Genomic DNA, 98,063 nt, shown 5'->3' with positions numbered 1-98,063 from the left:
AAAAACAAAATGAGCGTACTCAATGCAGTCAAAAACAAATTACTGGCGCGCGTTCTTGCTGTGGTTAAACGCGGAGAACCTTATGAAAAAAATTACTCATTAAAATGTTTGGCCGTGTCATAGAAATGTTTGGCCGTGTCATAGAAATCAAAGGCATTGAATATTGTTACAGAATGAAGAATTTCCAAAAACATATGAAACTTGCAGGTTCACTTGCAACCGAATTTTAAACCGGTAACTTATAATAGCATTTGGACACACTCTAATAATGGCTAAGTATTTTCTTATTTGTGCAAGCAGAGACCATGTCCTCAAAGGTGTAACAGGTGGTTTTGCACAGGCAGGGCACGGCAGAAAAGATTTGATTAGCAAACCCTCAAAAGGTGATTGGCTTGTATTCTATTCATCAAAAGACAAATTTGAAAACGGTATACCATTACAAAAATTTACCGCTCTTGGACAAGTTGTTGATGAAGAACCTTATCAACCAAATACAAGGGACAACTTTAAACCTTACAGACGGAATGTTAAATTTAAGAATAGTCAGGAAGTTGAAATTCGTCCTTTACTTGCGCGCCTTACTTTTATTAAGAATAAAAAAGAGTGGGGGTTTTATTTCATTAGCGGTTTTCGTGAAATTGCAAAGGAAGACTTTGACATAATAAAGAACGCAATGAAATAGCACGACATGAGGACATCGACTTTAATAAACTTTCGTTCTGACATTTAACCGAATCGCTTCATGTCGAGAGCCTAACTGCAGGTAACAATAAAGAAATAGAATGAGAAAACTAATTGCAGCAATCAATATGACACTTGACGGCTTTTGCGACCACACGGCAATGATTGCAGATGAGGAAATACATCAGCATTACAATGAGCTATTAAGTAGCGCAGACACCCTTATATACGGAAGGATAACATACCAGCTTATGGAAAGTTACTGGCCAACAGTAGTAAAAAATCCTACTGGTAGCAAACCAATAGATGAATTTGCAGTAATAATAGACGACATTTCAAAAATTGTTTTTTCCCACACGCTGAAAAATGTTGAATGGAAAAATGCAAAGTTGGCAAAGGGAGGCATTAAAGAAGAAGTTTTAGAGCTCAAGCAACAAGAAGGTAAAGACATTTTAGTTGGCAGCCCGAGTTTAATTGTAGCCTCAATGAATTTTAATTTAGTTGATGAAATCCAAATCAGTGTTCAGCCAACTATACTAGGAAAAGGTTTATCATTATTTAAGAACATAACTGATCAAATTAATTTAAAACTCTTAAAGACAAAAACATTTGGCTGTGGTGCAATAACACTTTACTATGTGCCGACAAAAAACTGAATGCCGGCACCCAACGACGCAGCGTCATATCTTCGTACTCTGAGTAGCATTAATGTACAACAAAAAGATACATACAATTTAAAAATGGAGAATTTTTGGTTGGTTATTAAATGGAGCAGCTCTAATGAATATTATGAATTTTGAAATGGTAGCTTCTGATCCTTTTATTTTAAAACTTCATTTATCCCTGCTGTATTAGTGGTCTTTGTAAAGACTACACTCAACCCAATAAAAAACGAAGAGGATGTAAAAAGTATGACAAACGACAATATCACACTGACGGAAACAGAAAAAGATGATTTAAATACATTTTTTCAATTTCAGCTTGACGAGGAAGCAAATTATTTAGCAGCTTTTACATCCAAAGACCCAAACGACAAAACCGCTTACATTGAAAAGTATACAAGACATTTAACAGACCCAACAATAAATATGCGGACAATAAAAGTAAATGATGTAATCGCAGGTAGTATTGCAAAGTTTGTGATAGAACAGGAAGCTGAAATTACTTATTGGATAGATAAAGAATTCTGGGGAAAGGGAATTGCCACAACTGCACTTAAAGAATTTTTGAAAATTGAACAAATCAGACCCCTTTATGCACGTGTTGCATTTGATAATTATGGCTCACAAAAAGTCTTAGAAAAATGCGATTTTGTGAAAATCGGGATGGACAAAGGTTTTGCAAATGCGCGACAGACAGAAATTGAAGAATTCATTTATAAACTTTCAGACTAATAATAAAACAACAACGAACAGCTAACATCGGCGTGGCAATATGACGGGTAAGGTTTTCGTATAAATGTAGTCCTGCAAATCCGCTGCATCGCCAATAACCTTACCGATATCGGTAATTTTGTTTGGAGTAGCCTGACGGGCAAAAAGAAACGGAACTGAAAAATGATTGCTTGATAAATATTGTAGCTGAAGAATCAATTTTGTTTTGTTCTTCTGCAAGGGCTGGACAACACCAACCGTGAAAATGTCAACAAAAGAAATAACAAGGCAAAACTTTGTCATGGCGAGAATCCTTATCACAGGAATTGTTACAATTTCAATTCTCGGATTGCTTTTATGGCAATATTTTCATGGAGAGGTTCCCAGCCACCATATACTAAATCGGAAAGACATGCCTGAAATTTCTAATTGGTGGGGCGGGCTGCTACTCCCATTGCTTACCTGGCTGTTATTGAGCAAGATTGAAAATAGAGTTAGTAAACGGGATCCATTGACACCACAGGTAAAAAACCAGAATATCAAAGTTTGGGGGTTATTTCTTTTAGGGCTGATTTTTGGAATTGTGTTGGCAGCTTCTTTTATGAATAACTACAAACCCTTGTTAGACAACGTGTTTTATATTTTTCTGGCACTTAGCCTGATCGTTCCAGTCTATTATCCGGAATTTATACTGGGCTTTGTTCTTGCCATGACTTTTACGTTTGGAGCAATATTGCCAACTGCTTTTATACTGATAATAGCGGCTTTTGGATTTCTCCTATACAGATTTATCAGACCACTAATTCTGAGAGTAACAAAAGTCGTCAGTAAATAACCGAGCCGATAAACCCGAACGGCGAAACTTTTGCCGCAAGCGGGTCAGACACAGCGCAGGGTCAGGAGGTTTAACTTTATTAAGTTTTAAGCAATTGCGCAGTTGCTGTTGTTCGTCTTCCAACCGCTTATATCTTTGCAAAGCGCAACAAAGGCGTTCAATGAACCCAAACAATAAAACAACTGAAACCTCGCCACAAATCCTTACCCGGGCCGGTGGGGTCCTTTATCTGATTATTATAGTTGCCGGTATATTCAGTGAGCTTTTTATCAGAAGTAAATTAATTGTTTCAGGAGACCCTGCAGCTACAGCCCATAATATTATTGCTTCGCAGTTTCTATGGCGCCTGGGCATTGCCGGAGACTTGTTAATGCACGTCTGCGATGTCCCTTTAATGGTTATCTTTTACGTATTGCTTAGACCTGTAAACAAAAACCTGGCTTTAATTGCTGTGGTATTCAATTTGGTACAGACTGCTGTTATGGTTTCTTACAAATTAAATCTTTTTCATACATTATTTCTATTGGGAAGCTCGGATTACCTGAAAGCATTTAATTCAAGCCAGCTAAACACTCTTGCATATCTTTCTATCAGGGAAGATGAATACGGATTTGGCATGGGTCTCATATTTTTCGGCATTGAGTGCCTTGTTCTTGGGTATTTGATTATTAAGTCTGGCTATCTACCTGGGACTATAGGGTATATGATGCAAATTGCCGGATTATGTTATTTAATAAACAGCTTTGCACTGATTCTTGCACCGTCATTTGCGAATATAATATCTCCCGCCATTCTGATTCCCTCGTTTATTGGCGAATTATCATTTTGCTTATGGCTTTTGTTGAAGGGCGTTAACATCAATAAGTGGAAACTCAAACAAACGACATTGCATGTAACCACCTTAATACAGACTTGAAACTATATTACATCACATCCAATAATGATGAGGCGAATGAACCGGATATATTTAATAGTAGCGGTAATTCTGTGGCTACAGTGCGAACGCTTATATAACTGCAGGTTTTGAATATTTGTACCATGACCGATAACAAAATCGCTTTATCATTTTTGACCACTCTTTTATAATCTATACTGGCTTTATTGCCTTCATTTTTACAGCACTGGGAATATGGCTTGCACTAAAACTTTCAAAACCAAAAATTGAAACCTTGTTGGTGGAAAAAGAAGTGTATGTAACACGGAATGAAAATTTTATCATCAATACCTCCCTTATCTCTCAGTTGGAACTCAGCAAAAGGGAATTGGAAATTCTTAACTTAATGGCACAAGGGCACAGCAACGAAGAAATATCTGCAAAAATTTTTGTTTCATTAAGCACCGTTAAAACACACAACCAAAATCTTTTTATAAAATTAGATGTGAAAAGACGGATACAAGCGATTGAAAAGGCAAAACGCTTTAGCCTCATTCCTTAATCTCATACTTTGGTATGAAAGTCTGCGTGATTTAAGAAAAATAGCCGAAAGTATGAGAAGAAAAAGTTGGGCCACAGCCACATTTGCACCAACAAAGAAATAAAGAAATGACAAAGAATATTATCATCTACGGGCTTATTGCAGGCATTGCTGTTTCTATTTCAATGCTGTCTACTGTAAACTACCTGAGCCATTGTAAAGGCAACATTGATTATGACAGCAGTATGCTCATCGGGCATGCTTCTATGCTCCTCGCCTTTTCACTAGTGTTTGTTGCAATTCGCAATTACAGAGATAAATACAATAAAGGAGTTATCAGTTTTGGCAAAGCATTCAAGATCGGGATCATGATTGTTTTAATCGCTTCAACCATATATGTTGTGGCCTGGCTTATTGACTATTTTTATTTCATTCCCGATTTTATGGAAAAATATTCAGCTCATTCCCTTAACCAGCTGAGAGCAAGCGGAGCAAGCCAGGTAGAGATAGATAAGCAAACAACACAAATGGCGAACTTCTCCGCGATGTATAAAAATCCATTCTTTAATGCGATGATGACTTATGTTGAAATTTTGCCCGTTGGATTGGTTGTAACACTTATCAGTTCATTAATTTTAAAAAGAAATTCAGTTAAAAATTAGTTTAATGGACATTGATACACAAATAAAAAAACAAAAAAATGGAAGAACAAAAAAATGAGCTCGGGAATACAGGTTCATCAAATGACAATATTCCAAAGGTGACAGGAATTGGAGGAATTTTCTTTTTTTCTGACAACCCAAAAGAAACCAGAGAATGGTATGCTAAAAATTTAGGACTTGATGTCAATGACTGGGGTTCTACTTTTGAATCCAGAAATCTAAGCCGGCCTGACGAAATAAACTCCCTCCAATGGAGTCCCTTTAAAAAAGGCAGTGAATATTTTGCACCTTCTACAAAAGAGTTTATGATTAACTATAGGGTTCAAAATATTGAAGCATTAGTAGAAAAACTAAAAGAGAATGGCGTTACCATAGTTGACAAAATTGAGGGTTCTGAATATGGGAAATTTGTTCATATTATGGATATTGAAGGAAATAAGATAGAGCTATGGGAACCTGCCGACTAAGTGTTTACAGAAACGGCTGGAAAGACAATAAATAATAAACCGGAATTATTGACCAACAAGAAGGACGAACGCATAACAAGGGGATTACAAAAATTTATTGAGGGCAACATCGCTTACTTACAAGATCCAGCGCAAAACCTCCAATATAAAACTTTGTAAACCTTCGTCTCGGCTGTAAAGAAATAAGACTGTAAAAGTAAAACTCTTCTTTCCCTGGAAGGTTAAATTAAACAACAATACACCACATGCAGGTAAGCCAGAATAAATCTCAGAAATCATTTAAACTCTGATTTCTGAGCAAAAGAAGTCAAAACTTACATGAGCCTCCTTGGCGGGCTCTTATTTTAAAACTTCCTTTATTCCTGATGAACAAATACCTTGCATAAAGTCAAACCAATCCCAATAAAAAACATCAAAATGGGGGAATTAGCAGAAGTAAAAACGAAGGAAACTACTTCCAGTACCGATGATTTTATTAATAGCGTGAAAAATAATCAAAAGCGTGAAGACAGTTTTCTTTTACTCAACCTAATGCAAAAGGTCACCGGGGAAAAACCAAAAATGTGGGGCAGCTCAATCGTTGGTTTTGGAAAATTAAGATATTAAAGCCCCTCCACAGGACGGGAAGTTGATTGGTTCAAAATGGGTTTCTCTCCCCGTAAAGCGAGCCTTTCACTATACCTGATGAATCTGCAGGCCCATACTTCCTCATTGAAAAAACTAGGTAAGCACAAGACAGGGGTTGGCTGCCTTTATATCAATAAGCTGGATGATATTGACCTGAAGATTTTAGAATAAATGATTAACGCATCAGTAAAAGGAAAGTGACATAACCCAGATAAAGGCGTTATATTTTTTGCAAATACAATCAACCAAAATGTCTCACTATAATTTAACAGCATGAAAAAAACACTGCTCATCTCATTCGCACTTGCGGCATCCTTCGGGCTTGGTATTGCTTCCAGCAATTTAATTAACAAATCAACCAGCAATTCTGAAATGAAAAAAGTAACAGGCATCGGGGGAATCTTCTTCAAATGTAAAGACCCTAACAAGATGAAAGAATGGTATAAGACCCACCTCGGATTGAACACTAATCAATACGGAACCGTATTCGAGTGGAGACAAGCTACGGATTCAACAAAAAAAGGATATACTCAATGGAGTCCGTTTAAAGATTCAACAAAATATTTTGAACCGTCAGTAAAAGATTTTATGATCAATTACAGAGTTGCTGGCTTAGAAGGTCTCGTTGAAGAACTGAAAAAAGAAGGTGTAACAATTGTCGACAAAATTGAAACAGCTGATTACGGAAAGTTTGTTCATATAATTGATATAGAAGGGAACAAAATTGAACTATGGGAACCCAACGATATTGAATATGAAAAGCTCGGTGTCCAGATGGGCATCAAGACGACCAAATGATATATTTAATCATCGCTCAAGAAATAAAAATAATTTCATAAATAAATGTAAAAAAGCAATTACCAGGCGGCGCCTTGTAAATCTTTCTTACTTTAGTAAACAACTATTTCATTATGGCTGGATCTACTGCAACTATTTTAATTCCGGATATCAGCGGGTTTACTGAATTTATGACCAATACCGAGCTCAGCCACAGCTCCACTGCCATAAGTATGCTTATCAATACCATTATTGATGTAGTTAAAGACGAATATGAGATTTCCGAGATTGAGGGCGATGCAGTATTGATGTTTAAAAGAGGTTCGGCGCCTTCTCAAAAAGAGATACAGGGCACCTGCCTTAAGATTTTCAATGCTTTTCATTCTCAGCGGAACTGGATGCAGCAACACAATGTCTGTCCCTGTGAGGCATGCAAAGAAATCACCAGTCTTACGCTCAAGTTTGTGGCCCATCATGGATCAGTTGGTGAAATAAAAGCCGGAGGATTTACAAAACTTTCGGGCACTGATGTGATTATTGCCCACCGGCTTCTTAAAAACAGTGTACCTTCAAATGAGTACCTGCTGCTAACGGAAAAACTGTTGCAGCACTCCATTGAATCAACTGAAGCCGGAATGGAATGGTCTGTTTCTTCAGAAGACTACCCTTCTATTGGAAAGGTGGATTATCGCTATGCGCTGCTGAATGACGAGAGAAAAAAGATTCCCCAATCGCCAAAACCACAAGCCGGTTACTCCATAGAATCTGCAGCATACTACGAACTGCCTATTGCATGCAACTACCGTGACGCTTATATGGTACTCATGAACATTCCTACTCGTCCTGAATGGCTGTCCGGCCTGCAAAAGGTAGAACAGGATATACCCGCTGTATACGTTGGAAGCATTCATTATTGCACTTCTAATAACTACAAAGCTATCGTCTCGCCCATCCAGATGACAATGACAGAGAAAGAAATTTCGTATGCTGAAAGTTGGGAAATCGAAGAGAGGGGGCTTTCATTGGTGAACGAATTTAATTTCAAAGAGATTAACGAAACAGATTGTGTCTTTTCCTGGCGTTTCCTGAATGCAGGTAAAACGGAAATTGTGGAGGAAGAGCGTACTGTTCTTTTACAGGGTATGCAACAGATGGCTAAAGACCTAAAAGAGTATTGTGAAAAGCTGGAAGCATCCTTCTTTCACTAATGTTTTTTAAACAAAAGGTTAGGCCAGTGCTAAAGTCAACTTTGAACAATGGCACCTTGTTTTCACTGCCTGGACAATAAGATTTTTTATCAGAACGGTTATATTCTTAATAAAAAAAAATTCTTTATTACTTATTGGGCGCTGCTGGTCTCTTTAAATACATTATAAGGAGCCAGCCCCAACAGCAATTGCAACGTTTCTGTTGTTGGTCTTTCAACCGCTTATACCTTTGCAAAAAGTAACAAAGCATTAATGTTAAGTTTAGTATATAACCTTAACAAATTATTTGGCTGTGTAGAAATTGGTTTGTTATTTTTGCAGATCAAAAGCACTGTAGATATGTATTATTTGCTCCCCTGTTGTTGTGCTTATTACAGTTAGAATTGGTACTATAGTTTCCTGAATTTCTAATTTCTTAATTAACTAAATTATATGATTAAACCTATTGGTATATTTTATGAGCATCCCGAGTGGTTCAAGCCTCTTTTTAAAATCTTAGATGAAAGAGGATTAAATTATGAAAAATTACATGCGGGGTTTCATCAGTTCGATCCACTTAAAATACCACCATATAGTGTGGTTGTAAACAGAGTAAGTTCATCTTCTTATTTGCGTGGACATGGTCAGGCAATATTTTATTCTAAATCCCTTATTGGCTATTTAGAAGAAAACGGAGTTAGGGTTATTAATGGCTCCAGAGCCACAGAAATTGAAACTTCCAAAGCATTGCAGTTAGTGCTGTTTAAAAAGCTGGGATTAAAGTTCCCTAAATCAATAATTGTTAATCATACATCACAGATAATGGATGCTGCTAATCAATTAAACTTTCCGCTTGCGATAAAACCTAATATTGGCGGCAGTGGTGCAGGCATTATAAAATTCAATTCCTTATCAGCGTTGGAAGAAGCTGTTGAAAATGATGCCATTAAATTAGGTATAGATGAAACAGCTTTGGTGCAGGAATTTATCCCTGCACGTGGCGGACATATCAACCGTGTAGAAACTTTAAACGGCAAGTTTCTTTATGCAATTAAAGTGTATTCATCAGGAGAAAGCTTTAATCTTTGTCCGGCTGAGATTTGTCAAATACCTGAGCCTGCAGCCATGGAGGAAATAGGTGAAGTATGCTTAACAACTGCTACAAAAAAAGGAATTAAAGTAGAGCCATTTACACCGCCTGAAGAAGTGATAACTGCTGTAGAAAAAATTGTAGCTGAAGCAAAAATAGATGTAGGCGGAATTGAATATATGATTGATGACAGGACCGGTAAAATGTTATTTTACGATATCAATGCGCTTTCTAATTTTATTGCCGATGCCGAAAATGTAATTGGTTTTGATCCTTTTAAAAACCTGGTTGATTTTATTGAACTACTTTCAAAACATTAAAAATTAAACACATGAAATTTGGATATTGGTTACCTGTTTTTGGCGGCTGGCTTCGCAACGTAGATGATGAGCAAATGGAAACAAGCTGGAACTATACTAAGCGTTTAGCTCAGCGCAGTGAAGAGATTGGTTATGACATTACATTAATAGCTGAATTATTTCTGAATGATTTAAAAGGTGCCGATGCTCCTTCTATGGATGCGCTTACAACTACGGCAGCATTGGCAGCTGTTACAAAAAAACTTGAACTGATGATAGCTGTTCGTCCTACATTTCACAAACCCGCCATCTTTGCTAAACAGGCTGCAAACATTGCCAATATCAGTAATGGACGTTTAACATTGAATGTTGTTTCCTCGTGGTGGGAAGATGAAGCACTAAAATACGGAATAGAATATGAAAAACATGATGATCGCTATGCAAGAATGGATGAATGGGTTACCATAGTAAATGGCATGTGGGAAAAAGATGGATTTACATTTGAAGGAAAATATTACAGTGTCAGAGACACAATACTTCAGCCAAAACCTATTGTAAAACCATATATATATGCGGGCGGCGAATCTGAAGCAGGCAAAAATTTAATTGCAAGAATATGCGATGGTTATGTAATGCACGGAGATTCACCCGAAGTGATAGGAAGACGTATAAACGATGTAAAAGAACGCCGTGAAAAGTTAGGCTTGCCGGCAATGAAATATGGAGTAGCAGCTTATGCAATTGTACGAAATGAAGAAGGAGAAGTTAAAAAAGAAATGGATCGGATAATGGACGTTAAGTCCTCTGCCCGCGGATATGATAATTATCAACAATGGCTTAATGGAACACAATTAGAAAAAAGAGTTTCACTGGAAGATTATTCAGTAACAAACCGTGGCTTGCGCACCGGATTAACCGGCACGCCGGAAAAGATTGCTGAACAAATTGAAAAATTTGAAAAAGTAGGTGTTGATTTCTTCCTGTTACAATGCAGCCCGCAATTAGAAGAGATGGAGCGTTTTGCAGAAGCAATTATGGCTTATCAACCTTCTTCTGTTGTTTAAATTTTTATAAATGAAAGAAACGCAACTCCATGTAGCAATTTCTCAAATAGCGCCGGTGTGGTTAAATAAAGAATAAACCATATTAAAAATAATTACGCAGATAGATGAAGCAGGCGCAAAGGGTTGCGGTCTGGTAGTATTTGGAGAAGGGCTTTTACCCGGTTATCCTTTTTGGGTTGAGTTAACTGATGGTGCCCGCTTTAATTCAGAAATACAAAAAGAAATTTATGCGCATCATGTGCAGGAAGCAGTGCAGATACATGCCGGTGATTTCAAACCCATTTGCGAAACTGCTTTAAGAAATAAAATTGCTATTTATTTAGGATGCATTGAAAGAGCAGCAGACCGCGGCAATTATAGCCTGTACTGTGGTATGGTTTACATAGATCAATCGGGAACTATTGGGTCGGTGCATCAAAAATTGGTTCCTGCGGAATTCTATTCCCGCCACATCGCCAGTCTTCAAGTTTGTGCGTTATGCTTTGGCAACAGTGCTGACTTCAAATTGACAGAAAAATTTTGGTCAAAATACTTACAATCAAAAAACTAAATTTTATAACACCAAAAGACCTTCTTGACACCTATTATAAAGGGTTTGCGCAAAAGCAAGGTTGGGAGGCAGTAATTTCTGACGACTTCAAATTTGTAGGTGGCGACATGTCAAAGACAGAACCAATCGTAGGCAAACAAGCCTATATTGACATCATCAAACGCTTCTCACAATTATTTCAAAACATGCGACCTAAGCAAATGATAATAGACGGCGACAACGCATGTGGTATTGAGAATTACGATTATATATTTCCAAATGGCAAAGCAATCAATGGAGACGTTGCAACAATATGGAAAGTAAAGAATAACAAGCTTGATGCGTTAACTATATTTTTTGACACGATAATATTCCAAGTCGAAAACTTGAAACGGAACAACCTCGAATATTAATGCAATAGCATTCATCTAAATTTTTCTGCTATTTTTTTATTAGCACCATCCATAAGCACATCACCATGCCCGAAGCAAGCAATATTGAAATTATATTGAGCTACTCTTTTTAGAGTTTTTTTTCCTAAATCTCTATCTTCGTAAAGGATGCTATAGCCCAGCCCACTTGCGTTTGCACAAATATCACCGGCAATTAATAGTTGTTCTTTTCTAAGAGTAAAAAAATATGTCCGGCAGAATGCCCGGGTGTGTGAATAATTTTTAGTCCTGAAAGTATTGACAATACTTCGCCATGTTTTACTTCATTGATTGCAGTAACAGGAGTAACATCCGGTTTGATGTTTCTCATAAACAAATTGAAGATAAGTCACATCCTAAATCCCGGTGTACGGGTCATGGGTGGTCGCACGCCAAGTTTTAATGCTTCCCGATAACTCTTTAGCAAACGATTTGCTTAATTGTTTTATCTCTTATCATAAAAGAATTTTCTTTCCCAAATCATCAGCATTTCTTTAATTTTAATCATTGATGAACTACTTAAATAAACATTTTATGAAACTTGTATTCCTTCTCATTTTCTTTTGTTCTGCATTCACTTCAATGGCGCAGAATCAACCGGCAATAACACAGTTATCAGACACTTTGATCGTTGATGCCGCCTGCGGCCAATGTAAATTAGGCATGAAGGGGAAAAATTGCAGCCTCGCTATCAGGATAAAAGACAAATCTTATTTTGTTGATGGAACAGATATTGATTCTCACGGCGATGCTCATACAAAAGATGGTTTCTGCAATGCAATAAGAAAAGCAGCAGTGGTAGGAGAGATTGTAAACGGAAGGTTTGTTGCTTCTTATTTTATGCTTCTTAAGGAAGAACCTAAAAAAGAATAATACACAAAACTGTTGAATTAACTTTACTACACTTCATCCATATTTGAGTTGTTGTTGGTCTTCCAATCACTGCTACCCTTGCAAGACCAACCTTTAGACTTGCAAAGTAATTATTTGATCACTTTGCAATTACTATTATTTTTGTTTTTGCTACTTTTTCTTTGTTAACTAAACGCAAATTTGTTGGTAATTCAAGTGACCGATTTGCAGCAGTGAACTAAAACGGCCAACTGGATTTAGGACCCATCCGTTGATACAGACTGCTGCTTTCAGTTATGATGGCAAGTCTTTAACCAATTTTTACTAATTACCTGAATGAAGGTTTTTAAGACGTGTTTCTTCGTTACTTGATTTCATTTTGTAGCTATTAATTATGTAAATTTTGATAGTAGGGTTATCCCCTACCCTACTGGCAAAGAATTTTAAGCGTCTCAAGGCATGAATTATGGTGAAAAAGGTACTTATCCTGGCAGGCGTACCAGCTAACCATTCAAATGATCACTTAACCTTAATGAATCTTTCTTACTGCAACAATCAATCGTTGTAAACTGCTCCCAAAAAAAGTAAATGGAATTTGCTCTACCATGTGTCTCACTCAAAAATTTTCAGCATAAGTGCGAGATTCGTGGTTGACGGTGGAAAAGATATAAACCCCAAAAATTATAATCAGGCAGATTTGCATTATCGCAATTATTACTTAGCTTTGCCGTACAAAGTACTTTTAAATGAAGCAAGAACAGGATTACATACGGGATATAGCCGAGATACGCTCAATGATGGAGCGTTCCTCCAAATTCCTGTCGCTCTCCGGCTGGGCAGGTGTAATGGCAGGTATTTATGCATTGGCAGGGGCTTATATTGCCTATAAAATTTTATATTTCAACCCTGGTGAAATACCGTTCAACACCACCAATTCAGGAAGTTTGCCTTCTGGCCTGATCAAGGTTGTTATTTTAGCAGTTATAGTATTGATGCTTGCAATAGGTACAGCCATTTTTCATTCCTATAAAAATGCTAGTCGGAGGGGGGAGAAACTTTGGAATGCTACTGCCAGGCAGCTCGTGATTAGTATGGCAATCCCGCTTATTACGGGTGGACTTCTGATCCTTATCCTGATTACTAAAGGTTTGATTGGCCTGATTGCTCCATTCACATTACTATTTTATGGCCTGGCTTTATTTAATGCCGGCAAGTTCACATATGTTGAAGTGAAAAGTTTAGGGCTTATTGAAATCGTGTTTGGTCTGATCAGCTCCTATTTTGTTGAGTATGGATTATTATTCTGGGCTTTGGGCTTCGGGATAGTCCATATTATTTATGGTATTTACATGCATTACAGATACGAAAGGTGAAATTATCAATTAATGGTTTGCATAAAGCATTTGAAAGCAGGATCAGGCTTGGCATTATGTCGGCGCTGGCTGTTAATGAAATGCTTGATTTTAATTCATTGAAGGATTATCTTGATCTGACCGATGGCAACCTGGCAAGCCACCTCAAAGGGTTGGAAAAAGAAAAATTTATTGGCGTGAAAAAGTCTTTTGTTGGCAGAAAACCGAATACCAAATATTTTGTAACCAAAGGTGGAATACAAGCCTTCGATGATCATCTTAAAGCATTGGAGAAATTAATTAAATCACAGAAATAATGAATACAAAAACAAACAAGCAAATCATTGAAGAGGTTTTAAAATATAGTCTCTGCTACCTTACGGGTGCGGCAAGATGCTCGTTTGCAAACGGCTTTGTCAGACCTGATTTTCCCCATGGTCCGGGTTAAAATTTTTTTTACCATTTAACTTTGTATATCAAAGTACTTTTAAAATAAAAAAAAACCTTATTAAGACTATTAAATGAACAAATACAATGACAGAAGAAATCAAAAATAATTTAGACAATCCCCGGCAACTTGAAAAGCTGTATCGGGACAATAAAACAACCTTCAAAAGAGCGTTTAACTCTGTTTATACGGGGCTGCAGGAAAATTCTACGGCTAAAATTTGGAATGAAAGACTAAACTTTGAAAATGAAATCTCCTGGGGGACAAACAAGGAATTGACATTTGTTATGATTGCTATGGTTATTGCAGGAGCCATTGCTGAAATCCCCAGATTCGCCGGCATTAATCCTGAATACTTTTATCCCAGGAATATAGCATTTGTGTTTTTTCCATTATTGACAGCATACTTTGCATGGAAACAAAAGATTCAAATCAGGAGATTAGCTATTGCTTCTTTTGCCATTTTATTTTCAGTTTTCTTCATTAACATTCTTCCGGACAACAATGAAAGCGACACGCTGATTCTATCGTGTATTCATCTGCCATTGTTTATATGGGCAGTTCTGGGTTTTACATTTACAGCAGACAGCCTGAAAAACAACCACAGACGACTTGACTTTCTAAGGTTCAATGGAGACCTGGTTGTAATGACTACTATCATACTTATTGCAGGAGGGTTATTGAGTATAGTAACTATGGGCCTTTTTGAACTTATAGACTTAAAAATAGAAGATTTTTATATCCAATACATGGGGATTTCAGGAGTGGCAGCTGCTCCTATTTTAGGGACTTACCTGGTTCAGACAAATCCTCACCTGGTAAATAAAGTTTCGCCGGTAATAGCAAAGGTATTTACACCATTAGTTTTGGCGACACTTGTAATCTATCTGTTTGCTGTAATCTATACGGATAAAGACCCGTACAATGACAGGGAATTTCTATTGATTTTTAACCTGCTTCTGATCGGTGTAATGACAATTATATTATTCTCAATCACCGAGACCTCAGGAAATTCTGACATTAAAATCCGCACAATGATGTTGCTTGCGCTTTCCGTGATGACAATAACTATCAATGGCATAGCCCTTTCCGCAATTCTATTCAGGATTTCCGAATGGGGAATTACACCAAACCGGCTTGCAGTTTTCGGCGGCAATATTCTTATACTGACAAATCTCCTGTTTGTAACTTACAGACTCTTCAAAGCAGTGAAAGACAGCAATGAAATCGGGGAGGTTGAAAATAGCATAGCTTCTTTTTTACCTGTCTACGTTCTATGGGCAATCTTAGTGACTTTTGTTTTTCCTGTAATATTTAACTTCAGATAGAAAAAGACAAAACTACAGTACACAATATGGATTCGACAGAATAAGATGAAGCGCTTAAGACAAGAGTTGTGCTTCTATTAGACATTCCCATAAAGAGGGATTCGCTTGTGATGCTGTGGACTTTGCGGGTGTACGTAAATAGCAGACCATATCAATTATGCCACTGCTTCTATTGTTGGATTTCCAATCCTTGTACCTTTACAGGAATAAAAAAGGCATTCAATTAAATGACGACAAGGAAAACGAAACAGAATCCGGGAACTCATTAACAACTGGGTTTCTGCTGTTAAGACAAAAAATATGGATGGCATTTTGGCCCATCACGACAAGGACATGGTGATGTTTGATGTCCCGGAGCCTTTTCAATCGATGGGCATTGACGCTTATAGAAAAACCTGAGACACTTTTTTTGTAGCCACACAACCAGGAGTATTTGATTCAGACAATGAAAATTATAGCCGGCCATAATGTTGCTTTTTGTTTTGCAACAATGAAATGCCGTAACAGAAACCTAAGGAGAGTTTATGAGGACTTAGATTTTCGGCTAACAATTGGCCTGCAAAAGATTAACGATCAATGGACAATCCTGCATGAACACCATTCCATACCCGCTATTAATTCTTAAATAAAATTTAAAAATGCCACATTTTATTATTGATTGTTCTGAAGAAATCATCAAACAAAAATCACCTGACGAAATAATGAGTGCCGTTTATGATGTTGCAGAACAGACAGGGTTATTTTCTGAAAACGACATTAAGGTGAGAATCCGGCCTTATCAATATTTTAAATTAGGAAAAAATAAAAATAATTTCATTCACATCTTTGGCAACATCATGGAAGGTAGAACTGCTGAACAAAAGACAAATCTTTCCCAAAGAATAATTGAACGACTTAATGAAATGTTTCCGGATATTTCTATTTTATCAATCAATATCCGGGAATTCGAAAAAGTAACCTATTTCAATAAAGCATTACTGAATTCACTTAATAAAGCTAATGACAGACATTTAAATACAGAGAAGGAAGCATTTTAACATTAATTACAACAAATATTAACCCCACTAAAACACCACAATAGTTATCAATACTTTACTGTCATGGATATTCAAATTGTAAAATTAAACCATAATGATTGTGTTAGGTTTCAGGAACTTATCAGGCTCTTTGAAGATGTTTTTGAAATGAAAAATTTCAAAATGCCTGCAGAAATTTATCTTCAAAAACTATTGAAAAGGGATATCGGAAGCACTAATTATCTGCCGATGATAAGACAATTGAGGAAAAAAATCAATCACAAAATTAAACCGTAAATAACCCAAATGGTAACAGGAAACACTGCAACAATCACGGTGGAAACTATAGTGAAAGCACCTATAGAAAAAGTTTGGAAATTCTGGACTACTCCGGAGCACATCACAAAATGGAATAGCGCCTCAGACGACTGGCATACACCAAAAGCTGAAAATGATTTACGCCAAGGCGGAAAGTTTGTCGCTCGGATGGAGGCCAAAGACGGCAGCTTCGGCTTTGACTTTGGAGGAATTTATGATGAAATCATAACAAATCACCTGATCACTTTCGCCCTGGACGATGGAAGAAAAGTGCAAATCAACTTTATAAATAATGGCACCGGAACAAAGGTGACTGAAACATTTGAAGCAGAAAACGAAAATTCAATTGAAATGCAGCGGAATGGGTGGCAGGCTATTTTAGATAACTTTAAAAAATATGCGGAAACGAATTAGTAAGCATAGCAGTCGCTTTTCTGCAGATGAAAGCCGACAGTAATGAAAAAGCAAAAGGAGGAGCAGCTAACAGCCGCTTCTTCAGGGAGAGAAATAAAGAAGCATCGATGAGTAACAAGAGTATAGAGTTTATTTATTGGTTCGCCTACTACAATCTCGACTCTCCCAGTGTACGATACCGCGCAAAATATCCTCTGGAATATTTTAAAGATAAATTAAATGTAAGTTCTTATTTAGTGATACCTGGTTATTCTGTAAAGAGGATTTATCTATTCCTCAGAGCTTATTTTTCAGCTCTTTTTTTCAGAAAGCCGAATTCAATAATAGTTATTCAAAGAGTCCAGTCGAAATTTATCTATGCTAATCTTTTAAAAATCCTGGTGATATTTCAAAGGCAGGAAACGGTATATGATCTTGATGATGCAGATTACCTGGAGCACTCTCCGGATATTTTATACTTTTTCGTAAAAAATTGTGAAAAAATAGCAGCAGGCAGCATAGAAATTTCCCGTCATTTAAAACAGTTTAATCCTAATATTACTTACGTTACTTCCCCGGTAGTCGATTTGGGAATTTTTAAAAAAAATAAAAATTCTCTTTTTACTATAGGATGGATTGGTGGGTTTGCATGGGGCCATAAAGACAGCCTGCTTAAATATGTCTTTCCTGCCTTGAAGCGCGTCTCTTTTAAATTTAAGATAGTTTTTATAGGAGTACTTAAAAAAGCAGATATTAATTTCATTTATGATTATTTTAAAGAAAATTCCAATATTGAAATTGAAATACCTGAGAGCATTAATTGGAATGCCGAAAAAGAGATTCAAGATCGAATTGTTTCTTTCGATATTGGTATTGCCACTTTATCAGATAACCCAATTCAAATATCGAAATCAGGAATTAAGGCAAAGCAATATTTGAATAACGGAGTTCCGGTGTTAAGCACCAACCTTCCGGAAAACAATAGGGTAATTGTAGACGGTAAAAACGGATATTTCTGTTCTGATTTCACTGAATTCAGAGAAAGAATTTATCAGTTTTACTATATGAGCAATAATGAGTATAAATACTTCTCAAAAAACGCGCGGGAATCCATTAAATATTTTGACCACAGTAATTATTTTCACGATTTCGAAAAATTAAAAGCAGGAAACCACAATTTTTAATTCAGAAAAATCCATGAATGTCAATCCATAACAAAAAATCATACTTTTATTTTGCTTGCTTTATGTTAAAGAGGAAAAAAAAAGAGAATTCAATAGCTGCTTAATTTTGCTATTGCAAATAATACATTAACGTGAAAGCTGGGAACCTTATCATTAGGCTTACAGACAAAAAAGGAGGAACAAACTATGAATTTGACATCACAAATAGCCAGGCAATTCAGAGAAGCTTATTTTGGAAAAAACTGGACCTGGTCACATGTTAAAGAACATTTAGCAGACGTAACCTGGCAACAGGCCACCACTAAGGTGTATTCTTTTAACACCATTGCTGCGCTGGTTTATCACATGAATTATTACGTGAGTGCACTCCTGAAAGTATTACAGGGAAATCCACTCGAAGCCAGCGATAAGTACAGCTTTAACCATCAAATAGTGGGATCCGGGGAAGACTGGGAGAAATTGCTTGCCAGGACTTGGGCTGATGCTGAAAACTTTGCTGGCCTGGTGGAACAACTGCCGGAAAACAAGCTTTGGGAAAACGTGGCGGATGAAAAATACGGTAATTACTATCAGAATATTCACGGAATTATTGAGCACACCCACTACCATTTAGGGCAGATTGTACTGATAAAAAAAATACTCCTTCAGGCTGATAAAAACGGAGGTAATAAAAACATATAGTAAAACGGAATGTGCAATGATGAACAACTGCATGTTTGATTAACAGAAGATGACCGAAAAGAAAAACATTTTTACAATTATCGGGAGTGCGCAGAAAAACTCAGCAAATCAAAAGCTCATCAATAATTTATCTGAGCTCACACAAGCCAATTTCAACCTGACCATTTTCAATGATTTAAAAAGGCTTCCTCATTTTGATCCGGACCTATCATTAAACAATCCGCCAAAGCTAATTATTCAATTAAGAGAGGATATTGAAAAAGCGGATGGAATAATTATCTGTACTCCGGAATATGTGTTCAGCATTCCGAGCGGACTAAAAAATGCAATTGAATGGTGTGTTGCAGCTACCGTGTTCAGCGATAAGCCAACCGGGCTTATCACCGCTTCAGCCCATGGGCAAAAAGGCCATGAAGAACTGCAATTGATAATGAAAACCGTAATGGCAAATTTTACAAATGAAACCACCATACTGATACAGGGAATAAAAGGGAAGATAGATGCAGCCGGAAAAATTAAGGATAGTAAAGTTAAAGATGACTTACTAAAATTTATAAATGCATTTAAAGACCTGGTTAAGAATGCCAACCGTTAACATACCGGCTATTGTGAGCAGGAATGCCGCATTTAGAGTGTAGGAATCGTTAGTCTTAAGGGAGCTAATATCTTTGCAAAGATCAAAACGCACTTTACATTATGCAGCTGTCTGAAACTCCTGATAAGAAAGAACTGCCGGTTCTATCTTTCAAAACTCGCAATGCTTTCGATAAGTGGCTTGCTAAAAACTATGACAAGTACAACGGTATTTGGTTAAGGTTTTTTAAAAAAGCTTCAGGAGAAAAAGCAATTACATACAAGGAAGCTCTGGACGAAGCGCTCTGTTACGGCTGGATAGATGGACAAGCTAATAAGTATGATGATAAGTCCTGGATTCAAAAATTTACTCCGCGCAGACCAAAAAGTATCTGGTCAAAAAGGAATACAGACCATATTGAGCGTTTAACATCACTTGGTAAGATGAAACCCTCAGGTGTGGCAGAGGTAGAAAAAGCGAAAATTGACGGAAGGTGGGCAAATGCATATGACGGTTCAAGTCAAATGCAAATTCCGGAAGATTTTATGAAAATACTTTCGAGAAATAAAAAGGCTAATACATTTTTTAAAACATTAAATAAGGCAAACAAGTATGCAATTTCTTTTCGTTTGCAAACAGCCAAAAAACCTGAAACAAGAGAAAAAAGGTTGAAAGCAATCCTGGAAATGCTTTCTAGAGAAGAAAAATTCCATTAACCACTGCAAGCAAAACCATTTAGAGACCTCGAAAATTTTTGGTGCTGCTCGCTTAATTTTAACAGTGCCTGATTTTGGTGCATCGTCTTCATGAAAAGAAGACGATGCATGCTCCATCATTTATTTAAAAATTCATCAAGGTTACCATGAGCCGCTGTAAAGCCTGCCTCAAACCCTGATTCAATAATTTTTTGCATGTCCTCTTCCGAGTCGAAGGTGATTTCAACCTTCACCTTTGTTCCGGTATCCGTTGGGCTGAATTCACTTCTCCAGTGCATAGGCGGAAAATCGTTCGTAATGTTCCGTTTTTGTCACAGAAGCCTTCATCGCCAATATAGCTTTTATAAGGAACGATGGCTTTGAAATCCGCACGGCAATAAGACTCCGCACCATCCAGACTTACCATACTATAGAGCCAAACACCACCTTCCCAAAAATCCATTGATTTTGTTTCTGCCTTCCATGATTTAGGTGCCCACCATAAATCCAATATATCTTTATCTGTCCAGGCTTCCCATACCTGGGGAAGAGGGGCATCAAATTCCCTTACTACAACAATTTTTCTGTTGGCTGCATCTTTAACGATGCTTGTCTGTTGTTTCTTCATTATTTTTTTTGTTTTAGATTTTTCAATACAGTATCCAATTGATTAAAAGGGTCTTCCCAACTGGCACGGAAGGGTTCCAGCCATTTGTCAATTTCTTTCATTTTTTTTGGATTGAAATGATAATATATTTCCCTTCCGGATGGTTTCTGTTTCACCAGATGGCACTCGGCTAAAATTTTGATATGCTTGGATATGGCTTGCCTGGTGCTGTGAAAATGCCCGGCAATTGCATTTGGTGTCATTGCCTGTGTGGCTAACAAACTAAGAATTGACCTGCGCGTGGGATCAGAAATCGCCTGAAATACATCTCGTCTCATTACGTTATCACTTAATCGGCAACTAGCCGGTTGCAAATATATGGGCAATTAATCGGTTGCGCAAGTTTTTTCTAATGTCGGCAACATTAACATAACCACGAACTGCTGAAATAACGGCATGACTTTATCTTTGCAAAAGCTTTGGAAATAAACAACGCAGAATAGTATTCAGGGATACTATTATATTTTCGGAAAATCAGAAAATATTGAGAGGCAATTCCTTAAGAAAAAATCTTAAAATTTACAATATTCTCCCCCGATCTACTTGTTATAAGATAAATGCCTTTGGGAAGGTTGATAGAGGAAAGCCCATTTCAAAACTTATTCCTGATAATAGCCCTATTGCTGGTCTCCAATAATTTAATCTGTTTTTACTTATTTAATTTTAATGCATGGAAGAAGATATCGAAAGAGCTAAAAAAGAAAAGAAGGATAATACACCTTATATTCTTAATACATCATCAAATCTATTGGGGCTTTGCTTTATTGTCCTAACCTCTTTAAAAGTTCTTAATCTATCAGAGACCAGTATTATCGATGAACTAATTACCATTGCAATTATCATGTTTATGGCAAGTATTGTTCTTTCCTTCCTCTATATGCGAAGACCTAAAGCTCCCGGAATTCATTACGAAAAAGCAGCAGATTATATTTTTCTTGCAGGGCTGTTTTTTCTTTTTGTAACCACACTGCTCATTACATTCAATATTATCAAATGAAAGAGCATTTTAAAAGTGAAAATGTTTGTTTGCCAAAAAATTGTAGAGTCGGTAAGTAGAAAATAATCATATGGAAAGATGCCAGGATTATTTGAAAAAAACTAATGGTAAAATTACAATGCTAAAAGTCCAGAATGATATCTGATAACAAAAACAAGTTTAATTCCAAATGAAACAAGATGGCATGATTGATAACAAAGGCTATGCACCTGTAAATGGTCTAAAAATGTATTACGAAGTTCATGAACCTTCAGGCAAGGCAATAACTGAAGGCATACCTCTGGTTTTGATTCATGGCGGGGGTTCTACCATTGAAACTACCTTTGCAAACATACTCCCATTACTTGCGCAGTATGTTAAAACTATTGCTATTGAACTACAAGCTCATGGGCGCACTGATGACAGAGACGGTGATTCTTCATTTGAACAAGACGCCGATGATGTTGCCGGCTTGCTTACCTTTCTCAAGATTAGTAAAGCTGATTTTTTGGGCTTTAGCAATGGTGGAAATACAGCAATGCAAATTGCTATCAGGCAACCTGAACTGGTAAACAAATTGATTATCGCTTCATCGTTTTACAAAAGAGATGGATTAATACCAGGTTTTTTTGAAGGGCTTCAGCAAGCTACGCTGGACAATATGCCCGAACCCCTAAAAACGGGGTACTTAAAAGTGGCCGATAATAAAGAACACCTGCAGGTAATGTTTGACAGGGACCGGAAAAGAATGCTGCAATTTACAGATTGGACAGATGAAGACCTCCGTTTAATAAAGGCTAAAACCTTTTTGATACTTGGCGATCGTGATGTGGTGAGATCAGAACATGCAGTTGAAATGTTCCGGCTATTGCCAAATGCCGCATTAGTAATACTCCCGGGGGAGCATGGTGCCTGTATTGGTGAAGTGACAACCGCAAAGGAAGGCAGTAAAATAGTGGAACTAACAGCCTTACTGATTAAAGAATTTCTGGCAGAGCCAGGTTAAAACTAATTACTCAAATACAAAACACTTATTTCAACCCGCTTAAAATGGTAATAAGCTTTCTAAAAATTCGATTATCTTAATAACACTGTGCATCATTTATTCCTTTTAGAGAATCGAATGCTTGCAATTATATGAACTTATTGAGGTTGTTTTGTCAGCTAAAATCAAGACAATATAAGTTGAGCGCTTTCTAAGCCGAAAATATGTATCGTATTGATTATAAATTTTATATTTTTTATTCTTCGGAAATCTGTTTCAGCACTTCCAAAGCCTTTGGAAAAACCTTACTTAAATATTGCGCAAACTCGTCGATAAACACCATCTCTACATTTAATCGGGTAACTCCATTTGTTTCCTCCAAATAGTAGCTTTCGGTTGCGGCACCCCAGTATTTTGGTTCTTCAATCCCATTCTTAACTTCGCCCAGCTGCCTGAATATCATCTGTTCATTGGGTATCTTCTTCTCAATAATACCGAACATGCCACTACCATCAGGAGAAAGAAATAAAATTTTACCTCCTTCTTTCCAATCACTTTGTGCATAGGAACCTTCGGCGAATGCTGCAGTCCATTTTCTATAGCTGTCATCGTTCCATAGCTTTTCCCAAACCTTCGCTCGGGCAGCATTGATAGTAATGGAGAATTTTAATGTTGACATAATCTTATATTTTGAAAATAAATGAAGAGTTAATTAACCACAAAAATACAGACGGTATCTTTAATGTGCAGGTGCAAGAAGCGACAATAAGAAGGTGAATTGCGACAAAAGGTGGCTTACTTTCTCAATAATAAAATTGCAATGGAAAACTTACCATTATACATAAGTTTCATCTTTGGTTTAACCACATTGGTATCGGTATGGTTATTTTGCAGGGCAGCTGATTATTCTAACACAACTTTAGTCATTTTAGGGTCATGGCTGATAGTGCAACTGTTTATTGGGCTATCTGGTTTTTACACAAATACTAAAACTTTTCCGCCCAGAATTCTCCTGTTGGTTTTGCCGCCGTTGCTATTTATCGCAATATTGTTTTTTGCAAAAGGTGGCAGAAAATACATTGATCAGTTGAACATAAAAACGTTAACGCTTCTTCATACCATCAGGGTAGCAGTAGAACTGATACTTTTCCTGTTATTAGCTAACAAAGTTATTCCTCAGCTGATGACTTTCGACGGAAGAAATTTTGACATTCTCTCCGGATTGTCAGCGCCTTTTGTATTTTATTTCAGTTTCATCAGGAGAAAATTAAGCAGGAAGTTTTATACTGAGTTGGAATATTATTTGTTTGGGACTATTGATAAATATTGTTGCTATTGCAATGCTATCTGCACCCTTTCCATTTCAAAAGCTTGCTTTCAGCCAGCCAAATATTGCAATTTTATATTTTCCTTTTGTCTGGTTACCCTGCTGCATAGTACCCATTATTCTATTATCACACTTAGCTACAATAAGACAATTGTTAAAAAATATAGAATTCTAAATAGATAGCTTGTTAAAACAGTGAATTAATATTGTGGCTGAAATAATTATCCTCTTCGTTCATAAAAGCCGAAGTATGAATAGTTTCAGTGCCTGCTGATTGCATGGATTATGAGCAGTAAATAGCAACAATGAGAAAAATTTTAATAATTTTCCAGATTGCAACCGCTGTCTTTGTTTCAGCACAAAACAATAGCAAATATGCAGATTCTGTACGCAGAGCTAATGGAATTCCTGAACTGGCATATGCAGTTATTACAGGCGATTCCATTTTAGAAATGGCATTTTCCGGTTATCATTCTGTTGATCTGAATGATACAGCAGCCATTTCAGATCGTTTTCATATTGGCTCGAACACCAAAGCGATGACTGCTTTCATGATTGCAAAACATGTAGAAGAAAATGAGTTGCAGTGGAATACGAAGTTCTTTGATTTATTTCCGCAATGGAAAAAAGAATCAAACCCCGCTTACTATGCCATTACGCTAAAAGACCTTTTATCACACAGAGCCCGAATTCAACCATTTACCGAAGATGAAGAAGATGATTCCATACCTATATTTAACGGAACGAACCAGCAAAAAAGAACAGCGTTTGGTAAATATGTTCTGACATTAAAACCTGCAACTATTGATTCCAGTCTTAAGTATACGTATTCAAATGCAGGCTATACGCTGGCCGCATTAATGGTGGAAAAAGTGACTTCAGAAAGCTGGGAAGAATTGGTCTCAAAAGTATTCAATAAAGATTTAAATATTGATGTTCAGCTTTCGTGGCCTGACAATCAATTAAAGAAAGGCACATGGGGGCATGCTTTTGAAAACAATAAGCTGGTCCCTGTTCCTAGCACCACTGATTATCATTTGGATTATGCGGAACCTGCAGGGGATATAAACATTACACTTACGGATTATATTAAGTTTATTCAGCTTAATATTAATGGGTTAATGGGAAAAAGTAATTATCTCAATGCCGCTACATATCAGTTTCTTCATAAAGGCATAGAAAATTATTCAATTGGCTGGGCTAATATTTATGAAAATGGAAAAGAGTTTTCTGCGCATTCGGGCTCAGCCGGAACCTATTTCAGCTCTGTTTCTATAGATAGAAAAAAGTACACTGGATATATCATATTCACAAACTCGGCTACAGAAAATTCAATAACAGGTGTTAGGTTATTAATGCGAAAATTGAAAGCAATGCATGGCAGCTAATAAGCCATTTCATAAACAGTAACTGTCTAAGTAAAATATTTACCTGGACATAAAATACCAGGATTACGTATTTAGCATCTTCAATTTATATTTATTTTCTTCCTTTTTATTTCAAAGTAAGATTTGCGTAACTGAACTGTTACACATACATTTGTAACCGGGTGGTTACATAAGTTGGCAATGACAAATAAAAGAGATGTTTTCCGGGCCATATCAGATCCTACAAGAAGGGAAATCATTAATCTGTTGTTCAGACAGCCTTTAAACCTGAATGCCATATCAGGAAACTTTAAAGTTAGCAGACCTGCTATTTCAAAGCATATTAAGATTTTATCAGAATGCGGTTTAGTAGTTATCCGGCAACAAGGAAGGGAAAGACATTGCGAAGCACGGCTTAATGAATTAAATAAGGTTTCGAAATGGGTCGAACAATACAGAAGCTTTTGGACAAATAAGATGGATGCACTCGAGCAGCATTTGTCCCGCCCTAATAAGATTAGTAAGCATAAACCCAAAAAAATAAAATATGAGCGACAATCCCATCGTAATAGAAAGAGTATTTAATGCTCCAATCTCAAAAGTCTGGAAAGCCATTACCGATAACAATGAAATTAAAAAATGGTACTTTCCCTTAGAAGATTTTCGGCCTGAAGCAGGATTCAAATTTACCTTCATCGGAGGCAAGGAAGGTGGCACTCAATATCTGCATCTTTGTGAAATTACAGAGGTTATTAAAGGAAAAAAGCTGACCTATAGCTGGAAATATGACGGTTACCCCGGACAGTCGTACGTAAGCTTTGAGCTGTTTGACCAGGGTGATAAAACATTATTGAAACTAACACACACCGGTGTAGAATCATTTGCTGCGGCAGGTACTGATTTTGAAAAACAGAATTTCGTAGAAGGGTGGACTTATTTCGTAAATAAAGCATTGAAAGAATATCTGGAACCAGCTTCTAATCACCAGGCTTAATTTTTTTAATAAGTCATAACAAAATTATTCAGCTATCCGCTTATCTGATCAGCGATTGCTATCAGTTTTGTAACGGTTTTCCAATTCCTTGTAGTAGCAGTTACTTTTAACTTATTTTCAAAAAAGGTATTGGAAAGTTTGGTATTTCCATAGCCGCCCGGGCAATACAAATAAACCTCTCTGTTAAGTAAAGTAAACTGATCAGATGCATAGCTGAGATTTTCAATTTTATCTAAGTTCACTTGTTCGGGCATTCTTGCCAGGAATGTAACGTGTAATTTTTCCTGGTCAATATCCTTTTGGTTTATAAAGGGATTGGCAGCATAAATGGTTTCCATTTCCTGCGCCGTTCTGATGATTACCGGAACTTCAAACTGATACTTTTTAAGAATAGCCTGTCCAATCTTCGCGGAAATTTCTGTATCAGAAGTGGATGCCGCCTTAAAAACAATATTACCGCTTTGGATGTAGGTACTCACATCTTTAAATTTTAACCCTTCATACAACACCTTTAGATCCGCCATTTTGATTTGCTTATGGCCGCTCACATTAATGCCGCGCAGGATTGAGATATAGGTTTGCATCTGCAGTGACTGTTACTTATTCTTAAACATCCAACGCAAAATACGGTAGAAATAAAATACTGTTTTGTTTGCTTATGGTAACCTTTTCCAACTAATGATTAAATGGTGCCAGATCCAAAATCAAATTATTTATTTTTATTACCTTATTACTTCCATGAAGCATATTTTCTTTCTCTTCCTCACCTTTTCCGTTAATGCTGCCCTGGCAGACAATTGGGAATTGTTTCCGCGTAATCAGCGAAATGTTTATATCTCTACAGAACAAAATTCGCAGCATTACGTGTATGCTTACAAAGCCGATTCGCTTAAAACAGATGGAAACAGCACTACTTATCTCTTCAACCAAAAACCATTTACGGATAGTGGCTCTTATTGTCTTTCACATTTTCAAAATTCTACTGATTTCAGATGGTATCAGGATCCTTTCGGCATGGACTCCATTAAACAAACTGGTAACCATTACGAAATCAATATCGGCGGCACTATTGTAAAGTTTAATCATTTAGCCTCCGTTAACGAATCCTGGAAGGTAACAGCAAGCGAAAATGCCTGGTCAATTGATTACGTGATTATAAATTGTACTTCCATTTCAGAAGAAACGATATTCGGATTTAGCGACAGCGTGAAAGTTTTCTCAATTACTGCTTACAAGAAGCATGATACTATTCCACAGTTTGCCTCTTACCACTACAGACTTTCGAAATCATTTGGATTCATTGAATTTATCCCTTTCAGAAATCTGGTTTTCGATGATAATTTCTACGGCAATTTAACCAGGCTCGTTTTACAAAGAATGGAAATAGCCGGACAGGTATATGGATTTTCATTTCCTGCTTTCGAAGATTATTTTCATTACCAACCTCAGGACGTATTGATTTGGAAAAATATACGCGACTGGTATGACGTGCTGAGTCCAACGACAGGCGAGTATTACCGGGATTCGTTGTTAACCGTTACCCGAAGTCCAGATTCAGTTTGCATGTGTATTCACAGGGAAATAAAAAAGTTTACTGAAGGCTTAAACGATACTAGCTATTCAGAAATTAATATTTCACGCTGCTTCATTGCAAACCAATTTGAACCCTTTCTTCAATTAGGAGCCGGTCAATCAGCAATGGTGAATAACGATTTTGGTTCAGGTCATGGAGGCATCGGTTGCTGGGAACACATTCAAATTAAAATTGATTCATCTTATACCCCTGCTCTTTTCTCAATACATCCTCATTACAGCTATTATCTCGATACAAATGATTGCCGCATAAAAATCCCTTATGATTACGGCGCTGATTTTAAGATTGATACTAAATCAGGCTTGACATTCTACGGCGAATATGGGTTTATCATCGATACCACCGGTTTAGCAGGTTATATTCCGGGTGCTGGAATTTCCGGAGATTGTTTGCCTGTAGGAATAACACCTGTTTCGGAGAATGGTGACCATAATCTTTTCATTCAACCTGCTCTTGCATCGGATTACATTCAGATTGAATCTCGCGATAAAGAAAGAGTTTCCATAGAAGTATATTCTTTGGAAGGAAAGGTTTTATTCTCTGCGGAAAAGAATCCGGATGATGTGATTGATATTGCATTTCTGCCGGATGGCTATTATATTGTACGGCTTACTGCGAAAGATAAGATTCGCACGGTTAAATTTTTGAAGCAACAGGAGAAATGATCTTTTGGGTTATTTATGAAACCTCAAAATGTAACCGGGATTTTAATTTTGTTCCCTTTTCTTATCACAGATACTTCTGTAGAAGCTCCTTTGCTGAAAGCCGAGAGTGCTTTCATGTAATCCTGGATGTTATCTACTTTAATGTCACCCATCTGTACAATCACATCACCAGAAAGTAGTCCTGCCTTTGCTGCGGGACGATTATCACTCACGGCATCTACGCGCAATCCCTTTCCTTCAAATACATAGTCCGGCATAATACCCAGGGTTACTTTAAATGCAGGAAGATCCTGGCTGCTGTTTTTGGTTTTAGTAAATACCCGTTTCTGTTGATTGTTAAGCTTGTCAATTAAACGGACAACGTAATCAAGCACTTTCACTTCCCCAGAAAAATTGATCTTATCAGCATCATCAGTAGGTTTGTGGTAATCACTATGCTGACCTGTAAAGAAAAAAAGAACCGGTATATTTTTCAGGTAAAAAGATGTGTGGTCGGAAGGGCCAACACCGGAGCTATCGAGCTTTATGTGAAATGGACCTGAAAGTTTATTGATAAGAGGAATGAAAGTGGGCGAAGTACCGACACCACCCAGCTCGATAGTATTTGTGGAATCCCGCAGTCGTCCGATCATATCCATGTTTACCATGTAATTGACTGTGGAAAGAACGATAGTGGGTGAATCACAGAATTTTTTCGAACCTATCAGTCCCAGTTCCTCTCCCGAAAAACAGATGAACAAAAAGTTGTACTGCTCGGTAATATTATTCGAGGAATAGTATCGCGCAAGCTCCATTACACCCGCACTTCCTGAAGCATTGTCGTCAGCACCGTTGTGAATCTTCCCTTCCGGGTTTATGTCGAGTGCATTGTGATCGTAACCCAAACCAAGGTGATCGTAATGCGCACCGATAACGACGGTATAAAGGGCATGGTTATCTAAAAATCCAATCACATTCGTGCCTATTTTATATACAGCATGCATAGTATCCAGGTTATGCGGATCGGGCGAATAACGGAAATGAAAAGATTGGTACCAGGTTCCATTCACTCCTGCGGGACTAAGCCCGTACGAATTGAACTGACTGCTGATATATGCAGCTGCATATTTTTCATCCACGCTTCCGGTTTCTCTTCCTTTCATACTGTCACTTGCAAGAAAGTAAATGTGTGATCGAAGAAACTGCTCTTCAATTTGTGCATTGCAGACTATAGCGGTTATAAGAAATGGTATACAAAATATATATCGACTCATGGCTAAATTTTTAAGGAATCCATTTGGATAGGTAAACATCAATCTCATGCTTGTTGCTGCTATTCCGGTTAGAGCAAAAGACAAGATTTTTTCCATCAGGTGAAAACATGGGAAATGCGTTGAATGTACCTGCATCGGTTATTTGCTGCAAGCCTGTACCATCGATATTGATAGCAAATAACTGGAAGTCAAATCCACCGCTGCTTTTGGCATTGGAGGAGAAGACAATTTTCTTTCCTGTCGGGTCGAAGCAGGGTGCCCAGTTCGCATTTCCTAGCTCAGTCAACTGGTGCTTATTAGAGCCGTCTGCATTACAAATAAATAATTCCATCTTAAGCGGCGACACTAAGCCTTGCGACAAAAAATCGCGGTAGGCTTTAACCTCTTCTTCGCTCTTTGGATGGCAGGCTCGATATACAATCTTAGAGCCATCAGGTGAGAAAGTAGCACCTCCATCGTAACCGGTTTCATTTGTGATCTGAACAGGATTACTTCCGTCGATATTCATTCCCCACAGATCAATATCTCCTCCGCGGGTAGAAGTAAATACAATTTTATCTCCCTTCGGAGAAACGGTTGCCTCTGCATCGTATCCGTTTGTATTGGTCAGCTGTTTCACAACATGTCCTTCAAGATCTGATTCATAGATGTCGTACGAATCATAAATAGGCCATACATAATTTTTTGGATCGTGGGGCGGTGTCGCCGGGCAAATAGCGCCAGCGGATTTGGTGGAAGCAAAAAGAAGGTGATTTCCATCAGGAAGAAAATAAGAACAGGTAGTACGGCCGCCATCGATACTGATCAGCCTGGAACGGTAAGCAGTATCGGTCTTAGCGGCTTTAATATCCATCAATAAAATCTGGTCGCAGTCGTAACCCCAATCAGCGCGGGTAGTTTGCATCGTCAGCCATTCCCCATCAGGACTAAAATAAGCTTCAGCATTTGTGCCACCATGAGTCAGCTGTTTTATATCTGTTAAATGAGGTTCAAAGGGATGGATTAAAAAAATGCTGCCGGATAAAATGCAAGCCAGAATTATAAAAGCACTTTTCATCCTTAAAAAATTAGGAACAAAAGTCTTTTAAATCTATCACATTATTGCTAATCAATCACCTCAGGTTGGTAACAGTGCTAATCGACTCAGTTAAATATTGAACAGCTGATGCTGCTTTGATAAACCTTTACAGATCATACCATTTCATAGTCCACTTTTAATGGGGAAGGCATTTTTTTAGAAGCGTTAAGTATTTCTATGGCTACTATATTTTCACCTGATGAATAGTCAATAATTATCCCGGGCTTACTTTCATCGCTCTCGGCAATGATCTCATCGCTGAATTTAATATAAAGTACGTCAACCTCCTTATCATATTTCACCTTCATAATACTTGCTGATTTTTGAAGTTTTATAAACCGTTATTATTAAATTAGGATGTAAAGCAACATTAACGAAGATACGGATTAAATAAGATTTTCCATTTTCCTTAATTAGTCCTTGAAATACTTGAAGATCGCTTTGGGTTACTATTTCATCTGGTTGATTAATAATTTGAATAATGATCTGCTGAATGATTTTTCTTTCATGCATTTGTTCACGTGCATGGGTTGAAAAAATGAATTCCATAAAGATTATGTGTTACTGTAAGAGATTCGAAGAACAGAAAGGTAGTTTCATGTTTGGATAAGTACAATTTCAAACAATACTTTATTAAAAGGTAAATGATGAAACTCTATGATCAATATAAATCTTTTCAACATCGGTTAATTTGCTATTCAGGATTGCCCTGCAGGTAGTATTTTTGCCGCATCAAAAAAACTAAACCAATGAAAATGAGATTCCTGATAATCTTTGGATGTATCGCTTTAACCCTTGCTTCCTGCGTAAGCACTAAAAAATTTAAAGCCCAGGTCTCCAGGTATGATACCCTGCAATCCAACTATAACAGAGTGGAAGACCAGCTCAGAACATGCCTTACTGAAAGTGAAGCTAATGCGAAAAAGAAGGCAGAAGTGGAAGAGCAGGTGACGGAACTAAAGAAAAATAGTACTACCATGCTGAACCAGCTAACCGATCTTTCTGTGGTTACTGCACAGCAGGCAGAAAGCATAAAAAAATCACTTGACAATTTAGGGATGAAAGACCTGTATATCCAGAACCTGCAGACACAAATGGCGAAAAAAGACTCTCTTAATATGGCACTTGTTATGAATTTAAAAGGCGCCCTGCAGGATGTAAATGATACAGATGTTCAGATTAAGGTGGAAGGAAGTGCCGTGCTGATTTCCATCTCTGATAAAATGCTGTTCAAGACAGGCAAATACGATATTACACCTGAAGCAAAACAGGTGTTAGGAAAAGTAGCGCGTGTACTGAACGCCCAACCAAATGTTCAATTTATGGTGGAAGGAAATACAGATAATAAGCCAATAAAAACTCCTTTTATTAAAGACAACTGGGACCTGAGTGTACTGCGTTCCTCGTCTGTTGCCCGCAGTTTGCAAAATGACTATCACGTAGATCCTTCACGTATCATAGCAGCAGGCAGAGGCGAATACCATCCGCTTAGCAGTAATGATACAGAATCAGGCAGACAAACGAACCGGCGCACCAGCATTATTATTCTGCCTCAGCTCGATCAATTCTTTAAGTTGCTGGAGACTAAGAAATAGAGAATAGTTTTTCAGGAGTCAGTAGTCAGTTTTGAGCAGAAGAATAAGTGCTAGCTTATTAATTCTTCTCATAGCTGATTACTGATAGCTGACTGCTGATATCTGATTGCTGATATCCAATAGCTTCATATACATCTTATATTTGTATCCTTATAGCTCGTTGAAGCAGTAAATATGAAGCTTACAAGGTTATTTTTTGCAGGGATGACCATCAGCTTTTTAGGTACGTTGCCTTTAGGAACCATCAACCTGATCATTTTGCAATTAGCCATCACTGATGGATACAATGTTTCAATATTATTTGCATTTGCCTTTTTACTGGTGGAAATGCTTTATGTAAGGATTTCTTTAGTGGCGATGGATTTCATCATGAAGCAAAAACGCATTTTAAAGATGATGGAATGGATAACATTTTTTATAGTTATAGCACTTGCCATTTCATCTTTTATAGCTGCAGCAAAAAATGATGCACATGCAAAAAATGTATTGTTAAATCATCCGTCTCATCCCTTCCTGCTGGGATTATTTATAAGCGCCATTAACCCTATACCCCTCCCCTTTTGGTTTGGCTGGAGTACGATCTTATTTACAAAAAAAATATTATTACCAAAGAACAATTATTATAATATCTACACAATTGCAATAGGCTTGGGAACGCTTATAGGCAGCTGCATATTTGTCTTTGGAGGGCAGCTGATTGCAGTGAAATTCGGTGCCAATCAAAAAATTATGAATTGGACTATCGGCTTCATTTTCGCCATTACGGCTATTATTCAGTTATGGAGGACCATTAAGCCTGAATCTGCTGCTACAACCCGAAAAAGTTTAGTGGAGCCGGAAACGAAAAAATAGAATAAAATTCATTCTATTTTTAGCGCCTGTGAATCTGAAAAACGCCCTTTATTACGTTACCCATTGGGAAAGCTGGGAGTGGCGTATTAAATATATTCCTTTAATACCGGTCTGGCTTTGGCATTGCATGCGTACCGGATCGTGGTGGTTTTTTACTGCATCAAACCCAACGATCACTTTTGGTGGATTCGAAGGTGAGAGCAAACGTGAAATTTATAATCAGCTCCCACCAGGCTCATTTCCTAAAAGTATTTACATTTCTCCTTCCTGTTCTTTTTCTGAGTTAGAGCATCTCATTTCAACCCATAACTTCAGATATCCATTTGTTGTAAAGCCTGATGTAGGTAAGATGGGTTTTCTGTTTCGCATTATCAATAACAGTGAACAGCTTCACGATTATCATATAAAATTACCGGTCGATTACATTGTACAGGACCTGATAGATTATCCAATAGAAGTAAGCTTGTTTTATTACCGTTTCCCAAATGAGCAAAGCGGAACCATAACCGGATTTTTAAAAAAGGAATTTTTAGAGGTAACCGGTGATGGAAAAAAAACATTGTGGCAGCTGATTCTTGATTACTCCCGCGTACGTTTTATGCTGGATGAAATGGCATCCAAACACCATGATCGTTTGGAAGAAATAATTCCCGAAGGTGAAGCATATTGTTTATCCTATGCCTTAAATCTCAGCCGGGGCGGCAAGCTGGTGAGCCTGGCTCATGAAAAAGATGACCGGCTGCTAAAAGTGTTCAACGACCTTAGCGATTACTCTAAGTATTTTTATTACGGCCGTTATGATATTAAGTGCTCCTCGATTGAAGATTTGAAAGAGGGCAGGAATTTTTCTATACTTGAATACAATGGCAGCGGAGCAGAGGCACACCATGTGTATGGAAACGGGTATACGTTGCTACAGGCATATAGCATACTGCTGCACCACTGGAATGTTTTGTATAAAATTTCAAAGTATAACCGTAAAAACGGAATTCACTATTGGGATCTTCGGCGCGGTCTTATCTTTGTTAAAAAAGTAAGAAAGCATATTAAAATTATTAGCCGGCTGGATAAGGAAGTACCGTAAGAACTAGTTTAGCGTTGAAGTTCTGAAATATATACTCTGGAATAATATTGGGTTATACATTTGTATTACTATTAGATTTTCGGCTCATGGAATCGAATGCTATCATTGAGGAATATTTATCTTTTCTGCACTATAAGGAATATCCGTGCATAGGCGCTAAAGCAGCGCTTTCAAAGGAACAAATACGTTATATGGTTGCCGATAATATGGCTTGCCCGAAAGATGATACCTCCATTTTAAAATTTCTTTATGAATTTATTGATGAATACCGGAATTCTGAACAGATATATTATAGTGCAGCTATCCTGTTTAAAGATCCGGAAATAAACAATGAAGAAAAGTTCGATGAATTATTATGGCAACGGCTTCAGGCATTAGGCGATCTTGATATACAAAATTATTCTTACGACACCCGGGTAAGCGCAGACCCGAATTCCCCTGATTTTAGCTTTAGCCTGAAAGAAGAAGCATTTTTTATTGCAGGCTTACATCCTGCGAGCAGCAGGCCGGCGCGCCGGTTTAATTACCCGGCTATGGTATTTAATCCCCATGCACAATTTGAAAAAATGCGGGAAACAGATCTCTATGAAAAGGTGAAGAATATTATTCGCCACCGTGATATATCTTATTCAGGATCTATAAATCCAATGATGAATGACTATGGTGACTCATCTGAAGCGTCTCAATACAGCGGCCGCAATTACGATGGTACGTGGAAGTGTCCTCTTCGGACGCGCAACGTTAAATAATTTTATCTTCTTAGTTTTTAACACGCTTAGCAAATAAAAAGAGCTGCCGAAGCAGCCCTTTAAATGATGATGTTACCCTTATTCTAGTTCACTATTATTTTATGAAATGTACTTAAAAGATTTTCGGCCCTGACTTCTACAATATAAACTCCTGGTGAAAGTGTACTGACATCCACCTGGTTATTATTCATTATCATTTGAGATAACATGGTTCTTCCATTTATATCATGAATAATAATGGTTCCGTTTGATATTTCCTTGTTGACAGAAATATTCAGAACATCGGAGGCCGGGTTGGGATATATGCTCACAGTTAATTCTTCAGGATTGGAAGAAAGAGCATCCATCCGTAAAGCGGATGTTGTAAAGGTTGACGTATTGCTCCATGGACTGGAACCATTAGCACAAATACCTTTAACACGGTATTCATAAGTGGTCGAAGCCGTCAGGTTTTTCAGTGTTTTTTCATTAGTTGTTGCATTTACAGATGACCAGGTTTTTGTTCCAGAAACACGGTACTGCACTTTGTATTTATTAGCACCTGTTAAAGGATCCCAGTGAACTGTTGCTTTTGTGCTCCCAATGTTATCAGCAAATAACCAGAGCGGTGCAGAAAAGCAATTAGCAGGACCCGATCCTTCAGCTAAATATCTTACAATAGCTACATCATTATTGCTTCCATTGAAAGTATATCCACCCTGTATAATTTTTCCATCGGGTTGAATCTTTACAACAGTGGCAAGATCTTCCAGATTATCGTTTCCTATATCCGTAAAGACATATCCATCACCTCCACCAAAAGAGTTATCTAATGTTCCGTTCGTAGTAATTCTTAAAAGAAGAAAAGATGCTGGTGGCATTCCATAGTATGATGATGCAGTAGCAACAATTTTTCCATCGGCCTGAATAGCAATGTCGTTTATAGTTTCACTTACATTAACGCCAGTGGTTGAAATGGATATATCAAAAATTCCATTATTTGCAAAACTTTGATCGAATGTTCCATTGCTGTTATAACGCGCAACTACCATTCTGCCTGAATAAGTACCAAGGGGGGGTACTTCAATACGACCTCCCATTACTATCTTACCATCGCTTTGTAATTCGAGGCAATAGGCACTGCCCGCGTTTGCAGAAACGCCTCCCCATTGGGTAATGGAAATACCATCACCATCAAAGGTGTTATCCATCGTTCCATTTGCATTCAGACGTATTAATAAAACATCAGGATCACCCGCAGATGCTGTGGAAATATACCCGCCAGCTGCAATTTTGCCATCAGGCTGAATCTCTAATTGAAACACAGCGTCATTACCAGGACCGATTGGTTTTTTAACATATCCTGTTGTATTAAAACTTACATCAGGCGAACCATTGGTATTAAATCGTGCAACCAATAAATCGCTATTGCTGCCATTAAAGGTGGTTCCGCATATAATAATCTTGCCATCAACTTGTATTTTCACATCACGCCCTATGTCATCGCCGGGACCGTAGTCCACTATTTTTTTTCCGTCAGCATCAAAAGTCTGGTCAAGAGTGCCATCAGTATTATACCGCAGCACAATTACATCAAGCTCGGTGCCTTGCTCGGTTTCACCACATACAACAATTTTTCCGTCGGCTTGTAAAGCAACTCCTTCACTGTAATCGTTTCCTGCACCAACAGGCGTAACAACAATGCCATCACCACTGAAACTATTATCAAGGGTACCATCTGCATTGTATCGAATCACGATCATATCATTGTTGTTGCCATTCCAGGTTTGGCCTACGGCTACAATTTTATTATCAGCGGTAATGGCTATATCGTAAGCCTGTTCATTGGAAGTACCAACAGTCGTGGTAACGATGCCATCACTGCTGAACGATGGATCGAGCTCACCTGGTGACTGTGAAAAGGAGTTAGATGATAACAGCAAAATGCTGCCCATCAGAAGTCCTGTTTGTTTTTTAAAATTTTGTAAGTTCATGTTGAATTAGTTAAATAGTTTTAGGTTTGGCTATCAAACTATTATTCTAATCTCAGGGTTCGCTTCAAATGGATATTACTTACGAAACCCTTAAAATTGATTCTGAACAAGAATTATTTGGAACTGAATGAGAGAGGTCTTCAGATTAAATTCCCACGCTATAAGAAGACTTTTTAGATAAAAGCTTCTTCTTCTATAATTTACATCTACAATGAGGTAACCGAAACAAATTATATGTTCAGACCTTATACATTCCCAACTTTTCGTGAGTCATAATCTTCTTCACCAGGTAATCTTACATCTACATCGGGCTCTTCATCGAGCAAAAGTATTTTAGCCGTCATGGTTAACGGCACTGCGAGAATAAAACCGATTGCGCCGAATATATATCCCCAGAAAATAAAAGAGAGCATAATGACCAGAAAGGAAATATTGAATCCTCCCTTCATAAAAATCGGCTTAATCACATTATCCACTACAAAATTTATTGCAAACAGTAACCCTATTAGTATGATTGCTTTAATCCAGCCTGCTTCTATTAATAATACCAACATGGGTGCCACGGCATATAAAATAAATCCTACATAAGGAACAAAAGCAAGAAAGAAGGATAAAACACCCCAAACTATTGCATAATCTACCCCAAGTATAAAAAAGACTATAGTGTTACCTGCTGCTATCATTAAGTTCATAAGCCCAAGCATGGAAAGATAGCGCATCACTTCAGTCCTGATCTTATACGCTTTTTGCATAAAATTGGTAGCACCCGGGCTAAGGCTTACCAAAGTTTGGGTAAGCTGTGGCGCTTCAGCCAGCATTAAAGCAGCAATCACCAAGACAATTAAGGTAGTACCAAGGGCAGAGCTGATAGAACTCAGGATTTGAGTGCTGATATTAACAATTTCTGAAGGGTCGGGAGCAGCCCCCATAACGATGCTTGAATCAATTCGCATATCATTAAGATACTGTTCAAAACTTGCTTTCAACTCTGTAAACTGGCTGGTATACTGAGGTAACTGTTTAATTAATCCAGCCAATGCTACACCAAACATACCCGCCAGGGCCAAGCCCCCGATTACAGCAACCAAAACAGTAATGATAACTGAAGTTGTATGAGATCGGCCTTTCGACATAAGCCATGTTATTAACGGACTTAAAGTGAGTGCTATAATTATTGCAAGCAGAAGCTGATTGATAATTGGAGCCACCGAACGAATGCCAGCGACTACAATCATAAAGGCTGCAATCCCAATAAGAATGCGCACCGGGTCAGACTTGGAGTAAGAATTTTTCAAAGCAATTAATTTATTATGTGTGAAATTGAACTTTTTTTATATAAAATAATTCAGCTTAATAAGCAATTCCTGAGTATTTGAACTTGTCTGTCATAGGATGATTTTTACTATGTAAATTTACTAAGCTGTTAACATTTATAGTAACCCGAATAACTGAAAATTGTTGATTGATTCTGTCACAGATACGAAATATATTAAGCTACAGTAAATAAGTGATGAATAGTGATAAAATAAAAAAACCCTTCCGCAGTAGAAGGGTTGCATCAATAAAATATTTGTTATTAAGAAGGTGAGGGAGGATCTACTACCGTGAGATCTTTGCCTGGAATTATGCTGATATAATTTCTTTCCCCCCGTTTTCTTTGGAACTGTACTATACCTGTTTCCATAGCAAAGATGGTGTGGTCTTTACCCATTCCTACTCCATTGCCGGGATAAAATTTTGTTCCGCGCTGTCGAACAATGATGTTTCCCGGAATTGCCGCCTGTCCACCAAAAATTTTTATACCCAACCGCTGTGCATGCGAATCACGGCCGTTTTTAGAGCTGCCTTCGCCTTTTTTATGAGCCATATAAAACTATTTCGAATGTAAATTTTAAACCATTATGCAATTGCTTCAATCTTAATTTTAGTCAGGTACTGGCGATGGCCAATCTTCTTTTTGTATCCCTTTCTGCGCTTCTTTTTAAATGCAATTACCTTATCCCCTTTCAGGTGCTCAACAATGGTTGCTGAAACCTTGGGAGCATCCGTTTTTAAGATGGAGCCGTTATCAATTTGCAGAAGTATGTTACCGAATTCCACTTTGTCGCCGGAATTTCCCTGTAAACGATGCACAAAAATTTCTTTCCCTGCCTCCACCTTAAATTGCTGACCTGCAATATCTACAATTGCGTACATGTGTTTTTTTTGAGTGTGCAAAGATAAATGATACCACCTAAACGTCCAAACCAAAGGAATTTTAATTTTACCTCCTGGTTTTTACGAATAACTGATGCAACCATGGCATTCAATGTCTCCATTCTACATCCTGAGCTTGACTTTAAAACTGCCAGAAGTGGTGGTAAAGGCGGTCAGAACGTAAATAAGGTAGAGACAAAGGTGGAACTATATTTCAATGTAAAGAATACCTCTTCACTCACTGATGATCAGAAGAATCTTATACTTCAAAAACTGAAAAACCGGATCAACTCAGAAGGGCGATTGATGATATCCTGCCAAACAGCAAGGTCACAATTTGCAAATAAGAAAAAAGCGATCCAGCGTTTTGATGAATTGCTTACAAAAGCGCTTGAGAAAAAGAAGAAGCGCATACCAACTGCACTTACGGCAGCTCAAAAAGCAAAACGATTACAGCTAAAGAAAAGACATTCAGAAAAGAAAGAAATGAGAAAAGGTAGTTTTGATTAGAAGATCTATACACAGGTTGTTATTAGATACTTGAGTTCTGTTCCTGCTCGATATCATCCCTGATTATAGATTAATTTTGCGTAAAAAAATGTAATGCCATATTATCACAAATTAGGAAGCATTCCTCCAAAAAGACACACCCAATTTAGAAAACCCGGGGGTGAACTATATTCTGAACAGTTGTTTTCCACCGAAGGCTTTTCAAGTCTTTATTCATTGCTGTATCACAATTATGCACCTACCATGATTAAATCGGTAGACAAGCCTTATTCCGTTGAGCCAAAACTAGCGGCCCCAAGGCAAATGCTTCACCGGAGCTTTGATGGGTTTGACATTGCATCCGAAAATGATTTCTTAAAAAGCAGGAAACCCGTACTTGTAAATAGTGACGTTCACATTTCTCTCGCTGCACCTAAAAGTTCGACCACAGATTATTTCATGAAAAACGGAGACGCCGATGAGCTGATATTCGTTCACGTTGGTTCCGGCACGCTTAAAACAATGTATGGCAATATTGATTTCGAATATGGCGATTACTTAATTATTCCGCGTGGAACTATTTACCAGATTTATTTTAATGATTCAAACAATCGCTTACTTATTGCCGAGTCTTTTAGCCCTATTGTTCCTCCAAAAAGATATTTAAATGAAGCAGGACAATTGCTGGAGCATGCTCCGTATTATGAACGGGATATAAAAGTTCCTAAAGAATTGGAAACTCACGATGAAAAAGGCGATTTCCTCATCTACATCCGAAAGAAAGGCATGATGTATCCCTACCATTATTTGTATCATCCGTTCGATGTAATTGGTTGGGACGGCTATAATTATCCATGGGGATTTTCAATCCATAATTTTGAACCTATCACTGGCCGTATTCATCAGCCGCCGCCTGTTCACCAGACATTTGAAGGCAGGAACTTCGTGGTCTGTTCTTTTTGCCCCAGGTTGTTTGATTATCATCCGTTATCAATCCCCGCCCCATATAACCACAGCAACGTGGACAGTGATGAAATTTTATATTACGTAGACGGTGATTTTATGAGCAGAAAGCATGTAACAAAAGGAATGATCACTATTCACCCGGGAGGTATTCCGCACGGACCTCACCCGGGTACCGTTGAAAAAAGTATTGGGGCAAAGGAGACTAAAGAATTAGCCGTAATGATTGATACCTTTCACCCGCTCCAGCTAACAGAAGAGGCCGTGAAGATCGAAGATAAGAGTTATCACCTTTCCTGGCTTAACGATAAGGACCGCGACGAATTGATGATACCCTGAAAAATTTTATAACAGACCGGAACGATTCATAGAGTTGAATGCACCTTCTTCCCCCGGCAATTGGTGGAACGCAATTCGTCTTTTGCGCATTCCCTTTTCTCTTTTTTTAATGCCGGTTTATTGGTTTGCATTGCTTAATATTCATGTGGATATTTTTAAAGCGATCCTGGTTTTTATAGTGTTACATTTTTTAGTTTATCCTGCCAGCAATGGATACAACAGCTATTGTGACAAGGACGAAAAAAGTATAGGAGGCTTGAAGCATCCGCCGAAAGTGTCCGTTGAACTTTGGTATCTGGTCATTGTTTTTGATATCGCTTCAATTGGTACTGCAGCCTTTATTGATATCCGCTTTGCGCTTATGATTTTTATATACCTCATGGTTTCAAAAGCATATAGCTGGCATAAAATACGGTTAAAAAAATTTCCTGTTTCAGGAGCAATAACAGTTACTTTATTTCAGGGATTATTTACCTACCTGGCTGTTCAGGCTGGAGCTGGAAACTTAAATATCCCTATAGGTGAAAACTTAGTATTCGGAATGGTAAGCACGCTCTTTTTGCTTGGTTCCTATCCGGTAACTCAAATTTATCAGCATGAAGAAGATCGTATTCATGGAGACAGAACACTCAGTATGTTGCTTGGTATCAATGGAACATTTGTATTTGCTTCCCTTATTTTTTTCATTGCATCATTAATTCTTGTTGCATTATTTTATTTCGAAAAGCAATGGATTTCAACTCTCATTTATTTGCTTGCTATACTTCCGGTCAATATTTATTTTCTAAGGTGGTATTATGAATTCAGGAAAGGAAAAGAGGTAATCTCGTTTGACCGCACCATGACGCTGAATATGCTAAGCTCGGTAACTCTTTCCGCAGCATTTATACTTATGCTGATATTGAGATAGTTTCATTTACAAATAAAATAGATTTCTATTGCGGTTAAAAAATTATTCATTCAACTCATTGAAGTTTTGATATTTATTAATATTCCAGAATTGTAATACGGCATCTAACAATTCCTCACGTATTACTAATATCAATCGAAGTTCCTGACCAGCATGATTCAGTATCTCAAAAAGTACATTGCAAAATCCTTCTCCCCTGATCTCCAGCTTTCCAATTTCATCAACAATCAGATATCCTTTTTTGTGAATTGAATTTTGCAGAACCTTTTCCGCCATAACGAATGCATCTTTACTAAAAATATATTTCCCAACTGCAATTACATCTGTTTCTCCCTGAATGGCCTCCATTGCAAATATTTCTTTGTTCGAAGCATCCATGAAAAAGCGCTGACCATTAATGACAGGAGTCAGAATTCCCCATACATTTTTTTTATTGTGCAACCACATAAGAAGCCGCGTGGTTTTTCCTGATTGAACAGGCCCTGAAAGGATCCATATTTTCCTTTCAGCTACATTCATAAAGGGAATTAACCAGAGCTATTTTCAAGAATTTCTGAAGCCTTCTCAAACCCTTTTCATCTCTTGAATATTGCCAGCATTTTAATAATAAATATTTGATGGACGGTATTAATAGTAAAATATCATTTATGGTTGATTTTGATTTTATTTTTTGCCTTTCCAGCCATTTCTTCATAAAAAAAGTAAGCAAAGGGCTGACGAGGAAATACCAGCTTAAAAAAATCAATGCAGAACGGATGAGAATGTGAAGGGTATCATCAGAAGATAAAAGCGGTCTTCCAACTTTAAATTCAGATTGAAAAAAGAGCATGAGCAAAGCGGTCCACACTAAAAACAAGCCCTTTCTCCAAAAGGTATTTTTTTTTGCTGTTTTAGGAACTATAGTTTCTTCAGTATTGATTAAAATTCCCGGCTGATATAACTGTTTCCATTTTCTCAAATTAGCAGGAATTGTGGCGGCTGTAAATCCTATAAATAATCCAGCAATAAAATGGAGTGCAACATATGATCCGGCAATCAATAAGCTATAGTTGGAAATGGATTTCTGATGGGTAAGTCCGTTAATAAAATCATTTACAGCTTTCCAGAAAGCGGTCCCATAAATAAGAGTTGTAACAACAATCCGCTGAAGGCCTGATTCCATCAGTGCAAGTGTTGCAAAAATGATACATAAGATTTTGTAAAACCTTCCTGTAACAGGTGCCTTTATTGATCGTAGAAAAGAGAAAACCAGTTCACCGGTTATTCCCTGAAAAAACACTGCAAAGTAAGCAGGCAATGGACTTTGGGGACTCAGCATCAATTTAAAAATTGCAACGATAATGGTTGCTTTAATAATCGAACCCTTTTCAGGTACAAAAAATCCAATAAGGCAGATGATAATTACCGCTCCGCTCCCGACAATTAATCCGGTTACCGGCAGGTTGAATCCGTGAATAATTCCGCCAAGCATACCTTCACAAACTGCCCAGAGGGCAATAAGCCGGTAATAAAGTTGCTTTCTTGAGCTGGTTATTATTTCGATATTCATAGTGTATTGCCAACAAGATATTAGATTTTAAAAACTTAGCAGTACTTAGCAGTTATGCCGACCATCAGTCTTTACATTGTACTCTTATCTTTGTAAACTACTTCAAAACTTCAGATATGGATAAAGATCCAAATCTTATAATTCACACAACCAACCCTGTAAATGCGGAGCCGCCGTTGAGCAAGCTGCGTGAAAATTTTATAACACCCTACGAAGAATTCTACATACGCAACCATGGTGAAATACCTGAAATTGATGTTTCTGCTTTTCGATTAAAGATAAATGGTATGGTAAATCACGAATTAGAGTTCACGATGGAAAGCCTGAGGAACAACTTCACAAGACGCACTGTAATGGCAACTTTGCAATGCGCAGGAAATCGCCGGACTGAATTGATTTCTGTTGCACCGATCCCTGGTGAAGTGCCATGGAAAGAAGGCGCTATTGGAAATACCTACTGGACTGGCGTACCGTTAAATGAAATTTTAAGAGCGTGTGGTGTAAGCCCTGCTGCACGCTATATAGAATTTATAGGTGCTGATGAAGTATTCCGGCATGGAGAGAATGTGGGCTTTGGTGCTTCCATTTCTATAGAGAAAGCTATGAGTGAAGAAGTGCTGCTTGCTTATGAAATGGATGGCAAGCCATTACCACCGACTCATGGTTTTCCATTGCGTGCTGTAGTTCCCGGATATATTGGTGCCCGAAGTGTAAAATGGCTCAACCAGATCACCTTGCAAGCTGAGCCTTCCAAAAATTATTTTCAGGATCATGCTTATCGATTATTTCCGCCGGAAGCAGATGCAGATACCGTGGATTGGAATTCCGGGGTACAGTTAAGTGAGCTGAATGTAAATTGCGCCATCACTTCACCTCTAAACAATGCAGAACTTGATAATGGGAAGATAACGGTACAAGGATGGGCGATAGGTAATGGAGGAAAAGAAATCTTGCGAGTTGAAGTTTCAACAAACAGCGGTCAAACCTGGACCATCGCGTCACTTTCGCAAGGAGGGGAACGGTATGCGTGGACGTTTTGGGAAACGAAGTTGAAATTAGAAAATGGAGCACACGAAATTATAGCCCGTGCTATTGATATGGAATTAAATACTCAGCCAGAGGATTTAAAAGACGTTTGGAATTTTAAAGGATATATGAATAATGCCTGGCACCGGGTAAAGATAACCGTAAAAGCAAACGGTTAATTAGCCTCATAAATTTTCGAATAGTCTATTTGTAAATTATTTTCAGGCTAATGAATAGCAGTTAAATTGAAAGCTAAGAAAAAGCCATTTCAATTAACTATTGAAATGGCTTCTCTGAGTTTTAATTCCGGAAAACTTATAATTCTGTCTTCATTATCTTAATAATTTTAACAAGGCTATCGTCTGAACTTACCTTAAGGAAATACATTCCAGGTACCAGATCATTTCCAAATAATAAACTGCTTTTTACCTGGTGATAACTTTTCAATATTCTGCCAGACGCATCGCTGATTTGGATCTCGTAAGTATTACCATCATTCAACTGCAAATTAAATGCATCATTAGTGGGATTAGGATAAACCTGCAATTCCAGACTCCCACCAGGTATCGCTTCTTTACAGGTAATATAGATGGTAGTTACTGCAGAATTTTTAGTACAGCCAGTGGCGGTATTTGTTACAGCCACTTTGTATTTGCCTGCTGTTGCTGCACTGTAAGTACTATTGGTAGCGCCCGATATGTTTGTACCGTTTCTGATCCATTGGTAAGAAAGGTTATTTCCTGTGTTAGCTGTAAGCGTAGTTGTTTGCCCTGCGCATATATTCACGATTCCAGAAGGTGTAACCGTTGCGTCCGGCTTCTTATTGGAAGTGACATTAATAGAATTAGAAGTTGTACTTCCGCAAGAGTTAGTAACATTCAATGCATAAGTACCGGTTGTAGTTGCAGAGTAGGTTGCATTTGTTGCTCCCGAAATAGCTACATTATTTTTTGTCCACTGGTAGGTTACGCCTGCACTGGCTGATGCACTAAGCAGTACGTTTCCGCCTTTGCAAAAAGATGTTGCTCCATTTGCTGAAACTGAAACCGTGGGAGCCGTACAGATTGCAGGACCGGCATTGAAAGCATAGAGATACGTATATACATCCTGAGCTCCATCATTCACATCCATGCCCACGTAAACCATCGAATCGTTTGTAGAAAAGCGGGGGCGCGACATAGGCCTTACAGAACCGCCGTTCTCAAATGGCAAATTTACGGTCCAAACGGTGGAACCTGCAGTGCTCGCAGCCGTAACATATCCCGGGAAACCGATATTATAACCCCCAACGGCCACTAGTGTGTTTCCATTACTAACAATAGGTCCTCCTAAAATGCCACTCTCTGCAATCTGCCACTTAATATCACCGCTTGGTTTTACTGCCATTAAGGTCGATAAGTTTTGACCTACATAGAAATTACCATCCGAACCTACGTCAGGGTAGGTTAAATTGGTAGTGCCGTTTCCGAAATAATTATGTATAAGATTTCCCTGGGGATCATAGCTGCTGATCTGGGCATAACTATTCGTCAGGTAAGCAGATATCACATAAACAGTACCATCAGGCGCCACTGCAGGTTGCCCTGTGCCCGGCTGTGTCCACTGTATATTACCACCAAGAGTGACTGCCTGAAGGCCGTTGGTATTGTTGTTTATATTGTTCATTTCGAAATAGAGTTGCCCCGACCCGAATACAACCTCCTTGGTTTGACCAGCCTCTCCGTTTGCATGCACGAAACCGGGGATATTCCAAATGATATTCCCCGCGGGTGAGATAGAAATAGCACCAAGTCCGCCTTGCAAACCTGCATCATCCGTGACAGCATAGATGTTCCCGTCAGGTCCTACAGTAGGTCCTACGTCAACCAGTGAGCCGGAGGGGTCCGTTACTTTCCATTTCAAGGTTCCATCCGGGTTAATGGCATATATCACATTTAAGCCTGCAAAGTAGATAGTGCCATCATTACCTACAGATACAGATTGAACGCTTCCATATACTACATTAAAGATCCACTTTACACCACCATCAGGCGTTAGAGCAAAGAGATGACCGTTGATACTGAGGGTATAAATGGTTCCATCGGGACCAATGCCCGGGCGACCCTGGATGTACAGATCTTGTACCTGGAATCGCCATAACACACGTCCGTTCACTACACGTTTAGTGACGGTGAGAGGCTGGGTGTTACTGGAGCCAGTGGATGTAACCACCTGTACCTGGTCAACCCCCAAAGGTGATGAGTCGGGAACATAAGCAGTGATAGAGGTAGCAGTCCAATTACTTACCGGAGCACTAAATCCGCCAATGGTTACATAGCTGGTGCCTTGGGTAGCACCGAAGTTTTTGCCAGTTATCTTCAGCCTTCCGGCCTGTGCCAATGTGCTGTTTGATAAGGAAGTAATTGACGGAGCCTGTGCCCAAACTGTCGTACCGGTTAAGTATTGAGTAACGGCAAATAATGCTATAAGGATCATTTTTTTCACGTAAGCAAAATTTTAAGATTTGATTGAATTAATAGTGAAGGGAATTAGCATGACGAAGTATCTTAGCGAACTATCCGAAATACGGGGCAAAACAATGTGGTAAACAGGATAAGAAAAAAAAAGTATTGCTGACAGTTGAATATTATGTACTGAGCGGGTAAAAAATGAAGTTCAATCATTAAGATTAAGGTCGATTAAGAGAATCGAAAGAGCATCTGTAAGAAGAACTATTAAGGTGTTTAAAACTTAGGTTCCATACCCAGTTTTCGAGCAGGTGCCACTCGCAGGAAATATATATTGGCATTTCACTCCCTAAACTCATTTGACTATGCAACTGCAAAGCGATGCAAAACTGCTGAGAATCTTTATCGGTGAATACGACAAAGTACATAGCAAGCCGTTGAGCGAAGAAATTGTAATGAGTGCGAGAAAAGCAGGCATGGCAGGTGCGACAGTGCTACGAGGCATTATGGACTTCGGCGCAAATAGTCGCATTCATTCCGTAAAGCTGCTGATCTTTCATTTGACTGCCAATTGTAGTAGAAATTATAGAGACAGAAGAAAAGATCAAAGAGTTTATGCAAACTCTCGATCAGTTGCTCGAACAAGCAAACTGCGTCGCAGCAGTTATGATTGAAAATGCTACAGTGCTTCGCTACAAACAGCATGATAAAGACAAACAGTAAAATCTTACTTTTGGCTTTCAGTTAAGCACATTGCCTCGATATTGTCAATCTACATCCTGATGCTCTCTGTGCAACCGGCTTTGGGAAAAATATCGTTCTTCTCACAGGTGATAATCCCGAAACTGCAAAGCATGTTGCTGACGAGTTAGGCATTACTGATTACAGAGCCAATTTATTACCGGAAGACAAAATTAATATTATAGAAGAATTACAAAAGCAAGGTGCAAAGGTTGCTATGGTGGGTGCTGGCATCAATGATGCTCCGGCATTAGTGCAGGGAAATGTAGGAATAGCGATGGGTGCAATTGGAACTGAGGCAGCATGGAAGCAGCAGATATTGTTCTCATGCAGGATAAGTTAGAAAAGATCGCACGGGCGCGCGCCATTGGGAAACGAGCGTTCAAAACTATTCGTGAAAATATTTTTGTTGGCGTTGGCGTAGTTCATGTCATCGGTATCACACTTGTATTGTTTCGTATCATTGGACCGATTCAGGCAGCAGCTATTCACCTGCTTCCTGATACTTTGGTTTTCATAAATTCATTAAAACTGCTCAGAGTAAAAATCGATAAAAATTAAAATGGAACATCATCACGACCATAATCACGCACCGGCTCTTAGTAATGTAAGCCGTGCATTTATCATCGGCATCTCACTCAACTTTTTGTTTGTAGTGATTGAAGTGATTGTCGGTCTTTACATTCATTGACTTTCATTGCTGAGTGATGCCGGGCATAACCTTGCTGATGTTGCAGCTTTAAGTTTATCGCTGCTTGCTTATCGTTTACTCAAAGTAAAATCAAATGAAAATTACACCTACGGTTATCGAAAAACCTCCATCATCGTTGCCCTTTTCAATGCAATGGTATTGCTCATTTCCATTGGAGCTATTGCGTATGAAGCAGCGCACCGGTTTTTAAATCCCGAACCATTACCGGGAACAACAATAGCATGGGTAGCAGGAATAGGAATCATAATCAATAGTGTTACAGCTTTAATGTTTTTACGGGATAGAAAGAAAGACCTCAATATCAAAAGTGCCTATCTCCATTTAATGAGTGATGCACTCGTTTCACTTGGTTTGGTAATAGGAGGAATAATTATACACTTCACAAATTGGTTTTGGATTGATCCCGTATTAAGTATAGGCATTGCACTAACAATTTTATTCAGCACATGGAATTTATTGAAAGAAAGTTTGCGCTTGTCACTCGACGGAGTTCCGTCAGACATGAATTTGCAACAGGTAAAAGATGCAGCAAAGAAAATTTCAGGGATAAAAGAAATTCATCACATCCACTTATGGGGAATGAGTACAACTGAGAATGCCTTGACAGCTCACGTAGTAATAGATGCAAACAGTTCTTTGGCAGCGGCAGAAAAAATAAAGCACGACCTGAAGCATGAGTTGGAACACATGAACATTCAGCACGTCACCTTGGAAATTGAAAGCGGTGATGAAAATTGTGAAATAGAAAAGGGTAAGGTGTAAGAAAAAATATTCCACCTTTTGCGCCGCGTGGTTCGCGCGCTGCTTCGCGTGGGGTTGGGTCTCACAAAGGCAGGTAATTTCCTTCGACGCTTCGCAACTTCAGGACAAAAATTAAATTTCGACGCTGCCCAAAGTTTAAAGGGTTGCACCACACCTTTACCACTTCAACCATCGCATTGCAATGCCTCGCAAAGCATCGAGCCATGATAACACAAAACCTAAGTGAAACTACTAAAGTTACAGACATTGTTAGATCACTTTTTTTTCCTCACACGGTATACCTTTGTAAGATTAATTGAACATTTCTATGGGTGACAATCCTGAAGTTCTAATTATTGGCGCAGGTCCAACAGGGTTAATGCTTGCTTGTCAGCTCACACGCTTAGGAATCAAATTTCGCATCGTTGAAAAAAACAAAGGGCCAACAATACAATCCCGTGCGCTCGCGATTCACGCTGCGTCAATAGAGATATTTTCACAAATGGGCATAGCTGACAAGTTTTTAACGCTTGGTAAGCGAACAAAAGCGATCAACTATTTTGTAAAGGGTAAGATCGCACAACGTATTCCTCTCTCTGAGTTTGGCAAGTTACTAACCGAATTTCCTTTTCTTCTAATGTTAGAGCAATCTAAAACAGAACGTTTGCTGATAGAGTTTCTTGGGCAACATGGTCATGCAGTAGAATGGCAAACCGAGCTTATCTCCTATACACAGGACGCTGATCAGGTACACGCAACTATTAAACACGAGGAAAAGGGCGAAGAAATTACAAAAGCAGATTATTTAGTTGGCGCTGATGGAGCAAAAAGTATTGTGCGACGCATGTTGAATATTCCATTCGGCGGGCAAACTTATCCCATCAATTTATTTGTACTCGACTGTAAAGTGAATTGGAACCTTGCAGATGACGAAATGTATATCGCCTTCTCTGATTATTCTTTCGCAGGATTTTTTCCCATGCCTGAAGGGAGATGTAGAATAATTGGTTTTGTGCCAAAGGAAGTGAGTGAAAAAGAAGATATAACCTTTGAGGACATAAATAATGGTTTCTCAAAACGAATGCAAATGGATGTCGCGCTTTCCGATCCTCATTGGATCTCCATGTATCATGCTCATCATCGCTATGTTTCACAATTCAGAACAGGAAGGTGCTTCCTTGCAGGTGATGCTGCACACATACATTCACCCGTAGGTGCACAGGGCATGAATACAGGATTGCAGGATGCTTTTAATCTTGCATGGAAATTAGCGTTTATTTTGCGGCAAAAGGGGAAAGGAAATTTGCTGGACTCTTATGAAGAAGAGCGCCTTCCCTTTGCAAAGCGCTTGGTAAAAACCACTGACAGAGCATTTGGAATAACGGTAAGCAATAATCCATTCTTAAAAATTATGAGGATGAAAGTTGCACCCCGAATGCTTGCTCTAATTCTTAAATTAAATTTTTTTTCCGGATTTATATTCAAGAACCTTTCTCAAATCGGAATACGGTACGAGCAGAGTTTACTTTCCCGAAATGCTTCATATGGTTCATTCAAATCAAATGCTCCGAAGCCCGGAGAACGGCTTCCGTACATAAAATTTGAAGATGCTTCAGCTAAACTTCTAAACTTACAGAAGAAGGTAAATGGTCTTTCATTGCATCTATTTATTTTTTCCACTAACGATCCTCAGAGCGATGAGAAATTGTTGGCAGACATCGCAAAAAAATATGAATCAGTCATTACAACGGAAGTTATCTACCGAATTTCGGGAACCAAAAATCTTTACACTTCACTTGGAATATCTAAAACAGGTTGCTATCTCGTAAGACCTGACTTGTATATAGCATATCGCAGCAATGGACTTAACGCAAATCATCTAAAAGATTATTTGAGCACTTTCCTTGTGTCATAACGTAGTATATAATCGGGACACTGCATCACTCAAGTAGTTAGTTTTTTAAAAGTTTGGTAGAATCCAAATATCAATCGTAATATTGCGATTAAATTAAGAACAATGGGATTAGCAAAGGCAGAAGAATTTACGATAAGAGAGAACAAAATTGCTCTTTATGCAAAGGCATTGGCGCATCCTGCAAGAGTAGCCATCATTGAAATGCTTTTGAAGAAGCAGTCATGTGTTTGCGGTGTCATTGTAGAGGAGCTTCCCTTGTCTCAATCGACAGTATCACAGCACTTGAAAGAATTAATAAATGCAAGGCTTATCAAAGGAGATATTGAAGGAGTTACCACCTGCTATTGTATCAACGAAAAAGAATGGTTACAGGCAAAGCAATATTTAGGCACACTGCTGAATAGCCCTGTTAGCAATAAAAATTGCTGTTAAAAAAGACCTGAATACATGTAACGTAATATTACGATAAAACAAATATAACTTTTATTCAAAAAATTAAACAAAATGGATACAGCAGAAAGAAATCAAAAAGATAGTAAAGGAAAAGTATAGCGAAATAGCCGTGCCTGATGATATTCTTGCAAATTATTTATCAGTGGACGAAATTAAAGAGTATAAACAAAGCACAGTAGGAATTTTCAGCATCACAGTATATGCGGAGAAAGCAAACAAAGAATACTGCGATAAAGAAACTTGCTGCACCTAAAGCATAATAACCACATAATTAACCCACGATGGAAAGAATTTGCATTTATCCAAAAGACATCCAAATAGTAACAGGTAAAAGTGAGCGATGGGGCAGAACTTTACTGAAGAAGATAAGGACAAATGGTTGCCAAGCAATTAAGGTTAAGTTAAACCTAAGATAATGGCACTTAGTGTTTTCAAAATACAATAAAAAGTATTTCAGCTATATGGCCAAAAATATCAATTCGATGTTAAAAACACTGAGAGAAAACCTTTAGCAGCAATCGCTAATATATTTTCATTTTCTTTTTCACACTTCTATGGTCACAATTGTGGTCACATAAATAAAAAAAGCAGCTAAGATTATCTTAACTGCTTGATTATGATGTGGGAGCAACAGGGTTCGAACCTGTGACCCTCTGCTTGTAAGGCAGATGCTCTGAACCAGCTGAGCTATGCTCCCCTAAAGGTGCGAAGGTAATTTTCAATATCTGAATTTGCAAATAGATTGTCGTTACAAAAGAGACTAAATCCATTGGTCGAATTTTTTTGTTGCTGCAACGGCTGCGTAATTCCTTCACCTTCTTTTAAGAGATCCGATATTTAACTTAACTCTACCTTTACTTTATGGGTGTTAAATCTGTTCTGGCACGGCCTTATGCTTCCATGATTTCGCGCCAGATTATGAAGTGGAGTAAAGATGCCGCACGCGCTCAGGAATACCAGTTTCATAAGTTAATTCAGGAAGGGAAAAAAACAGTTTTCGGAAAAGAGCATGATTTCAAAAATATCGCATCATACCAGGATTTTGTAGACCACGTATCAGTCCGGGACTATGAGAATTTAAGGCCTTATATAGACCGCATAAAAAATGGTGAGGACAGTGTCTTGTGGAAAGGAAAACCAATATATTTTGCGAAGTCTTCGGGGACAACATCCGGAATTAAATACATCCCGATTACCAAAGACTCCATTTCTAACCACATTGATTCGGCAAGAAATGCATTACTGACTTACATTTCTGAAACAAGCAATACCCGTTTTGTAAATGGGAAAATGATTTTCTTATCAGGAAGTCCGGAGCTGGATAAGACGGGAGATATGCTGACCGGGCGTTTGTCCGGAATTGTAAATCATCACGTTCCACGATATCTGAAAGGGAATCAATTACCTTCATTCGAAACAAACTGCATTGAAGACTGGGAATTGAAAGTGGATAAGATCGTAGAAGAGACCAGGAATGAGGATATGACTTTGATCAGCGGAATTCCTCCATGGATACAAATGTATTTTGAAAAATTATTGGAAAAAACCGGTAAAAGAACAATCAAAGAGATCTTTCCTAATTTATCTCTGCTCGTCTATGGTGGCGTTAACTTTGAACCGTATCGCGCAAAGCTTTTCACCACCATCGGTACTAAAATTGATTCCATAGAAACATATCCTTCTTCTGAGGGCTTTATTGCTTTCCAGGATTGTCAGACACAGGAAGGATTACTTCTTAATGTGGACTCAGGAATTTTTTTCGAGTTTATCTCCTTTAATGAGGCTTCGCAGGCACGTCCAAAAAGGCTTCAATTGAAAGATGTAGAAGTGGGAGAAAATTATGCAATCGTCGTTTCTTCAAATGCAGGATTATGGGCCTATTCTCTGGGTGATATTATAAAATTTGTTTCCAAAAATCCTTACAGGATTGTGGTAACAGGAAGAACCAGCCACTATATCTCTGCCTTCGGTGAACACGTAATAGGAGAAGAAGTGGAAGGCGCCTTAATGAAAGCAGCGCATGCAGAAAATGTGGAGGTGGTTGAATTTACGGTAGCTCCTCAAGTAAACCCTGAAAAAGGTGAATTGCCTTACCATGAATGGCTTGTGGAATTTTCAACACCACCAGAAAACATAAATATATTTCGTAGCAAGGTGGATAACATGCTGAGGGCAAAAAATATCTACTATGATGACCTGATTTCAGGAAATATTTTACAGCCGCTAAGAATAACTCCATTGCAAAAAGATGCATTCAGAAATTATATGAAGTCGGTAGGGAAACTCGGTGGGCAGAATAAAGTACCACGGCTTAGTAATGACCGGACTTTAGCTGACGCATTAAAGCCATGGATCAGTAATTAAATTGTGAACGTGAAACAGAATAGGCCTGCACAATAACTACCAGCAGGTTCAGATAGCCTACATTGCTGCAATAATTGCACTTGCCAGCACAATGCCGCAAAAATGAAATCCGATATCTATAAACCAAAGAGGCAATGGCTTTTTCTGATAAGTATAGGTCGTGCCTAAAATTCCGCCTGCATAACCGGCTCCAAGCAGGATCCCTACTTCCAAACAATCAGTATAGTGCTTGCACCTGCTAAGTGCCATCATAATTCCTGTAACCAAAGCCATCAATAGCATACATGCGAAGCTAACCACCATTGAACGCATTAGTGAGGAACGATCGGTCATATTGATATTATTCAGAGCAGCCCATTGCTTCCCAAAAAGGATTGGTGAATACCAAAGTGCGCCTAAAGCAAAATAGGCTACCGCGGCAAGCAATACTGCCAAAATGTTAAGGTGTTGAATTGCATTTCCCATAGCACTTTTTTGCGGTGAATGTAATAATTCTGATTCGGAATATTCCTAAGCCTGCTTCATCCAGTTTAAAATAACAGTTATTCAGCTTGCGGATTTTTACTTTTTGCAAAGGCTAAAATTCTATCCGTCATTTATCCACCTGTCTTTGAAATTTATTATCAAACCTGTAGGTTTGCCATTATGGCTGAAGTAGTTGCTCCTATATCTTTTGAAAATACTGAAATAGCGTTTTCTTATAAATCCGATTACGAATTAAAAAAAGCTGCATGGCTATTTTCCCTGATGAATAACAATATCCTGGTTAAGATTGGTACCCGGCTGACGCCAATAGCTTTTCAGCTAAAACTACCTATAACCAGGTTAGTCAGAGCTACCATTTTTGATCAGTTTTGCGGAGGAGAAACCCTGGAGCAATGCGTACCCACCACAAAAAAACTTGCCCAACACCACGTAGAAACCATCCTCGATTATGGTGTAGAAGCCAAAGAAACGGAGCAGGAATTTAACAAGACCGTAACGGAAATTTTAAAAGCTTTTCGCTTTGCACAACAAAATAAGCATGTGCCTTTTGTCAGCATAAAAGTGACTGGCATTGCGCCATTTTCTCTGCTCGAAAAAATTCATGCACAAATTAAACTTTCCGACAAAGAAATTTTTCAATGGAACCTGGTGAAAGAGAGAATGCATAAGATTTGCAATGCTGCTCTAAATGCCGGCATCGGCGTGATGGTAGATGCCGAAGAAACATGGATACAGGATCCGGTAGATTCACTTGCTATGGAAATGATGTTGTCTTACAATAAAGAACACCCTATTGTATATAATACCATCCAGTTATACCGGATTGACAGGTTGGATTTTTTAAGGAAATCATTTGAAACATCTAAAAATGGAAAATTTATTCTTGCAGTGAAACTGGTACGCGGTGCTTACATGGAAAAAGAACGTAAACGCGCACATGAAAAAAATTATGCATCACCTGTTCAATCGAAAAAAGAGGATTCAGACCGCGATTATAATGCTGCGGTAGAATTTTGCTTTGAACATATTGATCACCTCAGCTTTTGTGTTGCCTCTCACAATGAAGAGAGTGCTTTAGCAGCAGTGAATATTGCCGGGCAAAAAAACCTTTCTCCCGACCATCCTCACCTTTTCTTCTCCCAGCTTTATGGCATGAGTGATAATATGACTTTTAATTTAGCTCATGCAGGTTACAATGTTTCAAAATATGTTCCTTACGGCCCTGTGAAAGAAGTAGTTCCTTATCTTATGCGGCGCGCCCAGGAAAATACATCGGTAGGCGGAATGAGCAGCAGGGAATTAATGCTTATAAAAAAAGAATTAAAAAGGAGAAAATATGTATAATACATGCTGTACGTGTTCCAAATTTTCTTTAAATTAAATTCATTGCTAAGAAATTTTTAATGAAGCTTTTTTTGAGTTTGCGAATTGCTATCTGATCTATGAAACAATACCACGATTTACTAAAACATGTTTTGGAAAAGGGTGTTAAAAAACAAGACCGGACGGGTACCGGTACGGTAAGTGTCTTTGGATATCAGATGCGATTTGATCTTTCAAGAGGATTCCCTTTGTTAACAACTAAAAAGCTGCACGTTAAATCTATAATTTATGAATTGCTATGGTTTCTCCAGGGATCAACAAATATTGCCTACCTGCAGGATCACGGTGTAAGCATATGGAATGAATGGGCAGATGAGCATGGGGAATTAGGACCGGTTTATGGCAAGCAATGGCGCTCGTGGTTAAGAAAAGACGGAACAGAAGTAGATCAGATTTCAAATGTAATCTCGGAAATAAAACAAAATCCCGACTCACGGCGCTTACTTGTAAGTGCATGGAATGTGGGCGAAATTGAAGAAATGGCTTTACCGCCGTGCCATGCTTTGTTTCAGTTTTATGTAGCAGAAGGAAAGCTTTCCTGTCAGCTGTACCAGCGAAGTGCTGACATATTCCTTGGTGTGCCTTTTAATATTGCTTCCTATGCTTTACTTACGGAAATGATTGCCAGGGTATGCGGCTTAATGCCAGGCGATTTTATTCACACATTGGGAGATGCTCATTTATATGTTAACCACCTTGAACAGGCAAACCTGCAACTGAGCAGAGATATCAGACCTCTGCCCGAGATGAAAATAAACCCGGATGTTTCCTCCATTTTTTCATTCAGGTTTGAAGACTTTGAATTGATTAACTATTTGCCACATCCCTCTATAAAAGCCCCGATAGCAGTATGATAATATCGATTATTGCTGCCGTATCTCAAAATAACGTAATCGGGAATAACAATAAGCTGCCATGGCATTTGCCAGCAGACATGAAATATTTTATGCAAACCACCCTCGGACATCATATCCTGATGGGCCGATCCACATTCGATTCCTTAGGCAAGGCCTTGCCTAAAAGAACAAATGTTATTATTACACGTCAGCCTGATTTTAAAGCTGAAGGATGCATTGTGTGCCACGATATAAAATCCGCTATTGAATTCTCTGAAAAAAACCTGGAAACAGAGTGCTTTATTATCGGCGGTGGAGAAATTATCCGGCAGTCTTTGGTGTGGGCGGATAAAATATACCTGACCCGCATTTTTCATAATTTCCAGGGAGACACCTTTTTTCCAATACTTAGAGACGATTGGGTGATTACCCGGGAAGATCCCCATGAGGCCGACGAAAAAAATCCTTTCCCCTATTCATTCCAGGTTTTGGAACTGGCAAAACAAGACAACATAAAATAATAATTAGATCAGTTGAAAGATCATTATGTATTAAGCACAGAACTTCTCTTTACAGCCATAAGAAATTCCTTTCAAACCACTTTCACCTGTTTTAATCCTTCTGCAACACGGTGCTTGTTCATTTCAATACTGGCATTCAGCTCGAAACCAAGCAACAGGCTGAGTGAATTGTAATAAATCCAAAGCAGCAATACCACAATGGTTCCTAATGAACCATATAGTTTGTTGTATTGCCCGAACTGGTTGATAATGAATGAAAAAAGTATAGATACCAGAACAGATAATATAGTAGCAAGCGTAGAACCTGGCGTAAAGAAACGCCACCGTTTATGCATAGCAGGTCCGTAATAATAGATAAGTGAAATGGAGAAATAAAAAATAAGCAGTAAAGTAATCCACCTGATAACAGATAGGCTGAAATAGGAAGTGCTGTTTTCAATGTGTAATATTTTCATAACAGTATGAATAAGCAATTCACCTCCTAAAAAAAGCAAAATGGATATTACCAGTAAAAGAAAAAGCAGGCCGGTAATTTTAAAAGACACAAAAAGATTCTCTAAAAATTTTCTCCTTCTGAATGTAGGAAGCGCCTTATCAAAAGAAGTCATAATACTGATCACTCCTCTTGTAGAATAGTACATAGCAAGAATTAAGCTGGCAGAAAGCAAGCCTCCCTGATGGCGTGTTACAATATCGTGAATGGTTTCCTGCAGCATACCGAAAACATCATTCGGCAATACGTTTTTCAAAGTAGTAAGCATGGTGGCCTGAAATGAAGGAATGGGCAGGTATGGAATCAGCGTAAACAGAACGAGAATTGATGGAAACAGGGAAACAAAAAAGTTAAAAGATATGGCTGATGCGCGTGTAAGAATGGAGTCGCGTTGTATTTCCAGCACTAAAAAAGAAAGTACATCGTGAAGTGAAAGATTGCTGTGACCAGGAAATTTTTTAATCCTGGAAAAATTTAACATGGCATTCCAGCCGGAGTATTCCCTTAAATATTTTCCTGCCTTTGTCACTTCTCTTTAAAATATGGGTTCAGAAGATCAAGAATAAATTGAGGACAGGCAATCGGTTTACGTGTTTCTTTATTAAGATACACCAACGTTGTTTCGGCTGTATTTATCAGCTCAGAATTGTGGTTATACATCTCATAATGAAAAATATGCCTCACCACAGGAATATTTTTAATTATGGTTTTTATCCTTACTATATCATCATAGTAGGCTGGCTTCAAAAACTTAATATGCATGTCTGAAACAGGTAATAAATAACCCATGGCTTCCATTTGTTTATATGGAATACCCAGGCTTCGCATCGTGTCTACGCGTGCCTGTTCATAGTAGAATGAATAATACCCATAATAGAGATATCCCATCATGTCTGTTTCTCCATACCGAACCCGGATTTCTATTTCATGAGCATACATGAGGTTTAATGTTGGAGGTTTGAAAAGTTAAAGTTTGAAAGGTTAATAATATCCATCAGATTCCCCGCTGATTTAGCCATCGCTGATAACGCATTGCATTTAATTCCTGCTCAGCGTATGTTTTTGAAAATACATGAGTTCCTGGCTTATCGGGATTGGCACAAAAATATAAATAATCAGACGCTACTGAATGTAGCACAGCATCAATAGAAGCAACTGAAGGCGTACATATTGGCCCCGGTGGCAACCCCTTATGTAAATAGGTATTGTAAGGAGACTCAAACCGGGTGTGCATATTTAAAACCCTTTTAAGTGAAAAATTACCGACTGCGAATTTTACTGTTGGATCTGCCTGGAGAATCATATCTTTTCTTAAACGATTAATATAAACACCAGCTATAATCCCTTTTTCAGGATTGTAATTTGATTCCTCTTCCACGATAGATGCGAGAATAATAACCTGAACAGGATTCAATCCAATCTTAACTGCTTCTTCTTTACGTGCTGCATTCCAGAAATGATCGTTCTCTTTCTTCATGCGATCCATAAACTGTTCGGCATTAACATTCCAAAAAAATTCATAGGTGTTTGGAATAAATAAAGCCATCGCGGTTTCCGGCTTTAATCCGAACTTTCTTAAGTATACTTCATCCTTCAATGCATATATCAGTGTTGCTGAATCCGTCTCCAGTTGATGAGAAACAAAACTTGCCAAATCCTGCTTCGTGCGGAATTTATTGATCACCAGCTTAACAGGTTCCTGCTTACCGCTTCGAAGCAAAAGTACCAGGTCGTAATTACTCATGTATGGCTGTAGTTTATAACGGCCGGGATGTACGTTATTATCCAGGTTCATTTGAGCCGAAACCCATTTAAAATTTTCTACACAACGTACTATTTTTTTGGTCGTCAAAATCCTGATCAGATCATCATAGCGGGACCCGCTGGGGATGAACAAATATTTTTTATCGTTTGAAAAAGATACATTGGGAGCATAGATTTTTTTGTAAAAAGAAAACCCAATAATCAATAGAAACAAAAGAATAACAGATCCAAAAGCAATTACGTATTTCGTTACTCTTCCTTGTTTCTTTTTTTTTGCCATCCTTTTAAATCTGAGCAGCTTTTTACCTTCTATAGTGATAACTGCTTTATCACCGTTTTTGCTTTTTCGTTATCAGGCTCGATTTTCAAAAGGCGTTGAGCGAGCTGCTTTGCATCCTCGTTTTTTTGCAGTCGAAGAGCCAATGCTATCTTATTTAAAATTGCCTGGGTATAGTCAGGGTCGATTGCAAGGGCTTTATCAAATAAGGAACCAGCATATTGTAAATCTCCTTTCAGCAAATAAACATAGCCAAGGTTAGAAAGTGCCGGAGCATAAGCAGCATTTTCCTGGGTTATTTTATAAAACACTTCCCCGGCTTCGTCAATCCTGTTTAAAGCTGTAAGTGTTGTCCCCAGCTTATTCATAAATTCAGGATTACTGGATTTAATCTCAGCTGCATGTTTATAAAATGCAAGTGCATTTTTAAGGTCCCCTGACTGAAAATACCCCTCACCTATCCTGTAACAGGTCCAGGCATCAGGAATTTTATCCGGCTCGAGCCCCAGTGAATGAGCTACAACCTGGTCATAATTATTCTTTAAAAAAAAGTAGCGTATCATTTCCTGGCGGTAGGAAAAATTGTCCTTATCCGGCATCTGACTTAAAAATTTATCTGCCGAATCCAATAAAAACGGTTGGGGAGAAAATGCTTCATAAGTTTCAAGGTATCCCTGTGCAAGCAATAACAGAGATGGCTTTTTGGTTGTCAGACATTCCAGGCCTACAAATCTTAGAATCTCATTTTTAGCTTTTTTTGAAAGTGGAATCTGAATCCTGTGATCATGAACCGTTACATTAGGAATGTCGATTGTTTCTGAAACAGGCATGTGACATTTAAAACAATTATTGTTCTCCTTAATTCTTTGCGAAATAGGAAGTGTGCATTCTGTAGAAGCATTACCGGAATGACATGATTGACAAGCATTATTAAAACGGTCGTTACTTGTAAATTTTACACTAACGTGCGGATTATGACAGGTTAAACAAGTCATATTTGAATTAAGATAACACCTACTTTGCTTCATGCGGTCCGCATGCGATGCCATAATAAATTTTTCCTGCCCTCCTTCGTATCTTGGCATAAAAACATTCATTACAGTATTCAATGGCATACCAGGGTGAAAATCAAAATAGCTTTTACCCTCGTTTAAAACTGTTATACCCTGCAAGTGACATCTCTGACAAAGCTCAACCTGTAAATCGCGTGAAAGTTTCCCGGGATTAACTATTGAATAATCGATTTCTTTTGAGGTATCAACTATGATCCCTTGTAGTTTCTCCCGCACATGTTCGCCTCCCGCACCGTGACAACGCTCACATTCGATTCCTGTTTTTACACTGATGAATTTGTTTTCCGAAGTGGAATCAAATCGCGGGTACATGTTGTGGCAGTTCATACATTCAACACTGATAATCCTGCTGAAACGTGTGTTCATACCCTGGTCAAAACCGGGCGGCAAATCCCAGATTCCTTTTTGTGTATAAAAGGTTATAGGCGCCTGGTACAGATATCCATTCTCCGTCCAGATGTGTGAATTTGTATGCTGACCTGAGCCTACTATATAAGATATCTTTTGAACGCGGCGATAAGTAGTGTCCCTGCCACTCAACCGATATTCCATTATATACAGGGAATCATTTTTCCAATATGGATGATACCAGAAATTCTTATATGGATCATACACATAAGCATGCTGGTCAAATTTAGCCGACGACTTATTTTTTGTAGCATGATCCCACGATTGCCCCATTCCTGTCTGAATAAAAGTATTATAGATATTTTCATGACAGGTACGGCAAGTCTGCATTCCGACATAGTGAACCGTATCACTCCAGTTCTTATACAGTAACGGCTGGGAAGCTTTTTTTTCAGGAATGGTATTACAGTAAAGAAGAACAAACAGGCAACAGCCAAATAAAAGTGCAATAATAAAATTTCGTTTCACCGGCATCTGTCCTTTCAAAAATAAAGCTAATTTTAGTTATCTATGAAATGCGCTTATCCACTTCATTTGTTGCTTTTTCTGTTCCTGTTTTCATGCGCCCTGATTTCCAGCTGCAGCAAAAACGGGGGCATTAACTGCCTGAGCTGTCAATATCATAATGATTGCATGCTTCTGTATCCATATGCACTTTGCAGAGATTTTGATGATTTGGAATGCCCCGAAGCCTTCAATTCAGATACTTGTGTAAATGGGTCTATCACTAAGATTTCAGATTCCAGCTATAATGGATCAAAATGTTTGCACGTGCACAATTGCGATAGCTTTGGTTCTTTCGAATCCTTTATACAATTTAGAAATATGTGCAATGCAGAGTACAGAGTAACCTTCTATTATAAAATTGCCGGTCCATCAGATACTACCTCCCTTGAATGCTTTATAAAATATCCAGACTACGATATATTAAGGTTCTCAAATAACAATATCAGGGAACAGTATTTACAGTGGCAGCAGGCGAGCTTCATCTTCAACTTCTCTCCCGATGAAACTTTAACATCAGGAATCTTTTTTCATATAACAGGCTCTGATATATGGATAGATGATGTAAGTATTAAAAAATTTTAATCAGAAAAGAAATCCTTAAATAAATACCTTATAAAAAACATTACTTCTCTGTCGTGTATCTCGAAGGAAAAGGCGGATGTTATAACCCACCGTGTTGTCTACTCGCGAGGGGAAATGCGGTGGAGCAAAATATCTTTTAATCCCAATCATCTTGTTAACCAATATCACGCATTAGTATATTTTAAAATTTATCTTTTAAAAGTATACATGTAATTACTATTCGTTTATCTTGTGAGTTATTAGGGTCTATGTGATTTCATTATTTGTAACTCATCTATAAAAAAGTTCGATTACACATTTAAATAGAGGCACACTACCTATTTTATAAATTCACCATACATTCTTTTATCTATGAAAATTCAATCTCTTTTACAACCATTGTATTTATTATTTTCACTTCTTACCTTAAATGGTATTGCGGGTGATGTTCAAAAGGCCCCACCTATACCCAAGGGTTATATTGAAAACAAGGGACAAATAATTGATGAGAACCGTCATCAGCGAAACGATGTACTCTATATATTTTATGATAAGGGTTTCAGTTTAATTCTAAGAGCCAACGGCTTTACCTACCAATTCACTAATATCAAATCAAACAATGGTAACTTTAGTGAAGCAGGCGATCCCAGTACCGATTTAGATAATGATGACGAGGATAACCCTGATCCTTTACTAAAAAGAATGTCTTCGATAACAAATGTCAATTTTGTTAAGGCAAATAAAAATATAACGGTAGATGCTAAAGATCAACTTCCGTTTTATTACAATTATTTCACTGAATATATAAGTGTCGGCAATGTGCACTTATTTAATCAAGTGACATATCACAACGTATACGATCACTTAGATTTGCTGTTTACATTTAAAGAGAATGAAAAAGGGGAAATAAGGCCGGAATATGAGTGGATCATTCATCCTCATGGTAATGCAAATGATATAGAGTTGGAATATTCCGGTGCTAAAGAAATGTTCGTTAATCTAAACGGAACATTAACTCTAGGTGAAGAGTTAGGATTTATTCAGGAATCGAAACCAATCATTTTTGAAAATAAAGTGCAGATTAAATCCGAAATAAGCTATGAACTGAAAAACAATATTTTGTCGTTTAAGCATTCAAAATTAAAGGAAAAGCTTGATTATATAATTGACCCTGAAATAGCTTACAGCTTTTATCATTCTGCAGGTGCAAATATGAGTAGCAAAAATGATTTACCTGATGAAATAGTTGTAGATCATGATAAAGCTGATGGCTCGGATTATATAATAATCTCAGGGAGAACTACGTCAAAAAATAACTTTGCTTCCACTATCTCATATGATCAATGTTTTAATAGTCTTTCGCTAAACCCAAATGACAATAGCTGTGGAGAAATAGTTGATGACGATGCTTTCGTTGCAAAATATAAAGCAGATAACACACCTATTTTTGTAACTTATTTCGGCGGAGTCAATGCTGAAAAAGGATATTCGGTTTGTACAAATCCTTTAACGAATGAAATATATATGGCGGGAAAATCGAACAGTGTAGGTCTTCCTTCGACTGATGGTACAAATTTACATAACGCTGCGGGTTCTTCAAATGATGGTATAGTTGCGGCATTCAATAAAAATGGTACTGCTCTTGATGCTTGCACATATATTGGTGGTAGCAAGGATGATTATTTTCTTGGCATTACTTCCTTTCTCGATCCCCGCGACGGCATAGTTAAATTAGCTCTTACAGGGAAATCTGAAAGTTCAGAAAGTACTAGCAATATCCCTTTTGGGTCAGCGCAGCAACTAACCTATAGTGGTAATCCAACAAACTGTGACAATGGGGGGACAACTGATGCCTGTGCAGGAGATATTATGATGGAGCTATTGAATGCAAGTAATCTTGCTCAGGTGTGGGGTTCTTATTTTGGTACCACAGGCGCTAGGGAAAGAGGACACACTGTGGCAGTAAGTAAAGATGGAATTACAGTTTACATGGTTGGCTCGGTCGGATGTAATGCAGATGATGAACCTTTGGCAGGAAAATCTGAAGGTGTATATCAGGTCTGTAAATTTGATGATAATTCATGCACAGGTGCAGATAACGAAAGTGATATAGACGCAATGCTAATTTCGTGGAACAGTGCCGATGGCAAAGTTAATTGGCGTTCCTTTTACGGCGGCCCAGGCAATGAGCGAGGGCGAGCAATTAAAGTAGATGATGCAGGGTACGTTTATATTGCAGGTCATACTGTATCTACCTGTGATGCTTCCAGTCCTGATCGTATCTCATGTCAATCTGCTGTAACTTGTTCACAAGTAAATTTCACTTTTTCCCCTGAAGAAGGGTGCATATATTTTAACCACGTCAGGAGGGCAAGATGGTTTTATTGCGAAATTTAATTCTAATGGCGTGAGACAATGGGGTACTACTTTTGGAGGCCCCGGAAGCGATCAATTACGGGCATTGGATGTTAATCCTTTAGGAACTAAAATTTATGTTGGGTCCTATACAAAAAGTAATACTCTGCCAATAGTCAATGCTGCAACTACATATCAACCAATGTTTGGAGGAAAATGTGACCCTAACACTGGTGGTGACTATTGTTTCGCAATATTCGATAAAAATGCCCAAAATTTATTGTATTGTACCTACTTTGGGGGAAGTAACGATGAAGGTACTTCTGAGGTCCAAGCAGCCGATTGGTATAATGGTGTTCTAGCAGTAAATCATAATAATGGTGATATTTATATTTCATCTGAGACTAATAGTAACAATGGTATAGCTACTTCTGGATTTCAACAAACGGCACTTGATGGTCCTAATTATTCAGGCGATGCAGCTCTCTGTGAAGAATATGATTATTTCGTCGCCAAATTTACCGATGGGTGTTCAAATCCACCTTCAGCTAATATTACAACTCCCGGTAATTTACAATATTGTTATGGTTACAATGCGGATCTAATGATAAATAATCCTGGAAACGGTTACTCAATTCAATGGTATGTTAATGGTGCAAAACTAAATGGTCAGACATCAATTTCTGTATCACCAACTACAGATGGTGTTTACAGAGTTCAAATTATAAAAAATAATAGTGATGGTTCAACTTGTACAGTCACAACACCTGATTGGGCAACAGCAAAGGTTACTCATTTACCTTCGACACTTAACAACTGTTGTAACTCACCGGTAGGATTAACATTTTTAGATGTTACCGCTTCATCATTTGAAGGATTTTTAGCGGGAACAAGCGAGCAAAATAATATCAATACAACTACTCATACTCTTAGCAATGAAAGTAAACAGATATCCATCAATGGTACCTTTACTCTGAATGAGAATTTTACTTTTACAAATTGCAGTAATGTAACTTTTGCAAGTGGGGCTGAAGTTGATTTAAATGGATATACCTTAACGTTAAATGGAACCACCTTTACCAATTGTGATCCCTCAAATATGTGGAACGGTATTAAAAGCGGACCTGCAAATTCAGGTTCAAAAATTGTAACCAGCAATAACACACATATTGAAAATGCTATTACTGGAATTGACTTAAGTGATAATAAAAGTTCCACCTTTAAAATTCAAAGCACTATCTTTAATAATAATTATATTGCGGTAAGCCTGGGAAGCTCATCATCCCAAATCTCTCAAATTACGGGGTGTACCTTTAAGGACGATGCGAATTACAATCTTTTGCCTCCAAATAATACTAAACGAACTAGTATATATATCAAAGCTGTTGGCTTATCCAGTTTGAGTATTGGAAATAGCACAACTGGAAATACATTTGACAATGCTGATTATGGTCTTTATTTAGACCATACAAATGCCACTATCCTTAAAAATACTTTTCAGAATTTTTCTAAAAATGATAATGGAAATTCAGCCTATGCGACATATGGAATATTGGGATCAGGTACAAGTTCATATACAATAAATGTTGGTGATGGATCAGGAGCTAATAAAAACCTCTTTAAAACGGGAAAATATTATGGTGTGTATGTTGATGGTAGTGGTGGAAATGGTACCAAAGGTTTAGGTGGGAGCATCAACAAAAATACTTTTACTCATGACGATAAACCGATAACCTTCAAAAACGCTACATTTCCATTTTCGATACTAAGTAATGATATAACGGATGCGACCAATGGAATTACACTAAACAATAATAATGTTTTTTCAGGATCTCCACCCATAGATGTATCAAGTAATTCTATTGCTCTTATTAATTCCGGCTCTTCAAGCGGTAAATATGGGATTTACTATACTTACTCTAAAACATCTTCATTAGCTGCTCAGTTTACAGGGAACACTATAACAGTTAATAGTCAACAATATGGAATGCAATTTCTAAATGCTAAATCTATTTTAATTAATAGTAATACCGTTAATCTTCAATTATCTTCTCAGGCTTCTGATGGCTATTATGGTATAAGTTGTAGTAATGTAAACTCAGCAACTGTTCAGTGCAATAATATTTCAGGAAGCTCACATTCATCATCAAGCGGTTATACTAGTGAAAGAGGAATATCATTTAGTAATGCCGTCGATAACATTATTAATTGCAATACAACAGATAATGAAGCTTTTGGTTTAGAATTTTTAGGGACATGTACCGGATCATTTATAAAAGGAAATATTCTAAAATATCATGATCAAGGAATATCTGTAGGGCTTATTAATTCTACTGAAGGAGTAATTAGTGATCAAAAAGTTGACAATCAAGGTATTGCACCTGGTAACCAATATATCGGAACGGGAAGTGGGGTGTTTGCTAATAGTGGTTTTGCTTTGTACAGAAACGTTTTAGCATTTCCTCCCATTATAAATTTTGAATTTTTAAACAGCACTGATATATATTATGCAAAATCTTCAGGAAGCAACACAAGCTCTGAAAAAATTGTAAGAAATACTGCGTCTGGTATTAAGGAATTTGATTGTGGACCGATTTGTCCAAATGAACCTATGGCTCAAATGAGGGATGCATCTTCAGATTCGGATTCATCGAATAATGTTATTGATTCTACTGAAGTAGCACAAATTATAACTGCAGTCGATTCAATTTTTCCAAGTAACGATGCAATGATTTGGTATGAAAAGCAGAATTTATATGAAACAACTATAGGTGATACCATATTAGAAGATACAATACCTTCATTACAAATATTTAATGATACCATTCAAAGCAATAATATTGGTCTTTTTAGCCAAGTCGATAATTTGATTGGTTCTGTGATTCAGTTTAAAGAAATTGATTGGGCTGATTCAATGGATAATAATAAAAATAAGGCTTTAAATATTTTAAATGAAATCATTACACAACGTCAATTAGAGAGTAATGAAAAAACTATTGATGAAATTTATTTAGCTACAATCGCTATTGGCCTTGATACATTTACCGAAGCACAGACAAGGGACATATTAGAAATTGCTAATCAATGTCCGTTCATAGGAGGCAATGCCGTTTATTTGGCTCGCGGTATGTATGAGTTGATGAATGATTCGATGATTTATAATGATAACCAAACATGTAATTCAATTCAGCAAATCAAAAATGCTTCTATAGATAAAACCGAAGTATCTATGAATGTTTACCCCAATCCTTCAGATAAAATGTTTTTTCTCGATTACTCATTGCCCTTGGATAAGGAATATCAATTTTATATAACTAACTTAAGCGGTAAAATTATTATGGATATTGATATTTATGGGACATATGGAAAGAGAGAAATTGATATTTCAAGTTTACTACCGGGATTTTATACTATGTATTTAAGTGATAACAATCTTCCAAAGTGGAGAAGTAAATTAATAATTATCAGATGATACGAAATATAATTATCTGGTTGTTTATTATTTGCTCCGGCACAAGTCTATTGGCTCAAAACCGTGCAAACATATGGGAGTTATCGTATCAAAATTATGGCCCTAACTGCGGAATTGATTTTAATCTTGGATACGCTGATACTTTTAGTGTTATTAGAAAACTCGTCTTTTTTATTACTAATTCCTCTATTTGTGATACAGAGGGGAACATTTTGTTTTATACCAACGGTCAATGGATTGCCAACAGGAAGGGAGATAGTCTGAAGAATTGCAATAAGTTTAATTCAGGATATTTAACGGATGTGTATTATGGTGGGGAAGGTGGCAATGGAATGTCACAGGGAGCTATTGCTTTGCCTGATCCAGGAAATTCGAATCGTTATTATCTATTTTATGAGACGGCTGAAAGTTTTAATAATCAGCAATATGGCTTTACCGATTATCAGCCATTTTATTTAAGCTATAGTGTTATTGATATCACTCTTGACAATGGGAATGGTGGAATTATAAAAGACAAAAAAAATATGCATGCAGTAAATGACACTTTACTCTACGGTATGATCACTGCATGTAAGCACGCCAATGGAAGAGATTGGTGGATTGCTGTACACAAATATAACAGTGATCAATTTTATACTTTTTTAATTGATTCTAACGGTGTATCCAATGCCAATAAACAAAAAGTCGGGCCTTTAATTAAGCCATTGGATAAAGTCCTTGATGAATATTTTGAAACGGATAATACGGGTGAAGCAGCATTTTCACCTAATGGTAATTATTATGTTTTTGTAGAAGTAGGTTATCATGTCCGACTATTTGATTTTGACAGATGCACCGGATTATTTTCTAATTTCAGAGAGGATAGTCTGCCCCTATTAGAACAATATGATAATTCACCTCTTGGTTGCAGCTTTTCACCGAGTAGTAAATATCTGTATGTAAGTACCTATTGGCATTTGTTTCAGTACAACCTAGCAAATACAAGGTTAACTGATGCAAGAGATGATATAGCCAGGTATGATTATTCTTTAGATAGTTCCCATATTTCATTTGAAACTTTATTTGCTTTCCAACAAATTGCTCCGGATAATAAAATTTACATGAGCCCGTGGAACGGTAATACATCGTATGATGTTATTGACGAACCTGATCATCCTGACAGCAACGCTAATTTTTTACAAAATGGTTTACCTCTTCCTATATATTCAAGTAACATAACTAATTTCCCCAACTATGACCTTTGTCCTCTTGCAAGTTACACAGCAGATGCAGGTAACGATACCACAATAATTAAAGGTCAAAGTGTTCAACTTGGTATTCCAACAGTTGTAGGTGTCAAATATCAGTGGAAATCAGATAGTTCACTGAGTGATACAACAATTTCACAACCAATTGCCTTACCCTATAGCACCACTACTTACTACTTATCTATTACCGACACCGGTACCCTAAGCAGTTGTAATGTCCGAATAGATACGGTTACTGTCTATGTTGACATAGCAGATGGCATACTTCACCATCAAAACTTTTCTAAAGACTTTTATCACATCAGTCCGAATCCTGCCCATGATTGGCTTAATATTGTCTACAGCACAAAAGATAATGCAGAACTCGAATTATACAATCAATTCGGACAGATGGTGGGTTCAATAAGCTTATACCCTTACTTCAAGAATCGCATGCTGAATGTAGCAACGCTTCCTACAGGGATATATATGTATGCCATAAAGCAAGGACGAATGATAATTCAAGGCGCTGAAGTAGCAATTGTACATTAAGTATTAGCATTTTTAAGAGATACAGATAAAATGTCATCCTTAATCCGTCCTAATTTGATCACTAAGATTATCCTCTGCTCATTTATAATTTTCTCCGTTAACAATGTCCCAGCCCAGAACCGAGCTAACATTTGGGAAATTGGTTATCAGCCATACGTACCAAACGTTTACTTTGACTTTAATCATGGATCTATTGAAGTCAATAGTATTGATCGTAAATTATTGGTCGAACTGACTAATGCATCTATTTGTGATACCACTGGAAATATCCTTTTTTATACAAATGGTCAATGGATTGCGAACAGTATCGGTGATAGTATAGCTAATGGGAAAAAATTCAATCCGGGCTATTTAACAGATTTTTATACGAGTGGTGGTTTATTAATCTCTCAAGCGGCCATTGCAATCTCAGACCCGGGTAATTCAAATAGATATTACTTATTTTACGAAAAAGGTGAAAAGTTTGAAAATATAGAATTTGGTTATACAGATTATCAACCATTTCATCTAAGCTATAGTTTAATCGATATTACTAAGGACAATGGCCTGGGCGCAATTGTAAATGGTTATAAAAATGTTTATGCCATCGAAGATACTTTGATGCTTGGAATGATTACAGCTTGTAAACACGCAAACGGCAGAGACTGGTGGATTGTCGTTCGCAGATACGATAGTGATGAGTTTTATACTGTATTAGTTTCTCCATCAGGAGTTTCCGCTCCTCAGATGCAAAAAATAGGTCCGGTTATTAAACCTTTTGACGAAATAACACCAGGAGAAGTTGTAGATGTAGATGTTAATGATGAAGCCCAATTTTCACCGGATGGCAATCATTATGCATTTATAGTATCCACCTTCCTTGTACATCTTTTAGATTTTGATCGCTGTAATGGCCTATTCACTAATTACCGCTACGATAGCATTCCGCTGGCTGACAGAGGTGGCAACGCTACTATAGGATGCGCTTTTTCATCAAATAGCAAATTTTTATATGCAGACAGTTATCGCAGATTATATCAATATGACATAACTCAAAAAGATTTTACTGTAACAAGGAGTACTGTTGGAATTTATGATGATAAATTAGATAAACCTGTAACAATATATTTTGCTTTTCAACAGCTTGCCCCTGATAATAAAATTTATATGACGCCTTTTGGAGGAAGTAACTTTTATGATGTGATTAATAACCCTAACTTACCGGATAGCGCATGTAACTTCGACCAACACGGATTGGCATTACCTACTTATACTTCATCATCAAATCTTTTCAAAAGGCTCTTATCACATCAATCCCAATCCTGCTCATGATTGGCTCAATATTGTCTACAGTATAACAGATAATGCAAGTTTTGAACTATACAATCAATTCGGACAGATGGTGGGTTCAGTAAATTTATACCGTTACTTCAAGAACAGAATGCTTAATGTAAGAACACTTCCTGCAGCGTTGTATGAATGGAGAGTACTACAATATAATAATCCGGCATCTTCTGGAACGGTGATAATAAATTAATAAATTAAAGCTCTCCGATAAAAGTTTTAATATAACCTTTTTTATTAAACCGGGAATTTTGCCTTCCATTCATCCAGGCCTCCTTTTACATGCTTCACATCGGTAAAACCCATCTGGTCCAGGATCATAGCAGCCTGGCTGCTGCGGCCGCCCATCTTGCACTGAATGATTACCTCTTTCTCTTTAAATGGTTGTAGCTCTTCCAGGTGATTGACAAACGTGGACAACGGGACATTTTGCGCACCTATATTGAACTCTTCAAATTCCCAGGTTTCACGAACATCAATCAGGTTTAACTGTTCACCCTTTTCTTTTCTGGCTTTCAATTCTTCAACAGAAATTTCTTTCATCAGTAACTTGATTTAATAAATTTTTCTACAGTGCTTTCCCCCGTTCTGAGATCCGTTATTTTAATTAAATAAAAACCTGGAAGAAGAGCATGAACATCTAAAGAAGATGAATTTTCTTTTTCCCTGATCAGTATCTTACCTGAATAATCCATCACTTCAGCTACCAAAGGAGCATTCTCCGTATTAATTATACTGAGCTTGTCACTAACAGGGTTAGGGAATATTTTATATTCAGCATACTCTTTATGTGTTTCATCAATCCCAACACCAAATGGAATGTCATTACCAAAGTACGGGCGCATCATCACAGTGCCTGGAAATAGTGAATTCCTCCAAGTGCCATCATCATTTATAAATAAAAGGTTATTGGAAATATCATTCTTGTCAAATCCCACATCGATTGATACTTCATTTGTAAAACCAGACTGTTGCCATCCGATATAAAAAGTATCAGAAACGGCAACAGGCCTGGAAAGTCTGTATAAAGAAAACCCGCCTGTTTGATTCGTATAAACCGCTCTTAATAAGTCTTCACGAAACAAAGTATCATCATCAAAAATATTTTTCCAGATAATCAGCGAAATAAGCGTCTGCCTCAAATCGATGGTAGAGTACTGAAAGTTGATGCCGATTGCACTTATGGAATCAGGTTGATTCACGTGGTATTGCTGAGCCAGAAATGCAGGAGAACCGGATAGTTCATAACGATATTCAGCAGAGCCATCATCATACGCTAAATAGTTGGAGAAAACCTGGTTACGGGAAACGGTGTCATTGACCAGAACAGCATTGCCGCTCGGATTTGGGCTCAGCCAATATTTAGACTGGATTACAATACTATCACCGTCAAAATTCTGGATAGGAAAAGATTCAAGATTATAAGTAGTTGATGCAAGCGGCTGTAGATTCTTACTTACCTCTGTAGAAGAATAGATAAATGTGTTTGTATTTATTTCTGTCGCAAGGAACTGTGCACTTGTATTCTCCTGGATGGGGTTATTATTTTGAACTGCAAGTACTTCACTACTTGCTTTTTCAGATGACTGATAGTTTTGAAATTGATTCCATGGCATTGACTGATAATTGGCAAGTATCGAAGCAGGTACATATTGCACAGCAACATCCGGTATAATGGTATCATTCCTGTTTCTGTTAGTATTCAGTTTTACATAATCAATATGCCACTGGTCAAAGTTGCCAATCAGGGTAGCATAATTCCGGAAGCGGAATTGAAAACCATCATAGAAAAAAAAACTGTCGCGCAAAGCAATAATTACATTCTGAAAAAGATCAGGCCGGAAATCTCCCTGTAGCGGCTTTCCATCCTTTGCCCAGATGTGTCTCCAAAATCCTGCATTATCCCTGAATTCCAGGACCAGTGAATCGCCGAGCCCACTGAACCCATTCGCCAGATTATAGTCTGCTGAATTTGGGGGATCTCCTAATCCTCCAGGCTCAAAAAGAAAACTTAGATAAACTGAATCCGCAGAAGAAATACTTCCTAAAAGCAAGGGTACTGAGGTAAGAGTATCTGCCGGGCCCACACTGTTATTATTGAAGCTGACTGTATCGTATGGATTACCAAATTGATTTAATCCATCAAGTGTTGCAACACCAAGCGAGGGAGGATTTAATGGAAATGTGGTATTTATATAAGCCTGCTGATCTTCCCATAATTCGGGGTTAGGAAATACGGTGTAATAACCATAGGAAAAATCATCGAAAAAAGGAAGACCAACTACAGCACGGTTTATTGATTTAGAAAGAGGTCTTGAACTAGTCGACAGATCGTAATTGTACAAAGGCAATAACTTTTCCTGTGCCGAACCCTGCAGGAAAAATAGTAGAGGGAGCAGGTAACTCAGCTGCTTTAATATTTTTCGTATCATATACTTCTACTTCCTATTTGTTAAAATGATTGTTTGAAACCAGAATTACTCAACTATTGATCCTTTTTAAAGTGACTCAGAGAAGTTACAAATACATCTATTTTATCTCCGCCCTTTAAGGTAATCTTTGCGCTTTCATCGGCAGGGGGAGATTGCTGATAGACGATGGCATCTAACGTATCGCCGTTAATGGTATTGTCAGTAATAATGGAACCTATATTCAGTGAAGATCCCTTTACAACGAATTCTGCTTCACGAAGAGATAAGCCTACAAGGTTTGGTACTTCAACAGATGTTTCACCCATGCCATCTCCAATAACCAAGTCAATAGTTGCTCCCTTCTTCACTAACTCACCTGATGCAATAGGCTTTCCATTGTACATCTGCTCAAGAACAACATTGCCGGCAAGGTCTGGCTTATATACAAGCTTGCCCACTGTCATTCCATAACTTTCTAATATCATCGTGGCTTGTTTTAAAGAAGCATCTTTCAAATCCGGCATTCGGATCTGAGGTGGCGTTTTGGCATTAACAGTAATATAAATGGTACGTGATTCTTTAACCTTAGAATTTGGTGCAGGTTTCTGATCTATAACCAAAAAAGATGGTTTCCTGCTGTCATAAACGGAATCAACTATTTTAAGCTGCAAGTCCGCTTTGTTAATTTTTTTAGAAGCTTCATTAACTGATAATCCTTTAAGGTTGGGTACATTGATTTCAGAACCGTGACGGGTATAAGCTTTAATGCCAAAAGCAAACAAAAAACTAAAGCTTACATAAAATGCACCAGCTCCCAGAATGTTTAATAAGAAGGTACGGGTTTTTATAAATTTCCAAAGGCCTGGTCGCTTATCCACGGTTTTTTTGTTTGAAGCTGAATTCTAAAATTTTGTCTATAAAGTCGAACGGCTTGTAATTATTAAGCGCGGCCTGGTGAAAGATTACGGTCGCCGGCGTCATGCCTGGAAGAGAATTTATTTCTATAATTATAGTCTCTACCGTTCCTGGTTCATAGATTCTTACAAAAGCATCAATCCTGCAGTAACCAACGATACCCAGCAATTTTGCTGCACGTTCCATCTCATTCTTTACCATTCCAGCAATACGCTTATCTTCTGCAGGGTCATTTGAAAAGCGGGCCGGGGTAATATTTTGTCCTTCACCTGCTAAAAATTTTTCCTCAAGCGATAATATGGCGTCCCCCGCCAATGCTTCAGATGGTTCGAAAATTTCAAAGATCAATTCCCCATCCACATTAATTTTAGTAACCATGCCGCAGGTGATCTCCAAAAATTTTTTTGCTCCGTTCGCGGTAATCAGATCTTCTACAAGTAACTGCTGCTTTAAAGGAAATTCTTCCCCGGGTTTCATGTGAAGTGAATCCACATATTTTGCAGGTAACTCCTGATGATCCCTAAAAATTAATTGGCAAAAACTATCGAGTTCTTCCCGGGAATTAATTTTTTTTACTGCTGAACTGCAGCCATCATCCACCGGCTTGCAAATAACCGGATAAGAAGAATTTGGAGCTGTTTGTAAAAATTTATTTTCAATGTCAGTATAGAACTGGCTTTTATTCATAACCCAGTCTGCTTTATTAAACAATGCATGTTTGGCTACCTGAAAACCATGCTTTATCAGAAGCTCATTTGTTTCGTACTTATTGATGGTTATTTGAGAAGCTTCAATGCCAGACCCATTGTATGGAATACCCAGCTTTTCAAGTGAGCTTTGCAAATGCCCATCTTCTCCCGGCCTGCCATGAAGTGCAATAAATACACCTGATACACTTTGGCCCAATTCTTCCAATGAAATTTTTTTGGGTTCAAATACAGTGGAGGACGAGCTGTATTTAGATGTTAGAGCTTTGCATTTCCTTTTAATTTTTTCAATGACTTTATGTTTTTTAAAGTGAAGAATTTTATCCCGGATGTCGTCTGCATTATCTTTCAACAACAGATTGACCGGTATCTGGTAAAGCTCAAAAAAACAATCAGCTTCATCTAAATCATGGGAATTCTGCAAAAGGAAAATAGGAACAGGTTCATATTGCTTACTGGATGCAAGCTTTTCGTAAATATTTCTTCCGCTTTCTACGGAAATATGTCTTTCGGAGGAATATCCTCCCAGAATTACTCCAATCTTTTTCTTTCCCTGCCCTTTCTTCTTCTGCTGAATTATGCTTTCATCTAAAATTCGCAGCAATGCTCTGTATTTTTCTGTGTATGGCTGAGATTGAATACGCTCAATTATAGAGGTATGGATGATATAGGTAAGAAACTGCGAAGGATTTAGTCCAATTTCTGCTGCCTGATGAAAAAAGAAAGACGATGGCAGCATGCCAGATGTAGTATTCGGATCATTCAGAAATACTTTATTATCCTTTCGGATAAATCCATCGATCCGAGCATAAACCTGGAAATTAAAAAACCTGAACAGTCGCTCACAATTTTTTCTGATTTTTTCAATGAGCTCATCAGGTAGGTCAACAGGCGTTACTTTCCGGGTCATGCCAGCCAGGTATTTTGAGCGGTAGTCAAATACTTCTTTTCCTTTTTTTATCTCGGTAGGTGGTAATGCAACAGCAGTCCCGTCTATGTTGCGAATTACTATGCAGGAAAATTCAATGCCATCAATAAATTCTTCCAACAGCACCTGCTGCTCTTCATAAATGCTTTGCAGCAAAATGGGATCCTGCGATTCTGTAAATCTCTTTTCTAAATATTCAAATAATTTTGCCGGATCGTCAATTCTCTGGTGGTTTATTATAAAAGGAATTCCTGTTCCATCTTTAATTTCTGAGGTAGCCCGTACCCATTCCCGCTTTTCTTCCTGGGATAATATATTCCATTTTTCTGCCGAAACAGATTTAATAAAGAAAGCTCTATCAACTGCATTTCTAAAGAATTCAAAATCATCTTTTTCAATAATAGATACCCCAATAGATGACCCCTGATTGGCAGGCCGTATCACCAGTGGAAAACCAATTTTTTTTATGGATCTTTTATATACAGATAGCTGATTTTCGGAGACTAACCAGCTATTTCTTTCAACCATGATACTATCAGCAGTATTCCAACCGGCTGACTTCATCATCTTTTTTTGAAATACCTTATCCATACCAATCGAGGAAGACAGTATACCGGAACCCGAATAAGGAATATTCATCCATTCCAAAAGACCTTGTATAGTCCCGTCTTCTCCAAAAGACCCATGCAATGCGAGAAAAGCAAAATCAATTTTTTCACCTAACTGCTCTACAGAAACTTTCTGTCCTACTTCGTGAATTATCGCATCGAGTTGCCCGCCGTCAAGAGCCCCAAGGGATTCCAGATAAGCCTGAAAATGATAGGATGATTGCGGACGCTTATTGACAGGCGGGTAAAAGTCTCTTATTGTTCCCTTATAAAGATATTTCCATTCAAGCAGTATAAAATTACCGAGGGAATCCACAAAAACAGGAATAGGTTCGAAGAGGTTTTTATTAAGGTTATCGTAAACCGTTCTTCCACCCGCAAAAGATATTTCCCGCTCACGTGAGGCACCTCCAAAAAGTATTCCTATTCTGATCATGAATTCCTGCAAAACTATAGGAAATCAGACGGAAAGCAAGACAGTTTAGAGAGCGATTAAATCATATTCAATAGTCCTGTCTTCCAAAATTTGTTAATTCTACATGCAGGATTCTAACATTCTAAAGCATAATGAATCAGGTCTCAATAATTTTCTCTCATATGCGAATCCATAATGAAACCGAATTATCTTAGCGCCCCGAAATTATGTCTAACTCTTTTTTTCAGTTTAAGCAATTCCGCATTGATCAGGATCGCAGTGCAATGAAAGTTACAACGGATGCATGTATACTTGGTGCTTCTATTCCTGTACCTGTTTATGGAAAAATATTGGATGTGGGAACAGGCACGGGTCTATTATCATTAATACTGGCACAGAGAACACAATGTGATATTGAAGGTGTTGAAATTGATGAACAAAGCTATAAGCAGGCAACTGAAAATTGTCAGAATTCCCCCTGGAAAGAGCGTTTAAAAATTCTAAATGAAGATTTTAAGAAATATAACCCTCCTTATAAGTTTGACCTCGTAATTACCAATCCTCCCTTTTATGAGAATCAGTTTCGGTCTCCAAATCCTGCTGTAAATGTGGCCAGGCATAATGACAGGCTCCCTTTTAAAGAACTGCTCGACCATAGTAAAGAGCTGTTAAAGCCGGGTACCGGATTACTTGCCATTCTGCTACCCGGAAATGTAGCGGAAAAATTTACCTGGATGGCAAAAGCAATTCACTTATACCAGCAATTAAGCATTGTTATTAAGGATAAGCCTACCAGCTTTTTCTTTCGTGAAATTGCAGTCTATTCATTTGAGGTGCCGAAAAAGATTGTGGAAGAAGTGATAACGATTAAGGGTAACGACAATCGTTTTACATTACAGTTTCAGCACCTGATGCGGCCATTTTACCTGCACCTTTAAAATGGGTTTTTTACAAGTTCAATCGCATTGTTTCTGACATTCAAAATAATGATAGCTGAAATATTAGATACCTCAAAACTTAAAATCCTTTTATAATTATTGCCGGTCCTTTCAGTTATTCCTAAAGCAGACAGATACGTTAAAGCGAAAAATAATCGCAACATGACTTCGTTTAACAGCAAAATTTATCAATGACCCTTTTTTTGCAGATTACACAGATGGCTGGTGATACGCTGAAGCAGCCAATGAATTATGCCAATACCGCTCCGGCACAACAACTTACTTTTCTGGATTTGCTTTTAAAGGGTGGATGGGTAATGATTCCACTCGCTATTCTATCAGCACTGGCCGTATTTTTTGCGATCGAGCGCTTCCTCACCATTCGGCGGGCATCTGCCATAGATCAGCATTTCATGTCCAATATCCGCGATTATTTAATGAATGGAAAAATGGAAGCCGCAGTAATGCTTTGCAAGAATACAAATACACCTATTGCCAGGCTGCTGGGAAAAGGCATAAAGCGGATTGGTAAGCCCATAAAAGAAGTGGAATCAGCAGTAGAAAGTGAAGGAAGACTGGAAATATACAAGCTGGAAAAAAACATGAACTGGCTTGGTATTATAGCCGGCATTGCTCCCATGATGGGTTTTGTAGGAACCATTTCCGGGGTAATAAAGATTTTTTATACTATCTCAGTGGAGAAAGTAATCAGCATAGATTCAATTGCAGGTGGATTGTATGAAAAAATGATCACATCTGCCACAGGATTGCTTATTGGAATCTTTGCTTTTGTATGCTTCAATCTCTTAAACAGTATGATTGACCGGATTTCATATATGCTGGAAGCAAATGCAGTTGACTTCATTGACCTTATACAAGAACCTACCGCATGAGATTCCGCCGGGTAAGCAGGCTTAGAGCAGAGGTTTCTACCTCTTCCCTGAATGATATTATGTTTATGCTGATGCTGTTTTTTCTGATTGTGTCTACCATGATCAACCCGTCTGTTATTAAATTAACCTTGCCGAAAGCAAATACCAGTGAGCAAACTATTGCAAAAAAAATGGTAACGCTTTCTGTCGATCATAATATGAACTATGCCGTGGATGATAAACCCGTTGCATTTCCGGACCTGGAAGGCGTTTTATTTCAGAAACTTGCTACCATGAATGAACCCACCATTGTATTAAGGGTTGATAACTTACTTACCATTCAGGATGTGGTGGACGTAATTGATATTGGAACAAAGCTTCATGCTAAAATGGTTTTAGCCACAGATAAGAAAAAATGATCGCAAATTATTTATGTGATTAGATAAATTTCAATACAACACTCAAATCTTGAATACGATTACTTCCTCAAACTTTCTTAAGCACGAAGCAGAAATAAATCCTGCTTTCGACAAAGAAAATTTGAGAAAAGAGCAGCAGAGTACGGTGAGCAGTTTATTGATTACCGCTGCCTTGCATGCAATGTTGCTGCTTATCTTTTATTTTTTCTTCGGATTAAAACCGCCTTTTCCCCCTCTTTCAGAACAAGGAGTCTATTTAAACATTGGTTTGTTAGATGAAGGTATTGGTAATGTTCAGCCGGAGGGAAATGCGGCACAGCTAAACATACCCTCGCATACGGAATCGAAGACGCAGTCTCAAAAAAAATCGAATGATGTATTAACTGAAGAAACCAAAGAGGATGTACCAGTAATTGCTAAAAAAGAAGAGGTACACAAATCAGTTGCGCCGGTTAAATCAACATCGTCGAAAAACCCCAATCAAACTGTTGAAGCACCACAGCAGCCTAAAGCCAAAGCCCTTTACCCTGGCAATAAACCGAACAATAGCACAAGTGAAGGGACCGGCAGTAAAATGGGCGACCAGGGAAAACCAAACGGAAATGTAAACGGAACTGATTATAGTGGCAATCCCGGACTTGGAAACGGAGGGCCGGGCGGAAACGGTATCGCTCAATTAGGTATGAGCGGCCGTAAAATTATAATCTTCCCAACCATTATTGATAATTCTCAGAAAACCGGCAGGGTTGTGGTAAACATTAAAGTTGATCGCGATGGAAGTGTAATATTTGCAAAAGCCACTCAAAAGGGATCCACTACCACAGATTCCTATCTTTATCAGCTTGCAGAAGATGCAGCAATGAAGACTAAAGTAAACTCTGACGCCAACGCTGCTGAAGAACAGTTTGGAACAATCACTTTCACGTTTCGTGTAAAATAATTTACTTTTTGGATTCAGAATTCGATCTAGAGAAAACATCCTGAATTGGAACTGTAGTCAATCCGAGATTATAGCAAGCAAAAAAGAGGCTGACCCATTTGAGACAGCCTCTTTTCATTGTGGTTTCTTTATTTATGCATGCTATCATTATTCATCTTCATATCATTATTCATTTTCATACCATTTTTGTCCCACATTGTAATGTGGCCAGTCATATCCATAAATTCCCCGTTCTTCATCATCATTTTTTTTCCGTCTTTAGTCATATAAGATCCATCTGTCATAACGGTCAGTCCGCTTTTCATTTTCATTTCCTTGTCCATGACCATCGTTTTTCCTCCCTTATACATCATCATTTTATCATCATGCATCATAACGCCATCGGGCATATGCTGCATATCCATGTCCATATGCTGCATATTGCCAGATTGATTATGCATCGAATCGGATTTGGGGGTCATAGTGTTTTGTGCTTGTGCAGCAATGGCAAATATGCCAATAACTGCAACTAAAAAAAGTTTTTTCATTGTTGAGGATTTAGTTTAGTAATAATTTATTGAGTTGTTTGCTTAAAGGGCAGAATTATTACATCACTTATATCATAATTTATGCCTATTTTATTTTAAACCGAATTCCTGCTGTAAAACTCAATTCTTTTATCTCTTAATTCTGCATAGAAAAATCCATGCTTTTCATGACTTTATGGAAAAGGATTTTACCGATCCTGATCTTCATCTTCTTTTTCCACATTATCTACTTACTGTATTGTAAATGGTTCAATCCGCCCATCACTATTACTCAGATAAGCAATTTAATAACCTGTCATGAATACAAAATTAAATATATAAATTTTTATGATGTCAGTCCTAATGGCAGACTTGCTGTAATAGCAAGCGAGGATCAGTTATTTCCTGAACATAATGGTTTTGACTGGAATAGTATACACCACGCAATGGCGTGGAACAAGAACCACCCTGCGCGCATTCACGGTGCAAGTACCATTAGCCAGCAAACAGCTAAAAACATCTTTTTATGGCAAGGCGGAGGTTGGTTTAGAAAAGGAATGGAGGTCTATTTTACATTTATGATCGAATTGCTTTATAGTAAAGAGCGAATCCTTGAGTTGTACCTGAATGTTACAGAAATGGGGCCCTCCCTATTCGGAATCGAATGTGCCTCAGAAACCTTTTTCAATCACAGCGCCAAAAATCTTACAACAGCAGAGGCAGCCATGATTGCGGCAAGTCTTCCAAATCCTCATGTTTACACTGTAAAACCGATGAGTAAATTCGTACAAAAACGCTATCCAGGGATTGTAAATCAAATGCAGCGTATCCGCAACCGGCCTGATGTATCAGCATTATTATCTAAAAAGCCCTCAAGCCTTAAGAATATTAAATATTGATTTTATCTGAATAGTCAAGGAGATGCATTTTATACCTTAAACTCTTCCTTTCCGGTGCAGATTTATTACCTTACCTTTGCGGCTCGAAATTTAAGCCATTTATGACCTTTATTCGCAATATTGCTATTATCGCTCACGTAGATCATGGAAAGACAACATTAGTAGATAAGATTCTTCATCAATCAAATCTTTTTAGGGAAAACCAGGAAACTGGCGACTTAATTCTTGATAGCAATCCACTTGAAAGAGAACGCGGCATCACGATTCTTGCTAAAAATGTTTCTATACAATATGGCAATGTAAAAATTAATATTATCGATACTCCGGGCCACGCGGATTTTGGAGGAGAAGTGGAACGGGTATTAAATATGGCCGACGGTGTATTGCTGTTGGTTGATGCATTTGAGGGTCCTATGCCTCAAACCCGTTTTGTATTACAAAAAGCATTAGAGCTGGGTAAAAAAGCAATTGTAGTAATTAATAAAGTTGATAAGCCAAACTGCCATCCTGATGTAGTTCATGAGCAGGTTTTCGAATTGTTTTTTAACCTGAATGCAACAGAGGAACAATTAAATTTCCCGACGCTGTACGGCTCTTCAAAACACGGGTGGATGAGTGAAGACTGGAAGCAGCCTTCGGAAAACCTGATCCCTTTATTTGAAACCATTATCAATTATATTCCTGCTGCGCTGGCGCTGGAAGGCACGCCCCAAATGCAGATCACTTCGCTGGATTATTCTGCTTATACAGGGCGAATTGCTATTGGAAGAATTTTGCGTGGAACCTTAAAGGAAAATATGCAGGTGAGCCTTGTTAAAAGGAACGGGGATATTAAAAAGTCTCGTATAAAGGAATTGTACACCTTTGAAGGATTAGGGAGGCTAAAGGTACAACAAGTGAATGCCGGTGATATTTGCGCCATATTTGGCATAGAAGATTTTGAAATAGGTGATACCGTTGCTGACTTTGAGATCCCTGAAGGATTAAAACCTATTTCAATTGATGAGCCTACCATCAACATGCTCTTTACAATCAATAACTCTCCTTTTTTTGGAAAGGAGGGAAAGCTGGTAACATCTCAGCGGGTGCGGGAACGTTTGGAAAAGGAAACAGAAAAAAACCTGGCTCTTCGCCTGGAGGATACTGACTCCCCCGATTCCATTTTAGTGTATGGCCGCGGTATTTTGCATTTGTCTATTCTGATTGAAACCATGCGGCGCGAAGGGTATGAAATACAGGTTGGTCAACCGAAAGTTATTATTAAAACTATAGATGGGGTAAAGTGTGAGCCAATTGAAATCCTCACAGTAAATGTTCCTGCAGAATATTCGGGGAAGGTGATTGAATTAGTATCCATGCGAAAGGCAGAAATGACGATTATGGAGCCTAAAGGTGATATTCAGCATTTGGAATTTAACATTCCTTCACGTGGTTTGGTGGGCTTAAGAAACAATATGCTTACAGCTACTGCCGGCGAAGCCATAATGGCCCACCGTTTCAAAGCCTTTGAACCCTGGAAAGGAAATATTCCAGGTAGGAATAACGGCGTTCTGCTCGCCCTGGAAAAAGGTACGGCTACGGCTTATTCGATTGATGCACTACAAGACCGGGGATCATTTTTTATTAATCCGGGTGAAGAGATTTACGGCGGACAAATTATTGGGGAGCATATACGCCCTGGAGACCTGGTGGTGAACATTATAAAGACAAAGAAACTTTCAAACATGCGGGCCTCCGGTACCGATGAAGCTGTGCGAATTGTTCCAAAAATTGATTTCTCTCTTGAAGAAGCACTCGAGTTTATCCAGGAGGATGAATATGTAGAAGTGACTCCAAAATCTATTCGTATGAGAAAAATAATCCTGGACCATAATAACAGGATGCGAAAAATGAAGGAATTGGTTGCAGTCTGACGGGGCAGTTTATCGAAATTATATTAAAACTATAAATGAATAACATGGAAAACTCTGAAAAAACTAATAATGGGGATTCTTCAAAAAATCCAAATGATAACTCTGAAAATGCAAATACGGGTTCAAATACTGTAAAGGATCCTGATGAATGGACTACTGGTGATCAACCAATGACAGGTGCTCAGAAATCTTATCTTAAAACATTGTCAGATGAAGCAAAAGAGCCTTTTGATGAAGGCCTGACTAAAGCTCAGGCTTCAAAACGCATTGATGAGCTTCAGCATAAAACCGGAAGAGGCCTTGATAAAAAATAGTTATTTAAATTTTATCGTAACCGGAGATTGTTGTTCTTCACAACAACTTCCGGTTATATTTTTTTAATACTTTAGGATTATTGTGGTTTAATTACCATGCTGCGCGCTGCGGACCAGGGACCAGGGTTTCCGCTGGCATCTATATAACGAACCCGCCAGTATCTGGTGCCAGTACCATTGAAAAAGTTAGTGGCATAAATAGGATCATTCAGCAATACTTCGATTATCGGAGTGCCGCTAAAAGCATAATTATCACTTATTTCAAAATCATGATAATAAGCATTTGCATTACTGCTCCAGGTAAATTTACTTGTAACTGAAGACCAAAACCGGCACCGTTACTGGGCGACTGCAACGAAGGTGATGTAAAAATATAGGTACGCGGAAGCATGCTCATGGACGTAATCATGGAACCTGTTCCTAATTCATAGTTATTATTACCGTTTTAAATGAAGGAATCGGCGTGCTGGTAATTGAAGGATGCACAACAGAAATGCCCTCGGAAACAAAATAAGTCGCAGGCACCTGTACAGAAGCATCGCTGCTAGTCATTTTTTATCCAGCCACCGACGGGGGCAGCTGGGTAAAGCTTACTAGAATAGTGTTGCTGTTTCCGCTGATCATTCGAAAAGTGTCAGGAGCTATTCCTTGAATGAAGCCTTGATCGTTATCACCACCTCCACCAGGAACAGTTAGATCGGCTGAAGCGATTGCAAATATCCGTATTTTAATTACACGCAGAAGCTACCATAAGTATAGCTGTAATTGCAAAAAGAAAATTAAGTTTTATGAATTTCATCTGTTTTTTTGGTAACGTAATAGACAAGCATTGCAGGAAACATGCGAAAGTTATTGAAACAGTATAAGAACTTGTTGAGAAAGAATAAATGGAATTTCACAATGAATTCAGGAATTCAAATAAGGGGCGGGATTTGATGCAATATGTTTAAATTACCTAAGAGGTACTAAGTCACTTGGAAAGCATTAAGAAAAATGCATCATTAAATTTTTTCAAACACTAAACGATAATGGTCCATTATTTCCTGCTCAAAGCATACTTTATTAGGACTTACGTTGAAAATTTCAGCCTGATGCCTGAATTCCCTGCTGGATAAATATTTTGGAATAAGTGAAGAGTATAGCAAATATTTTTTAAAACCAAATTCCCTGAATTTTTTTCTCCATTGCTTTATTGTTTCAATATAATCTAACCGGCCACTGCTTTGGGAGATTAACTTAAACTTAGGCGATGCATTTTTGATCACCATTTCGGGGCCGTAAGGAAGCCATGATCCCGGAAATTCTTTGATCATTAGGGCTAATACATGTGCCGGCGACCCTTTTGGCGCATTAATATCAATTGATTCATAAGGAAGCATGTTTTTGCTGAACGTCATTGTCTGCATATAGTATCTTCCCCCAACAGGCAGTAGGTCATTGACAGTTTCAAAAAATTTTTTATAAACTTTTTCCTGTTTTCCTTCTTTCCATTCTTCCACTGAACAAAAATGCTCTAGTCCTCCAATGCAGGCGATAGCATCAAATTGCCCGAAATCATCCGGCTTTACATACCGGCAATCTTTTACGATCACGTTTAATCCATTATTTCTGCACGCTTTGGCCTGCCCTTCAGAAAGGGTTAATCCAATGCTTATTGCACCTCTTTCCTTTGTTATGTAATTGGAAAAAGGTCCCCATCCGCAAGCCATATCCAGCACTTTACTTCCCTTTCCAATGTTTAAGCTATCTGCAATAAAAACGTGCTTTGCTCTTTGTGCTTCCTCCAAAGTCAACGCAAAATCACCATCGTATTTGGCACCGCTGTAATCTCCCATTTCACCAATACTCAAGCGGAATATTTCATCAATAGTGGTATAGGTGAAATCAAGTTCTTTTTTTCCTGCCATCTTATCTTTTTATGATGCTTACTTTTTAATTGGCGACGAAAATAATTAAATCAATTGTAATTTCTGATTCACTGACATTCCATATCTGTAAAAGCATTACAAAAAGGCTAAGCTTTTTTTAGAAGAGTGCGGAAAATTGAAATATGCTTAAGTTCGGAAACCGAGGTTCAACACGTTACTTCTTCAATTTCGCGGTTCGTTAAGGATCCCCAATACATTTGATAGTTCTGTACATTTATATTCTGCGGGATAACAGCATCTGAGATCATGTTTTTAATGGCATCTGCCATTACGGAATAAGAACGGTACCCATATATAAGAATACCCGGAGAATTTCTTTTTTTGAAAGTTAGTGTTGGAAAACAGGTAATATTCTGATTCCGGATTTCGGCAAGGTCTTGACGGAAATTATCGGTTCCCTGATTATTGGATAAATCCTGTTCGAAACGAAGAACATCAAATTCATGCGGATCTTTATTTGCTACTATTCGCGCCACATCGAGCAACACCTTTTTTTGTGCAATATTCCAACCCCTTATCATTATTGCTTCCCTAAGTTCCCTCAAATATTTTTCGGCTGCTAAAGATGACTGCATCTGCGCACATTTCACTGCTATACATCCACGAAAAGAAGAGGCTGGGGGATTTTCCATCCAGATGCGGTCGCGAAGCGGCATACCGGAAATGTGATGTGCCTGCATCCATAGAGGACCCATCTGAGCAGGGCGACTTACAGAGTTCAGGGTATCATCATAATGTTTCCAATCCGGAACCATACCGCCCATGCAATAGCGGTAGTTTAAAAAATCTTTATACAGGTAAGCAAATTTACGCCACTGTGGTTCAAGTACCCAGCTCCAACAGCAAAGCGGATCGGTGTAGTAAACTATTTGTACCCGATCCGCTGCTTCGTGCATTATATTATGATTTGCGCTTGCCGGCTTTTTTACTTGTTCCTCTGAATTTTTTGATCCTGGGTTTCTATTTCTATGGGTTCAGTTTGAATATTTTCCTCCGCTACAGCGGGACCGGTATCATTCCATTGTTGCGGGCCCATTGGAGCAGCATTCTTAATTTCCTGGCTTCGCTCCTCACTTATCTCACTTTCTTCCTCATCCACTGTTTCAAATGTGCGGTCAGTTCCGGTTGGCTCACAGTTCAACAAACCATTAGTTTCCATTACATATTGAATCGGATCTTCGATAAACTGCCATTCCTCACCTAATTGGCTGCTCACGCCTCTATTCCATGGACCTCTTACAGCAATACCATTGACATGTTGAAATAGGTATTGCTATATCTGGGATCGGCTTGCAAAATACCGGGAGGAAAATTTGGCTGAGCTGTATTTAATGCAGCTTCGAACATTTGAAAGTGAGCCACTTCACGCGTCATAAGAAACTGTAATGTTTTTTTTAAAAAAGGATCATCAGTAAACTGAAGCAAATATTCATAGACAATTTTGGCAGGTGATTCTGCAGTAATATTCAAGCGAAGATCAAGGGTGGAATCTCCATTTGCATCACCATTAATATACGCTGCACTCCAGGGTAAACTCATGCTGTTGGTTAATGCAGGGGCACCACCACTCGATACAAAAATCTGAGGCTGAATCATGGCCTGATGAATCATGTTTTCTTTCTCTGCTTTACCATTCAGTAATTTGTATAATCTCCGAATTTTCTGCAGCATTCTTTAAATCACCGTTAATTCCTTGAAACAACATTTGAATAGTGGCTCCTTCTATCTCCAGGTGGCTGAACTCCTCTGTTGCAATATCCATTAAAAAATCATATTTATCGGGAAACGTTATTTGCAACAAAAGGCTTGTAAAAAATACCGCATGGCAGCAGCAAGTCCACCGTTTGCACCTCCGAATTGCTCCGGCAGCATCCCTGCAAAAACCAGATCCGGCTTCGATACGCGCGCATTAAATTGTAATTCCTTAGGGTGGATATAAAGAAAAGAAAGCAATTAATGATCTACAAATTGATAATCATATGGTTACTAATTTAATTTCAGAAAAATTATCTGCTAAATTCCGGAACCATGTTCTAAGATGATATGCCAGGGGTATATTTTTCCGCAACTAATGTAGCAATCACTTTAGTAATGACACTTGAAACTTATGTGTCTATTAATGCTGTTAACTAACCAAACTACAGCGACTACCGGCTTAATCCTGACAGCAAAGCCGGCTGAAAAATTAAACCATTGCGCTATGAGAAGAAATCGCTTTTACTGGATTTTCCATTAGGTTTCGTAAACTATTAATCAGCATTTTATGCTTTTGAAAAAGCTGAATTGATTCCATTTCTGAACCATTTTCTTTAGCTTGTAGCCACTTTAGAAGCTTTTGTTTATCCTTTAATGTCCACTTATTAAGATGCGGAACAGATGCTAATAATACACTTAAGTTCTTCATAAGTGAGTGTTCACTCCTATTCCAATTAACTGGTTTTGTATCCAAATTATCTATAAGTAATTTCATTGAATATTCCTCTGCCTGCCGGCGATTACCATTAAAGCAGGTATTAATAATATAAGTAATAAGGTTACTCCATTTAGAAACATCCTGATTTAAAAAAGAATTATTTGGATCTAAATCTAAAATCATATTACTATCTGCCAGTCGTTTCATTACCTCTATTGATGAGCGATAGGTTTTTATTTCAGTTATTTTTATAAACTCCTTTTCTGCGAGTAATTTCAGTTCACCATTTTCAGGAAGAAAACCCAACCGATAGTAAAACCAAAACGCACCTGATTGTAACCCCTCCAGGTTATTTTTTCCTAATTGATAAGGTTCGATTACGAATTGCTTAATATTAAATCGCCAGCGATATAATCTAAGGATCTGAGAAAATAGGTAGGCAGATTCGCCACCGCGAAAGGCTTCAAAAATGTTAATCCCGATTTTACAGCTGTATTCAAAGATCCAGCCACCACCATATGCAACAGGTATTTGATTTTTAAATGACTGATAACCGATATAGCTTTCCAGCGACAGGCGCCTCGCAGATATCATAGGATATAATGCAACATCAATACCGCGTTTCATATCATAAAGCTCTACTCTATCTGCGTCTGCATAAGTAACCGGATCTGTTTCCCTTAAAAACATACTCAATATTCCACGTGCAATTGTAATCAAATGTTTTTTTTCTGCTGAGGAAAGGATTGAGCTCTTTGCGATGGGTTGATTAATTAACCTTGTCGAATTTACCTTTCGGTATAATGCACTTTTATGAAAGAACAAATTCCGCTTGAGCGATCGTGCAAAAGTTTTTGAAGGTGAATCTTCATCCAATGACCATTGCACAAATAATTCAAGTGATTCAAAAAGAGTATCCCGGATTCGGTTTGTACAATTGATGTTTTCGAAGAGCAGCAACAGAAATTCAAGGTCAGATAGGTTATTGTCCTTTTTTAAGTGTTGAATGCATTTCTGAATAGATAGTTTTTTGGACAGCCAACTTTCATACTCTATATCCGTTAAGCCATGCAAAATAATATTTCTTACTGTTTCCGGATTTGCGTCAATAGAGAATAATTGAACACGACCTCTATATTCATGAATTAACCATTTTATTAAATCATAACTAAAAGAAACCTGAATTTTACTCCAGACAACACCTGTATTTACAAGCTGAATACTATTTCTTTTATTTACTCCGGAAGAAAACTTTTTAGACACCATACCCACCCGCAATAATTCATTCCTGGCCATGTGCAGTAACTCTTTTGTTTCCGGATATGCTAATAAAAACAGGAGGCAATCGTGGTAGGCTACCAGAGTAGAAACATTCTTTATTTTACATTTGCCCGCCTGGAGTAATAATTGCTTTTTTTCATCAGTATGATGGTTTCCGAAATATGCAGAAGCAGCTCTTATTTTTTTTATTAAATCATAAGTAAGACCCGAAGATTCCATAATAATACTGCTGAGTATAGTGGATATTCCTCATAAGTAACAAATTACTGTGACAGAAACAACTGAGAACTATAATCTTAATTAAAGAATGACTGATTGAATTAAGACATAAAGAATTAAATCTTTAACTGTAATTGTGCTACCAGCATATTATTATTCTTCTGGGCTCCCTGAATTTCTAATTGGTAATCAGTGTGAATAAAATTGATCTGAAGGCGGGCATCATTATCAGGAAGGAAAATAAATCCAATTCCTGCCGTGATTGTTGAAAATGCATCATTATCTGCAGAATGAAGAGGATTCGTATTTTCATACTTTCCGCCGATTTCAAAGGTTCGGCACCAGGGCTGGGCAATATTGATCCGAAGCAGCGCTTGTCCGAAATAGCTATTGATATTAAAATCTTTGGCTTTTTTAACTGAATCAGATGATGCTGTATAAGCAAGAATATTTGTTCCGCCCATATATTCTCCTTCAACAATCAAATTTAACTTATCAGACAGCTTTTGCTGTAAGCTAAAATCAACTCCACCAGTACTGCCTGTCACGTTTTTAGTTATTCCTGCAGTCTGTCCATTAACCGCCAGGCGAAGGCTTTTAATGGGATAAAATTCCAAACGGCCTGTAAAATTTTTCTGTGAATTATTATCAAAAGGTAAAGACCGGTCGCTCCCATTAGTAATGCTGGCATAATAATTTACAGGTGTATTGGTTAAAAAAGTCCCGAATACCATTAATCCTGGCTGGTAAGAAGCATAATTATTACTTACAATAATTCTGTCTGTGGTACCACGGTCAATCATGCGCAGGTCCTCATGGCTGGTTAATTCATCCAATTCATAGGGAACTTTAAACTGACCACCCCTAATGCTGAAGTGGCTATTGTATTTGTATTCAAAGTATGCTAACTCAATAGCTCTGCCGGGAGTAGGGGTTTTTAATTCTGGCAGCTGAACCCGAATTACACCCGACCAATGGTTGTTCAAAGTGATATCTGCCCGTAATTCAATGCGGCGCAATCTGAAGTTTGACTTTAAAGGAGCAGAAGCTATTTTTCCATTAACGTCGATGCTGTCGGAGAGCGATTGTTCATAACGAGCCTGTACTAATCCCTTAAATTTAATTACCGGATTAAAAAGGGACGGTGTGCTTTCCTGTGCGTGAACCAGACAAGAAGCTAAAAACAATATAACGAAAAAGAAGGATTTTTTCATGTAGCTGGCGTTGAGTATAAAAAAGTAAAGGTAGATGGCGGAATAGTTATCCAATAGTTATCAGTGTTAAATAATTGTTTATATACGTTAAATTAATGTTAAGTAGTCCGTGAATTCACTGATGCGGAATATGGTTTTGCCAAACAGATTTATCTCTTATCCCTTCCAGGCTTTGTTCTTAACTTTGTATTAATCGGGTATCTCATGGAAATCACAAAAGAGCAGGTATTAAAAGCATTAAGCTATGTAGACGATCCAGACCTCCATCAGGATCTGGTGACCCTCAATATGGTAAGCGATATACTAATTGATGGTAGTAATATTTCATTTACCGTGATACTTACTACACCCGCTTGCCCTTTAAAAGAAACCATCAGGCAATCGTGTGAAAATGCTATTCATCATTTGATATCTGCAGATGCCAAAGTGACAATACGTATGGATTCTGATGTTACATCCCGGCGAAAAGACAACAAAAAAGTTTTGCCGGGAGTTAAAAATATTATTGCTGTTGCATCCGGTAAGGGCGGCGTTGGGAAATCAACTGTTGCTGTAAATCTTGCAATAGGCTTAGCAAAAAATAATGCATCGGTAGGTTTAATAGATGCAGACATTTATGGCCCATCTATTCCTATAATGATGGATATAAAAGGTCAGCGCCCGCAAGTAAGAGAGATAGATGGAAAGCATCTCATGCTTCCGATTGAAAAGTTTGGTATAAAAGTTCTTTCCATTGGATTACTGGTTGATGAGAAACAAGCGGTTGTTTGGCGTGGTCCTATGGTCTCATCTGCACTTCGTCAATTTGTAAGTGAGTGTGACTGGGGCGAACTGGATTATCTTATTGTGGACCTTCCTCCGGGAACCGGAGATATTCATCTTACCCTCGTACAAACTGTTCCGGTTACAGGTGCTATAATTGTAACAACTCCACAGGATGTTGCTTTGGCAGATGCAAAAAAAGCATTAGGGATGTTTAATATTCACCCAATAAATGTCCCGATTCTCGGTATTGTAGAGAATATGGCATACTTCACACCTGCTGAACTTCCTGAGAACAAGTATTACATTTTCGGAAAGGGAGGCGGACAAAAACTGGCAGAAGAATTTGAAGCACCATTGCTGGGGCAGATTCCTATAGTGCAGAGTATTCGCGAAGGAGGTGATAATGGGAAACCTGCAGTTTTAAGCGGCGAAAGAATTAGCTCCGAAGTTTTTTATAACCTTGCGCAGAGCGTAGCTCAGCATGTGGCCATCAGAAATGCTAATCTGGAATCTACAAAGGTGGTAGAAATTGTGAATTGACAAAGGAGTATCATTGTTATAAATATATAATTATAATTGCCTAATGGTATCCCTAATTGAACTGCTAGTTTTTGCTACTTGTTTTAAACTCTTTTAATACATTGACACGGCAGGACTTATTTGAAAACATTCAACAAAAAAAATCATTTTTATGTATTGGCCTGGATACGGATATTAAAAAAATTCCACCTTATCTCCTTTCCTGCCAGGATCCGATTTTCGAATTTAACAAGCAAATTATAGATGCTACAAAGGATCTCTGCGTAGCTTATAAAATTAACTCAGCGTTTTATGAAGCTATGGGAGTAAAGGGTTGGGAAAGTATGGTGAGAACCTTTAATTACATTCCTGAAAATATTTTTACTATTGCCGACGCTAAGCGCGGCGACATTGGAAATACCTCTTCTAAATATGCACAGGCTTTTTTTGATCCGGAATCTTCAGGATTTAATTTTGATGCAATCACTGCTGCTCCATACATGGGGGAAGATTCCATTACCCCATTTTTAGAGTATAAAAATAAGTGGGTAATCCTGCTGGCACTTACTTCAAACAAAGGAGCAGCCGATTTCCAGATGAATCCGGAGATCAAAACTTTAAATGAAGAATTTTTATATCAAAAAGTGATTAAAGGTTCCATGCAATGGGGAAATGCAGATAACATGATGTATGTGATTGGTGCTACCCATCGTGAACTTTTTTTAAACATTCGTACGCTTTTGCCAAACCATTTTCTCCTGGTCCCCGGTATAGGTGCCCAGGGTGGTACTCTTAAAGATGTTGCTGAAAATGGCTTGAATAAGCAATGCGGTTTACTGGTTAATGTTTCAAGAAGCATCATCTATGCTTCACAGCAGAAAAATTTTGGGCAGATGGCAAGAATGGAAGCTGAAACCATTGCGTCTGAAATGAAGGGCTACCTGAGTTATTAATTTTTCTTATCTTATTGGATTATAATAACTTTCTATTTCATCTCTTACCGTGACTGAATCTTTTCTCCATTATCTCTGGAAAATGAAATTGCTGAATAACTCGCAATTGGAAACTACGCTTCACGAACCAATTCAAATTATTTCGGCAGGTAACTATAATAAAGATGCAGGACCCGACTTTGTGAATGCGCGGGTTAAAATCGGTGAAACGCAATGGGTAGGCAATGTGGAGATTCATATAAAAGCTTCAGAATGGAATTTGCACCACCATCAAACAGACACTGCGTATGACAATGTGATTCTTCATGTAGTTTATGAAAATGATTCGAACATTTTTCGCAAGGATGGTTCTTTAATTCCCTGCGTACAAATTAAAAATCATTTTGATGAAAACATCTTTGAAACTTATCAAAGCTTAATAAGGAGCCCGGAAGGCATTCCATGCCAGAATCATATAAAGAAGATTGATTCCATAACTATGAGTCAATGGCTGCACAGGTTAATGGTTGACAGGCTCGAGCAAAAGGTACAGCTGATTACTCAGTCACTTTTAGAAAATGGCAACAACTGGGAAGATACCTTTTATCAATATCTTGCGCAGTCCTTTGGTGCGAAAGTAAATGCGGAGCCGTTTCGCCTGCTTGCACGATCTCTTCCTGTAAAAATATTGGCAAAGCATAAAAATAATTTGATCCAGGTAGAAGCACTGGTGTTCGGAACAGCGGGCTTTCTAAGTGAAAAATTCACCGAGGAATATCCTAATCAGTTAAAAAAGGAATTTGATTTTCTCAAAAAAAAATACGGCCTAAAGCCACTGAAAAAGCATTTATGGAAATTTCTAAGATTGCGTCCAGCCAATTTTCCCACAGTCAGGCTGGCACAATTTGCTCAGCTGATATTTCAATCGAATCATCTTTTTTCTAAAATTATTGAGGAATCGAATGAGAAAGTAATAGGATCTTTCTTCGAAACTGCTCCCTCTCTGTATTGGCTTAATCATTACCGCTTTGAAAAAATATCTTTAATAAAGAAAAAACATTTTGGACAAGATTCCATTGATTTGCTTCTTATCAATACCGTTATTCCTTTTCTATTTCTTTATGGAAAATATAAAGACGAAGATGTTTTCATGAATCGCTCCCTTAAATTATTAGAATTAGTAGCAGCAGAAAAGAACAGAGTGACAGAAAGCTGGAAACAAATTGGTATTTCAGTATTATCCGCATTTGACTCCCAGGCGTTGCTCCACTTACGAAACAACTATTGTAATAATTTCCGTTGTCTGGAATGTGCTGTAGGCAATAAAATTCTTTCTAAAAACGATTTTAGCCTGACTTCTTCAGAGAACAGTTCTAATCATCTTGTATAAATTGTAAACGACATATTTTTGTATTATGAATCGGTTTAAATATTTTGTGGAAGGAAGAATATTTGGAGTGTGCACTTATATTGGCGAACGCCTTGGAATCGCTTCATCTTATATCAGGCTTTTTTTTATTTACACCACATTTATTACCGTTACGTCACCTGTAATAATCTACCTGATCCTCGCCTTTTGGATTAATTTAAAAAAATACATTGCCCGCAATCGAAGTCCTTTATGGGAATAAATCATGCTTAGCCTGCCGGAATTATTGTTGAAGTATTTCTTATATTTTATACAGGTTATTTGAATTGACATGAAGCGATAACTATCATCTATTATAATAATAATTTTTTTATACTATACTCACTTAAGAATGGAACAAGCTAACGAAAAAGTCAACACGAGTAAGAAAAAAACCGTCACTATAAAATTGAAGAGGAACTGGGATGCGCTCGATTTTGTAACCCTTTTCGGTTCTCTTCAAAACATCTATAATTATTTTTTCTTAATGCTGAAAATGATAGATGAATTGAAGCAGGAGAATACGCTAAGCCTCAGGAAGTACCGGCGAATTATGAATGTAATGAACGGTTTTTATAACTACACTACACTTATAAGAAAGGAAAATCCATTTCCAGGTATCGGGTCTGAGGTAATAAGCTTCAATACAGAAATAAGGAAGGAGGTATGGAATTACCATTATTCTCTCGAAGTTACATCCATGCACTTTGGAACTACAAATATTTTAAGAATAAAGGGCGACGCAAATGCCATGAACTATATAAATGATATCATGACCCGTCTCTGGAACCTGTGCGAGGATAAAAAGCAAAAAGACCCGGGTCCGGATTTTAAGACAAGCTACAATGAGGTTGCACATGCTATATTTACCATTCGAATTGACATTTTATTAATAAAAGCATATAAGGATTATGGATTGAGCGAAGCGGAAATCAGGTCAATAAAAAAATATGAAATATTAAATGCGGAACAGCTTTGCGATCTGATATTAAAGAATAAAATTGAATGAGTTTAGTAATAATGAAAGAGGACTTAAGCACAGCAGGTATTGGCAGCAGGGTTCAACATCCTAAATATGGCCAGGGCGTTATTACCGGAATCCGGTTAACCACCTACCTGATAACTTTCATGGATGCCGGTCCGCAGGAGATCAATCAATATGATGCACACCTCGAAGTTTTACACGCAGAAGAAATCTCATCAGAAATAGAAACACTTTCCGAATTAGAGAAGTCTTTACTTGGAATTCTCCGCAGATGGGTTGATTTGCAGGAGGTAGTACCTCTTGGCGATCGGTGGGTAAATGGGACATTGATCCTAAAACCCGGCGATAGCAAACTTCAGCCAAAGGAAATGCCGATCGATATTTTTTTTCATAAAATTGTAATGTTGCGTGACCGGTTACGGGTACTCGAACAAAATATAAATAGCCATTCGAAACTTACTGATGAAGATAAGGTGAATTTACAGCAATATATCACCCGCGTTTACGGATCACTAACTTCTTTTAATGTGCTTTTTAAGAATAAAGACCACCAGTTTACCGGTGAAAAAGGAAAACAGGAATAATCCTGTTAAATAATTTTTATCAATAATTCAGGTGACGGTTGGGCGAAAGCAATTATGCGAATACAGCTCTTTTTTCATTTATGAGATCAGATGCCACTTCACCGTCCCTTATCCGTACAATACGATGCGCAAATAAGGAAATATCTTCTTCATGGGTAACCAATATCACCGTATTGCCTGCAGCATGGATCTTATCAAAGATTCCCATGATTTCGTTGGAAGTTTTACTATCGAGATTTCCTGTAGGCTCATCAGCTAAAATAATAGAGGGATTATTTACAAGCGCTCTGGCAATAGCCACTCTTTGTTTTTGTCCTCCTGAGAGTTCATTAGGCTTGTGATCCACTCGATCTTCAAGCCCAACAGCCTTAAGCATTGCCATTGCCTGCTGTTCCCTGAAAGTCCTGTTTTTGCCGGCATAAATTAATGGTAAAGCTACATTCTCCAAAGCCGTCATTCTGGGCATCAGATTAAAAGTCTGAAAAACAAAACCGATCTCCTTGTTGCGAATTATAGCAAGATCATTATCGCTTAATATACTTACATCCTGCCCGTTTAAAAAATATTGACCGCTGGTAGCTGTGTCCAGCGCACCTAAAAGGTTCATTAAAGTAGACTTCCCAGAACCCGAAGGCCCCATTAATGCGACATATTCATTCTTATGTATTGAAAGCGTAATATTTTTTAGTGCAGGTATTATCACCTTTTCAATAACATAATTCTTCGATATATTTTGCAGGGAAATAACTTCAGGCATATTTTATAATTAACGTTTGATTAAAGTATATTTTTCAGTGAAACACTTAAGATTCTTTATGATGCCCGGCCGTTAATTTCTGATGTCTGTTCCTGAATTCATATACTTTTAACTGGTGATCTATGAGGGTAAATACCTTATTTTTTAGCATTGGCAAATCAGCCATAGTCATGCCGTGGGTTTCAACTGGCGAATGTACAAACACTCTTGCTATTCCCGGACGGCCATACATTTTCCAACCATCCACAAAAAGAATTTTGCCATTGTCTGCCATGGTTACGGGCACAATGGGAACCTGTTTTTCTATTGCTAACCGAAATGGCCCATTTTTAAAACGTTCTAATTCCGGTTGATGAGATCCAATAGTACCTTCCGGATATACCACTATATTAATACCCTCGTCCAGACTTTCTCCTGCCTTTTGATTCGCCTTATAAGATTCACGCAGGTTTCGTCTGTCAACAGTAATATCAAGGCGTTTAAAAAAAATATTAAGAACCGGAATGGTACTCAATTCCGTTTTAGCCATAAAGCGCCAGTTTCTTTTTACCACCAATGCGCTCATTGGAATATCAATATAGGAAAAGTGATTCGGGCAGAAAATATAGGTTTGGCTACGGTCCAGAATTTTTTCGTACCGTATTTCATAAATAATTCCGGTAAATAAAAAGAGTATCCGAGCCCAAACTACCCTTAACCAATTTACCTCAGGAAACCATTTTTCTTTTGACAATAAGATCAGGAAAGCGGGATA

The 98,063-nt window shown here is 37.9% G+C and carries 96 protein-coding genes, 1 tRNA gene and 6 pseudogenes (1 of these 103 only partly in view); 68 read left to right on the top strand and 35 right to left on the bottom strand.

Going from position 1 to position 98,063, the window contains the following annotated elements:
- Positions 1 to 268: 268 nt before the first annotated feature.
- The 3 genes from H0W62_07230 (at position 269) to H0W62_07220 (ending at position 2,075) form a co-directional block, all read left to right on the top strand.
- A complete protein-coding gene (locus H0W62_07230; GenBank protein MBA3648327.1) occupies positions 269 to 682 on the top strand; it encodes an EVE domain-containing protein in 414 nt (137 codons plus the stop codon).
- A gap of 100 nt (positions 683 to 782) precedes the next feature.
- Positions 783 to 1,337 carry a dihydrofolate reductase gene (locus H0W62_07225; protein MBA3648326.1) on the top strand — a complete coding sequence of 185 codons (555 nt, stop codon included), beginning with the start codon at positions 783 to 785 and terminating at the stop codon, positions 1,335 to 1,337.
- A gap of 255 nt (positions 1,338 to 1,592) precedes the next feature.
- The gene (locus tag H0W62_07220) at positions 1,593 to 2,075 is read left to right on the top strand and encodes a GNAT family N-acetyltransferase (protein ID MBA3648325.1); all 483 of its coding nucleotides are present in this window, start codon (positions 1,593 to 1,595) and stop codon (positions 2,073 to 2,075) included.
- Positions 2,076 to 2,096: 21 nt separating this feature from the next.
- Here H0W62_07220 and H0W62_07215 read toward each other — a convergent pair whose 3' ends face one another.
- Complete coding sequence (locus H0W62_07215; protein ID MBA3648324.1) at positions 2,097 to 2,357, bottom strand: hypothetical protein; 261 nt, start codon at positions 2,355 to 2,357, stop codon at positions 2,097 to 2,099.
- On the opposite strand from H0W62_07215, the gene H0W62_07210 reads away from it, so the two are divergent.
- From H0W62_07210 to H0W62_07155, 12 genes and pseudogenes are all read left to right on the top strand, one after another.
- Positions 2,356 to 2,889 carry a hypothetical protein gene (locus H0W62_07210; GenBank protein MBA3648323.1) on the top strand — a complete coding sequence of 178 codons (534 nt, stop codon included), beginning with the start codon at positions 2,356 to 2,358 and terminating at the stop codon, positions 2,887 to 2,889. The two genes, H0W62_07215 and H0W62_07210, sit on opposite strands and share 2 nt — an antisense overlap.
- A gap of 160 nt (positions 2,890 to 3,049) precedes the next feature.
- On the top strand, positions 3,050 to 3,805 hold the full coding sequence (locus tag H0W62_07205) for a DUF4386 domain-containing protein (protein MBA3648322.1): 756 nt from the start codon (positions 3,050 to 3,052) through the stop codon (positions 3,803 to 3,805).
- 145 nt (positions 3,806 to 3,950) lie between these two features.
- The gene (locus H0W62_07200; GenBank protein ID MBA3648321.1) at positions 3,951 to 4,325 is read left to right on the top strand and encodes a DNA-binding response regulator; all 375 of its coding nucleotides are present in this window, start codon (positions 3,951 to 3,953) and stop codon (positions 4,323 to 4,325) included.
- A 107-nt stretch (positions 4,326 to 4,432) separates the two neighbouring features.
- Positions 4,433 to 4,966 (top strand): DUF4199 domain-containing protein, encoded by a 534-nt coding sequence (locus tag H0W62_07195; GenBank protein ID MBA3648320.1) that lies wholly within the window; start codon positions 4,433 to 4,435, stop codon positions 4,964 to 4,966.
- Between the two features lie 38 nt (positions 4,967 to 5,004).
- Positions 5,005 to 5,433 (top strand): VOC family protein, encoded by a 429-nt coding sequence (locus H0W62_07190; GenBank protein ID MBA3648319.1) that lies wholly within the window; start codon positions 5,005 to 5,007, stop codon positions 5,431 to 5,433.
- A 417-nt stretch (positions 5,434 to 5,850) separates the two neighbouring features.
- Positions 5,851 to 6,231 (top strand): annotated as a pseudogene (locus H0W62_07185) (DUF1801 domain-containing protein).
- A gap of 201 nt (positions 6,232 to 6,432) precedes the next feature.
- Positions 6,433 to 6,858, top strand: coding sequence for a VOC family protein (locus tag H0W62_07180; GenBank protein MBA3648318.1), 426 nt, complete (start codon positions 6,433 to 6,435; stop codon positions 6,856 to 6,858).
- A 113-nt stretch (positions 6,859 to 6,971) separates the two neighbouring features.
- Complete coding sequence (locus H0W62_07175) at positions 6,972 to 8,045, top strand: DUF2652 domain-containing protein (GenBank protein ID MBA3648317.1); 1,074 nt, start codon at positions 6,972 to 6,974, stop codon at positions 8,043 to 8,045.
- A 432-nt stretch (positions 8,046 to 8,477) separates the two neighbouring features.
- Positions 8,478 to 9,434, top strand: coding sequence for a hypothetical protein (locus H0W62_07170; GenBank protein ID MBA3648316.1), 957 nt, complete (start codon positions 8,478 to 8,480; stop codon positions 9,432 to 9,434).
- A gap of 11 nt (positions 9,435 to 9,445) precedes the next feature.
- On the top strand, positions 9,446 to 10,477 hold the full coding sequence (locus H0W62_07165; protein MBA3648315.1) for an LLM class flavin-dependent oxidoreductase: 1,032 nt from the start codon (positions 9,446 to 9,448) through the stop codon (positions 10,475 to 10,477).
- Positions 10,478 to 10,577: 100 nt separating this feature from the next.
- Entirely contained in the window at positions 10,578 to 11,027 is a 450-nt protein-coding gene (locus tag H0W62_07160; GenBank protein ID MBA3648314.1) for a hypothetical protein, read from the top strand.
- A complete protein-coding gene (locus H0W62_07155) occupies positions 11,015 to 11,419 on the top strand; it encodes a nuclear transport factor 2 family protein (GenBank protein ID MBA3648313.1) in 405 nt (134 codons plus the stop codon). The genes H0W62_07160 and H0W62_07155 overlap by 13 nt, the downstream gene beginning before the upstream one ends.
- Positions 11,420 to 11,612: 193 nt before the next feature.
- On the opposite strand, the gene H0W62_07150 is transcribed toward H0W62_07155, so the two are convergent.
- The gene (locus H0W62_07150; GenBank protein ID MBA3648312.1) at positions 11,613 to 11,768 is read right to left on the bottom strand and encodes a hypothetical protein; all 156 of its coding nucleotides are present in this window, start codon (positions 11,766 to 11,768) and stop codon (positions 11,613 to 11,615) included.
- A 203-nt stretch (positions 11,769 to 11,971) separates the two neighbouring features.
- Here H0W62_07150 and H0W62_07145 point away from each other — a divergent pair, with 203 nt between their 5' ends.
- From H0W62_07145 to H0W62_07095, 11 genes are all read left to right on the top strand, one after another.
- Positions 11,972 to 12,310, top strand: a complete 339-nt coding sequence (locus H0W62_07145; protein MBA3648311.1) for a hypothetical protein — start codon at positions 11,972 to 11,974, stop codon at positions 12,308 to 12,310.
- A gap of 725 nt (positions 12,311 to 13,035) precedes the next feature.
- Positions 13,036 to 13,662 (top strand): hypothetical protein, encoded by a 627-nt coding sequence (locus H0W62_07140; protein ID MBA3648310.1) that lies wholly within the window; start codon positions 13,036 to 13,038, stop codon positions 13,660 to 13,662.
- Complete coding sequence (locus tag H0W62_07135) at positions 13,659 to 13,958, top strand: transcriptional regulator (protein MBA3648309.1); 300 nt, start codon at positions 13,659 to 13,661, stop codon at positions 13,956 to 13,958. Before H0W62_07140 ends, H0W62_07135 begins: the two co-directional genes overlap by 4 nt.
- 217 nt (positions 13,959 to 14,175) lie before the next feature.
- Complete coding sequence (locus H0W62_07130) at positions 14,176 to 15,417, top strand: hypothetical protein (GenBank protein ID MBA3648308.1); 1,242 nt, start codon at positions 14,176 to 14,178, stop codon at positions 15,415 to 15,417.
- Positions 15,418 to 15,862: 445 nt separating this feature from the next.
- Complete coding sequence (locus tag H0W62_07125; GenBank protein ID MBA3648307.1) at positions 15,863 to 16,042, top strand: nuclear transport factor 2 family protein; 180 nt, start codon at positions 15,863 to 15,865, stop codon at positions 16,040 to 16,042.
- 13 nt (positions 16,043 to 16,055) lie between these two features.
- Positions 16,056 to 16,454 carry a 5-carboxymethyl-2-hydroxymuconate Delta-isomerase gene (locus tag H0W62_07120; protein MBA3648306.1) on the top strand — a complete coding sequence of 133 codons (399 nt, stop codon included), beginning with the start codon at positions 16,056 to 16,058 and terminating at the stop codon, positions 16,452 to 16,454.
- 285 nt (positions 16,455 to 16,739) lie between these two features.
- The gene (locus H0W62_07115) at positions 16,740 to 17,165 is read left to right on the top strand and encodes an SRPBCC domain-containing protein (protein MBA3648305.1); all 426 of its coding nucleotides are present in this window, start codon (positions 16,740 to 16,742) and stop codon (positions 17,163 to 17,165) included.
- Positions 17,166 to 17,191: 26 nt separating this feature from the next.
- A complete protein-coding gene (locus tag H0W62_07110; GenBank protein ID MBA3648304.1) occupies positions 17,192 to 18,328 on the top strand; it encodes a glycosyltransferase in 1,137 nt (378 codons plus the stop codon).
- Between the two features lie 186 nt (positions 18,329 to 18,514).
- Complete coding sequence (locus tag H0W62_07105; protein MBA3648303.1) at positions 18,515 to 19,009, top strand: DinB family protein; 495 nt, start codon at positions 18,515 to 18,517, stop codon at positions 19,007 to 19,009.
- A 49-nt stretch (positions 19,010 to 19,058) separates the two neighbouring features.
- On the top strand, positions 19,059 to 19,604 hold the full coding sequence (locus H0W62_07100; GenBank protein ID MBA3648302.1) for an NAD(P)H-dependent oxidoreductase: 546 nt from the start codon (positions 19,059 to 19,061) through the stop codon (positions 19,602 to 19,604).
- 101 nt (positions 19,605 to 19,705) lie between these two features.
- Positions 19,706 to 20,299, top strand: a complete 594-nt coding sequence (locus tag H0W62_07095) for a YdeI/OmpD-associated family protein (protein MBA3648301.1) — start codon at positions 19,706 to 19,708, stop codon at positions 20,297 to 20,299.
- A 229-nt stretch (positions 20,300 to 20,528) separates the two neighbouring features.
- On the opposite strand, the gene H0W62_07090 is transcribed toward H0W62_07095, so the two are convergent.
- Together H0W62_07090 and H0W62_07085 are read right to left on the bottom strand one after the other, a co-directional pair.
- Positions 20,529 to 20,906, bottom strand: coding sequence for an SRPBCC domain-containing protein (locus H0W62_07090; GenBank protein MBA3648300.1), 378 nt, complete (start codon positions 20,904 to 20,906; stop codon positions 20,529 to 20,531).
- A complete protein-coding gene (locus tag H0W62_07085; GenBank protein MBA3648299.1) occupies positions 20,906 to 21,223 on the bottom strand; it encodes a winged helix-turn-helix transcriptional regulator in 318 nt (105 codons plus the stop codon). The genes H0W62_07090 and H0W62_07085 overlap by 1 nt, the downstream gene beginning before the upstream one ends.
- 392 nt (positions 21,224 to 21,615) lie before the next feature.
- On the opposite strand from H0W62_07085, the gene H0W62_07080 reads away from it, so the two are divergent.
- Together H0W62_07080 and H0W62_07075 are read left to right on the top strand one after the other, a co-directional pair.
- Positions 21,616 to 21,942 carry a hypothetical protein gene (locus H0W62_07080; GenBank protein ID MBA3648298.1) on the top strand — a complete coding sequence of 109 codons (327 nt, stop codon included), beginning with the start codon at positions 21,616 to 21,618 and terminating at the stop codon, positions 21,940 to 21,942.
- A gap of 184 nt (positions 21,943 to 22,126) precedes the next feature.
- Positions 22,127 to 22,927: an alpha/beta hydrolase gene (locus H0W62_07075; protein ID MBA3648297.1), complete on the top strand. Its 801-nt coding sequence runs from the start codon at positions 22,127 to 22,129 to the stop codon at positions 22,925 to 22,927.
- A gap of 235 nt (positions 22,928 to 23,162) precedes the next feature.
- Here the strand turns inward: H0W62_07075 and H0W62_07070 are convergent, their stop codons facing one another.
- On the bottom strand, positions 23,163 to 23,585 hold the full coding sequence (locus H0W62_07070) for an SRPBCC domain-containing protein (GenBank protein ID MBA3648296.1): 423 nt from the start codon (positions 23,583 to 23,585) through the stop codon (positions 23,163 to 23,165).
- A 141-nt stretch (positions 23,586 to 23,726) separates the two neighbouring features.
- On the opposite strand from H0W62_07070, the pseudogene H0W62_07065 reads away from it, so the two are divergent.
- The 4 genes and pseudogenes from H0W62_07065 to H0W62_07050 all read left to right on the top strand — a co-directional run bounded on the left by H0W62_07065 (position 23,727) and on the right by H0W62_07050 (position 26,594).
- Positions 23,727 to 24,408 (top strand): annotated as a pseudogene (locus H0W62_07065) (hypothetical protein).
- A 130-nt stretch (positions 24,409 to 24,538) separates the two neighbouring features.
- Positions 24,539 to 25,621, top strand: a complete 1,083-nt coding sequence (locus H0W62_07060; GenBank protein ID MBA3648295.1) for a beta-lactamase family protein — start codon at positions 24,539 to 24,541, stop codon at positions 25,619 to 25,621.
- 180 nt (positions 25,622 to 25,801) lie between these two features.
- A complete protein-coding gene (locus tag H0W62_07055) occupies positions 25,802 to 26,185 on the top strand; it encodes a winged helix-turn-helix transcriptional regulator (protein ID MBA3648294.1) in 384 nt (127 codons plus the stop codon).
- Entirely contained in the window at positions 26,148 to 26,594 is a 447-nt protein-coding gene (locus tag H0W62_07050) for an SRPBCC domain-containing protein (protein ID MBA3648293.1), read from the top strand. Before H0W62_07055 ends, H0W62_07050 begins: the two co-directional genes overlap by 38 nt.
- Positions 26,595 to 26,626: 32 nt before the next feature.
- On the opposite strand, the gene H0W62_07045 is transcribed toward H0W62_07050, so the two are convergent.
- The gene (locus H0W62_07045) at positions 26,627 to 27,178 is read right to left on the bottom strand and encodes a DUF1697 domain-containing protein (protein ID MBA3648292.1); all 552 of its coding nucleotides are present in this window, start codon (positions 27,176 to 27,178) and stop codon (positions 26,627 to 26,629) included.
- 154 nt (positions 27,179 to 27,332) lie between these two features.
- Between H0W62_07045 and H0W62_07040 the strand changes: the two genes are divergently transcribed.
- Entirely contained in the window at positions 27,333 to 28,853 is a 1,521-nt protein-coding gene (locus tag H0W62_07040; GenBank protein MBA3648291.1) for a T9SS type A sorting domain-containing protein, read from the top strand.
- A gap of 23 nt (positions 28,854 to 28,876) precedes the next feature.
- Here the strand turns inward: H0W62_07040 and H0W62_07035 are convergent, their stop codons facing one another.
- From H0W62_07035 to H0W62_07020, 4 genes are all read right to left on the bottom strand, one after another.
- A complete protein-coding gene (locus tag H0W62_07035; protein MBA3648290.1) occupies positions 28,877 to 30,106 on the bottom strand; it encodes a M28 family peptidase in 1,230 nt (409 codons plus the stop codon).
- Between the two features lie 10 nt (positions 30,107 to 30,116).
- Entirely contained in the window at positions 30,117 to 31,163 is a 1,047-nt protein-coding gene (locus H0W62_07030) for a PD40 domain-containing protein (protein MBA3648289.1), read from the bottom strand.
- Between the two features lie 134 nt (positions 31,164 to 31,297).
- Positions 31,298 to 31,492 (bottom strand): DUF2283 domain-containing protein, encoded by a 195-nt coding sequence (locus H0W62_07025; protein MBA3648288.1) that lies wholly within the window; start codon positions 31,490 to 31,492, stop codon positions 31,298 to 31,300.
- Positions 31,476 to 31,733, bottom strand: a complete 258-nt coding sequence (locus H0W62_07020) for a DUF4258 domain-containing protein (protein MBA3648287.1) — start codon at positions 31,731 to 31,733, stop codon at positions 31,476 to 31,478. Before H0W62_07020 ends, H0W62_07025 begins: the two co-directional genes overlap by 17 nt.
- 200 nt (positions 31,734 to 31,933) lie before the next feature.
- On the opposite strand from H0W62_07020, the gene H0W62_07015 reads away from it, so the two are divergent.
- The 4 genes from H0W62_07015 (at position 31,934) to H0W62_07000 (ending at position 35,464) form a co-directional block, all read left to right on the top strand.
- The gene (locus H0W62_07015) at positions 31,934 to 32,779 is read left to right on the top strand and encodes a flagellar motor protein MotB (protein ID MBA3648286.1); all 846 of its coding nucleotides are present in this window, start codon (positions 31,934 to 31,936) and stop codon (positions 32,777 to 32,779) included.
- Between the two features lie 174 nt (positions 32,780 to 32,953).
- On the top strand, positions 32,954 to 33,631 hold the full coding sequence (locus tag H0W62_07010) for a LysE family transporter (GenBank protein MBA3648285.1): 678 nt from the start codon (positions 32,954 to 32,956) through the stop codon (positions 33,629 to 33,631).
- Between the two features lie 28 nt (positions 33,632 to 33,659).
- Entirely contained in the window at positions 33,660 to 34,715 is a 1,056-nt protein-coding gene (locus tag H0W62_07005) for a hypothetical protein (protein MBA3648284.1), read from the top strand.
- 86 nt (positions 34,716 to 34,801) lie between these two features.
- Complete coding sequence (locus H0W62_07000) at positions 34,802 to 35,464, top strand: YqcI/YcgG family protein (protein MBA3648283.1); 663 nt, start codon at positions 34,802 to 34,804, stop codon at positions 35,462 to 35,464.
- Between the two features lie 83 nt (positions 35,465 to 35,547).
- Here the strand turns inward: H0W62_07000 and H0W62_06995 are convergent, their stop codons facing one another.
- The 4 genes from H0W62_06995 to rplU form a co-directional block, all read right to left on the bottom strand.
- Positions 35,548 to 37,437, bottom strand: a complete 1,890-nt coding sequence (locus H0W62_06995; protein ID MBA3648282.1) for a T9SS type A sorting domain-containing protein — start codon at positions 37,435 to 37,437, stop codon at positions 35,548 to 35,550.
- 245 nt (positions 37,438 to 37,682) lie between these two features.
- Positions 37,683 to 38,732: an AI-2E family transporter gene (locus H0W62_06990; GenBank protein MBA3648281.1), complete on the bottom strand. Its 1,050-nt coding sequence runs from the start codon at positions 38,730 to 38,732 to the stop codon at positions 37,683 to 37,685.
- Positions 38,733 to 39,013: 281 nt separating this feature from the next.
- The gene (gene rpmA / locus H0W62_06985; protein ID MBA3648280.1) at positions 39,014 to 39,304 is read right to left on the bottom strand and encodes a 50S ribosomal protein L27; all 291 of its coding nucleotides are present in this window, start codon (positions 39,302 to 39,304) and stop codon (positions 39,014 to 39,016) included.
- 32 nt (positions 39,305 to 39,336) lie between these two features.
- Positions 39,337 to 39,633, bottom strand: a complete 297-nt coding sequence (rplU, locus tag H0W62_06980; GenBank protein ID MBA3648279.1) for a 50S ribosomal protein L21 — start codon at positions 39,631 to 39,633, stop codon at positions 39,337 to 39,339.
- A 102-nt stretch (positions 39,634 to 39,735) separates the two neighbouring features.
- Here rplU and arfB point away from each other — a divergent pair, with 102 nt between their 5' ends.
- The 3 genes from arfB to H0W62_06965 all read left to right on the top strand — a co-directional run bounded on the left by arfB (position 39,736) and on the right by H0W62_06965 (position 42,334).
- Complete coding sequence (gene arfB / locus H0W62_06975) at positions 39,736 to 40,143, top strand: aminoacyl-tRNA hydrolase (GenBank protein ID MBA3648278.1); 408 nt, start codon at positions 39,736 to 39,738, stop codon at positions 40,141 to 40,143.
- Positions 40,144 to 40,236: 93 nt separating this feature from the next.
- Positions 40,237 to 41,424, top strand: a complete 1,188-nt coding sequence (locus tag H0W62_06970) for a homogentisate 1,2-dioxygenase (protein ID MBA3648277.1) — start codon at positions 40,237 to 40,239, stop codon at positions 41,422 to 41,424.
- A 109-nt stretch (positions 41,425 to 41,533) separates the two neighbouring features.
- Complete coding sequence (locus H0W62_06965; GenBank protein MBA3648276.1) at positions 41,534 to 42,334, top strand: UbiA prenyltransferase family protein; 801 nt, start codon at positions 41,534 to 41,536, stop codon at positions 42,332 to 42,334.
- Positions 42,335 to 42,376: 42 nt separating this feature from the next.
- Here the strand turns inward: H0W62_06965 and H0W62_06960 are convergent, their stop codons facing one another.
- Positions 42,377 to 42,853: a hypothetical protein gene (locus H0W62_06960; GenBank protein ID MBA3648275.1), complete on the bottom strand. Its 477-nt coding sequence runs from the start codon at positions 42,851 to 42,853 to the stop codon at positions 42,377 to 42,379.
- On the bottom strand, positions 42,840 to 43,883 hold the full coding sequence (locus H0W62_06955) for a hypothetical protein (protein MBA3648274.1): 1,044 nt from the start codon (positions 43,881 to 43,883) through the stop codon (positions 42,840 to 42,842). The genes H0W62_06960 and H0W62_06955 overlap by 14 nt, the downstream gene beginning before the upstream one ends.
- Positions 43,884 to 43,999: 116 nt before the next feature.
- Here H0W62_06955 and H0W62_06950 point away from each other — a divergent pair, with 116 nt between their 5' ends.
- Positions 44,000 to 45,088 (top strand): molybdopterin-dependent oxidoreductase, encoded by a 1,089-nt coding sequence (locus H0W62_06950; GenBank protein MBA3648273.1) that lies wholly within the window; start codon positions 44,000 to 44,002, stop codon positions 45,086 to 45,088.
- Positions 45,089 to 45,224: 136 nt separating this feature from the next.
- On the opposite strand, the gene H0W62_06945 is transcribed toward H0W62_06950, so the two are convergent.
- Positions 45,225 to 47,393: a T9SS type A sorting domain-containing protein gene (locus H0W62_06945; GenBank protein MBA3648272.1), complete on the bottom strand. Its 2,169-nt coding sequence runs from the start codon at positions 47,391 to 47,393 to the stop codon at positions 45,225 to 45,227.
- Between the two features lie 328 nt (positions 47,394 to 47,721).
- On the opposite strand from H0W62_06945, the pseudogene H0W62_06940 reads away from it, so the two are divergent.
- From H0W62_06940 to H0W62_06920, 5 genes and pseudogenes are all read left to right on the top strand, one after another.
- A pseudogene (locus tag H0W62_06940) lies at positions 47,722 to 48,079 on the top strand (DUF190 domain-containing protein).
- 85 nt (positions 48,080 to 48,164) lie between these two features.
- Positions 48,165 to 48,658, top strand: a pseudogene (locus tag H0W62_06935) (cation-translocating P-type ATPase).
- 1 nt (position 48,659) lies between these two features.
- Positions 48,660 to 49,571: pseudogene (locus tag H0W62_06930) on the top strand (cation transporter).
- A gap of 307 nt (positions 49,572 to 49,878) precedes the next feature.
- Complete coding sequence (locus tag H0W62_06925) at positions 49,879 to 51,465, top strand: FAD-dependent monooxygenase (GenBank protein MBA3648271.1); 1,587 nt, start codon at positions 49,879 to 49,881, stop codon at positions 51,463 to 51,465.
- A gap of 102 nt (positions 51,466 to 51,567) precedes the next feature.
- A complete protein-coding gene (locus tag H0W62_06920; protein ID MBA3648270.1) occupies positions 51,568 to 51,897 on the top strand; it encodes a winged helix-turn-helix transcriptional regulator in 330 nt (109 codons plus the stop codon).
- Between the two features lie 643 nt (positions 51,898 to 52,540).
- On the opposite strand, the gene H0W62_06915 is transcribed toward H0W62_06920, so the two are convergent.
- A tRNA-Val gene (locus H0W62_06915) sits at positions 52,541 to 52,615 on the bottom strand.
- 164 nt (positions 52,616 to 52,779) lie between these two features.
- On the opposite strand from H0W62_06915, the gene H0W62_06910 reads away from it, so the two are divergent.
- A complete protein-coding gene (locus H0W62_06910; GenBank protein MBA3648269.1) occupies positions 52,780 to 54,282 on the top strand; it encodes a GH3 auxin-responsive promoter family protein in 1,503 nt (500 codons plus the stop codon).
- A 57-nt stretch (positions 54,283 to 54,339) separates the two neighbouring features.
- Here the strand turns inward: H0W62_06910 and H0W62_06905 are convergent, their stop codons facing one another.
- Entirely contained in the window at positions 54,340 to 54,747 is a 408-nt protein-coding gene (locus tag H0W62_06905) for a DUF1761 domain-containing protein (GenBank protein MBA3648268.1), read from the bottom strand.
- Positions 54,748 to 54,927: 180 nt separating this feature from the next.
- On the opposite strand from H0W62_06905, the gene H0W62_06900 reads away from it, so the two are divergent.
- The 3 genes from H0W62_06900 (at position 54,928) to H0W62_06890 (ending at position 57,508) form a co-directional block, all read left to right on the top strand.
- A complete protein-coding gene (locus tag H0W62_06900) occupies positions 54,928 to 56,112 on the top strand; it encodes a proline dehydrogenase family protein (protein ID MBA3648267.1) in 1,185 nt (394 codons plus the stop codon).
- A gap of 98 nt (positions 56,113 to 56,210) precedes the next feature.
- Positions 56,211 to 57,005, top strand: coding sequence for a thymidylate synthase (locus H0W62_06895; GenBank protein ID MBA3648266.1), 795 nt, complete (start codon positions 56,211 to 56,213; stop codon positions 57,003 to 57,005).
- Positions 57,002 to 57,508 carry a dihydrofolate reductase gene (locus H0W62_06890; GenBank protein MBA3648265.1) on the top strand — a complete coding sequence of 169 codons (507 nt, stop codon included), beginning with the start codon at positions 57,002 to 57,004 and terminating at the stop codon, positions 57,506 to 57,508. Before H0W62_06895 ends, H0W62_06890 begins: the two co-directional genes overlap by 4 nt.
- Positions 57,509 to 57,579: 71 nt before the next feature.
- On the opposite strand, the gene H0W62_06885 is transcribed toward H0W62_06890, so the two are convergent.
- Genes H0W62_06885 through H0W62_06870 form a run of 4 tightly spaced genes read right to left on the bottom strand, consistent with a single transcriptional unit; the run spans position 57,580 to position 61,991 of the window.
- The gene (locus tag H0W62_06885) at positions 57,580 to 58,530 is read right to left on the bottom strand and encodes a YihY/virulence factor BrkB family protein (GenBank protein ID MBA3648264.1); all 951 of its coding nucleotides are present in this window, start codon (positions 58,528 to 58,530) and stop codon (positions 57,580 to 57,582) included.
- Positions 58,527 to 58,940: an acyl-CoA thioesterase gene (locus H0W62_06880; GenBank protein ID MBA3648263.1), complete on the bottom strand. Its 414-nt coding sequence runs from the start codon at positions 58,938 to 58,940 to the stop codon at positions 58,527 to 58,529. Before H0W62_06880 ends, H0W62_06885 begins: the two co-directional genes overlap by 4 nt.
- Positions 58,941 to 58,995: 55 nt before the next feature.
- Entirely contained in the window at positions 58,996 to 60,045 is a 1,050-nt protein-coding gene (gene mltG, locus H0W62_06875; GenBank protein ID MBA3648262.1) for an endolytic transglycosylase MltG, read from the bottom strand.
- A 29-nt stretch (positions 60,046 to 60,074) separates the two neighbouring features.
- Positions 60,075 to 61,991 (bottom strand): pilus assembly protein TadD, encoded by a 1,917-nt coding sequence (locus H0W62_06870; GenBank protein MBA3648261.1) that lies wholly within the window; start codon positions 61,989 to 61,991, stop codon positions 60,075 to 60,077.
- 165 nt (positions 61,992 to 62,156) lie between these two features.
- On the opposite strand from H0W62_06870, the gene H0W62_06865 reads away from it, so the two are divergent.
- The 5 genes from H0W62_06865 to H0W62_06845 all read left to right on the top strand — a co-directional run bounded on the left by H0W62_06865 (position 62,157) and on the right by H0W62_06845 (position 71,507).
- Entirely contained in the window at positions 62,157 to 62,612 is a 456-nt protein-coding gene (locus tag H0W62_06865; GenBank protein MBA3648260.1) for a hypothetical protein, read from the top strand.
- A gap of 351 nt (positions 62,613 to 62,963) precedes the next feature.
- The gene (locus H0W62_06860) at positions 62,964 to 64,988 is read left to right on the top strand and encodes a hypothetical protein (GenBank protein MBA3648259.1); all 2,025 of its coding nucleotides are present in this window, start codon (positions 62,964 to 62,966) and stop codon (positions 64,986 to 64,988) included.
- Positions 64,989 to 64,998: 10 nt separating this feature from the next.
- Entirely contained in the window at positions 64,999 to 68,418 is a 3,420-nt protein-coding gene (locus tag H0W62_06855) for a T9SS type A sorting domain-containing protein (GenBank protein MBA3648258.1), read from the top strand.
- Complete coding sequence (locus H0W62_06850; protein MBA3648257.1) at positions 68,415 to 70,196, top strand: T9SS type A sorting domain-containing protein; 1,782 nt, start codon at positions 68,415 to 68,417, stop codon at positions 70,194 to 70,196. The genes H0W62_06855 and H0W62_06850 overlap by 4 nt, the downstream gene beginning before the upstream one ends.
- Positions 70,197 to 70,226: 30 nt before the next feature.
- Positions 70,227 to 71,507, top strand: coding sequence for a hypothetical protein (locus H0W62_06845; protein MBA3648256.1), 1,281 nt, complete (start codon positions 70,227 to 70,229; stop codon positions 71,505 to 71,507).
- Between the two features lie 249 nt (positions 71,508 to 71,756).
- On the opposite strand, the gene H0W62_06840 is transcribed toward H0W62_06845, so the two are convergent.
- From H0W62_06840 to H0W62_06825, 4 genes are read right to left on the bottom strand one after another with little or no spacing between them, the layout of a single operon-like run.
- A complete protein-coding gene (locus tag H0W62_06840; protein MBA3648255.1) occupies positions 71,757 to 72,062 on the bottom strand; it encodes a rhodanese-like domain-containing protein in 306 nt (101 codons plus the stop codon).
- The gene (locus H0W62_06835; GenBank protein MBA3648254.1) at positions 72,062 to 73,951 is read right to left on the bottom strand and encodes a T9SS type A sorting domain-containing protein; all 1,890 of its coding nucleotides are present in this window, start codon (positions 73,949 to 73,951) and stop codon (positions 72,062 to 72,064) included. Before H0W62_06835 ends, H0W62_06840 begins: the two co-directional genes overlap by 1 nt.
- 53 nt (positions 73,952 to 74,004) lie before the next feature.
- Positions 74,005 to 74,808, bottom strand: coding sequence for a PASTA domain-containing protein (locus H0W62_06830; GenBank protein ID MBA3648253.1), 804 nt, complete (start codon positions 74,806 to 74,808; stop codon positions 74,005 to 74,007).
- Complete coding sequence (locus H0W62_06825) at positions 74,801 to 77,521, bottom strand: D-alanine--D-alanine ligase (GenBank protein ID MBA3648252.1); 2,721 nt, start codon at positions 77,519 to 77,521, stop codon at positions 74,801 to 74,803. The genes H0W62_06830 and H0W62_06825 overlap by 8 nt, the downstream gene beginning before the upstream one ends.
- Before the next feature lie 209 nt (positions 77,522 to 77,730).
- On the opposite strand from H0W62_06825, the gene H0W62_06820 reads away from it, so the two are divergent.
- The 4 genes from H0W62_06820 to H0W62_06805 all read left to right on the top strand — a co-directional run bounded on the left by H0W62_06820 (position 77,731) and on the right by H0W62_06805 (position 80,672).
- Entirely contained in the window at positions 77,731 to 78,441 is a 711-nt protein-coding gene (locus H0W62_06820; GenBank protein ID MBA3648251.1) for a methyltransferase, read from the top strand.
- A 191-nt stretch (positions 78,442 to 78,632) separates the two neighbouring features.
- Positions 78,633 to 79,334, top strand: a complete 702-nt coding sequence (locus H0W62_06815) for a MotA/TolQ/ExbB proton channel family protein (protein MBA3648250.1) — start codon at positions 78,633 to 78,635, stop codon at positions 79,332 to 79,334.
- A complete protein-coding gene (locus H0W62_06810; GenBank protein MBA3648249.1) occupies positions 79,331 to 79,732 on the top strand; it encodes a biopolymer transporter ExbD in 402 nt (133 codons plus the stop codon). Before H0W62_06815 ends, H0W62_06810 begins: the two co-directional genes overlap by 4 nt.
- A gap of 49 nt (positions 79,733 to 79,781) precedes the next feature.
- Complete coding sequence (locus H0W62_06805) at positions 79,782 to 80,672, top strand: hypothetical protein (protein MBA3648248.1); 891 nt, start codon at positions 79,782 to 79,784, stop codon at positions 80,670 to 80,672.
- A 128-nt stretch (positions 80,673 to 80,800) separates the two neighbouring features.
- Here the strand turns inward: H0W62_06805 and H0W62_06800 are convergent, their stop codons facing one another.
- Positions 80,801 to 81,199: a hypothetical protein gene (locus tag H0W62_06800; GenBank protein ID MBA3648247.1), complete on the bottom strand. Its 399-nt coding sequence runs from the start codon at positions 81,197 to 81,199 to the stop codon at positions 80,801 to 80,803.
- A gap of 158 nt (positions 81,200 to 81,357) precedes the next feature.
- On the opposite strand from H0W62_06800, the gene mtgA reads away from it, so the two are divergent.
- The 3 genes from mtgA to H0W62_06785 all read left to right on the top strand — a co-directional run bounded on the left by mtgA (position 81,358) and on the right by H0W62_06785 (position 84,304).
- A complete protein-coding gene (gene mtgA, locus H0W62_06795; GenBank protein MBA3648246.1) occupies positions 81,358 to 82,077 on the top strand; it encodes a monofunctional biosynthetic peptidoglycan transglycosylase in 720 nt (239 codons plus the stop codon).
- 101 nt (positions 82,078 to 82,178) lie between these two features.
- Positions 82,179 to 83,990, top strand: coding sequence for a translational GTPase TypA (typA, locus tag H0W62_06790; protein MBA3648245.1), 1,812 nt, complete (start codon positions 82,179 to 82,181; stop codon positions 83,988 to 83,990).
- A 44-nt stretch (positions 83,991 to 84,034) separates the two neighbouring features.
- The gene (locus H0W62_06785; GenBank protein ID MBA3648244.1) at positions 84,035 to 84,304 is read left to right on the top strand and encodes a DUF3072 domain-containing protein; all 270 of its coding nucleotides are present in this window, start codon (positions 84,035 to 84,037) and stop codon (positions 84,302 to 84,304) included.
- Between the two features lie 1,001 nt (positions 84,305 to 85,305).
- On the opposite strand, the gene H0W62_06780 is transcribed toward H0W62_06785, so the two are convergent.
- The 5 genes and pseudogenes from H0W62_06780 to H0W62_06760 form a co-directional block, all read right to left on the bottom strand.
- Positions 85,306 to 86,211: a class I SAM-dependent methyltransferase gene (locus H0W62_06780; GenBank protein ID MBA3648243.1), complete on the bottom strand. Its 906-nt coding sequence runs from the start codon at positions 86,209 to 86,211 to the stop codon at positions 85,306 to 85,308.
- 167 nt (positions 86,212 to 86,378) lie between these two features.
- Positions 86,379 to 87,128, bottom strand: coding sequence for a DsbA family protein (locus tag H0W62_06775; GenBank protein MBA3648242.1), 750 nt, complete (start codon positions 87,126 to 87,128; stop codon positions 86,379 to 86,381).
- Between the two features lie 29 nt (positions 87,129 to 87,157).
- Positions 87,158 to 88,104 (bottom strand): annotated as a pseudogene (locus H0W62_06770) (manganese catalase family protein).
- A 313-nt stretch (positions 88,105 to 88,417) separates the two neighbouring features.
- Entirely contained in the window at positions 88,418 to 90,145 is a 1,728-nt protein-coding gene (locus tag H0W62_06765) for a hypothetical protein (GenBank protein ID MBA3648241.1), read from the bottom strand.
- Between the two features lie 116 nt (positions 90,146 to 90,261).
- Positions 90,262 to 91,359, bottom strand: coding sequence for a hypothetical protein (locus tag H0W62_06760; protein MBA3648240.1), 1,098 nt, complete (start codon positions 91,357 to 91,359; stop codon positions 90,262 to 90,264).
- 204 nt (positions 91,360 to 91,563) lie between these two features.
- Between H0W62_06760 and H0W62_06755 the strand changes: the two genes are divergently transcribed.
- From H0W62_06755 to H0W62_06730, 6 genes are all read left to right on the top strand, one after another.
- On the top strand, positions 91,564 to 92,664 hold the full coding sequence (locus H0W62_06755; protein ID MBA3648239.1) for an Mrp/NBP35 family ATP-binding protein: 1,101 nt from the start codon (positions 91,564 to 91,566) through the stop codon (positions 92,662 to 92,664).
- A gap of 101 nt (positions 92,665 to 92,765) precedes the next feature.
- Positions 92,766 to 93,596 (top strand): orotidine-5'-phosphate decarboxylase, encoded by an 831-nt coding sequence (gene pyrF, locus H0W62_06750; GenBank protein ID MBA3648238.1) that lies wholly within the window; start codon positions 92,766 to 92,768, stop codon positions 93,594 to 93,596.
- Positions 93,597 to 93,678: 82 nt separating this feature from the next.
- A complete protein-coding gene (locus H0W62_06745) occupies positions 93,679 to 94,965 on the top strand; it encodes a DUF2851 family protein (protein ID MBA3648237.1) in 1,287 nt (428 codons plus the stop codon).
- A gap of 25 nt (positions 94,966 to 94,990) precedes the next feature.
- Entirely contained in the window at positions 94,991 to 95,206 is a 216-nt protein-coding gene (locus tag H0W62_06740; GenBank protein ID MBA3648236.1) for a PspC domain-containing protein, read from the top strand.
- 129 nt (positions 95,207 to 95,335) lie between these two features.
- On the top strand, positions 95,336 to 95,992 hold the full coding sequence (locus tag H0W62_06735; protein MBA3648235.1) for a hypothetical protein: 657 nt from the start codon (positions 95,336 to 95,338) through the stop codon (positions 95,990 to 95,992).
- An 11-nt stretch (positions 95,993 to 96,003) separates the two neighbouring features.
- On the top strand, positions 96,004 to 96,552 hold the full coding sequence (locus H0W62_06730; GenBank protein MBA3648234.1) for a hypothetical protein: 549 nt from the start codon (positions 96,004 to 96,006) through the stop codon (positions 96,550 to 96,552).
- Positions 96,553 to 96,604: 52 nt separating this feature from the next.
- Here H0W62_06730 and H0W62_06725 read toward each other — a convergent pair whose 3' ends face one another.
- Complete coding sequence (locus H0W62_06725) at positions 96,605 to 97,309, bottom strand: ABC transporter ATP-binding protein (protein MBA3648233.1); 705 nt, start codon at positions 97,307 to 97,309, stop codon at positions 96,605 to 96,607.
- Positions 97,310 to 97,355: 46 nt separating this feature from the next.
- Positions 97,356 to 98,063, bottom strand: the 3' portion of a protein-coding gene (locus tag H0W62_06720; GenBank protein ID MBA3648232.1) for a 1-acyl-sn-glycerol-3-phosphate acyltransferase. The gene runs 81 nt beyond the window's last position; only the last 708 of its 789 coding nucleotides appear in the window; the start codon falls outside the window, past its right edge; it ends in the stop codon at positions 97,356 to 97,358.

This window comes from Chitinophagales bacterium (genome assembly GCA_013816805.1).
Classification (GTDB): domain Bacteria; phylum Bacteroidota; class Bacteroidia; order Chitinophagales; family UBA10324; genus MGR-bin340.
The sequence above is the reverse complement of the archived record's forward strand: the minus strand, read 5'-3'. Positions and strand labels throughout refer to the sequence as shown.

Excerpts from the sequence above, each read along its gene's own strand:
- H0W62_07230 (MBA3648327.1), top strand. The coding sequence starts at position 269 with ATGGCTAAGTATTTTCTTATTTGTGCAAGCAGAGACCATGTCCTCAAA.
- H0W62_07225 (MBA3648326.1), top strand. The coding sequence starts at position 783 with ATGAGAAAACTAATTGCAGCAATCAATATGACACTTGACGGCTTTTGC.
- H0W62_07220 (MBA3648325.1), top strand. The coding sequence starts at position 1,593 with ATGACAAACGACAATATCACACTGACGGAAACAGAAAAAGATGATTTA.
- H0W62_07210 (MBA3648323.1), top strand. The coding sequence starts at position 2,356 with ATGGCGAGAATCCTTATCACAGGAATTGTTACAATTTCAATTCTCGGA.
- H0W62_07215 (MBA3648324.1), bottom strand. The coding sequence starts at position 2,357 with ATGACAAAGTTTTGCCTTGTTATTTCTTTTGTTGACATTTTCACGGTT.
- H0W62_07205 (MBA3648322.1), top strand. The coding sequence starts at position 3,050 with ATGAACCCAAACAATAAAACAACTGAAACCTCGCCACAAATCCTTACC.
- H0W62_07195 (MBA3648320.1), top strand. The coding sequence starts at position 4,433 with ATGACAAAGAATATTATCATCTACGGGCTTATTGCAGGCATTGCTGTT.
- H0W62_07190 (MBA3648319.1), top strand. The coding sequence starts at position 5,005 with ATGGAAGAACAAAAAAATGAGCTCGGGAATACAGGTTCATCAAATGAC.
- H0W62_07180 (MBA3648318.1), top strand. The coding sequence starts at position 6,433 with ATGAAAAAAGTAACAGGCATCGGGGGAATCTTCTTCAAATGTAAAGAC.
- H0W62_07175 (MBA3648317.1), top strand. The coding sequence starts at position 6,972 with ATGGCTGGATCTACTGCAACTATTTTAATTCCGGATATCAGCGGGTTT.
- H0W62_07170 (MBA3648316.1), top strand. The coding sequence starts at position 8,478 with ATGATTAAACCTATTGGTATATTTTATGAGCATCCCGAGTGGTTCAAG.
- H0W62_07165 (MBA3648315.1), top strand. The coding sequence starts at position 9,446 with ATGAAATTTGGATATTGGTTACCTGTTTTTGGCGGCTGGCTTCGCAAC.
- H0W62_07150 (MBA3648312.1), bottom strand. The coding sequence starts at position 11,768 with ATGAGAAACATCAAACCGGATGTTACTCCTGTTACTGCAATCAATGAA.
- H0W62_07145 (MBA3648311.1), top strand. The coding sequence starts at position 11,972 with ATGAAACTTGTATTCCTTCTCATTTTCTTTTGTTCTGCATTCACTTCA.
- H0W62_07140 (MBA3648310.1), top strand. The coding sequence starts at position 13,036 with ATGAAGCAAGAACAGGATTACATACGGGATATAGCCGAGATACGCTCA.
- H0W62_07130 (MBA3648308.1), top strand. The coding sequence starts at position 14,176 with ATGACAGAAGAAATCAAAAATAATTTAGACAATCCCCGGCAACTTGAA.
- H0W62_07125 (MBA3648307.1), top strand. The coding sequence starts at position 15,863 with ATGAAAATTATAGCCGGCCATAATGTTGCTTTTTGTTTTGCAACAATG.
- H0W62_07120 (MBA3648306.1), top strand. The coding sequence starts at position 16,056 with ATGCCACATTTTATTATTGATTGTTCTGAAGAAATCATCAAACAAAAA.
- H0W62_07115 (MBA3648305.1), top strand. The coding sequence starts at position 16,740 with ATGGTAACAGGAAACACTGCAACAATCACGGTGGAAACTATAGTGAAA.
- H0W62_07110 (MBA3648304.1), top strand. The coding sequence starts at position 17,192 with ATGAAAGCCGACAGTAATGAAAAAGCAAAAGGAGGAGCAGCTAACAGC.
- H0W62_07105 (MBA3648303.1), top strand. The coding sequence starts at position 18,515 with ATGAATTTGACATCACAAATAGCCAGGCAATTCAGAGAAGCTTATTTT.
- H0W62_07100 (MBA3648302.1), top strand. The coding sequence starts at position 19,059 with ATGACCGAAAAGAAAAACATTTTTACAATTATCGGGAGTGCGCAGAAA.
- H0W62_07095 (MBA3648301.1), top strand. The coding sequence starts at position 19,706 with ATGCAGCTGTCTGAAACTCCTGATAAGAAAGAACTGCCGGTTCTATCT.
- H0W62_07090 (MBA3648300.1), bottom strand. The coding sequence starts at position 20,906 with ATGAAGAAACAACAGACAAGCATCGTTAAAGATGCAGCCAACAGAAAA.
- H0W62_07085 (MBA3648299.1), bottom strand. The coding sequence starts at position 21,223 with ATGAGACGAGATGTATTTCAGGCGATTTCTGATCCCACGCGCAGGTCA.
- H0W62_07080 (MBA3648298.1), top strand. The coding sequence starts at position 21,616 with ATGGAAGAAGATATCGAAAGAGCTAAAAAAGAAAAGAAGGATAATACA.
- H0W62_07075 (MBA3648297.1), top strand. The coding sequence starts at position 22,127 with ATGATTGATAACAAAGGCTATGCACCTGTAAATGGTCTAAAAATGTAT.
- H0W62_07070 (MBA3648296.1), bottom strand. The coding sequence starts at position 23,585 with ATGTCAACATTAAAATTCTCCATTACTATCAATGCTGCCCGAGCGAAG.
- H0W62_07060 (MBA3648295.1), top strand. The coding sequence starts at position 24,539 with ATGAGAAAAATTTTAATAATTTTCCAGATTGCAACCGCTGTCTTTGTT.
- H0W62_07055 (MBA3648294.1), top strand. The coding sequence starts at position 25,802 with ATGACAAATAAAAGAGATGTTTTCCGGGCCATATCAGATCCTACAAGA.
- H0W62_07050 (MBA3648293.1), top strand. The coding sequence starts at position 26,148 with ATGAGCGACAATCCCATCGTAATAGAAAGAGTATTTAATGCTCCAATC.
- H0W62_07045 (MBA3648292.1), bottom strand. The coding sequence starts at position 27,178 with ATGCAAACCTATATCTCAATCCTGCGCGGCATTAATGTGAGCGGCCAT.
- H0W62_07040 (MBA3648291.1), top strand. The coding sequence starts at position 27,333 with ATGAAGCATATTTTCTTTCTCTTCCTCACCTTTTCCGTTAATGCTGCC.
- H0W62_07035 (MBA3648290.1), bottom strand. The coding sequence starts at position 30,106 with ATGAGTCGATATATATTTTGTATACCATTTCTTATAACCGCTATAGTC.
- H0W62_07030 (MBA3648289.1), bottom strand. The coding sequence starts at position 31,163 with ATGAAAAGTGCTTTTATAATTCTGGCTTGCATTTTATCCGGCAGCATT.
- H0W62_07025 (MBA3648288.1), bottom strand. The coding sequence starts at position 31,492 with ATGAAGGTGAAATATGATAAGGAGGTTGACGTACTTTATATTAAATTC.
- H0W62_07020 (MBA3648287.1), bottom strand. The coding sequence starts at position 31,733 with ATGGAATTCATTTTTTCAACCCATGCACGTGAACAAATGCATGAAAGA.
- H0W62_07015 (MBA3648286.1), top strand. The coding sequence starts at position 31,934 with ATGAAAATGAGATTCCTGATAATCTTTGGATGTATCGCTTTAACCCTT.
- H0W62_07010 (MBA3648285.1), top strand. The coding sequence starts at position 32,954 with ATGAAGCTTACAAGGTTATTTTTTGCAGGGATGACCATCAGCTTTTTA.
- H0W62_07000 (MBA3648283.1), top strand. The coding sequence starts at position 34,802 with ATGGAATCGAATGCTATCATTGAGGAATATTTATCTTTTCTGCACTAT.
- H0W62_06995 (MBA3648282.1), bottom strand. The coding sequence starts at position 37,437 with ATGAACTTACAAAATTTTAAAAAACAAACAGGACTTCTGATGGGCAGC.
- rpmA (MBA3648280.1), bottom strand. The coding sequence starts at position 39,304 with ATGGCTCATAAAAAAGGCGAAGGCAGCTCTAAAAACGGCCGTGATTCG.
- rplU (MBA3648279.1), bottom strand. The coding sequence starts at position 39,633 with ATGTACGCAATTGTAGATATTGCAGGTCAGCAATTTAAGGTGGAGGCA.
- arfB (MBA3648278.1), top strand. The coding sequence starts at position 39,736 with ATGGCATTCAATGTCTCCATTCTACATCCTGAGCTTGACTTTAAAACT.
- H0W62_06970 (MBA3648277.1), top strand. The coding sequence starts at position 40,237 with ATGCCATATTATCACAAATTAGGAAGCATTCCTCCAAAAAGACACACC.
- H0W62_06965 (MBA3648276.1), top strand. The coding sequence starts at position 41,534 with ATGCCGGTTTATTGGTTTGCATTGCTTAATATTCATGTGGATATTTTT.
- H0W62_06960 (MBA3648275.1), bottom strand. The coding sequence starts at position 42,853 with ATGAATGTAGCTGAAAGGAAAATATGGATCCTTTCAGGGCCTGTTCAA.
- H0W62_06955 (MBA3648274.1), bottom strand. The coding sequence starts at position 43,883 with ATGAATATCGAAATAATAACCAGCTCAAGAAAGCAACTTTATTACCGG.
- H0W62_06950 (MBA3648273.1), top strand. The coding sequence starts at position 44,000 with ATGGATAAAGATCCAAATCTTATAATTCACACAACCAACCCTGTAAAT.
- H0W62_06925 (MBA3648271.1), top strand. The coding sequence starts at position 49,879 with ATGGGTGACAATCCTGAAGTTCTAATTATTGGCGCAGGTCCAACAGGG.
- H0W62_06920 (MBA3648270.1), top strand. The coding sequence starts at position 51,568 with ATGGGATTAGCAAAGGCAGAAGAATTTACGATAAGAGAGAACAAAATT.
- H0W62_06910 (MBA3648269.1), top strand. The coding sequence starts at position 52,780 with ATGGGTGTTAAATCTGTTCTGGCACGGCCTTATGCTTCCATGATTTCG.
- H0W62_06905 (MBA3648268.1), bottom strand. The coding sequence starts at position 54,747 with ATGGGAAATGCAATTCAACACCTTAACATTTTGGCAGTATTGCTTGCC.
- H0W62_06900 (MBA3648267.1), top strand. The coding sequence starts at position 54,928 with ATGGCTGAAGTAGTTGCTCCTATATCTTTTGAAAATACTGAAATAGCG.
- H0W62_06895 (MBA3648266.1), top strand. The coding sequence starts at position 56,211 with ATGAAACAATACCACGATTTACTAAAACATGTTTTGGAAAAGGGTGTT.
- H0W62_06890 (MBA3648265.1), top strand. The coding sequence starts at position 57,002 with ATGATAATATCGATTATTGCTGCCGTATCTCAAAATAACGTAATCGGG.
- H0W62_06880 (MBA3648263.1), bottom strand. The coding sequence starts at position 58,940 with ATGTATGCTCATGAAATAGAAATCCGGGTTCGGTATGGAGAAACAGAC.
- mltG (MBA3648262.1), bottom strand. The coding sequence starts at position 60,045 with ATGGCAAAAAAAAAGAAACAAGGAAGAGTAACGAAATACGTAATTGCT.
- H0W62_06865 (MBA3648260.1), top strand. The coding sequence starts at position 62,157 with ATGCTTCTGTATCCATATGCACTTTGCAGAGATTTTGATGATTTGGAA.
- H0W62_06860 (MBA3648259.1), top strand. The coding sequence starts at position 62,964 with ATGAAAATTCAATCTCTTTTACAACCATTGTATTTATTATTTTCACTT.
- H0W62_06850 (MBA3648257.1), top strand. The coding sequence starts at position 68,415 with ATGATACGAAATATAATTATCTGGTTGTTTATTATTTGCTCCGGCACA.
- H0W62_06845 (MBA3648256.1), top strand. The coding sequence starts at position 70,227 with ATGTCATCCTTAATCCGTCCTAATTTGATCACTAAGATTATCCTCTGC.
- H0W62_06840 (MBA3648255.1), bottom strand. The coding sequence starts at position 72,062 with ATGAAAGAAATTTCTGTTGAAGAATTGAAAGCCAGAAAAGAAAAGGGT.
- H0W62_06835 (MBA3648254.1), bottom strand. The coding sequence starts at position 73,951 with ATGATACGAAAAATATTAAAGCAGCTGAGTTACCTGCTCCCTCTACTA.
- H0W62_06820 (MBA3648251.1), top strand. The coding sequence starts at position 77,731 with ATGTCTAACTCTTTTTTTCAGTTTAAGCAATTCCGCATTGATCAGGAT.
- H0W62_06815 (MBA3648250.1), top strand. The coding sequence starts at position 78,633 with ATGACCCTTTTTTTGCAGATTACACAGATGGCTGGTGATACGCTGAAG.
- H0W62_06810 (MBA3648249.1), top strand. The coding sequence starts at position 79,331 with ATGAGATTCCGCCGGGTAAGCAGGCTTAGAGCAGAGGTTTCTACCTCT.
- H0W62_06800 (MBA3648247.1), bottom strand. The coding sequence starts at position 81,199 with ATGAAAAAACTTTTTTTAGTTGCAGTTATTGGCATATTTGCCATTGCT.
- mtgA (MBA3648246.1), top strand. The coding sequence starts at position 81,358 with ATGCTTTTCATGACTTTATGGAAAAGGATTTTACCGATCCTGATCTTC.
- typA (MBA3648245.1), top strand. The coding sequence starts at position 82,179 with ATGACCTTTATTCGCAATATTGCTATTATCGCTCACGTAGATCATGGA.
- H0W62_06785 (MBA3648244.1), top strand. The coding sequence starts at position 84,035 with ATGGAAAACTCTGAAAAAACTAATAATGGGGATTCTTCAAAAAATCCA.
- H0W62_06780 (MBA3648243.1), bottom strand. The coding sequence starts at position 86,211 with ATGGCAGGAAAAAAAGAACTTGATTTCACCTATACCACTATTGATGAA.
- H0W62_06775 (MBA3648242.1), bottom strand. The coding sequence starts at position 87,128 with ATGCACGAAGCAGCGGATCGGGTACAAATAGTTTACTACACCGATCCG.
- H0W62_06765 (MBA3648241.1), bottom strand. The coding sequence starts at position 90,145 with ATGGAATCTTCGGGTCTTACTTATGATTTAATAAAAAAAATAAGAGCT.
- H0W62_06760 (MBA3648240.1), bottom strand. The coding sequence starts at position 91,359 with ATGAAAAAATCCTTCTTTTTCGTTATATTGTTTTTAGCTTCTTGTCTG.
- H0W62_06755 (MBA3648239.1), top strand. The coding sequence starts at position 91,564 with ATGGAAATCACAAAAGAGCAGGTATTAAAAGCATTAAGCTATGTAGAC.
- H0W62_06745 (MBA3648237.1), top strand. The coding sequence starts at position 93,679 with ATGAAATTGCTGAATAACTCGCAATTGGAAACTACGCTTCACGAACCA.
- H0W62_06740 (MBA3648236.1), top strand. The coding sequence starts at position 94,991 with ATGAATCGGTTTAAATATTTTGTGGAAGGAAGAATATTTGGAGTGTGC.
- H0W62_06735 (MBA3648235.1), top strand. The coding sequence starts at position 95,336 with ATGGAACAAGCTAACGAAAAAGTCAACACGAGTAAGAAAAAAACCGTC.
- H0W62_06730 (MBA3648234.1), top strand. The coding sequence starts at position 96,004 with ATGAAAGAGGACTTAAGCACAGCAGGTATTGGCAGCAGGGTTCAACAT.
- H0W62_06725 (MBA3648233.1), bottom strand. The coding sequence starts at position 97,309 with ATGCCTGAAGTTATTTCCCTGCAAAATATATCGAAGAATTATGTTATT.